Annotated in this window: 142 protein-coding genes, 2 tRNA genes and 2 pseudogenes (2 of these 146 cut by a window edge); 70 read left to right on the top strand and 76 right to left on the bottom strand. The window is 30.3% G+C overall.

From position 1 onward, the window contains the following. On the bottom strand, window positions 1-502 hold the start of the coding sequence (gene lysA, locus HA141_RS05945) for a diaminopimelate decarboxylase (protein ID WP_209117808.1). The gene continues 872 nt to the left of window position 1, outside the view; the window shows 502 of its 1,374 coding nt (coding positions 1-502); its start codon is at window positions 500-502; its stop codon lies beyond the left edge, outside the window. Window positions 503-592: 90 nt separating this feature from the next. On the opposite strand from lysA, the gene HA141_RS05940 reads away from it, so the two are divergent. The 4 genes from HA141_RS05940 (at window position 593) to HA141_RS05925 (ending at window position 5,756) form a co-directional block, all read left to right on the top strand. Further along, window positions 593-1,033 (top strand): GNAT family N-acetyltransferase, encoded by a 441-nt coding sequence (locus HA141_RS05940; protein WP_209117806.1) that lies wholly within the window; start codon window positions 593-595, stop codon window positions 1,031-1,033. Between the two features lie 179 nt (window positions 1,034-1,212). Continuing rightward, a complete protein-coding gene (locus tag HA141_RS05935; protein ID WP_209117804.1) occupies window positions 1,213-3,741 on the top strand; it encodes an ATP-dependent Clp protease ATP-binding subunit in 2,529 nt (842 codons plus the stop codon). 15 nt (window positions 3,742-3,756) lie between these two features. Continuing rightward, window positions 3,757-4,848 (top strand): iron-containing alcohol dehydrogenase, encoded by a 1,092-nt coding sequence (locus tag HA141_RS05930; RefSeq protein ID WP_209117802.1) that lies wholly within the window; start codon window positions 3,757-3,759, stop codon window positions 4,846-4,848. A gap of 8 nt (window positions 4,849-4,856) precedes the next feature. After that, window positions 4,857-5,756, top strand: a complete 900-nt coding sequence (locus HA141_RS05925) for an alpha/beta fold hydrolase (protein ID WP_209117800.1) — start codon at window positions 4,857-4,859, stop codon at window positions 5,754-5,756. Window positions 5,757-5,768: 12 nt separating this feature from the next. Here HA141_RS05925 and HA141_RS05920 read toward each other — a convergent pair whose 3' ends face one another. Both HA141_RS05920 and HA141_RS05915 read right to left on the bottom strand, forming a co-directional pair. After that, entirely contained in the window at window positions 5,769-6,626 is an 858-nt protein-coding gene (locus HA141_RS05920) for a phosphatidate cytidylyltransferase (protein ID WP_209117798.1), read from the bottom strand. Between the two features lie 15 nt (window positions 6,627-6,641). Continuing rightward, window positions 6,642-8,033: an aminotransferase class I/II-fold pyridoxal phosphate-dependent enzyme gene (locus HA141_RS05915; RefSeq protein ID WP_209117796.1), complete on the bottom strand. Its 1,392-nt coding sequence runs from the start codon at window positions 8,031-8,033 to the stop codon at window positions 6,642-6,644. 64 nt (window positions 8,034-8,097) lie between these two features. On the opposite strand from HA141_RS05915, the gene HA141_RS05910 reads away from it, so the two are divergent. Both HA141_RS05910 and HA141_RS05905 read left to right on the top strand, forming a co-directional pair. Beyond that, window positions 8,098-9,756, top strand: coding sequence for an ABC1 kinase family protein (locus tag HA141_RS05910; RefSeq protein ID WP_209117794.1), 1,659 nt, complete (start codon window positions 8,098-8,100; stop codon window positions 9,754-9,756). 180 nt (window positions 9,757-9,936) lie between these two features. Then, window positions 9,937-10,467 (top strand): helix-turn-helix domain-containing protein, encoded by a 531-nt coding sequence (locus HA141_RS05905; protein WP_245157286.1) that lies wholly within the window; start codon window positions 9,937-9,939, stop codon window positions 10,465-10,467. 15 nt (window positions 10,468-10,482) lie between these two features. Here the strand turns inward: HA141_RS05905 and malQ are convergent, their stop codons facing one another. Then, window positions 10,483-12,033 carry a 4-alpha-glucanotransferase gene (malQ, locus tag HA141_RS05900; RefSeq protein WP_373921810.1) on the bottom strand — a complete coding sequence of 517 codons (1,551 nt, stop codon included), beginning with the start codon at window positions 12,031-12,033 and terminating at the stop codon, window positions 10,483-10,485. Between the two features lie 226 nt (window positions 12,034-12,259). Between malQ and HA141_RS05895 the strand changes: the two genes are divergently transcribed. Further along, window positions 12,260-13,255 (top strand): ribose-phosphate pyrophosphokinase, encoded by a 996-nt coding sequence (locus tag HA141_RS05895; protein WP_209117790.1) that lies wholly within the window; start codon window positions 12,260-12,262, stop codon window positions 13,253-13,255. 14 nt (window positions 13,256-13,269) lie between these two features. On the opposite strand, the gene HA141_RS05890 is transcribed toward HA141_RS05895, so the two are convergent. Beyond that, window positions 13,270-13,629: a Villin headpiece domain-containing protein gene (locus HA141_RS05890; protein ID WP_209117788.1), complete on the bottom strand. Its 360-nt coding sequence runs from the start codon at window positions 13,627-13,629 to the stop codon at window positions 13,270-13,272. Window positions 13,630-13,779: 150 nt separating this feature from the next. Continuing rightward, window positions 13,780-14,322: a hypothetical protein gene (locus tag HA141_RS05885; RefSeq protein ID WP_209117786.1), complete on the bottom strand. Its 543-nt coding sequence runs from the start codon at window positions 14,320-14,322 to the stop codon at window positions 13,780-13,782. 106 nt (window positions 14,323-14,428) lie between these two features. Between HA141_RS05885 and HA141_RS05880 the strand changes: the two genes are divergently transcribed. Further along, complete coding sequence (locus tag HA141_RS05880) at window positions 14,429-15,547, top strand: histidine kinase (RefSeq protein WP_209117783.1); 1,119 nt, start codon at window positions 14,429-14,431, stop codon at window positions 15,545-15,547. Window positions 15,548-15,589: 42 nt separating this feature from the next. Next, a tRNA-Glu gene (locus HA141_RS05875) sits at window positions 15,590-15,662 on the top strand. A 16-nt stretch (window positions 15,663-15,678) separates the two neighbouring features. Here the strand turns inward: HA141_RS05875 and HA141_RS05870 are convergent. Further along, window positions 15,679-16,212 carry an SRPBCC family protein gene (locus HA141_RS05870; RefSeq protein WP_209117781.1) on the bottom strand — a complete coding sequence of 178 codons (534 nt, stop codon included), beginning with the start codon at window positions 16,210-16,212 and terminating at the stop codon, window positions 15,679-15,681. A 182-nt stretch (window positions 16,213-16,394) separates the two neighbouring features. Between HA141_RS05870 and HA141_RS05865 the strand changes: the two genes are divergently transcribed. From HA141_RS05865 to HA141_RS05850, 4 genes are all read left to right on the top strand, one after another. Continuing rightward, entirely contained in the window at window positions 16,395-17,522 is a 1,128-nt protein-coding gene (locus HA141_RS05865; protein WP_209117779.1) for an FAD-binding oxidoreductase, read from the top strand. 111 nt (window positions 17,523-17,633) lie between these two features. After that, a complete protein-coding gene (gene zwf, locus HA141_RS05860; protein ID WP_209117777.1) occupies window positions 17,634-19,157 on the top strand; it encodes a glucose-6-phosphate dehydrogenase in 1,524 nt (507 codons plus the stop codon). A gap of 2 nt (window positions 19,158-19,159) precedes the next feature. Further along, window positions 19,160-20,464: a glucose-6-phosphate dehydrogenase assembly protein OpcA gene (locus HA141_RS05855; RefSeq protein ID WP_209117775.1), complete on the top strand. Its 1,305-nt coding sequence runs from the start codon at window positions 19,160-19,162 to the stop codon at window positions 20,462-20,464. Beyond that, window positions 20,465-21,856 carry a cobyrinate a,c-diamide synthase gene (locus HA141_RS05850; RefSeq protein WP_209117773.1) on the top strand — a complete coding sequence of 464 codons (1,392 nt, stop codon included), beginning with the start codon at window positions 20,465-20,467 and terminating at the stop codon, window positions 21,854-21,856. Here the strand turns inward: HA141_RS05850 and HA141_RS05845 are convergent. Genes HA141_RS05845 through folD form a run of 3 tightly spaced genes read right to left on the bottom strand, consistent with a single transcriptional unit; the run spans window position 21,853 to window position 24,182 of the window. Beyond that, window positions 21,853-22,332, bottom strand: coding sequence for a divergent PAP2 family protein (locus HA141_RS05845; RefSeq protein WP_209117771.1), 480 nt, complete (start codon window positions 22,330-22,332; stop codon window positions 21,853-21,855). The two genes, HA141_RS05850 and HA141_RS05845, sit on opposite strands and share 4 nt — an antisense overlap. 13 nt (window positions 22,333-22,345) lie before the next feature. Further along, window positions 22,346-23,248: a geranylgeranyl diphosphate synthase CrtE gene (gene crtE / locus HA141_RS05840; protein ID WP_209117769.1), complete on the bottom strand. Its 903-nt coding sequence runs from the start codon at window positions 23,246-23,248 to the stop codon at window positions 22,346-22,348. A 37-nt stretch (window positions 23,249-23,285) separates the two neighbouring features. Next, a complete protein-coding gene (gene folD, locus HA141_RS05835) occupies window positions 23,286-24,182 on the bottom strand; it encodes a bifunctional methylenetetrahydrofolate dehydrogenase/methenyltetrahydrofolate cyclohydrolase FolD (protein ID WP_209117767.1) in 897 nt (298 codons plus the stop codon). 74 nt (window positions 24,183-24,256) lie between these two features. On the opposite strand from folD, the gene HA141_RS05830 reads away from it, so the two are divergent. Beyond that, window positions 24,257-25,729: an HDIG domain-containing metalloprotein gene (locus HA141_RS05830; protein WP_209117765.1), complete on the top strand. Its 1,473-nt coding sequence runs from the start codon at window positions 24,257-24,259 to the stop codon at window positions 25,727-25,729. Between the two features lie 15 nt (window positions 25,730-25,744). On the opposite strand, the gene HA141_RS05825 is transcribed toward HA141_RS05830, so the two are convergent. Together HA141_RS05825 and HA141_RS05820 are read right to left on the bottom strand one after the other, a co-directional pair. Further along, the gene (locus HA141_RS05825; RefSeq protein ID WP_209117763.1) at window positions 25,745-26,137 is read right to left on the bottom strand and encodes a hypothetical protein; all 393 of its coding nucleotides are present in this window, start codon (window positions 26,135-26,137) and stop codon (window positions 25,745-25,747) included. An 82-nt stretch (window positions 26,138-26,219) separates the two neighbouring features. Next, window positions 26,220-27,860 (bottom strand): 2-isopropylmalate synthase, encoded by a 1,641-nt coding sequence (locus HA141_RS05820; RefSeq protein WP_209117761.1) that lies wholly within the window; start codon window positions 27,858-27,860, stop codon window positions 26,220-26,222. A 223-nt stretch (window positions 27,861-28,083) separates the two neighbouring features. On the opposite strand from HA141_RS05820, the gene HA141_RS05815 reads away from it, so the two are divergent. Then, window positions 28,084-29,667: a glycoside hydrolase family 57 protein gene (locus tag HA141_RS05815; protein ID WP_209117759.1), complete on the top strand. Its 1,584-nt coding sequence runs from the start codon at window positions 28,084-28,086 to the stop codon at window positions 29,665-29,667. A 5-nt stretch (window positions 29,668-29,672) separates the two neighbouring features. On the opposite strand, the gene crtL is transcribed toward HA141_RS05815, so the two are convergent. Together crtL and gyrA are read right to left on the bottom strand one after the other, a co-directional pair. Next, on the bottom strand, window positions 29,673-30,884 hold the full coding sequence (crtL, locus tag HA141_RS05810) for a lycopene beta cyclase (protein ID WP_209117757.1): 1,212 nt from the start codon (window positions 30,882-30,884) through the stop codon (window positions 29,673-29,675). Between the two features lie 24 nt (window positions 30,885-30,908). Next, window positions 30,909-33,506, bottom strand: coding sequence for a DNA gyrase subunit A (gyrA, locus tag HA141_RS05805; protein WP_209117755.1), 2,598 nt, complete (start codon window positions 33,504-33,506; stop codon window positions 30,909-30,911). Window positions 33,507-33,685: 179 nt separating this feature from the next. Between gyrA and HA141_RS05800 the strand changes: the two genes are divergently transcribed. From HA141_RS05800 to rsmD, 4 genes are all read left to right on the top strand, one after another. Next, the gene (locus HA141_RS05800; RefSeq protein WP_209117753.1) at window positions 33,686-34,849 is read left to right on the top strand and encodes a GuaB3 family IMP dehydrogenase-related protein; all 1,164 of its coding nucleotides are present in this window, start codon (window positions 33,686-33,688) and stop codon (window positions 34,847-34,849) included. Between the two features lie 230 nt (window positions 34,850-35,079). Next, entirely contained in the window at window positions 35,080-35,403 is a 324-nt protein-coding gene (gene trxA, locus HA141_RS05795) for a thioredoxin (RefSeq protein ID WP_011376622.1), read from the top strand. Between the two features lie 11 nt (window positions 35,404-35,414). Then, on the top strand, window positions 35,415-36,032 hold the full coding sequence (gene hisH / locus HA141_RS05790) for an imidazole glycerol phosphate synthase subunit HisH (protein WP_209117751.1): 618 nt from the start codon (window positions 35,415-35,417) through the stop codon (window positions 36,030-36,032). Between the two features lie 13 nt (window positions 36,033-36,045). Further along, entirely contained in the window at window positions 36,046-36,645 is a 600-nt protein-coding gene (gene rsmD, locus HA141_RS05785; protein ID WP_209117748.1) for a 16S rRNA (guanine(966)-N(2))-methyltransferase RsmD, read from the top strand. Here the strand turns inward: rsmD and petG are convergent. Beyond that, window positions 36,622-36,741 carry a cytochrome b6-f complex subunit V gene (gene petG / locus HA141_RS05780; protein WP_011376619.1) on the bottom strand — a complete coding sequence of 40 codons (120 nt, stop codon included), beginning with the start codon at window positions 36,739-36,741 and terminating at the stop codon, window positions 36,622-36,624. The genes rsmD and petG overlap by 24 nt on opposite strands. Before the next feature lie 55 nt (window positions 36,742-36,796). On the opposite strand from petG, the gene HA141_RS09770 reads away from it, so the two are divergent. From HA141_RS09770 to HA141_RS05730, 10 genes are all read left to right on the top strand, one after another. After that, window positions 36,797-37,183 carry a cytochrome c gene (locus HA141_RS09770; protein ID WP_348535311.1) on the top strand — a complete coding sequence of 129 codons (387 nt, stop codon included), beginning with the start codon at window positions 36,797-36,799 and terminating at the stop codon, window positions 37,181-37,183. Next, on the top strand, window positions 37,180-37,932 hold the full coding sequence (locus HA141_RS05770; protein WP_209117746.1) for an RNA methyltransferase: 753 nt from the start codon (window positions 37,180-37,182) through the stop codon (window positions 37,930-37,932). The genes HA141_RS09770 and HA141_RS05770 overlap by 4 nt, the downstream gene beginning before the upstream one ends. A 117-nt stretch (window positions 37,933-38,049) precedes the next feature. Continuing rightward, window positions 38,050-39,138, top strand: coding sequence for a magnesium chelatase ATPase subunit I (gene bchI / locus HA141_RS05765; RefSeq protein WP_209117744.1), 1,089 nt, complete (start codon window positions 38,050-38,052; stop codon window positions 39,136-39,138). Window positions 39,139-39,143: 5 nt separating this feature from the next. Further along, window positions 39,144-39,617 (top strand): crossover junction endodeoxyribonuclease RuvC, encoded by a 474-nt coding sequence (gene ruvC / locus HA141_RS05760; protein ID WP_209117742.1) that lies wholly within the window; start codon window positions 39,144-39,146, stop codon window positions 39,615-39,617. Between the two features lie 8 nt (window positions 39,618-39,625). Further along, the gene (locus tag HA141_RS05755) at window positions 39,626-40,183 is read left to right on the top strand and encodes a 5-formyltetrahydrofolate cyclo-ligase (protein WP_209117740.1); all 558 of its coding nucleotides are present in this window, start codon (window positions 39,626-39,628) and stop codon (window positions 40,181-40,183) included. 40 nt (window positions 40,184-40,223) lie between these two features. Continuing rightward, window positions 40,224-40,643, top strand: coding sequence for a SufE family protein (locus HA141_RS05750; RefSeq protein ID WP_025923325.1), 420 nt, complete (start codon window positions 40,224-40,226; stop codon window positions 40,641-40,643). A gap of 44 nt (window positions 40,644-40,687) precedes the next feature. Further along, complete coding sequence (locus HA141_RS05745; protein WP_209117738.1) at window positions 40,688-41,989, top strand: homoserine dehydrogenase; 1,302 nt, start codon at window positions 40,688-40,690, stop codon at window positions 41,987-41,989. Between the two features lie 70 nt (window positions 41,990-42,059). Next, window positions 42,060-42,326, top strand: a complete 267-nt coding sequence (locus HA141_RS05740; RefSeq protein WP_209117736.1) for a hypothetical protein — start codon at window positions 42,060-42,062, stop codon at window positions 42,324-42,326. Next, window positions 42,323-43,894: an ABC transporter substrate-binding protein gene (locus HA141_RS05735; RefSeq protein WP_209117734.1), complete on the top strand. Its 1,572-nt coding sequence runs from the start codon at window positions 42,323-42,325 to the stop codon at window positions 43,892-43,894. Before HA141_RS05740 ends, HA141_RS05735 begins: the two co-directional genes overlap by 4 nt. Next, complete coding sequence (locus HA141_RS05730; protein WP_209117732.1) at window positions 43,887-44,909, top strand: ABC transporter permease; 1,023 nt, start codon at window positions 43,887-43,889, stop codon at window positions 44,907-44,909. The genes HA141_RS05735 and HA141_RS05730 overlap by 8 nt, the downstream gene beginning before the upstream one ends. Here the strand turns inward: HA141_RS05730 and HA141_RS05725 are convergent. After that, the gene (locus HA141_RS05725; RefSeq protein WP_209117730.1) at window positions 44,906-46,456 is read right to left on the bottom strand and encodes an alpha/beta fold hydrolase; all 1,551 of its coding nucleotides are present in this window, start codon (window positions 46,454-46,456) and stop codon (window positions 44,906-44,908) included. The genes HA141_RS05730 and HA141_RS05725 overlap by 4 nt on opposite strands. Before the next feature lie 2 nt (window positions 46,457-46,458). Here HA141_RS05725 and HA141_RS05720 point away from each other — a divergent pair, with 2 nt between their 5' ends. Then, complete coding sequence (locus HA141_RS05720) at window positions 46,459-47,688, top strand: MFS transporter (RefSeq protein WP_209117728.1); 1,230 nt, start codon at window positions 46,459-46,461, stop codon at window positions 47,686-47,688. On the opposite strand, the gene HA141_RS05715 is transcribed toward HA141_RS05720, so the two are convergent. Continuing rightward, window positions 47,685-48,056 carry a DUF2834 domain-containing protein gene (locus HA141_RS05715; RefSeq protein ID WP_209117726.1) on the bottom strand — a complete coding sequence of 124 codons (372 nt, stop codon included), beginning with the start codon at window positions 48,054-48,056 and terminating at the stop codon, window positions 47,685-47,687. The two genes, HA141_RS05720 and HA141_RS05715, sit on opposite strands and share 4 nt — an antisense overlap. 41 nt (window positions 48,057-48,097) lie before the next feature. Between HA141_RS05715 and HA141_RS05710 the strand changes: the two genes are divergently transcribed. From HA141_RS05710 to HA141_RS05700, 3 genes are read left to right on the top strand one after another with little or no spacing between them, the layout of a single operon-like run. After that, window positions 48,098-48,967, top strand: coding sequence for a carbohydrate kinase family protein (locus tag HA141_RS05710; RefSeq protein WP_209117724.1), 870 nt, complete (start codon window positions 48,098-48,100; stop codon window positions 48,965-48,967). A 16-nt stretch (window positions 48,968-48,983) separates the two neighbouring features. Then, window positions 48,984-49,175 carry a hypothetical protein gene (locus HA141_RS05705; RefSeq protein ID WP_209117722.1) on the top strand — a complete coding sequence of 64 codons (192 nt, stop codon included), beginning with the start codon at window positions 48,984-48,986 and terminating at the stop codon, window positions 49,173-49,175. Window positions 49,176-49,178: 3 nt separating this feature from the next. After that, on the top strand, window positions 49,179-49,532 hold the full coding sequence (locus HA141_RS05700; RefSeq protein WP_209117720.1) for a hypothetical protein: 354 nt from the start codon (window positions 49,179-49,181) through the stop codon (window positions 49,530-49,532). 9 nt (window positions 49,533-49,541) lie between these two features. Here HA141_RS05700 and HA141_RS05695 read toward each other — a convergent pair whose 3' ends face one another. From HA141_RS05695 to HA141_RS05675, 5 genes are all read right to left on the bottom strand, one after another. Further along, window positions 49,542-50,060: a pentapeptide repeat-containing protein gene (locus HA141_RS05695; protein ID WP_025932016.1), complete on the bottom strand. Its 519-nt coding sequence runs from the start codon at window positions 50,058-50,060 to the stop codon at window positions 49,542-49,544. An 83-nt stretch (window positions 50,061-50,143) separates the two neighbouring features. Then, the gene (locus HA141_RS05690; RefSeq protein ID WP_025890920.1) at window positions 50,144-50,617 is read right to left on the bottom strand and encodes a hypothetical protein; all 474 of its coding nucleotides are present in this window, start codon (window positions 50,615-50,617) and stop codon (window positions 50,144-50,146) included. A gap of 173 nt (window positions 50,618-50,790) precedes the next feature. After that, window positions 50,791-51,648: a transglutaminase family protein gene (locus HA141_RS05685; protein WP_209117718.1), complete on the bottom strand. Its 858-nt coding sequence runs from the start codon at window positions 51,646-51,648 to the stop codon at window positions 50,791-50,793. 11 nt (window positions 51,649-51,659) lie between these two features. Next, entirely contained in the window at window positions 51,660-52,601 is a 942-nt protein-coding gene (locus HA141_RS05680; protein WP_025890918.1) for an alpha-E domain-containing protein, read from the bottom strand. Between the two features lies 1 nt (window position 52,602). Further along, window positions 52,603-54,045, bottom strand: coding sequence for a circularly permuted type 2 ATP-grasp protein (locus HA141_RS05675; protein WP_209117716.1), 1,443 nt, complete (start codon window positions 54,043-54,045; stop codon window positions 52,603-52,605). Between the two features lie 128 nt (window positions 54,046-54,173). On the opposite strand from HA141_RS05675, the gene HA141_RS05670 reads away from it, so the two are divergent. Together HA141_RS05670 and HA141_RS05665 are read left to right on the top strand one after the other, a co-directional pair. After that, window positions 54,174-54,410, top strand: a complete 237-nt coding sequence (locus tag HA141_RS05670) for a hypothetical protein (RefSeq protein WP_032515020.1) — start codon at window positions 54,174-54,176, stop codon at window positions 54,408-54,410. A gap of 31 nt (window positions 54,411-54,441) precedes the next feature. Then, on the top strand, window positions 54,442-54,675 hold the full coding sequence (locus tag HA141_RS05665; RefSeq protein ID WP_209117714.1) for a hypothetical protein: 234 nt from the start codon (window positions 54,442-54,444) through the stop codon (window positions 54,673-54,675). A gap of 24 nt (window positions 54,676-54,699) precedes the next feature. On the opposite strand, the gene HA141_RS05660 is transcribed toward HA141_RS05665, so the two are convergent. Further along, window positions 54,700-54,975, bottom strand: coding sequence for a DNA gyrase (locus HA141_RS05660; protein WP_209117712.1), 276 nt, complete (start codon window positions 54,973-54,975; stop codon window positions 54,700-54,702). 557 nt (window positions 54,976-55,532) lie between these two features. Here HA141_RS05660 and HA141_RS05655 point away from each other — a divergent pair. Further along, window positions 55,533-55,688: a hypothetical protein gene (locus HA141_RS05655; protein ID WP_011863096.1), complete on the top strand. Its 156-nt coding sequence runs from the start codon at window positions 55,533-55,535 to the stop codon at window positions 55,686-55,688. 33 nt (window positions 55,689-55,721) lie between these two features. Here the strand turns inward: HA141_RS05655 and HA141_RS05650 are convergent, their stop codons facing one another. The 3 genes from HA141_RS05650 to HA141_RS05640 form a co-directional block, all read right to left on the bottom strand. Then, window positions 55,722-56,780: a WD40 repeat domain-containing protein gene (locus HA141_RS05650; RefSeq protein ID WP_079337145.1), complete on the bottom strand. Its 1,059-nt coding sequence runs from the start codon at window positions 56,778-56,780 to the stop codon at window positions 55,722-55,724. Further along, window positions 56,768-58,123 (bottom strand): CobW family GTP-binding protein, encoded by a 1,356-nt coding sequence (locus HA141_RS05645; RefSeq protein ID WP_209117710.1) that lies wholly within the window; start codon window positions 58,121-58,123, stop codon window positions 56,768-56,770. The genes HA141_RS05650 and HA141_RS05645 overlap by 13 nt, the downstream gene beginning before the upstream one ends. A 77-nt stretch (window positions 58,124-58,200) precedes the next feature. Beyond that, a complete protein-coding gene (locus HA141_RS05640) occupies window positions 58,201-59,736 on the bottom strand; it encodes a metal ABC transporter solute-binding protein, Zn/Mn family (RefSeq protein ID WP_209117708.1) in 1,536 nt (511 codons plus the stop codon). Window positions 59,737-59,874: 138 nt separating this feature from the next. Between HA141_RS05640 and HA141_RS05635 the strand changes: the two genes are divergently transcribed. Beyond that, window positions 59,875-60,645, top strand: a complete 771-nt coding sequence (locus HA141_RS05635) for an ABC transporter ATP-binding protein (protein WP_032514154.1) — start codon at window positions 59,875-59,877, stop codon at window positions 60,643-60,645. A 13-nt stretch (window positions 60,646-60,658) separates the two neighbouring features. On the opposite strand, the gene HA141_RS05630 is transcribed toward HA141_RS05635, so the two are convergent. Then, on the bottom strand, window positions 60,659-61,093 hold the full coding sequence (locus tag HA141_RS05630; RefSeq protein WP_209117706.1) for a Fur family transcriptional regulator: 435 nt from the start codon (window positions 61,091-61,093) through the stop codon (window positions 60,659-60,661). Between the two features lie 17 nt (window positions 61,094-61,110). On the opposite strand from HA141_RS05630, the gene HA141_RS05625 reads away from it, so the two are divergent. After that, window positions 61,111-61,896: a metal ABC transporter permease gene (locus tag HA141_RS05625; protein ID WP_025925351.1), complete on the top strand. Its 786-nt coding sequence runs from the start codon at window positions 61,111-61,113 to the stop codon at window positions 61,894-61,896. On the opposite strand, the gene HA141_RS05620 is transcribed toward HA141_RS05625, so the two are convergent. Next, window positions 61,897-62,043, bottom strand: a complete 147-nt coding sequence (locus tag HA141_RS05620) for a hypothetical protein (protein WP_011863089.1) — start codon at window positions 62,041-62,043, stop codon at window positions 61,897-61,899. 83 nt (window positions 62,044-62,126) lie between these two features. Beyond that, complete coding sequence (locus HA141_RS05615) at window positions 62,127-62,375, bottom strand: hypothetical protein (protein WP_011376589.1); 249 nt, start codon at window positions 62,373-62,375, stop codon at window positions 62,127-62,129. An 860-nt stretch (window positions 62,376-63,235) separates the two neighbouring features. On the opposite strand from HA141_RS05615, the gene HA141_RS05610 reads away from it, so the two are divergent. Then, window positions 63,236-63,619: a DUF1499 domain-containing protein gene (locus tag HA141_RS05610; RefSeq protein ID WP_209117704.1), complete on the top strand. Its 384-nt coding sequence runs from the start codon at window positions 63,236-63,238 to the stop codon at window positions 63,617-63,619. Between the two features lie 640 nt (window positions 63,620-64,259). Here HA141_RS05610 and HA141_RS05605 read toward each other — a convergent pair. The 3 genes from HA141_RS05605 to HA141_RS05595 all read right to left on the bottom strand — a co-directional run bounded on the left by HA141_RS05605 (window position 64,260) and on the right by HA141_RS05595 (window position 65,526). Beyond that, complete coding sequence (locus tag HA141_RS05605) at window positions 64,260-64,667, bottom strand: OsmC family protein (RefSeq protein WP_209117702.1); 408 nt, start codon at window positions 64,665-64,667, stop codon at window positions 64,260-64,262. Between the two features lie 127 nt (window positions 64,668-64,794). Then, window positions 64,795-65,037, bottom strand: a complete 243-nt coding sequence (locus tag HA141_RS05600) for a hypothetical protein (RefSeq protein ID WP_209117700.1) — start codon at window positions 65,035-65,037, stop codon at window positions 64,795-64,797. 282 nt (window positions 65,038-65,319) lie between these two features. Beyond that, on the bottom strand, window positions 65,320-65,526 hold the full coding sequence (locus tag HA141_RS05595) for a hypothetical protein (RefSeq protein ID WP_025891758.1): 207 nt from the start codon (window positions 65,524-65,526) through the stop codon (window positions 65,320-65,322). A gap of 179 nt (window positions 65,527-65,705) precedes the next feature. Here HA141_RS05595 and HA141_RS05590 point away from each other — a divergent pair, with 179 nt between their 5' ends. Both HA141_RS05590 and HA141_RS05585 read left to right on the top strand, forming a co-directional pair. Next, window positions 65,706-66,080 (top strand): hypothetical protein, encoded by a 375-nt coding sequence (locus HA141_RS05590; RefSeq protein ID WP_209117698.1) that lies wholly within the window; start codon window positions 65,706-65,708, stop codon window positions 66,078-66,080. A 96-nt stretch (window positions 66,081-66,176) separates the two neighbouring features. Continuing rightward, window positions 66,177-66,338, top strand: a complete 162-nt coding sequence (locus tag HA141_RS05585) for a hypothetical protein (RefSeq protein ID WP_011818555.1) — start codon at window positions 66,177-66,179, stop codon at window positions 66,336-66,338. A 55-nt stretch (window positions 66,339-66,393) separates the two neighbouring features. On the opposite strand, the gene HA141_RS05580 is transcribed toward HA141_RS05585, so the two are convergent. Next, window positions 66,394-67,143, bottom strand: coding sequence for a pilus assembly protein (locus HA141_RS05580; protein WP_209117696.1), 750 nt, complete (start codon window positions 67,141-67,143; stop codon window positions 66,394-66,396). 85 nt (window positions 67,144-67,228) lie between these two features. Beyond that, window positions 67,229-67,411 (bottom strand): Nif11 family protein, encoded by a 183-nt coding sequence (locus HA141_RS05575; RefSeq protein ID WP_209117694.1) that lies wholly within the window; start codon window positions 67,409-67,411, stop codon window positions 67,229-67,231. Between the two features lie 237 nt (window positions 67,412-67,648). On the opposite strand from HA141_RS05575, the gene HA141_RS05570 reads away from it, so the two are divergent. From HA141_RS05570 to HA141_RS05555, 5 genes are all read left to right on the top strand, one after another. Next, window positions 67,649-67,828 carry a hypothetical protein gene (locus HA141_RS05570; RefSeq protein ID WP_209117692.1) on the top strand — a complete coding sequence of 60 codons (180 nt, stop codon included), beginning with the start codon at window positions 67,649-67,651 and terminating at the stop codon, window positions 67,826-67,828. 85 nt (window positions 67,829-67,913) lie between these two features. Beyond that, entirely contained in the window at window positions 67,914-68,099 is a 186-nt protein-coding gene (locus HA141_RS05565) for a hypothetical protein (protein WP_245157285.1), read from the top strand. Continuing rightward, window positions 68,100-68,402 carry a hypothetical protein gene (locus HA141_RS05560; protein WP_209117688.1) on the top strand — a complete coding sequence of 101 codons (303 nt, stop codon included), beginning with the start codon at window positions 68,100-68,102 and terminating at the stop codon, window positions 68,400-68,402. Between the two features lie 86 nt (window positions 68,403-68,488). Continuing rightward, entirely contained in the window at window positions 68,489-68,623 is a 135-nt protein-coding gene (locus HA141_RS09705) for a hypothetical protein (protein WP_257469857.1), read from the top strand. Window positions 68,624-68,708: 85 nt separating this feature from the next. After that, entirely contained in the window at window positions 68,709-68,888 is a 180-nt protein-coding gene (locus HA141_RS05555) for a hypothetical protein (protein WP_011818547.1), read from the top strand. 4 nt (window positions 68,889-68,892) lie between these two features. Here HA141_RS05555 and HA141_RS05550 read toward each other — a convergent pair whose 3' ends face one another. Continuing rightward, window positions 68,893-69,072, bottom strand: a complete 180-nt coding sequence (locus HA141_RS05550; protein WP_011863071.1) for a hypothetical protein — start codon at window positions 69,070-69,072, stop codon at window positions 68,893-68,895. 136 nt (window positions 69,073-69,208) lie between these two features. Beyond that, window positions 69,209-69,493: a DUF1330 domain-containing protein gene (locus HA141_RS05545; RefSeq protein ID WP_011376579.1), complete on the bottom strand. Its 285-nt coding sequence runs from the start codon at window positions 69,491-69,493 to the stop codon at window positions 69,209-69,211. Between the two features lie 78 nt (window positions 69,494-69,571). Here HA141_RS05545 and HA141_RS05540 point away from each other — a divergent pair, with 78 nt between their 5' ends. Next, the gene (locus tag HA141_RS05540; protein ID WP_209117686.1) at window positions 69,572-70,114 is read left to right on the top strand and encodes a PAP/fibrillin family protein; all 543 of its coding nucleotides are present in this window, start codon (window positions 69,572-69,574) and stop codon (window positions 70,112-70,114) included. Window positions 70,115-70,123: 9 nt separating this feature from the next. On the opposite strand, the gene HA141_RS05535 is transcribed toward HA141_RS05540, so the two are convergent. Continuing rightward, complete coding sequence (locus HA141_RS05535; protein ID WP_209117684.1) at window positions 70,124-70,417, bottom strand: virion host shutoff protein; 294 nt, start codon at window positions 70,415-70,417, stop codon at window positions 70,124-70,126. A 375-nt stretch (window positions 70,418-70,792) separates the two neighbouring features. Here HA141_RS05535 and HA141_RS05530 point away from each other — a divergent pair, with 375 nt between their 5' ends. After that, window positions 70,793-71,197, top strand: coding sequence for an MAPEG family protein (locus tag HA141_RS05530; protein ID WP_209117682.1), 405 nt, complete (start codon window positions 70,793-70,795; stop codon window positions 71,195-71,197). 5 nt (window positions 71,198-71,202) lie between these two features. On the opposite strand, the gene HA141_RS05525 is transcribed toward HA141_RS05530, so the two are convergent. The 4 genes from HA141_RS05525 to HA141_RS05510 are packed head-to-tail and all read right to left on the bottom strand — an operon-like array spanning window position 71,203 to window position 73,041. Then, window positions 71,203-72,069 (bottom strand): restriction endonuclease, encoded by an 867-nt coding sequence (locus HA141_RS05525; protein ID WP_209117678.1) that lies wholly within the window; start codon window positions 72,067-72,069, stop codon window positions 71,203-71,205. A gap of 20 nt (window positions 72,070-72,089) precedes the next feature. Beyond that, window positions 72,090-72,341 carry a hypothetical protein gene (locus HA141_RS05520; protein ID WP_025891746.1) on the bottom strand — a complete coding sequence of 84 codons (252 nt, stop codon included), beginning with the start codon at window positions 72,339-72,341 and terminating at the stop codon, window positions 72,090-72,092. Between the two features lie 40 nt (window positions 72,342-72,381). Next, complete coding sequence (locus HA141_RS05515) at window positions 72,382-72,579, bottom strand: hypothetical protein (RefSeq protein WP_209043122.1); 198 nt, start codon at window positions 72,577-72,579, stop codon at window positions 72,382-72,384. A gap of 42 nt (window positions 72,580-72,621) precedes the next feature. Then, the gene (locus HA141_RS05510; RefSeq protein ID WP_209117676.1) at window positions 72,622-73,041 is read right to left on the bottom strand and encodes an acyl-CoA thioesterase; all 420 of its coding nucleotides are present in this window, start codon (window positions 73,039-73,041) and stop codon (window positions 72,622-72,624) included. A 444-nt stretch (window positions 73,042-73,485) separates the two neighbouring features. Here HA141_RS05510 and HA141_RS05505 point away from each other — a divergent pair, with 444 nt between their 5' ends. Both HA141_RS05505 and HA141_RS05500 read left to right on the top strand, forming a co-directional pair. After that, window positions 73,486-73,722 carry a hypothetical protein gene (locus HA141_RS05505; RefSeq protein WP_209117674.1) on the top strand — a complete coding sequence of 79 codons (237 nt, stop codon included), beginning with the start codon at window positions 73,486-73,488 and terminating at the stop codon, window positions 73,720-73,722. Between the two features lie 44 nt (window positions 73,723-73,766). Continuing rightward, the gene (locus tag HA141_RS05500; RefSeq protein ID WP_209117672.1) at window positions 73,767-73,931 is read left to right on the top strand and encodes a hypothetical protein; all 165 of its coding nucleotides are present in this window, start codon (window positions 73,767-73,769) and stop codon (window positions 73,929-73,931) included. A gap of 19 nt (window positions 73,932-73,950) precedes the next feature. Here the strand turns inward: HA141_RS05500 and HA141_RS05495 are convergent, their stop codons facing one another. Continuing rightward, the gene (locus HA141_RS05495; protein ID WP_209117670.1) at window positions 73,951-74,208 is read right to left on the bottom strand and encodes a DUF2470 domain-containing protein; all 258 of its coding nucleotides are present in this window, start codon (window positions 74,206-74,208) and stop codon (window positions 73,951-73,953) included. A gap of 18 nt (window positions 74,209-74,226) precedes the next feature. After that, the gene (dusB, locus tag HA141_RS05490; protein WP_209117668.1) at window positions 74,227-75,234 is read right to left on the bottom strand and encodes a tRNA dihydrouridine synthase DusB; all 1,008 of its coding nucleotides are present in this window, start codon (window positions 75,232-75,234) and stop codon (window positions 74,227-74,229) included. Between the two features lie 170 nt (window positions 75,235-75,404). Here dusB and HA141_RS05485 point away from each other — a divergent pair, with 170 nt between their 5' ends. Together HA141_RS05485 and HA141_RS05480 are read left to right on the top strand one after the other, a co-directional pair. After that, window positions 75,405-75,797: a hypothetical protein gene (locus HA141_RS05485; protein ID WP_209117666.1), complete on the top strand. Its 393-nt coding sequence runs from the start codon at window positions 75,405-75,407 to the stop codon at window positions 75,795-75,797. A gap of 47 nt (window positions 75,798-75,844) precedes the next feature. Beyond that, on the top strand, window positions 75,845-76,426 hold the full coding sequence (locus tag HA141_RS05480) for a cell surface protein (protein WP_209117664.1): 582 nt from the start codon (window positions 75,845-75,847) through the stop codon (window positions 76,424-76,426). Window positions 76,427-76,559: 133 nt separating this feature from the next. Here HA141_RS05480 and HA141_RS05475 read toward each other — a convergent pair whose 3' ends face one another. Then, the gene (locus HA141_RS05475) at window positions 76,560-77,039 is read right to left on the bottom strand and encodes a glutathione peroxidase (RefSeq protein ID WP_209117662.1); all 480 of its coding nucleotides are present in this window, start codon (window positions 77,037-77,039) and stop codon (window positions 76,560-76,562) included. A gap of 144 nt (window positions 77,040-77,183) precedes the next feature. Here HA141_RS05475 and HA141_RS05470 point away from each other — a divergent pair, with 144 nt between their 5' ends. From HA141_RS05470 to HA141_RS05460, 3 genes are all read left to right on the top strand, one after another. Beyond that, a complete protein-coding gene (locus tag HA141_RS05470) occupies window positions 77,184-77,426 on the top strand; it encodes a lectin subunit alpha (RefSeq protein WP_209117660.1) in 243 nt (80 codons plus the stop codon). Window positions 77,427-77,437: 11 nt separating this feature from the next. Then, window positions 77,438-78,613 carry a formate-dependent phosphoribosylglycinamide formyltransferase gene (purT, locus tag HA141_RS05465; protein ID WP_209117658.1) on the top strand — a complete coding sequence of 392 codons (1,176 nt, stop codon included), beginning with the start codon at window positions 77,438-77,440 and terminating at the stop codon, window positions 78,611-78,613. Between the two features lie 93 nt (window positions 78,614-78,706). Beyond that, window positions 78,707-78,907 carry a hypothetical protein gene (locus HA141_RS05460; protein WP_209117656.1) on the top strand — a complete coding sequence of 67 codons (201 nt, stop codon included), beginning with the start codon at window positions 78,707-78,709 and terminating at the stop codon, window positions 78,905-78,907. 14 nt (window positions 78,908-78,921) lie between these two features. Here HA141_RS05460 and HA141_RS05455 read toward each other — a convergent pair whose 3' ends face one another. From HA141_RS05455 to HA141_RS05425, 8 genes and pseudogenes are all read right to left on the bottom strand, one after another. Next, window positions 78,922-79,083, bottom strand: coding sequence for a photosystem II reaction centre N prot (locus tag HA141_RS05455; protein WP_209117654.1), 162 nt, complete (start codon window positions 79,081-79,083; stop codon window positions 78,922-78,924). Between the two features lie 401 nt (window positions 79,084-79,484). After that, complete coding sequence (gene pepN / locus HA141_RS05450; protein WP_209117652.1) at window positions 79,485-82,091, bottom strand: aminopeptidase N; 2,607 nt, start codon at window positions 82,089-82,091, stop codon at window positions 79,485-79,487. A gap of 50 nt (window positions 82,092-82,141) precedes the next feature. Beyond that, on the bottom strand, window positions 82,142-82,426 hold the full coding sequence (locus tag HA141_RS05445; RefSeq protein WP_209117650.1) for a hypothetical protein: 285 nt from the start codon (window positions 82,424-82,426) through the stop codon (window positions 82,142-82,144). A gap of 233 nt (window positions 82,427-82,659) precedes the next feature. Continuing rightward, window positions 82,660-82,680: pseudogene (locus HA141_RS09780) on the bottom strand (hypothetical protein). Between the two features lie 38 nt (window positions 82,681-82,718). Next, window positions 82,719-83,294: pseudogene (locus HA141_RS05440) on the bottom strand (MBL fold metallo-hydrolase); the annotation flags it as partial. A gap of 69 nt (window positions 83,295-83,363) precedes the next feature. Next, window positions 83,364-83,666, bottom strand: a complete 303-nt coding sequence (locus HA141_RS05435; protein ID WP_209117646.1) for a hypothetical protein — start codon at window positions 83,664-83,666, stop codon at window positions 83,364-83,366. 46 nt (window positions 83,667-83,712) lie between these two features. Next, window positions 83,713-83,898, bottom strand: coding sequence for a hypothetical protein (locus HA141_RS05430; RefSeq protein ID WP_011818521.1), 186 nt, complete (start codon window positions 83,896-83,898; stop codon window positions 83,713-83,715). Window positions 83,899-84,004: 106 nt separating this feature from the next. Beyond that, window positions 84,005-84,385, bottom strand: a complete 381-nt coding sequence (locus tag HA141_RS05425; RefSeq protein ID WP_209117644.1) for a DCC1-like thiol-disulfide oxidoreductase family protein — start codon at window positions 84,383-84,385, stop codon at window positions 84,005-84,007. Window positions 84,386-84,589: 204 nt separating this feature from the next. On the opposite strand from HA141_RS05425, the gene HA141_RS05420 reads away from it, so the two are divergent. Both HA141_RS05420 and HA141_RS05415 read left to right on the top strand, forming a co-directional pair. Then, a complete protein-coding gene (locus HA141_RS05420) occupies window positions 84,590-84,727 on the top strand; it encodes a hypothetical protein (protein WP_002806597.1) in 138 nt (45 codons plus the stop codon). A 106-nt stretch (window positions 84,728-84,833) separates the two neighbouring features. After that, window positions 84,834-85,103: a hypothetical protein gene (locus tag HA141_RS05415; protein ID WP_209117642.1), complete on the top strand. Its 270-nt coding sequence runs from the start codon at window positions 84,834-84,836 to the stop codon at window positions 85,101-85,103. A gap of 416 nt (window positions 85,104-85,519) precedes the next feature. Here the strand turns inward: HA141_RS05415 and HA141_RS05410 are convergent, their stop codons facing one another. Together HA141_RS05410 and HA141_RS05405 are read right to left on the bottom strand one after the other, a co-directional pair. Next, on the bottom strand, window positions 85,520-85,840 hold the full coding sequence (locus HA141_RS05410) for a DUF3303 domain-containing protein (protein ID WP_209117640.1): 321 nt from the start codon (window positions 85,838-85,840) through the stop codon (window positions 85,520-85,522). Between the two features lie 692 nt (window positions 85,841-86,532). Continuing rightward, complete coding sequence (locus HA141_RS05405) at window positions 86,533-87,003, bottom strand: GNAT family N-acetyltransferase (RefSeq protein ID WP_209117638.1); 471 nt, start codon at window positions 87,001-87,003, stop codon at window positions 86,533-86,535. Window positions 87,004-87,022: 19 nt separating this feature from the next. Between HA141_RS05405 and HA141_RS05400 the strand changes: the two genes are divergently transcribed. Further along, entirely contained in the window at window positions 87,023-87,703 is a 681-nt protein-coding gene (locus HA141_RS05400; protein ID WP_209117636.1) for a peptidase E, read from the top strand. 21 nt (window positions 87,704-87,724) lie between these two features. Here HA141_RS05400 and HA141_RS05395 read toward each other — a convergent pair whose 3' ends face one another. Continuing rightward, window positions 87,725-88,129 carry a hypothetical protein gene (locus HA141_RS05395; protein ID WP_209117634.1) on the bottom strand — a complete coding sequence of 135 codons (405 nt, stop codon included), beginning with the start codon at window positions 88,127-88,129 and terminating at the stop codon, window positions 87,725-87,727. Between the two features lie 163 nt (window positions 88,130-88,292). Between HA141_RS05395 and HA141_RS05390 the strand changes: the two genes are divergently transcribed. Genes HA141_RS05390 through HA141_RS05380 form a run of 3 tightly spaced genes read left to right on the top strand, consistent with a single transcriptional unit; the run spans window position 88,293 to window position 90,543 of the window. Continuing rightward, window positions 88,293-88,526 (top strand): hypothetical protein, encoded by a 234-nt coding sequence (locus tag HA141_RS05390; protein ID WP_209117631.1) that lies wholly within the window; start codon window positions 88,293-88,295, stop codon window positions 88,524-88,526. Window positions 88,527-88,558: 32 nt separating this feature from the next. Beyond that, entirely contained in the window at window positions 88,559-89,362 is an 804-nt protein-coding gene (locus HA141_RS05385; RefSeq protein ID WP_209117629.1) for a hypothetical protein, read from the top strand. Between the two features lie 20 nt (window positions 89,363-89,382). Next, window positions 89,383-90,543 carry an NAD(P)-binding protein gene (locus HA141_RS05380; RefSeq protein WP_209117627.1) on the top strand — a complete coding sequence of 387 codons (1,161 nt, stop codon included), beginning with the start codon at window positions 89,383-89,385 and terminating at the stop codon, window positions 90,541-90,543. Here HA141_RS05380 and HA141_RS05375 read toward each other — a convergent pair. Next, window positions 90,536-91,132 carry a uridine kinase family protein gene (locus tag HA141_RS05375; protein WP_209117625.1) on the bottom strand — a complete coding sequence of 199 codons (597 nt, stop codon included), beginning with the start codon at window positions 91,130-91,132 and terminating at the stop codon, window positions 90,536-90,538. The genes HA141_RS05380 and HA141_RS05375 overlap by 8 nt on opposite strands. A 266-nt stretch (window positions 91,133-91,398) precedes the next feature. Between HA141_RS05375 and HA141_RS05370 the strand changes: the two genes are divergently transcribed. Then, complete coding sequence (locus tag HA141_RS05370; RefSeq protein WP_209117623.1) at window positions 91,399-91,713, top strand: helix-hairpin-helix domain-containing protein; 315 nt, start codon at window positions 91,399-91,401, stop codon at window positions 91,711-91,713. A gap of 66 nt (window positions 91,714-91,779) precedes the next feature. Here the strand turns inward: HA141_RS05370 and rpsU are convergent, their stop codons facing one another. From rpsU to HA141_RS05335, 7 genes are all read right to left on the bottom strand, one after another. Beyond that, window positions 91,780-91,956 carry a 30S ribosomal protein S21 gene (gene rpsU, locus HA141_RS05365; RefSeq protein ID WP_002806486.1) on the bottom strand — a complete coding sequence of 59 codons (177 nt, stop codon included), beginning with the start codon at window positions 91,954-91,956 and terminating at the stop codon, window positions 91,780-91,782. Window positions 91,957-92,043: 87 nt separating this feature from the next. Then, window positions 92,044-92,502: a nucleoside 2-deoxyribosyltransferase gene (locus HA141_RS05360; RefSeq protein WP_209117621.1), complete on the bottom strand. Its 459-nt coding sequence runs from the start codon at window positions 92,500-92,502 to the stop codon at window positions 92,044-92,046. A gap of 2 nt (window positions 92,503-92,504) precedes the next feature. Then, the gene (locus tag HA141_RS05355; protein WP_209117619.1) at window positions 92,505-92,894 is read right to left on the bottom strand and encodes a phosphoribosyltransferase; all 390 of its coding nucleotides are present in this window, start codon (window positions 92,892-92,894) and stop codon (window positions 92,505-92,507) included. A 1-nt stretch (window position 92,895) separates the two neighbouring features. Further along, window positions 92,896-93,081: a hypothetical protein gene (locus HA141_RS05350; protein ID WP_209117617.1), complete on the bottom strand. Its 186-nt coding sequence runs from the start codon at window positions 93,079-93,081 to the stop codon at window positions 92,896-92,898. 74 nt (window positions 93,082-93,155) lie between these two features. After that, window positions 93,156-93,662 carry a josephin gene (locus HA141_RS05345; protein WP_209117615.1) on the bottom strand — a complete coding sequence of 169 codons (507 nt, stop codon included), beginning with the start codon at window positions 93,660-93,662 and terminating at the stop codon, window positions 93,156-93,158. Window positions 93,663-93,885: 223 nt separating this feature from the next. Continuing rightward, the gene (locus tag HA141_RS05340) at window positions 93,886-94,110 is read right to left on the bottom strand and encodes a hypothetical protein (protein ID WP_209117613.1); all 225 of its coding nucleotides are present in this window, start codon (window positions 94,108-94,110) and stop codon (window positions 93,886-93,888) included. 37 nt (window positions 94,111-94,147) lie between these two features. Next, a complete protein-coding gene (locus HA141_RS05335) occupies window positions 94,148-94,354 on the bottom strand; it encodes a hypothetical protein (RefSeq protein ID WP_245157284.1) in 207 nt (68 codons plus the stop codon). A gap of 180 nt (window positions 94,355-94,534) precedes the next feature. Here HA141_RS05335 and HA141_RS05330 point away from each other — a divergent pair, with 180 nt between their 5' ends. After that, window positions 94,535-94,936: a hypothetical protein gene (locus tag HA141_RS05330; protein WP_209117948.1), complete on the top strand. Its 402-nt coding sequence runs from the start codon at window positions 94,535-94,537 to the stop codon at window positions 94,934-94,936. Between the two features lie 286 nt (window positions 94,937-95,222). On the opposite strand, the gene HA141_RS05325 is transcribed toward HA141_RS05330, so the two are convergent. Beyond that, window positions 95,223-95,564, bottom strand: coding sequence for an HNH endonuclease (locus tag HA141_RS05325; protein ID WP_209117609.1), 342 nt, complete (start codon window positions 95,562-95,564; stop codon window positions 95,223-95,225). Between the two features lie 132 nt (window positions 95,565-95,696). Here HA141_RS05325 and HA141_RS05320 point away from each other — a divergent pair, with 132 nt between their 5' ends. The 3 genes from HA141_RS05320 (at window position 95,697) to HA141_RS05310 (ending at window position 97,407) form a co-directional block, all read left to right on the top strand. Continuing rightward, window positions 95,697-96,509: a sulfite exporter TauE/SafE family protein gene (locus HA141_RS05320; protein ID WP_209117607.1), complete on the top strand. Its 813-nt coding sequence runs from the start codon at window positions 95,697-95,699 to the stop codon at window positions 96,507-96,509. A 404-nt stretch (window positions 96,510-96,913) separates the two neighbouring features. Beyond that, a complete protein-coding gene (locus HA141_RS05315; RefSeq protein ID WP_209117605.1) occupies window positions 96,914-97,141 on the top strand; it encodes a hypothetical protein in 228 nt (75 codons plus the stop codon). After that, entirely contained in the window at window positions 97,141-97,407 is a 267-nt protein-coding gene (locus HA141_RS05310) for a hypothetical protein (protein ID WP_209117603.1), read from the top strand. Before HA141_RS05315 ends, HA141_RS05310 begins: the two co-directional genes overlap by 1 nt. 7 nt (window positions 97,408-97,414) lie before the next feature. Here the strand turns inward: HA141_RS05310 and HA141_RS05305 are convergent, their stop codons facing one another. The 10 genes from HA141_RS05305 to HA141_RS05260 form a co-directional block, all read right to left on the bottom strand. Next, a complete protein-coding gene (locus HA141_RS05305) occupies window positions 97,415-98,209 on the bottom strand; it encodes an ABC transporter permease (RefSeq protein WP_209117601.1) in 795 nt (264 codons plus the stop codon). After that, window positions 98,206-99,000, bottom strand: a complete 795-nt coding sequence (locus HA141_RS05300) for an ABC transporter permease (protein WP_209117599.1) — start codon at window positions 98,998-99,000, stop codon at window positions 98,206-98,208. The genes HA141_RS05305 and HA141_RS05300 overlap by 4 nt, the downstream gene beginning before the upstream one ends. Then, entirely contained in the window at window positions 98,990-99,985 is a 996-nt protein-coding gene (locus tag HA141_RS05295; protein ID WP_209117597.1) for an ABC transporter ATP-binding protein, read from the bottom strand. Before HA141_RS05295 ends, HA141_RS05300 begins: the two co-directional genes overlap by 11 nt. 78 nt (window positions 99,986-100,063) lie before the next feature. After that, window positions 100,064-100,453 carry a cytochrome b6-f complex subunit PetP gene (gene petP / locus HA141_RS05290; RefSeq protein WP_209117595.1) on the bottom strand — a complete coding sequence of 130 codons (390 nt, stop codon included), beginning with the start codon at window positions 100,451-100,453 and terminating at the stop codon, window positions 100,064-100,066. 70 nt (window positions 100,454-100,523) lie between these two features. Next, a complete protein-coding gene (locus HA141_RS05285) occupies window positions 100,524-100,694 on the bottom strand; it encodes a hypothetical protein (RefSeq protein WP_209117958.1) in 171 nt (56 codons plus the stop codon). Between the two features lie 346 nt (window positions 100,695-101,040). Then, window positions 101,041-101,117: transfer RNA gene (locus HA141_RS05280), tRNA-Met, on the bottom strand. Between the two features lie 45 nt (window positions 101,118-101,162). Further along, window positions 101,163-102,128 carry an asparaginase gene (locus HA141_RS05275; protein ID WP_209117593.1) on the bottom strand — a complete coding sequence of 322 codons (966 nt, stop codon included), beginning with the start codon at window positions 102,126-102,128 and terminating at the stop codon, window positions 101,163-101,165. After that, window positions 102,129-102,623, bottom strand: a complete 495-nt coding sequence (locus HA141_RS05270) for a CGLD27 family protein (protein WP_209117591.1) — start codon at window positions 102,621-102,623, stop codon at window positions 102,129-102,131. It abuts the gene before it with no gap. Window positions 102,624-102,632: 9 nt separating this feature from the next. After that, on the bottom strand, window positions 102,633-102,977 hold the full coding sequence (gene rsfS / locus HA141_RS05265) for a ribosome silencing factor (protein ID WP_209117589.1): 345 nt from the start codon (window positions 102,975-102,977) through the stop codon (window positions 102,633-102,635). Then, on the bottom strand, window positions 102,967-103,605 hold the full coding sequence (locus tag HA141_RS05260; protein WP_209117586.1) for a DUF3318 domain-containing protein: 639 nt from the start codon (window positions 103,603-103,605) through the stop codon (window positions 102,967-102,969). Before HA141_RS05260 ends, rsfS begins: the two co-directional genes overlap by 11 nt. 108 nt (window positions 103,606-103,713) lie before the next feature. Here HA141_RS05260 and carB point away from each other — a divergent pair, with 108 nt between their 5' ends. Further along, entirely contained in the window at window positions 103,714-107,010 is a 3,297-nt protein-coding gene (gene carB, locus HA141_RS05255; RefSeq protein ID WP_209117584.1) for a carbamoyl-phosphate synthase large subunit, read from the top strand. 2 nt (window positions 107,011-107,012) lie between these two features. On the opposite strand, the gene HA141_RS05250 is transcribed toward carB, so the two are convergent. Further along, complete coding sequence (locus HA141_RS05250) at window positions 107,013-107,231, bottom strand: DUF6447 family protein (protein WP_209117582.1); 219 nt, start codon at window positions 107,229-107,231, stop codon at window positions 107,013-107,015. A gap of 30 nt (window positions 107,232-107,261) precedes the next feature. Then, window positions 107,262-108,908: an ABC transporter ATP-binding protein gene (locus HA141_RS05245; RefSeq protein WP_245157283.1), complete on the bottom strand. Its 1,647-nt coding sequence runs from the start codon at window positions 108,906-108,908 to the stop codon at window positions 107,262-107,264. Between the two features lie 117 nt (window positions 108,909-109,025). On the opposite strand from HA141_RS05245, the gene HA141_RS05240 reads away from it, so the two are divergent. The 3 genes in view from HA141_RS05240 to folP are tightly spaced (at most 52 nt apart) and all read left to right on the top strand, a layout consistent with a single transcriptional unit that may run on beyond the window. Further along, window positions 109,026-109,202, top strand: coding sequence for an RNA-binding S4 domain-containing protein (locus HA141_RS05240; protein ID WP_209117578.1), 177 nt, complete (start codon window positions 109,026-109,028; stop codon window positions 109,200-109,202). Between the two features lie 52 nt (window positions 109,203-109,254). Further along, on the top strand, window positions 109,255-109,980 hold the full coding sequence (gene tpiA / locus HA141_RS05235) for a triose-phosphate isomerase (protein ID WP_209117576.1): 726 nt from the start codon (window positions 109,255-109,257) through the stop codon (window positions 109,978-109,980). Continuing rightward, a protein-coding gene (folP, locus tag HA141_RS05230; protein ID WP_209117946.1) for a dihydropteroate synthase crosses the window boundary here: on the top strand, window positions 109,964-110,136 show its start. Its footprint extends 673 nt past the window's final position; the window shows 173 of its 846 coding nt (coding positions 1-173); its start codon is at window positions 109,964-109,966; its stop codon lies beyond the right edge, outside the window. Before tpiA ends, folP begins: the two co-directional genes overlap by 17 nt.

The raw sequence follows: 110,136 nt of genomic DNA, 5'->3' as shown, positions 1-110,136 counted from the left end.
CACTATTAAATGCAGTTGAGATTTGCTCTAATCTTTCTAAGTCATAATCATTATCTACAATTATTCTAATATTATTTCTTACAGCAAACTCAATTTCTTTGTCTGATTTATTGTTACCATGGAAGACAATTTTTTCATTAGGTACCCCACCTTTAAGCGCCGTTAATAGTTCTCCTTCTGAAACCGCATCAAGACCTAAACCTTCTGAAGAAATTAGATTACTCATGAAGATTGAACTATTAGCCTTGGAGGCATATATGGGAAGAGATTTCCCTGGGTAATACTTTTCTAATGCTTTTTTGTATGCTCTACAAGAGTTTCTTAGAGTTACTTCGTCTAGAATATAAAGAGGAGAATCATACTTGTTAACTAATTCTTCTATTGAACATCCACCAACTGATAACTTTCCATCACTTCCAATGGATGTAGTGATAGGTACTATATTTTTATTTGGACTGTTGAAATCAATCTTTTGTTTTAAAAAGGATTTTTTTTCTTCCATGGGAAAACTCTAAAATAAAGTCATTCTAAAATCGTCATATTTTATAATGACATTTAATTCAAGTTTATTTGACTATTCTTTCATTATAAAATGTTATCGATTAAACAGATATATGAGAATGATATTGATTTATGTTATGAATTAGATTCAAATACCATTGCTTTATGGAGCAAAAAACAATGGGCTAAAGAGTTTAAAAAAAAAGGTATAAAAGTTTTTGGGATATTACTTTCAAATCTAGTTATAGGAATATGCGTTTTTCATGTGGTTTGTGATGAAGCTCAAATAAATTTTTTTGTTGTAAACCATAAATATAGAAAAAAAGGGTTTGGAACCTACCTTATGGATAATTTAATTAAAGAATGTGAAAATTTAAATTTAAGCAGATTAATCTTGGAAGTTTCTCATAATAATTCAATAGCAGACAAATTTTATAGTCGCTTTGATTTTTGTACTGTAGGAATTAGAAGAAATTATTATAAGGATGGTTCAGATGCTCTCCTAAAAGAAAAAAAATTAACAAGTAAATAATTGAAAGATTTAATTGTGCGGATAACCAGAATGACTGAAATTACTATAATTTATTGCTATATCACTAAAAAAGCAAAATTTAATTCAATAAAATATATTTTTGGGTATTCACAAAAGCTCATTCTGAACACAAAACTGACATATAACTGGTAGGTTATTACTAGGAATACAATCTTCTGATGTTTGAAAGATTTACAGAAAAAGCTATAAAGGTCATCATGCTTGCCCAAGAGGAAGCAAGAAGACTTGGCCATAATTTCGTTGGAACTGAACAAATTTTACTAGGTTTAATAGGAGAGGGTACTGGTGTTGCAGCTAAGGTTCTTAAATCACTGGGAGTTAATTTAAAAGATTCGAGAATTGAAGTAGAAAAGATAATTGGTAGAGGTTCAGGTTTTGTAGCTGTTGAAATACCTTTTACCCCTAGGGCTAAAAGAGTTTTAGAATTATCACTTGAAGAGGCTCGTCAATTAGGTCACAACTACATAGGGACTGAACATCTTTTGTTAGGCTTAATAAGAGAAGGTGAAGGGGTAGCTGCAAGAGTCCTTGAAAATCTTAGTATTGACCTTACTAAAGTGAGAACCCAAGTCATAAGAATGTTAGGCGAAACTGCTGAAGTCGGAAGTGGAGCTAATTCAAATAAGGGCAATCTAAAAACTGCTACTCTTGATGAATTTGGAACTAATTTAACAAAATTAGCTAGTGAAGCAAAACTCGATCCAGTTGTTGGACGTTTTGAAGAGATTGATCGTGTAGTCCAAATATTAGGTAGGCGGACTAAAAATAATCCCGTTCTTATTGGGGAACCTGGAGTAGGAAAAACGGCTATTGCAGAAGGTTTGGCTCAAAGAATCCAATTAGGAGATATCCCTGACATCCTCGAAGATAAAAGAGTTTTAACTCTTGATATTGGACTTTTAGTAGCTGGGACCAAATATAGAGGAGAATTTGAAGAGAGATTAAAAAAGATAATGGAAGAAATTAAATCTGCCGGCAATGTAATTCTTGTTATAGATGAAGTACATACATTAATCGGTGCTGGAGCCGCTGAAGGGGCTATAGACGCAGCTAATATTCTAAAACCAGCATTAGCCCGTGGAGAACTTCAATGTATTGGAGCAACAACACTCGATGAATATCGAAAACATATCGAAAGAGATGCTGCTCTAGAGAGAAGATTCCAACCTGTGATGGTTGGAGAACCATCTATAGAAGACACAATCGAAATCTTAAAAGGTCTAAGAGAGCGTTATGAACAACATCATCGCCTTAAAATTACTGATGATGCCTTAGAAGCTGCAGCACACCTAGGTGATCGCTATATTTCTGATAGATTTTTGCCTGATAAGGCTATAGACCTTATTGATGAGGCAGGAAGTAGAGTGCGCTTAATAAATTCTAAACTTCCGCCCGAAGCTAAACAAATTGATAAGGAATTAAGGCAAATTCAAAAACAAAAAGAAGAATCTGTAAGAGACCAAAACTTTGATCAGGCGGGTCAATTAAGAGAAAAAGAGATGGAATTGTCTGCAAAAATAAAAGAAGTACTAGAAAATATTAAAGGATCTACTGCTGAGGAAGAATCTATTACGAATACAAACTCAGAAAAAAATGAATCAAAACTTTTACATAGCCCTATGGTTAGTGAAGAGGATGTAGCTCATATTGTTGCATCTTGGACAGGTGTACCTGTTCAAAAGTTAACTGAAACAGAATCAGTCAAGCTCCTAAATATGGAGGAAACGCTTCACCAAAGACTAATTGGACAAGATGAGGCTGTAAAAGCTGTTTCTAGAGCAATTAGAAGAGCAAGGGTTGGTTTGAAAAATCCAAATAGGCCTATTGCAAGTTTTATTTTTTCCGGCCCTACTGGTGTGGGTAAAACTGAATTGACTAAATCTTTGGCATCATATTTCTTCGGTAGCGAAGAGGCAATGATTAGATTAGATATGTCAGAATTTATGGAGAGACATACAGTTAGTAAACTCATAGGTTCACCTCCAGGATATGTTGGCTTTAATGAAGGTGGTCAACTTACAGAGGCGGTTAGAAGAAGACCTTATACTGTTGTCTTATTTGATGAAGTAGAAAAAGCTCATCCAGATGTATTTAATTTATTATTGCAACTTCTTGAGGACGGCAGATTAACAGATTCTAAGGGTAGAACTGTAGATTTTAAAAATACTTTGCTAATAATGACTTCTAATATTGGTTCAAAAGTAATTGAGAAAGGTGGTGGTGGATTAGGATTTGAGTTTTCCGGTGATTCTGTGGAAGATAGCCAATACAATAGAATTAAATCTTTAGTTAATGAAGAACTTAAGCAATATTTTAGACCTGAATTTTTAAATAGACTTGATGAAATAATTGTATTTAGGCAATTATCTAAAAATGAGGTTAAAGAAATTGCCGAAATTATGCTGCAAGAAGTTTTTGCTAGATTGCAAGATAAGGGAATTAAATTAAGTGTAACTGATGCTTTTAAGGAAAGACTTGTCGAAGAAGGCTATAACCCCTCTTATGGAGCAAGGCCTCTAAGAAGGGCTGTCATGCGATTACTAGAGGATAGTTTAGCTGAAGAAGTTCTGTCGGGCAGAATTAAGGATGGAGACAAAGCTTTGGTTGATATAGATGAAAATAAAAAAGTTACAATAAATATTTCTTCTGAAGAATCTCCTCAAGAACTAGCTAGTGCTAACTTCTAATTAATTAAAGTCAATATGCAATCAATCTCTCCAGAAATAATATTTAGAGGGAATGATGCATGGGAAACATCTTTACCTAAAATCTCCGAATTTGTTAAAAGTCCATTAATTCTAGGCAGAAGTTTTCATACTTCTTTTTTGAGAAAAAAAATTTTTATAGATTTAAAAAATCAAAATCTTAATGTTAATTCTGCTAATTTGCAATTTGACTGTTGTTATGAAGATATTTCGAGGATTAAGAAAATTATTTTAAAAAATAATCATGATTCTGTTATCGCAGCAGGAGGTGGCAAAGTTCTAGATTCTGGTAAATTTATAGCAGATAATCTTAATATCCCTTGTATTACAGTTCCTCTTAGCGCTTCTACATGTGCAGGTTGGACAGCTTTATCTAATATTTACACAAAAAATGGCCAATTCATAAAAGATGTTGCATTAAGATCTTGTCCAAAAGTCTTAGTTTATGATCATAAATTTATTCAAACAGCTCCATTAAGAACACTAGCAAGTGGCATAGCGGATGCCCTGGCAAAGTGGTATGAATCCTCAACAACAAGTTCAACAATTGATGATGGCCTTGTTCAGCAAGCAATTCAGATATCAAGAGTTTTAAGAGATCAACTTCTAATAGACGGTGAAAAAGCATTTAATGGTGAATGCAAAAATAATCCATCTTGGCGAAAAACTATTGAAGCGTGTGGACTTACAGCAGGATTAGTAGGCGGGATTGGTGGAGAAAAGTGTAGGACTGCAGCCGCGCATGCTATTCATAACGCAATTACACAAATAATTACCCCAAATAAATTTTTTCATGGTGAGATTGTTGGTGTTGGAATATTATTACAGTTGAAACTAGAACAAATGAAGAATAATAATAAATTAGCTGATCAATCAATTAAACAATTGTTGATACTTATGAAAGCATTGAATTTGCCAACTACTATTGCTGAACTTGGGATAAATGTTTTTGAAAATAACAATTTAGATAAAATAGCTGATTTTACTTGTAGAGAAAAATCTGAGATTCACTTTTTGCCTTTTAAAATTAATAAACAGGATATAGTTGAGGTTATTGCCAATTTTGAACGTCAAAAAATTAAAATATAATTTTCTTTTTGACTAAAACCCGCTTGGAACAACTTAGTGATTTAAATGTTGACTTTTTTGAGAGAGCTAAAATTTCTCTTTTAGATCCATTAGGTCTTTATTTAGCAAATGATGTTAAGTGGATAAAACTTAATCAAGACTGGAACTCTTTGAAATTCCCTGTGGCTATAGGAGGAAAAGGTGAACCTATACTTCTTCTACATGGCTTTGACAGCAGTTTTTTAGAGTTTAGGAGAATATATCAATCATTAAAAAGAAATTTTACAGTTATAGTTCCTGATCTTTTAGGTTTTGGTTTTAGCCCAAGGTGTGCAACAAATGAATACAATGCCTCTAAAATAATTTCATATTTAATTGATCTCCTCAAGACCTTACAAATAACAAAAAATCTAAAAATTATTGGTGCTTCTATGGGAGGCTCAGCAGCTTTAAAACTTGCTTTTGAAATGCCTCATTTTATTGATAAAATTATTCTTTTATCTCCCGCGGGATTGTTCGGAGAATCTAAAAGTATTCCTTTTCCTCTTAATCAAATAGGAGCTTCATTTCTAGGTTTGCCGCAGGTTAGAAAAAGTCTTTGTAGGCAAGCATTTGCTTATCCAGATAAATGTGTTGGTGCAATGGAAGAGCAAATTGCTTCAATTCATCTAGGTTGTAAAGGATGGAGGAATTCGCTGGCATCGTTTGCAAAAAGTGGAGGTTTTGCTGGAACACATAAATTTATTCAAAATATCCCAATTAAAACAGTATGCGGAGAAAATGACCGCATTCTTGGAAAAAAAGAGATTAAAAATATAAGAAAAATTGAAAAATTAAATTTTGTAGGGTTGCAAAATTGTGGCCATCTTCCTCATATAGATCTACCATCATTATCAAGTAAAATTATTCAAGACTATTTTTTGGAATAAGAGAATTCATAATTAATTTAGATACCTGATAAGTATAAAAATGTAATACAAAACAGATGGAGTAAAGATGTAACTATCAATTCTGTCAAGAATCCCTCCATGTCCAGGTAAAAAAGTTCCTGAATCTTTTATTTTTGCATCTCTCTTCATCATTGATTCAATTAAATCTCCAACTAATGCCATAAGAGAAATTAGAATTCCATATAATATGCCAATTAATAATGGATAGTCCCAATTAAGTAAAAATGCAAAAAATATTGCAAGTACAATTGAACAGGATATCCCTCCAATTAAACCTTCTATTGTTTTGCTTGGAGATATTGGAGAAAGAGATGTTTTTCCAAATGACTTACCTATGAAATAAGACCCAATATCACTAGCTACAATTAAAAAACAAGATGTTAAAGTTAAATGCAGACCTGTAGTATTTGATAAGTTTTCAAAAGAAATAAAGCCTTGATATGAACTTTTTATCATGGACTCTAATCCCCTTAACTTAATCCAGTAACTAGGTAAAAAACCTAAATAGAATAAACCAAAAATAGAGGCTGCAATATCTGAAATTGTTCCAGATTTTGGTTGCAAAAGTAACCAAGTGCATATTCCAACTGAACAAATTGGCAAAATTGAATTTGATATTTCTCCTTCAAGCAGACCTATGCTCTCAAAATAAGTAGAAATTATAATAATAAAAGATGAAAATAATGTAGTTTTTGTAGCTGGTTTTATTCCTTTAAATTCTGCCATTCTAAAGAATTCCAATGATGCTAAATAAGTAAGCAAGGCTGTTGCTAGTGCAAAAACCCACCCCCCTAACAAAACAACAATTAAACCAAAAATTCCTATTAGTAATCCGCTTCTAAATCTCATATTAAATTTCTATTTTCACAAAACTCTTATATTAAAATTTACCAGATCTTTGTTGCATAAACTTTGTTTTTTTATCCAATTAAACCTATTCGCATCTATTTTTTCTCCAGGAACTAGTAGAGGTACCCCAGGAGGATAAGGGCAAATAATATCTCCAGATATTTTGTTTAATGATTGTGAGAAAGGAATCTTTCGAGTCTTACTTCTCCAAGCAACTCCAATATCAATTTCAGGTGCTTGCACTAATTTAAAGGGCGACTTTAACACCTCTAAACTTTTCATTCTTTTAGTCTTTAATAGTAATTCACTCCACAACTTTTCAAATAAATTAAGAAAATCTTTTTGATTCGCAAATCCTAAACAAAAAGTGAGAGTCATCATTTCTGGTAATTCAGCAATAAGACCATTTCTATAAAAAAAATTGTCGGCAGTAAAACCATCGATCCCAACCATAGAGGTATTTACTACTATTTTTAATGGGTCTTGGGTTTCTATTAAAGGTATATTCTTTTGGATTAATCTTTTGTATATACTTTTTGCTTCTAAAATTCTTTTTTGATATTTTAAAAAACTTTTTTTATTAAGCCAATCTTTAATAGATTCTTCACAAGAAGAAAGTAATAAGGAACTTGGACTAGTGGTTTGCAATAAATTGATACTCCTTATTAAATTATGCTCATTTACTAGATTTCCTTTGTACCAAAGTGCTGCGGTTTGAGTTAAACCATTGAGTGACTTATGCAATGAGTGAACGACTAAATCGGCGTTTGATAGTAAAGCGGATTTTGGTAAATTAAGTTTTTCACAAAAAAGGAAATAAGAGCCATGAGCTTCATCAACCAAAACAGGTAAATTTTTTTGATGACAAAGATTTATTAAAGGCTCTAGATCACCCGCATAACCTTGATAAGAGGGACTTACAAGAATTACTCCTGCAATTTTTTTTTCATTAAAATTTATTTTTTTAAATACACTTTCCAACCAGTTTTTAGTTAAAGGTTTGTAATGGCCTGTTTCTGATGAGGATTCTAAGTCAAAGAATATTGGGAGTATATTTTGCATCGCACAAGTTTTTATAACACTTACATGTACATTTCTTGGCATTAATAGAATTTCGCCTGGATTTGCCATTGCAATTACTGCTGATTGTATTAATCCAGAGGCTCCATTAACTCCAAAAAAACAGCCCTTAGTTTTGAATCTTTCCGAGAATTCTCTCTGAGACTTTGCTATTAGTCCGCTTTGGGATATTGGTGAGCCTAACTCTGGTAGTTCCGGTAAATCCCAGTATCCAGGGGGATTTTTTAATAATTTAACCAATTTCTGAGGTAAAGCGGCCCCTCTATTATGTGCTGGAAAGAACAGTGACTTCAAAAACTTCTTAGTTAGAAAAGATGAAATGCTCATAAAGTATTATTGACACATATAGAATGAATTAGAAAGTATTCTTCTTTGATATTTTTTAACTTTAATGAAAAAATCTTTTTCGAAATATTCAGCAAAAGGTGACTTGATTTGGTTGATATTGAGACCATGGATTTTTATCCCGAGAGTTTTATATATCCTTTTAACCTTTATTTTTCTTTTTTTTAGAATACTTTTTCAAGGTAACAGTAAAAACAAAAATGTACAAAAAAATCTTTCAAAATATCTTTTTGATGTAATAACAGATTTAGGACCTTGTTTTATAAAATTAGGTCAGGCACTTTCAACTAGACCAGATCTTGTTAGACAAGATTGGCTTACAGAACTTACGAACTTACAGGATAATCTTCCAGAATTTGATCACAAAATTGCTTTAAAAATTATTGAAGAGGAACTTGGGGCGCCTGCAAATGAATTATTTGTCGAGTTCCCAAATAGTCCTATTGCTTCAGCAAGCTTAGGGCAAGTTTATAAAGCAAAAATACAAAATAATAATTATGTAGCGGTTAAAGTTCAAAGACCAAATTTGTACTTTCTCATAAGAAGAGATGTTGTAATCTTAAGGTTTTTAGCAACTTTCTTTGCACCATTTTTACCATTAAATATAGGTGTTGGAATTGGAGAAATAATAGATGAATTTGGGAAAGCACTTTTTGATGAAATTGACTATGAAAAAGAGGGTTTAAATGCTTTAAAGTTTGCAAATTTATTCAAAGACAACCCTAATGTATTTATTCCTAAATTGGAAAAACATTTTTCATCCAAAAGGATTATCACAACCTCTTGGATTGATGGAGTTAAATTAAGAGATAGGGCTTTATTAGAAAAAAATAACTTAATACCCGCTTCTTTTATAAAAACTTGTGTAATCAGTGGACTGCAGCAATTATTTGAATATGGATACTTTCATGCTGACCCACACCCTGGAAATATGTTTGCTCTCAAAGGAGGAAATGCAGATTGTGGGAATCTAGCTTATGTAGATTTCGGAATGATGGATACAATCACAAACTCGGATAGACTTACTCTTATAAAGGCAATTGTTCACATAATAAATGAAGAATATTATCTTCTTGCCCAAGATTTCCAGAAATTAGGTTTTTTAACTAAAGAACAAGACCTTCAAAAACTTGTTGAACCTTTAAAAGAAGTTTTAGGTGGATCACTAGGTGCTGAGGTTGGAAACTTTAATCTTAAAAATGTAACTGATAAATTTTCAAAACTTATGTATTCTTATCCATTTAGAGTACCTAGTAGGTTTGCATTAATAATAAGAGCAGTGGTAAGCCAAGAAGGTTTAGCACTAAGATTAGATCCGGAATTTAAAATTTTAAAAATCGCATACCCTTACATTGCTAAAAAACTTCTTACGGATAATTCTGATGAGATTTTGGAAATTCTTTTAGAAGTTGTTTTTGATAATCAAGGTCGAATTCAAATAGAAAAAGTTGAAAGCTTATTTAATATTTTGTTTAAAGACTCTAAGAATATTAATTCAGATCTAATACCTGTCGCCAATGCTGGATTGAAGCTATTTGTTAGTAAAAAAGGATCCGAAGTTCGAAAAAGTCTTCTATTAAGCCTTATTAAAGATGAAAAGATAGAACTTAGTGAAGCAAAAAAACTTATTAGTTTAATTAGAGACACTTTTAGCCCTTTGAATATTGCAAAGAGTGCAGTTCAAAATATTATTTCTCCAGTTTAGTTTTAGATTCATAACAAGGTATAAACTTATAATTCTTAATCTTTAATTGATTAAAATAAATAAATTAATAATTATTATTCTTAATTGATTAAAATTAAATAAACTATTAATTTCTAAAAAATTGAATTTTCAAAAAATTAATTTTAATATTATTTCATTTAATTATCTTGAGCAAGGCGATTGGAAATTGATAATCAAGTACGTCATAAACATGTAATGAATATTTTGAAAAATCTATCTTTTTTTAATAAAAAAACTTCAATTAATAAAGACTTAAATAATGGGCTAATTGATCAGTATATTGAAATTGCGAGGTTAGTAAAAGAAGCAAGAATCCAACAAAAACTTACTGTACAAGAATTATCATTTATTTCAAAAATTCCAGAACAAATAATAAATTCTATTGAAAACAACGATGCAAAAAATATACCAAAGTATCCTTTTATAAGATCTGTATTAATTAAATTAGAGGAATGCTTATTTTTTAAAAAAAATACACTAGTAGAAAAAGCAACTAAAGAAAGGGAATCTATAAAGAAAGAAAAAAAAGATTTTCTATTAAGCAAATTTGATCTTTTAAATACTTGGCAAGGGAGTCTTCTTTATTTTCTTTTATTAATTACAATTTTATTTATATTAAAGAGATACTTTATTTTAAGTGTAAATGTTATTGAAATTCAAAATATTGAAAATAAAATCATTGATAAATAATTAATAAATTAATCCCTATAATCCTGTTCGCCCAAAATTATTTCCTAACTCACTAAAGAGTCTAATATTATCTTCTATTTCTTCTAATGGACGATTTAACTTCCATTTCCAGTTATTTTTTGTAGTACCAGGTTTATTTAATCTACTTGAGTCATCTAAGGATAATATATCTTGTAGAGGAGTAATAAAGAGATGAGCATTTGTGCCCATGCCAATTTCTATTAAACTCCATGAAGGATTTTCTGAAAATTTATACTCATCTTTTATTCTTGTTTTGGAGTTATTGTCTAAAGACTCCCACCATGAAAGGGAAGTGGAATTGTCATGAGTACCAGTATAAACAACCCAATTTTCTCCTTCAATATTCTTAGGTAAATATGGGTTATCTTCATTACCATCAAATGCGAATTGTAATATTTTCATGCCAGGAAGTTTAAAATTTGTTCTCAATTTTTCTACATCTGGTGTTATTACTCCCAGATCCTCCGCGATAATTGGTAAATAGTCAGACCCTAAATCTTTTTTTAATTTATTTAATAGTTCTCTACCAGGAGAGTTTATCCATTTACCATAAATTGCAGTTTTAGAAGTGCCATTAACTCTCCAGTAACCACTTAACCCTCTGAAATGATCAAATCTCAATAAATCTACAAGTTCAAATTGCCTTTTAAATCTTTTTCTCCACCAATCGAAGTTAGTCTTTTTATGTTTAGTCCAAAAGAAAGTTGGGGTTCCCCATAATTGTCCAGTTGATGAAAAATAATCGGGTGGAACCCCACTTTGAAAGATTAAATCACCATTTTTAAAAATTGAAAAAAGAGATTTATTACTCCATACGTCTGCGCTGTCTCTAGAAACATAAAAGGGCAAATCTCCTATTAGTTTAATTTTTAATGATTTAGCGTATTCTTTAATATCTCTCCATTGCTCATCTAAATGCCACTGTATTAATTTCTTGATAAGAATCTCTTCACTTTTTTTCTTAAACCATGAATTTAAAAACTTGTTATTTTTTGTTTTGAATTCATGAGGCCATTGCCACCAAGGCAACATATTGAACTCCTCACGAATAACAGCAAACATTGCATAATCTTCAACCCATGAATTATTAATACTCCATTCATGAAAATTAAGTTTTCTCTCTTCAGATTGGGAACTCCAAGCTTTTAAAAGGAGAAGACCTAATTTTTTTGTTAAGTTATCTGCAAAATCAAAATCAAAATAATCCCTGTTCTGATTTGTAATGCCTAACTCCTCTTTATTCGCAATGAATATAAAATCTTTCTCGATTAAATAATCAATATCAAGAAACCATGGGTTAAGCGCAAAAGTAGATGGAGAACTATAAGGTGAGCCAGTAGAGTCAGTGGGTGTAAGAGGCAAAAATTGCCAGTATTCAATACCATGTTCATTAAGCTTTTTTATCCATTCTTTAGCCCCTTTACCAAAAGTCCCACATCCACAACCTCCGGGTATTGATGACGGATGCAAAAGTATGCCTAATGATTTTTTGGTAAAAACTGTTTGTAAGGGCATCTTTTTAATTATATTTTGATTCTTTACAATTAAATTAATATTAATTCTCTAAAATCCACCATATACAAATTCTTTTTAATTGACAAATAATCCCAAGTACTTTTTTACTCAATTAAAAATAAATTCTAAATTTTAGATAACCTTTATTTTATATTTTGCTAAAGAGATGTGACTTTTAAAAAGATCTAGTTATTAATCTTTTGCCAAATTCACATAAACGACTACGATGAGGATATAGTTTTATAGTGCTAATTTCGTGACGAGTTTTATCACGGCAGTGCAGAATAAGGAATCAGACTTTAATCTAACTAACAGTAGATTAAGGCTTGTAAGTGGAACAACAAATCCTAAATTAGCGGGAGAAATTGCATCATACTTAGGTATTGAAAATGTACCCTTAATATCTAAGAGATTTGCTGATGGAGAACTTTATGTTCAGATACAGCAATCTATAAGAGGTTGCGATGTCTTTCTAATACAACCCACATGCGCTCCAGTAAACGATAGTTTAATGGAACTCATGATTATGGTTGACGCCTGCAAGAGGGCGTCTGCCAGGCAAATAACGGCTGTAATCCCCTATTTTGGGTATGCAAGGGCGGACAGGAAGACTTCAGGAAGAGAGTCCATAACGGCAAAACTTACTGCTAATTTACTAGAGAAATCTGGAGTCGATAGAGTACTTGCTATGGATTTACATTCGGCTCAAATACAAGGTTATTTTGATATACCATGCGATCATATTTACGGTTCACCGGTTTTGATTGATTATTTAGAAACTCTAAATTTAGAGGAAGTAGTTGTTGTCTCGCCAGATGTTGGAGGGGTTGCCAGAGCGAGAGCATTTGCAAAACAAATGAATGATGCCCCTCTAGCAATAATTGACAAAAGAAGAGCGGCTCATAATGTTGCTGAAAGTTTAACAGTCATTGGAGAAGTTAAAGGTAAAACAGCTATTCTTATAGACGACATGATAGACACAGGAGGTACAATTTGTTCTGGTGCTAATTTATTAAAAAAAGAAGGTGCCAAGAGAATATTCGCTTGTGCTTCACATGCAGTTTTTTCTCCTCCTTCTTATGAAAGATTAAGTACTAGAGATTTATTTGAGCAAGTAATTGTTACTAACAGCATACCCACTCTTATTAAAAATAATTTTCCTCAGTTAAAGGTTTTATCTGTGGCAAATATGTTAGGTGAAGCTATTTGGAGAATTCATGAAGAAAGTTCAGTTAGTTCAATGTTTAGATAATTATTTAATATTACTTATTTTTTTTTATTTTGTTTTTTTAGATTATTTATAGTTTCTTCAAATTTTTTCTTAATATCATTGGGAATTTGTTTTGGGCAAATTTTAATTGCGCTGTTAAGAATTTCAATCTCTCCAATATAAAGAACTCTTTGTGTCGTTAATTTTTCATTACCTGCTTCTTGAATTAAATTACCATGTTTAGAAAAAATAACTTCCGCAAATGTATATGTTGAAACGGCAAAAGATTTGTTGAAGTCAAAATCTATTTTGTCATTAATAGATTTGCAGAGGAAAGAGGCCCCCATTTGTTTATATAAAAAGACATCTTCTTTTGAAGCGGGAGGTTTTGTATTTGCATATAATCTCTTGTTCAAAATATTTATTTCGCAAAAAATTAGATAAAGAATTAAGGGAAAATTTAATAAATTTAAAAACTTTTTTGATTGAAAATAAATACCCATTAATACACAACTTTTTTTATTAACATAACATTTTTATTTTTGGTTTTTAGTTTATGAAAGTTCTTACTTAATAATTCTAATTTCATGATGGTTCTCCACTATTTTTAGCTTATTTTTGTTCCATGAATATATAACCCTGTATCTATAGTTATCCAAATCTACTAGTCTTGTATGTTCAAGAATATACCAGTCATGATAGGAAGATTCAAAAATCATTTCATGTTCATCGACTTGCTTGATATTTGAAATCCCTTGATCCTTACTTAAATAAAAATTTTCTCTCATCAGTTGATGTCCCTTCAAAAATGCACGCATTTCTCCTGTTTCTTTAAATTGGGGATTTTCCTCAAAAAAATCATATTTTTTTTCTGGATACCATGTGAATTTATAGTGCGACTCCCATTCGGACTTATTTTCAAGAGCTTGTATATTTATATTCATACATAAATTATAAGTTTTTTGTTTTTCATCAAGAAAATAAGTTCTATTAGATCTCCACAATCCAAGATTTCTGGAAAACCATCTTTTCAAATTACTATTTAAACTAATTTCTGGAGAGTTATTTTCTCCAAAATTTAGATTTTTCATTTGATTAATAACAACCATATATAAATAAGCCTTATTTATTTCATAGCTTATAAGTAAAATAAAATAAAATATCTTAATGTGTTTATAAGGATTAACAGCTTTTCAACACTTCAGAGGCAATCATTTGAATGATAAAAAAGAGCTAAAATTAATACTTGTAGCTGCTAGAAATCAACTTTCTAGTGGTGATATTAAGTCCGTGATAGCTTATTTAGAATCAGATGATTGTGGATTTGATATTTCCCTTCAGATTTCTGAGCCGACAGAACAGCCAGAATTACTAGAGTTACACAGATTAGTTGCTATTCCTGCTTTAATAAAGATCACACCATCTCCAAAGCAAATATTTGCTGGAAGTAATATTTTCGCTCAGCTGCAAAAATGGCTACCAAGGTGGACACAAGAAGGTTTGACAAAAAATCTTGGAATTAATTTGCAACCATCAAAAATTGATTCCATAACAACTCAAAAAGAATTTCTTCTGGAAGACGAACTTCTCGTTTTAAGGCAAGAAAATGAGACATTAACAAAACGAATAGAATCTCAGGAAAGATTATTGAGAATGGTTGCGCATGAATTAAGAACTCCCCTAACTGCAGCTACTTTGGCTATTCAAAGCCAAAAACTTGGACAAATTGATATTTCAAAATTGCAAGATGTCATTAAAAGAAGATTAGAAGAGATTGAACTCTTATCTCAGGATCTTTTAGAGGTAGGCACAACCAAGTGGGAGGCGTTATTTAATCCTCAGAAAATTGATTTAGGTAATATTAGCGCTGAAGTTATACTCGAATTAGAAAAATTCTGGAGATTAAGGAATATCAAAATAGATACTGATATCCCATCTGATTTGCCAAGTGTATTTGCGGATCAAAGAAGAATGAGGCAAGTATTTTTAAATTTAATTGAAAATGCTGTCAAATTTTCTAAAGACTCTGGATCTATAAAAATTACAATGATACACAAGACCAATCAATGGGTAGAAATAACAATTTGTGACAAAGGTGCTGGTATTCCTTTGAGCGAGCAAAAAAGAATCTTTCTGGACAGAGTAAGGCTCCCACAGACTTCTGAAGGAACTTCAGGATTTGGGATAGGGTTATCTGTATGCAGGAGGATAGTGCAGGTCCATGGGGGAAGAATATGGGTTGTGTCTGAGATAGGCGTAGGCTCATGCTTTCATTTCACCGTTCCTGTGTGGCAAGGACAAAACAAAGAGCAACAATACTTGACGAAAGGCTAGCTTTACTCTTAATTTTTTATAAGCTGTATATGCAGATTTCTTGGCCCCATCGTCTAGAGGCCTAGGACACCTCCCTTTCACGGAGGCGACAGGGGTTCGAATCCCCTTGGGGCTATTATTTAAAGTTTAAACTAATTAATTATTGATTTTGCTTGTCTATCGACAGCCATCAAATTTTCAGAAAGATCTTTTTTTAATCTTTTCTCAATCATTCCTATGGGCATCCATTGACAACCCTGAACCGTAAGATCGTAGATTAATGAATTTTTTTTAGTATCTTTAATATTTTGAATTTTCCAACTACCTTCAAATTTCCTGAAATCTCCTTTAATTAAATTAAATTTTAAAAGGCCAAGCTCTTTATCTTCAAATAAATCAATAGTTACTTCAGCTGAAAATTTCATACCAAGAAAATCCTGAGCTCCAACTTGTTTAAGGTGCACATTATTTTTCTTTTGATAAATTTTTTTACTTGAGAGTAAATTTGGTATGTAAAGATTTAATCGATCATAATCTGTTAAAACATTCCACAAAGAATCAAAACTCGCAGAGGTTGTAAGCTGTGCTGCGAGTCTTCTTGTCCCACCAGATAGCTTTTCCATAGTTTGCTCAATTGTCCTGTAATCATTTTTATATTGATCTACTGAATCTTGAGGATTAATCATAAATGAATTTTTTAGTTAAGATAAAAAATTATTTCTGTGTAACTATACAAATAAAAACAAAAAATATTGAAAAATAAAAATATTTTAATTTATTTATTCCGATCTCAAAACGTAACCATTTTTGTAAAACAACTACAAATTAAACTACAAATTGATAGTCTTTTATAAAAGAAATCTTAAAAATGTATTCACAAGCAAAAGTAATCGCAGGCGGTTTAGCTCATATACCAGTAGTCATTGCTGTTTTTTATTTTATACTCACAACTTTTAACAAAAGAGCTTTAAAATACGTTGAAGAAGCAAAAACAAAAAAATCTGACTCTAAAGTGGCGGAGCCCAAAAAAGTAGTAGTTTCAAAAACAGAAACCTCAAAAATAGAAGCTGCAAAAACAGAAGCTTTAAAAGTAGTGAAGAAAAAACATGCAGACGTTCCAGTAAATATTTATAGGCCTAAAACACCATATGAAGGTACAGTAATTGAAAATTATAGCCTCCTCAAGGATGGTGCAATTGGAAGAGTTAATCACATAACTTTCGACCTTAAGGATAGCGATCCTTTTTTAAACTATGTAGAAGGACAAAGTATTGGTATCATGCCTGCTGGTGAAGATGCTAATGGAAAACCTCATAAATTAAGACTATACTCGATAGCTAGCACAAGACATGGTGATGACTTTAATGGAAATACAGTTTCTCTTTGTGTAAGACAGCTTCAATATGAAAAAGATGGTGAAACTATTAATGGTATTTGCTCCACTTACTTATGCGATATTAAGCCTGGAGATAAAGTAAAAATAACTGGTCCTGTAGGTAAAGAAATGCTTCTCCCTGACGAAGAGGACGCAAACATTGTTATGTTGGCCACTGGAACTGGAATAGCACCAATGAGGGCTTATTTAAGAAGAATGTTTGAACCAACTGAAAAAGAAAAAAATAAATGGAATTTCAAGGGTAAGGCTTGGTTATTTATGGGTGCTCCAAAATCAGCTAATTTGTTATACGAAGATGATCTTCAAAGATACCTTTCTGAAAATCCAGATAATTTTAAATATACAAAAGCTATTAGTCGTGAGCAACAAAATACAAAAGGTGGAAGAATGTACATTCAAGACAGAGTTTTAGAATCAGCAAACGAACTTTTCAACATGATTGAAGATGAAAAGACACATATATATCTTTGTGGGTTAAAGGGAATGGAGCCTGGAATAGATGAGGCAATGACTAAGGCAGCAGAAGAAAAAGGCTTGAACTGGTCAGAATTAAGACCCCAATTAAAAAAAGCAGGAAGATGGCACGTAGAAACTTACTAAGTCTGTGATATTAATATTTAGTTTCACCTACTAAATACTTTTTGGTTTAGACACAATATGTAGCTAATTTTAGAAAAAAAGAGGATTTTAAAAAAAGAGAATACTAAAAATATGCCTACAACTTTAAGTAATCCTCTAAGAATAGGTTTACGGCAGGAAAGAGTCATTTCTCCACAATGCTTGGTAATATTTGGTGCTAGTGGAGACCTTACTCATAGAAAATTAATACCAGCGTTATTTGAGCTCTATTTGCAAAGAAGAATTCCTAGTGAATTTGGAATAGTTGGTTGCGCGAGAAGACCTTGGACTGATAATGAGTTTAGAGAAAAGATGAAAGTAAAGCTATCCAATCAAATATCTGGTAAAGAAAAAGAGTGGGAACAATTTTCTAATTATCTTTTCTATGAACCAGTTGACTTACAACTAAGTGATCATGTCATAAGGCTTTCAAAAAGATTAAATGAAATTGATAAAACACAAGCTACTCATGGTAATAGAACATTTTATTTATCAGTTTCTCCGAATTTCTATGCAAGTGGATGTAAAGCTCTTAAAGCAGCTGGCCTTTTAGATGACCCGAAGAAAAGTCGTTTAGTGATTGAAAAACCTTTTGGAAGAGATTATTCAAGTGCAAAAAAATTAAATAAGATCGTTCAAAGTTGTGCAGAAGAAAGTCAGATTTATAGGATTGATCATTATTTAGGTAAAGAGACAGTTCAAAACATTCTTGTTTTGAGGTTTGCTAACACCATTTTTGAACCAATCTGGAATAGAAATTATGTATCAAGTATTCAAATTACTTCTTCTGAAACAGTAGGCGTTGAAGATAGAGCAGGTTATTACGAAACCTCAGGTGCTTTAAGAGATATGCTTCAAAATCATATGACTCAAATGCTAGCTGTTACTGCTATGGAACCTCCTGGAAAATTTGAACCAGAAGCAATAAGAAATGAAAAAGCTAAGGTTCTTCAAGCTTCAAAACTTGCTGACGAAAATGAACCTTGGAATTGTTGCGTAAGAGGTCAGTATGGAGAAGGAGGAAATATCTCATATCGATTAAAAGGATATAGGCAGGAAGATGGTGTTAATTGTAATAGCACAACAGAAACTTATATTGCGACAAAAGTTTTTGTTGATAATTGGCGTTGGCAAGGGGTCCCTTTTTATTTGAGAACAGGTAAAAGACTACCTAAAAGACTTGGGGAAATAGTCTTGACTTTTAAAGACGTTCCTGTTCATTTATTTGAATCAACAATAATAAATCCTGCCCCTAATCAACTTATCCTTAGAATTCAGCCAAATGAAGGCGCTACATTCAAATTTGAAGTAAAATCTCCTGGCTCTGGAATGAAATCAAGACCTGTTGAGATGGAATTTTCTTATGATGAATCATTTGGAGAGCCCTCAGATGAAGGCTATGTAAGATTATTAGCTGATGCAATGCTTTCTGACCCAACCTTATTTACTCGAAGTGATGAAGTAGAGGCAGCATGGAAACTTTATACGCCATTAATAGAATTAATGGATAATTCTCCTTGGAAGTTACCTATTTATAATTATGAATCTATGACATGGGGACCTCCTGAGTCTGATCAATTGCTTTCAAAAGATAATATTTTCTGGCGCAGACCTTAAAAATGAAACCTCAGCTAACACTCCAAACACCATTAGAATTGCCTTATCAGGAAATTTCTAATTACCTTAATAAATTATGGATTTCAGAAGATAAAGATAATAGTGGAGCTAATACTTTTACATTAATGGTCTGGCAGCCTGCTTGGCTAGAACAATGTTTGGTAAAAAAAGGATTAGTTAATGGACCAATTACTGGAAATTTAAGTCAAGAGATAATTGAAGTTGCAAAAAAATTTATATTAGATCAAGGACTTCCTCTCACTACTTCCCTCAATAGTGAAGAATTATTGAATTTATTGAAGGAAAATTTATCTGATAAAGACTTTGAAGACTTTAGAGGACAATTTTTTGAATCATCAATAAGTACATTGAATCCAAGAAGATTAATAACTCTCGCGCCAACCATAAATAAAAATTCAGATATCAAAACTTTTGTATCGGCTTACTGTCCATTAAGTGATGCTCCAGCTGTGCAACCTATATGTGGGGATTTAGTTGTTATTAGGGGCGACTCTGCCTCAATATCCCAAAAAGGATTAAAAATTATTGATGAATTATCTATTGATGAATTACCTTCTTGGTTGTGGTGGAATGGAAGCTTAGATGAATCTCCCGAAATTTTCGAATATTTTACTAATTATGGTCTAAGGTTAATAATTGATACTGCTCTTGGATCGCCTAGCAGATGTTTAAAAATTCTAGATCAATTAAATAATTCAAATAAAGCTATTAATGATTTGAATTGGGTTAGGTTGAAAAATTGGAGGGAATCATTAGCTATGATTTTTGATCCACCATCGAGAAGACCAATTTTAGATCATATTACTGATATTGATATTGATATTGCAGGAGATCATATGATTCAAGGTTTGTTTTTGATCGCATGGATTAGCGATAAACTTGGTTGGTCTTTTCTAAGAGTTAAAAGGGATACAGAATCAATAAAAATAGAGTTTGAAAGAATTAATAGCGAAATAATTTCTGCATCAATTAATCCCTTATCTTTGGGGAATCCAAGTATTCATTTAGGAGAAGTTATTGGATTGAGGTTGATTTCAAAAATTAGTGAGGTTCAAAAAAATAACACTTGTGTAATACTTGGCTGTGAATCAGTGGAATGTATGAGACTTGAAGCAGGGGGAATGGCTAATATGGAATTAATAGAACAAGTTGTTCCAAATTCTTTTTCTACATCAGAATATGATGTTAGTAAATTATTGGGAAGTAGTAGAGGTAATACAAGTCCTCTTTTTAAAAATTCTATTGAAATAGCTCTTAAAATATTTAATGGTTTTAATAACTTATAAATGTCTTGTGTAATATCTTCGCCTTCAAGTGATAGTGGGAAAACTACATTATCGCTTTTGATATCTTGTTGGGCTTTCTCAAAAGGTATTAAGATACAAACTTTCAAGGTTGGCCCAGATTATCTCGATCAACAACAACTTAGTTCAATTGGCCAACCTATTTGTAGGAATTTAGATATTTTTTTAAGTGGTGAGGAATGGGTTCAAGAAAGTTTTTTTAAACATTCTTTGAAATATGAATTCTCATTAATTGAAGGAGCAATGGGTCTATTTGATGGATTAGGAGCAACAACCTATTCAAGCACAGCAAATATCTCTAAACTTCTCAATGCCCCAGTAATTTTTATTGTCAATGCTAGAGGTCAAATAACTTCTCTTTTGGCGACTGTTCGAGGTTTTAGAGATTTCGATAATGAGTTGTCAATAGTAGGAATTATATTTAACAACGTTAATTCAGATAGACATAAAAAATTGATTGAAGAAGTTTTTAAAAATGAGGATATCGAAATTCTTGGTTTTTTACCATCTGATTCAAAAATAACTTTAAACAAAGCAAATTTAGGATTGATATCTCCATTGGATAATAATAAAGAAATTGATGTTGAATATTTTGCAAATTTCGCCGAAAAAAATCTTGATGTATTTTCTCTTATTAAATTATTGAGATCTCCTCAAAAGAAAATATTTAATTCTCTCAGTTTTGGAGACTTTAAAATAGACAAAAGTAAACCTATTGCAATTGTAGAAGATAAAATCTTTCATTTTCAATATCCTGAAACTAAAGAGTTTTTGAGTGAAATAGGCATACCATTGATTTCATGGAGTATTTATGATGATGAAGAAATACCAAATGAGGCTTCTTCTTTAATTATTCCTGGGGGTTTTCCTGAAAAATATGCTGATCATATAAGTAACTCTACAAAAAGCTTAAATTCCTTAAGGAAATTCCGCAAAAACGGATTTATATATGCAGAGTGTGGCGGGATGATGATTTTAGGAGACTTTGTAAAAGATGAAAATGGTAATAATCATAAGATGAGTGGTATCCTGCCTTTTAGATCAAAAAAAAGTAAACTTACAGTGGGTTATAGATACATTAAGGGTTTAAAAGATACTCCGATCATTAAACAAAATCAATTAATTAGAGGACATGAATTTCATTATTGGGAAATTGAAAATAATTTATCTGAACTTGATTCAAGAAAAACTGAGCATCAGAAGAAACTATCTTCTCCATGGAAAATTAAATCTTGGGAAAATGAATACAAAAATGAAGGATATTTTGATGAAAAATTACATGCAAGTTGGATTCACTTACATTTGCCAAGTTCTCCAGAAGTCGCAAAAAACTTTATAGATGCTACTCAAATTAGTTTTTCAAATGATTCTTAATTTATTATCAAATCAAATATTTTTAAAGGAGAACCTAAAAAAAACATTCCAGGCAAAGTAATTAACGGTCCTAAAAAACTCCCCACCATGACCTCAATTTTTGTATGGCCCAGGGTTTCTTTTAAAAATAATTCAGATTTAGGATCTAATTTTTTTGATAGTTTATTGATTTCTGCAGCTTGAATCCCAGCTGATTTTCGAACACCACTAGCGTCATACATAACTATTAGAGCAATAGCAACTGATAATGCGAATATTGAGCTATCAAATCCCAATTCATAACCTATACCGGATGCAGCGCCAGTTATTAAGGCCGAATGACTTGAAGGCATACCACCCGTCTCGAATATAATTCCAAATCTGATCTCTCCAGTTGAAATAAAATTGAATGCAATTTTAAAAAATTGAGCAAGTAAACAGGATAATAAACTCCAGAAAAGAACTGAATTATTGAAAAAGACAAAGAAATTAGACATAAATTAAAACTATTTATCTGTCTCTATTGGTAATAAAGTCGGCTAATGATATTAAATACTTTGCATCAGCCCCCCAAGGTTCAATTGCTTTTTTAGCTTTTTCAACTAAATCAAATGCTCTTTTCTTTGACTCCTCCATTCCTAGTAATTTAGGGTAAGTAGTTTTGTCAGCTAAAAGATCTTTGCCGGCAGTTTTACCAAGCTTTTCACTGCTGGAAGTTAAATCAAGAATATCATCTATTATTTGGAAAGCTAAACCAATTCCTTCTGCATATGTTGTTAGAGCTTGTAAAAGTTTTTTGTTAGCGCCTGCGATCATCGCGCCTGTTCTTACGCAAGCCTTTAATAAAGCACCTGTCTTATGAAGATGAATATATTCGAGAGTTTCAAGGTCGACTTCTTTGCCTTCGCACTCTAAATCAACAACTTGTCCTCCTACTAGCCCTGGTGCACCTGCTACTATGGACAATTCGCCAATTACATTTAATAATCTACTTGGATCGACTCCTGGACTTCTCAAAGAGACCATCTCAAAGGCCCTCGTCAATAAAGCATCGCCTGCAAGAATAGCTATTGCATCTCCATATACTTTATGGTTCGTTGGCCTACCTCTCCTTAAGTCATCATTATCCATAGCAGGTAGATCATCATGAATCAAGGACATTGTATGGATCATTTCTATCGCTACTGCAGTAGGAACAGCAAGAGAGGGATCTCCTCCAGCCAGTGAGCAGGATGCTAAACATAAAATAGGACGTATCCTTTTACCTCCAGCTAAAAGAGAATATCTCATGGATTCTCTTAATATTTCTGGATTCTCAGGGCCCAAGGAAAAATCAAGAGCTTCTTCGACAACCTTTTTTGTGTTTTTTAGATATTTTTCAAAATCAGAAATACTATTTATTACTTCAGTCATTTTATACCTTTAGTAAAAAAAAATTTCATCGTTGAGTCTATGGCAAAAGGTCATTAAGATTTGATGATAAACCAAATTGTTTTTGCCAGCTAAAAATAGTATTTACAAGTAACATTGTTACTGTCATTGGTCCAACACCACCAGGTACAGGTGTGTAAGCAAATACTTTAGAAATAACATCTTCTAATAATACATCGCCACATAATCTGGTTTGATTTTTATCGGAACTTTTTAATCTATGGATTCCAACATCAATAATTACTGCTCCTTCTTTCACAAAATTCGAATCTACAAGATTGGGTTTTCCTGCAGCCGCAATTAGTATGTCGGCCTCTCTACAGACTTTATTCAAATTTAATGTTTTTGAATGAGTCATTGTCACCGTGCCATTTAGATTTAACAACATAAGCGATAGGGGTTTCCCGACAAGCAAACTTCTTCCAATAACAACAATTTTCTTACCTTCAATTGTAATATTTTGGGATCTTAATAAATTAATAATACCCGCTGGTGTACATGACCTCATTGCGGGCTCATTTTTCACTAATTTACCGATGTTTACCTCATTTAATCCATCCACATCTTTACTTGGATTAATATAACTGATCAGTTTTTGCTCATCAAACTTATTTGGGATAGGAAGTTGTAGCAAGATTCCATCAATATCCTTATCAGAATTAAGTTTGATTATTAATTGTTCGACTTTTTTTTGCCCTACATTATCTTTTAGATGAAAGATAAAGCTCTTTATTCCAATCCTTGAACATGCTTTTTCTTTGTTATTAACGTAAACACCACTTGCAGGGTCTTCACCTATTCTTATTACAGCTAAACCGGGAGCTCTTTTTGCAATTTTTTTATTACTTGAGATATAGTGATTTAATCTTTCTTCAATTTCAAGAGATAATTTTTTGCCGTCTAATTTTAATGACATTTAGAAAAACATCTCCTTTTTACATCTAGCATGCCTATAATTCTAAATTATTCAAATAGATTTATTTATATTCTGTGCAAAACATCACAACTACTTTAAAAAAATTGTTTTATCTTTGGAGGAGAAGTCAAGTTCCATTAAAACAACCAATAAAAATTTCAAGAATAGATAATCTCATAATTTTTTTAATTTGCATTTTAATTTCAATAATTTCCTCTTTTAAAATACTTCTTATTTCACCATTAAATATCACAGATATTTATTCTTGGTTTTTGACCTTTATTGAAATACTTATTAGTTCTGGAATTTTGATATTAGTGTCAAAAAAAGAGAATCCCACAATTTCTTCAAGACAGATCATCTTGATCATTACTTTTCTTTTAGCAGTACAAGCCACGAAATTAGCCTTTGCTTCATCCATAAGTCCGTTATCTATAGTAATTCCACCAGCGTTAATAATATCTCAAGGGATGGGAAGCATAACAGCTTTAGCTTGGGTATCAATAGCAAGCCTTAGTTGGCCAGACCCAGCAGTTTCTATTGATAGTAATTTATTTTTTATTTTATTAGTTTGCGCGTCAGTAGTATCTCTACTTGGAGGAAGAATTAGAAGTAGAGCTCAGTTACTTCAACTATCAATTTTTGTCCCTATAGGATCATTCTTGAGTCAGTGGTTATTGATAGGTAATGATAGTAAAACTTTTTTTGATAATCAAGAATTTGTTTTAGCTAAAGGGGATATATTTTCTGATTCCTTGCTATTGGCAATAGTAATGCTTTTTACTATTTTATTTATTCCTATTTTTGAATCTATATTTGGATTATTAACTAAAGCAAGATTACTTGAATTGGCTGATAAGGAGAAACCTCTAATTAGAAGATTGTCTCTTGAAGCTCCTGGTACTTTTGAACATACATTACTTATATGTGGTTTAGCAGAGGAAGCAACAAGAATGATTGGTGGTGATATTGATCTAATTAAAACTGGGGCTTTATATCATGATATTGGTAAATTACATGCCCCTAATTGGTTTATTGAAAATCAGGATGGTTCAAAAAATCCACATGATGAAATAGATGATCCTGTTAAAAGTGCAGAGGTACTACAGGCTCACGTTGATGAAGGATTGAAGTATGCAAGAAAAAATAGATTACCTAAACCCATAGCAAACTTTATCCCAGAACATCAAGGCACATTGAAAATGGGGTATTTTTTTCACAAGGCTAAAGAAAAAAATACTTTAATTAATGAAAATGATTTCAGATATAATGGCCCTATTCCTCAGTCAAAAGAAACAGCTATCTTGATGCTTGCTGATGGCTGTGAAGCTGCATTAAGAGCTATGAATATTAATGCATCTGATAAAGAAGCTTTGGAAACAATATCAAAAATTATCTATTCTCGTCAAAAAGATGGGCAACTAGATAGTAGCAATTTATCGAAAGGCGAAATTTTTTTAATAAAAAGGGCATTCTTGAATGTATGGAAAAGAATTAGGCATAGAAGAATTCAGTATCCAACTAGCAAAAATAATACTTTTTCTTAATTTTCTTTAGATAATTTATAGCCTGATACTTCTTCTATGTTTTGGGTTGCACCAATATAAAAGAGCTAGTGTGCTAAGTAAAGTTGTTAAAAGGGTGAAACCACCAATTCCAAAAATGTCATTAAGAGTAATGAGCCTAACCACTGAATAAGGACCCATACCAGAAATTACCATTGATAAGGATACTAGAGTTAAAGTTACTCCCCATTTTCTCTCGGCCAATAGAGCTGCTGATGAAACTATTCCAACTATCGCAGCGGGCCACCCAAGGCTTATTGCAAGAGTTATATTCGCAACTTTTAGTGGAGGTCCAAAGCTGATTATTAATGCGATTATTGGTAGTGCGACTATATTACTTATTAACCCAACCCATGAAAGTGCCCAATATCCAAGTAACCTTTCTCTCATTATTTACTGCTTTAACTATGAGATTAATCTACAATATCACGAGACTATTTTTAAAAGCTACTTAATAATCCAAAGAAATAATTTAGTTTGCAGGATTAGATAGAAATGCTTTTTCAGAATTTTCTAAATTGTCAAATTGTGGGTGAATTGAATTTTTTTTCTCAGAAAATACAAGTCTATTTAAAGCATTAACATATGCATTTGCTGCTGCAACAACAACGTCCGTATCTGCGGAATGACCAGAATATATCTTGTTATCCTTTCTTATTCTTATTGTTACTTCGCCCAAAGCATCAATTCCTTCTGTTACAGACTTTACAGAAAATTCAATTAATTCATTAGGAACTTTAGCTAATTTATTTAAGGCTTCGCATACTGCATCAACGGGTCCAGTGCCTATTGATACAGCAGTATCCTCAGTATTATCTTCAGTGTTTAAAAGTGAAATAGTGGCTGTAGGTTTAGATGCGTTACCGCAACTTACTTGTACAAGACTTAATTGAAATTTAGCTTCAGGAAGCTGCACTTGTTCACTAACAATTGCTTCTAAGTCTCTATCTGTAATTTCTCTTTTCCTATCAGCTAATTCCTTAAAACGAGCAAAAGCATCATTTAAATCTTCCCGGCTCAAGTCATATCCCATCTCTTCTAATCTTGCTCTTACAGCACTTCTTCCACTAAGTTTTCCCAAAGATATTTTGTTGTCACTCAAGCCAACAGTTTTTGCGTCGATAATTTCGTAAGTTAGTCTGTTTTTTAAGACTCCATCCTGATGAATGCCTGACTCATGCGCAAAAGCATTGGCTCCAACAATTGCTTTATTAGGTTGAACCGTCATTCCAGTTAGGTTGGAAACAAGCCTAGAGGTTTTTGTGATTTCTTCTGTTCTTATAGCTGTAAGAGGTGTTGGTGAATCTGGATTTCTTTTGAAAAAACTATTAAAAAAACTTTTCCTAACATGCAATGCCATTACCAATTCTTCTAGAGAAGCATTCCCTGCTCTTTCTCCAATTCCATTTATCGTACACTCTAATTGTCTCGCCCCATTTTTTACTGCCTCTAGAAAATTGGCAACTGCTAAACCTAAATCATTATGACCGTGAACCGAGATTACTGCCTCTTGAATATTCGGAACATTTTTATTTATATCTGCAATCAATTTGCCAAATTCACTAGGAGTTGTAAATCCAACAGTGTCAGGGATATTTATTGTTGTTGCTCCTGCGGAAATTGCTAGTTGAATAACTTCGTATAAAAAGTCAGGATCACTCCTTGAGGCATCTTCACAAGAAAACTCAATATCATCTACTAATGATTTTGCATAATTAACCATTTCTGGAACTATTTGAAGGACATCTTTTCTGGATTTTTTAAGTTTATGTTTAAGATGAATATCACTTGTTGCAATAAAAGTATGTATTCTTTTTTTTGGGGCTGGACTTACTGCTTCGTAACATGCTTTTATATCTCCTTTAGACGCTCTAGCTAAACCGCATATTATAGGGCCATTTTCTTTCCCGACTGAATTAGCAATTTTATTAACAGCTTTAAAATCTCCTGGACTTGCAAAAGGGAATCCAGCTTCAATAACATCTACTCCTAATCTTGCTAATTGATGGGCAATAGCAAGTTTTTCTTCGAGATTTAAACTGGCACCAGGAGATTGCTCTCCATCTCGAAGAGTTGTATCAAATATCAAAATTCTTCCAGGATCTTTTGACATCAGAAGGATGAACTAAACTTATATTAAGCTAATTAAAAAAAATTGACTAGCTTTAGTTCAATAATAATTTGCTGAAACTTTATAACTTAAATAAAATTGGTTAAAATTCTGAAAAAAAAAATAAAATACTTAAATTTTTAAAGTATTCTTTTATGATCAAAGCTTCCTTTTTTAAAGGTTATTTTGGTTTTTTATAGAATTTCAGGCATAAATTATAAAAAGTATGAATGGGCGTTACCCCCAAAAAAATGTTCTAGGTCAGTTAGCGATAGTTTTACATGCTCATTTACCTTATGTCAGGAAAAATGAAAAAAACTCTTTAGAAGAGGATTGGTTATTTCAGGCGATTCTCGAATGTTATATACCACTACTTCAATCAATAGAATCTTCCAAAAATGAAAACCCTGAAAATACAAAACTTACTATTAGTTTGTCTCCAACATTATTATCACTTCTAAATAATAAAAAAATTCAAGAGACTTTCCCAAGCTGGATTAAAACAAGGAACGATTTCCTAAACGAACTGCCACTAGAAGAAAAAAATGCATCTGCTTTTTTATTCAAAAACCTTAATGATAAATTCTCATACTGGCAAAATTGTTCTGGAAATTTAATTGAGAAGTTCAGGGTTTTAAATAACTCTGGAAATTTGGATATTCTTACTTGTGCTGCTACTCATGGATATCTTCCAATTTTAAGGGAGAACCCTGAAACTGTAATAGGACAAATCAATACAGCCATTAGGAACCATGAAAATATTTTTAAAACAAAGCCCTTAGGTATTTGGTTACCTGAATGCGCATATTATGAGGGTTTAGATGAACTGCTATTTAATTCTGGAATTAGATATACAATCTTAGACGGACACGGGATTTTAAACTCCGCACCAAGGCCTAGGTATGGTGTATATGCTCCAATATGTTCGAAAAAAGGAGTGGCATTTTTCGGGAGAGATAGTGAGTCAACCTTGCCCGTTTGGTCTGCTAAGGATGGGTTCCCTGGCGACAAAGTATATAGGGAATTTCATAAAGATTTGGGGTGGGAATTACCTGTCTTAAAGCTCCAAAAGAAGGGCATTTCAACAAAAAGACCTTTGGGTTTAAAGTTTCATAAGATTACAGATGAAAACATTTCTTTAGGGGAAAAAGAGTTTTACCTTGAAAATGAAGCCAAAAATAAGGCGGCAGAACATGCTGATGCCTATCTTCTAGCGAGATCCAAACAATTAGAGAAATTGACTTTATCCTCCTCCTTTAAGCCTTTATTGGTAGCTCCATTTGATGCAGAGTTATTTGGTCATTGGTGGTATGAGGGACCTTTTTTTATTGAAAATATACTAAAGAACTCTAGTAAATATTCAATTAAGCTTACAAATTTAAAAGAATTCTTAATGCAAAAACCGAATCTTCAGATTTGTGATCCATCGCCATCAAGCTGGGGGCAAGGTGGTTACCATAATTACTGGATTAATGATGCAAATGCATGGATCGTTCCAGAAATCACAAAGGCAGGCTCAACATTTGTAGATTTGTGCCTGGGAAATTTTAATAATGATTTATCTCAAAGACTCTTCAATCAAGCTGCGAGAGAACTACTTCTTTCTCAGTCTTCAGATTGGAGTTTTATTCTAAGAGCTGGAACCACAACTGAGCTCGCAAAAGAGAGAATAGAAAGGCACTTATTCAGGTTCTGGAAATTGGTTGAAATGATTAGAAATCATTCCAATATTAATTTAAAATTTCTTGAAGATATTGAGGAAGAGGATAAAGTTTTCCAAAAAATTAATATTGATGATTGGCGAAAATAAATATACTAATTTAACTTGAGCATTCCTAATTTTACTTTTAGAGGGGAATTTATAAACATCTTACTCATTACGTAAATTAGTTTTGGAAGTGGAAGTGTATTAGTAAGAAAACCTACCCATTCATTGGTTGATAATCTAAAGAAATTTGAGAAAAAGCTTCTTAATCTACTTTCGTCAAAACTCATCAATCTTCTTAGGCCGTATTGGTAAAGTTTATGCCTTTGTGTTAACTCATAAGGCCATAGGATTTCCCAGCCTTTTGTTGCGAGTTCCAGAGAGCTTAGATTAGGTTCTTTTAAAAAGATTGCTAATTTTTGTGCAAGGAGTGGAGCCCTTCTTAATAAAGATCCAACCATGTATCCTGACGCAGGATGAACCATACTTGCAGATCCTCCAAAACCAAGAACAAATTGTTTTTTAAATGGGAGGGGTAAATTCATAGGGAAAAGGCAATTCTCTTCATGAAAAATTTCACTTACCTCGACACCTTTACTATTAAGTCTTTTATAAAGTCTTTTTTTAAGATTTTCTTGAGATAATGCTGGATAACTAGCCAATGAAGTTTCTTCAACAAAAAAAGTCTCGTTGCCAAGGTCCATTGCATAAAGAAAGGAAGGGGATGATAACTTTTCTTCATTGTTTAAATGATTTGGACGAAAATCCATTAGAACAAATTGTTCTTTATTAACAGGTGGTGATGTAAATTTACCTACAATTCCGTAAGCAGCTTGTTGAGCAATTTCATTTTGAACTGGTCTTTTTACAAAGTTACTTTTATGACCACTTGCGTCAATAACTAATCTCGCCTTTATTTTGAGGCCTGAAAAACAAATTACCTCAGATAGTTTATTTTTTTCTTTAATGTCTTTTGCTGTTTCATTCAACCATTCAATCCCTTTACATTTTTTTAAAAGCTCATTTTGAAAGGCTTCTTGATTTATTAAACCATAATCATAGTTGTGTTTTGTCGGAGTATCCCCTTTTTTATTTTCCCCATCCCCAAAAAAACTAACTGTTTCACACCACCGATGAGATAACAAAGACTCTAATCCTAATTCTTCTAATTCAGATGCCCAGATACCATAGGTATTCTCCCATTTTTCATTTGGAGATTTTGTTGATATTCCCTTAATATTAAGATCCTGCTTGGCTAATTCTGAAGCTAAACATAATGCTGCAGGACCTGAACCTAAAATTAAAATATCAAGTATTTCCATATTATTTAGCTAACCATAAGGCCTTTAATTTTGTTCAACTGAGCTAGGTTGGTCTTTTCCCTCTATTTGTTCATGGGGTACCAATACCACTTCAGATAAATGATCACCGTCGTCTAATCTTTGTAATTTTACTCCTGTAGCTGCCCTAGATTGCTGAGAGATTTTATCTGCGTTTGTTCTTACTATTACTCCTTTTTCGGTCACAAGTAGTAATTCTTCTCCCTCGCCAAGGACCTTTAAACAAACAAGCTGATCATCTTTAATTCTAAATTTTATTGCTCTCAAACCCATGCCTGCTCTTTTTTGTAATCTAAACTGAGCTACAGGTACTCTCTTCCCTAGTCCAAATGAACTGGCTATTAATACCCATGGACCATCTGAGAAGTTTCCCTCAACATTATCATCAAGATCTTCTGTGAGATCATCAATTTTAGCCAATTGATCAACCAAGTTAGATGTTAAAACATCCATAGAAACTAGATTGTCTCCTTCTCTCAAGTTCATTGATTTAACCCCTCTTGCTGTCCTGCCAAGTGGCCTTAATTCATTAAAATCTAATCTGAAATGAATCGCCATTCCTGTTCTTGATCCAATCAAAACACTATCGCCTTCTTTTGATAATCTAACCCAAGTCAAAGCGTCCCCATCCTCGAGATTTATAGCTATTAATCCATTTGATCTGATTTTTGAGAAAGCAGAAAGTGAAGTTCTTTTTATAAATCCAGCCTTCGTTAGCATCAATAGATAACAATCGTTATCAAAAGAATCTACTGCGACAAGTGAAGTTATCTTTTCTTCTCTTGGTATTGGTAGAAGTTGAACAGATGGTGTACCTTTGGCGGTTCTGCTACTCATGGGAACTCTATATGCTGGAAGAGCATAAGATACTCCTCTATCACTAAAAAGCAAAAGAGTATCATGATCGTTACAGCTTATAAATAATTTCACTTCATCATCTTCTTGTTTCTTTGTTCCAGCTTTACCTCTTGACCCACGACTTGTAGATTCGAATTCATTAACAGGCATTCTTTTTAAATAACCTGCTTCAGTTAATAAAACTACTGATCTGTCATTAGCGATAAGATCAATATCATCTAGACCACCGCCTAAATCGAGTATTTCTGTTTTTCTTGGAGAGGAAAATCTCTCATCGATTTTATTAAGTTCTTCAAGAATAATTTCAAAAATTCTCTCTTTACTATTCAATATTTGCTGATATTCGTTAATTTTTCTGGTTAATTCATCATGTTCCCCTTTAATTTTATCTGCTTCTAGGGCTGTTAATCTTCTTAATTGCATTTGTAAGATTGCTTCTGCCTGTGTGGAAGATAACTCATGATCAGTTTGTAATTTTTCTCTTGCTGAAACTGTATCTTTTGCTGATCTTATTAGATTGATAATTTCATCCATAACCTCCAATGCTAACAAAAGACCTTTTACGATGTGATCTCTTTCTTCCGCCTTTTTTAATAAAAATCCCGTTCTTCGCCTTATTGTTTCCACTCTGAAGTCTAAAAAAACATCTAACATTTTTCTTAGTGAAAGTGTTGTAGGCTCTCCTTTCACTAAAGCTAGAATATTTGCACTAAAGTTATTTTGAAGAGGGGTTAACTTGAACAAATTATTTAGAACTACTTGTGGATAGGCATCTCTTTTTAGTTCAATAACAATTCTCATTCCATCTCGATCACTTTCATCTCTAATATCAGAAATACCTTCTAATTTTTTTTCGTTAACCAAGTCTGCAATTCTTTCGATCAATGCAGCTTTATTAGTTTGAAACGGAAGCTCTGTAATTATTACTGCATCTTTCTCTGCCCTACCAGTGGATTTAATTTGCTCAATATTTGCTACACCTCTCATAGTTATTGAACCCCTCCCTGTCTTGAAAGTTTCTCTTATCCCATCTTTGCCTAATATTTGACCACCAGTGGGAAAATCAGGACCCTTAATTATTTCAAAAAGTTCTCTATCTTCAATTGATGGATTTTTAATTATTGATTTAAGACCATTAATTAATTCTCCTAAGTTATGAGGTGGAATATTAGTTGCCATTCCTACTGCTATTCCCGATGATCCATTTAGAAGTAGTTGAGGGATTCTGGCCGGTAAAACTGTTGGCTCCTGTTGAGAACCGTCAAAATTATCGGCGAAATCAACAGTTTCAGATTCAATATCCTCTAGCAAACTTTCATCTGTAAGAGACTTTAAACGAGATTCTGTATATCTCATTGCTGCTGGCGGGTCGTTATCTACAGAACCAAAGTTTCCATGACCATCTATTAGTGGCATCCTCATAGAGAAATCCTGAGCCATCCTGACTAGAGCATCATAAACTGCTGTATCTCCATGCGGATGGTATTTACCAAGTACTTCTCCAACAACTCTTGCACATTTTCTGTATGGTCTACCGCTAGTCAAACCAAGTTCATACATTGCATAAAGAATTCTTCTATGAACAGGTTTTAATCCATCTCTGGCATCTGGAAGAGCACGACCAACGATGACGCTCATTGCATACTCTAAATAAGAGCGAGACATCTCATTTCTTAAGTCAGTCTGAATAATTCGATCATTATCTTCACTTAATCCTGAGTTATCGGAATCTAAAATATCAGACATATAAAAATCCTTTCTTTAATGATAATCGCTGATTGTCATAATGAATAAAAAAAAAGATTTATTTAATTCCCAAATACTCACATTTACACACAAATCAAAATAAAACCTGTTGTTTTTGAATAAACCTTGGCTTATTACCCCTTTAGTTGTTAATTTATTCAAAATAAGAGAAAATTACCGTGAATATTGAACTTGGTTTAAATAAAAAAGTCAGGCGTGCTTATGGCATCGATGAAATAGCTTTAGTCCCGGGTAATAGAACACTTGATTACGATTTAACTGATCCTTCTTGGTCAATAGGTGATTTCAAAAGAGAAGTTCCGATCGTTGCTAGTGCCATGGATAGTGTTGTCGATGTCAATACAGCTGTAGAGCTCACAAAATTAGGTTCCCTAGGGGTTATAAATATGGAGGGCATACAAACACGATATGAAAACTCTGATGAAATATTAAACCAAATAGCATCAGTCGGGAAGAATGATTTTGTTCCATTAATGCAGAAAATATACAGTGAACCGGTCAAGCAGGAATTGATTGTACAAAGAATAAATGAGGTGAAAGAAAGAGGAGGTATAGCAGCTTTTAGTGGAACTCCTCAAGCTGCCATTAAATTTAAAGAAACACTTAATAATTCCAAAATAGATTTATTTTTTCTTCAAGGAACAGTTGTTTCGACTGAACATCTTGGTATGGATGGTAAGGAAACTTTAAATATTAAAGATCTCTGTCAATCTATGAATGTCCCAGTTGTAGCTGGTAATTGTGTCACTTACGAAGTTGCAAAACTTCTCATGGATGCTGGAGTTGCAGGATTGATGGTTGGAATAGGACCTGGAGCGGCATGTACATCAAGAGGAGTATTGGGAATTGGAATCCCTCAAGCAACTGCAATTGCTGATTGTAGTGCGGCAAGAAATGATTACTTTAAAGAAAGTGGTCATTATATTCCTATTATTGGTGATGGAGGAATTGTTACTGGTGGAGATATCTGTAAATGTTTGGCATGTGGAGCAGATGCTGTAATGATTGGATCTCCAATAGCTAAATCCTCAAACGCTCCAGGTAAAGGATTTCACTGGGGCATGGCTACTCCAAGTCCAATATTGCCAAGGGGCACAAGAATTGAAGTTGGTTCTACCGGATCCTTAGAAAGAATTATTAAAGGTCCTGCCTTACTTGATGATGGGACACATAACTTATTAGGAGCCATAAGAACCTCAATGAGTACTCTTGGGGCAAAAAATATTAAAGAAATGCAAGAAGTTGAAATAGTTATCGCACCATCACTTCTTACAGAAGGTAAGGTTTATCAAAAAGCTCAGCAGCTCGGGATGGGTAAGTAGTTCACTTAGAGCAAAATTATAAATCCTTAGTGAATTAAGTATTAATTTGAAAAATTTTCTAATTAGGAGTTATTATGAAATAATGGGGGAAACCCCATACTCCTCACACACTAAATCGCCCGATTAATCGGGCTTTTTTAGATATTTTGTTACTTATATTATTTAATCTGTAATGAAATCATCACTTAAAAGAATTGCCTGCTAAATTTTCAAAAAGGAATACTTAAATTATGTCATCAGCTCCAGCCGTAACTGATTCTTCATTTGACAAGGATGTACTGCAAAGTGATCTACCAGTATTGGTTGATTTTTGGGCACCATGGTGCGGTCCATGTAGGATGGTCGCTCCGGTTGTAGAAGAAATCTCAAAAGACTTTGAAGGGAAAATTAAAGTTTTTAAATTAAATACAGATGAAAATCCAAATGTAGCCAGTCAATACGGAATAAGAAGTATTCCTACATTAATGATCTTTAAAGGAGGTCAAAAGGTTGATACCGTTGTTGGGGCTGTGCCAAAAGCAACTCTTTCGAGCACTTTAACTAAGCATTTATAAATTTAAAAGCTTTGCATAAAATTGGACTAATAGACTATGGAATGGGTAATATTCATTCTGTAACTAAATCTCTAGAAAGTCTTGGAGAAGAAATTATATTAATTAAAAACTTTAATGATTCTAAGCTTTGTAAGGCGATAATACTTCCCGGAGTTGGAGCATTTGATCCAGCGATGAATAATCTGATAAATACTGATTTGGTTACTGATCTGAAAAATTGGATTAAAAGTGGGAAATCCTTTTTTGGTATATGTTTAGGTCTCCAACTCCTTTTTGAATCTAGTGATGAAGGAAAAGTTGAAGGGCTGGGAATTTTAAAAGGAAAAATACAAAAAATACCAAATATTAGTAACCAAAGAATCCCACACATGGGTTGGTGCCAACTTTTACCTACCAAGAAAAATACTTTATTTGGGTTTGAAGAATTAAATAATTGGGTCTATTTTGTACATTCCTATCATGCAATCCCAGATAACTTAAATATTATTGCAGCTCAGGTTGATTATGGCTCTGAAAAATTAACTGCAATGATTGAAAATGAAAATTTATTGGCCTGTCAATTTCATCCGGAAAAATCTGGGAAAACCGGAGAAAAACTTTTGAGAAGATGGCTGAGTAATATTCAATAACAGATTCTTAGGGATGAAAACTAACTTAAGATTAATAGGCGGTAAAAAACTACAAAGTCCAAATAATTCTTATACTAGACCTACAACTTTGAGAGTGAGAGAGGCCATATTTAATATATTGAACAAAAGAGTTGAAAATAGTAACTGGTTAGATTTATTTAGTGGAACAGGTGCTATATCTTGTGAAGCTTATAATCACGGGGCAAGAAAAATCATTGCAATTGAAAAAAACAAAATCAACTCAAAAATTTGTTTAGAAAATTTACTCTCGTTGGAGAATATAGGGAATAGGAAAAATGATATCGAAGTTATTTGTAAAGACGTTTTGAAATGGACAAAACCTGATTATGAGAGAAACTTATCAACTAGAAATATGGATTTAAATAAATTAAAATTCGATTTTGTTTATCTAGATCCTCCATACGATGTGGATTTCCATGAATTAGTTTTAAATCAATTATTTAATTGTAATCTTTTAAAAAAAGATTCAACAGTTATTTGTGAACATTCTCAAAATCTATTTATTAAAAAAAGTACTTTGTGGGAAACTATAGATGTAAGAAATTATGGGCAGTCAAGATTAACATTTTTAATCAATGTCCAACATCCCTGAACCTCTTCTGTATTGATTCCATGCACTTACGAATAATCCAAGAAGAGTTATTGGAACTAAACCTAAAACAATTCCACATAGAAGAGGCTCGATCATTTTTTTGCCTTTTTTAAATTTATTACTCACAATTGTTACATAGAGACTATTTTTTGTGTCAACATCTTCATCAACTGCAGCAGAAAGGGACTTTAAAAGAGAGTTCTTAAAAATATTTTTTGTTTTATTTGGAGTTTTATTAATTTGTTTAGCAATATTTTTCGTAAATCATCATGAAAATAACAAGTATATTATTGAAACTCTTGAGTTTAATGGCTCTGCTGAGGAGGGAGATGCTCTTTTTAAGATAAATTGTGTTGGATGTCATGGAATTACAGCAAGAGGATTAGTGGGCCCAGACTTACACTCAATAACTCAACGTTTGAATGATAAAGAGATAATTAAACAAGTTACTGGAGGCCTGACTCCTCCTATGCCAAGTTTTGAAATTGATCCTGTAAATATGTCAAATTTATTAAAATATCTTCATAGTCTTGAATGATTTTGGGAAAAAATTTTTCTAATTTAAAGGTAATTTTAGTTGAACCAAATGGCCCTTTAAATGTAGGTAGCGTTGCTAGATTATGCAGTAATTTTGAAGTTGATGAATTAAGAATTGTTTCTCCTAAATGCGACATATTTTCTTTAGAAGCAAAAAAAATGGCTCTTAAAGGTCAAAAATTTATTAAACATTGTAAGGTTTTTGATGATCTTCAAAAAGCAATTTTTGATTGTGATTTGGTTCTAGCATCTTGTGGAAGGATTGATGTAAATAAAGATTCATTTTTTGTATCTTCTGATGATATTTTTGATTGGACTTTATCCTTTAAGAAGATTAATACTTTAGCAATAATATTTGGAAGAGAAGATAGAGGTTTAACTAACAGTGAGTTGCTTCTAGCAAATAAAACTTTTAATATTCCAACTTCTCAGAAAAATCCATCATTAAATCTTTCTCACGCTGTTTCAATAGTTCTGTATGAATTAAATAAGTCTTCTAAAAAGAATTTAAATAATGAATTAAAAGTTTTTAACTTAGCATCATCGAATGAAGTACATGATACATTTGTGGAATTAGAGGAAATGCTTTTGCGAGTTGGATATCTCTTAGAACATACCTCCAAGGCAAAAATTAGTAAATTTAAGAATTTTATTTTGAGGGCAAATACATCAATGCATGAAATAAATGTTTTACGAGGAATTGTCCATCAAATAAACTGGTTTTTGAACAATTCAAAAAAAAATAAGTAAGTAAAAATTTGATTAGTTATTATTCACTTCTTGTTTTAATTTGATAGGGATATTTACTAAAAACATTTTCTGAAGTAGCATCTATTGATTATTTGAATATTTAAGAAAACTAAAACTGTGCCTACAACAAAGAAAAGAAGAGTTTTTCCTTTTACAGCAGTAATTGGTCAAGAAGAAATGAAATTGGCTCTCTTGTTAAATGTTATTGATCCAAGAATTGGAGGAGTGATGATAATGGGTGATAGAGGGACTGGAAAGTCCACTACTATTAGAGCCTTAGCTGATTTGTTGCCTGAAATCGATGTTGTTAAAGACGATCCATATAATAGTTCACTAGTTGATCCTGACTTACAAAGTAAAGAAGTTTTGGAGAAAATTACTCAAGGAGAGAATCTAGAGAGTACTCAAAAACAAGTACCTATGGTTGACTTGCCTTTGGGTGCTACTGAAGACAGGCTTTGTGGAACCATTGATATAGAGAAGGCTTTGAGCGAAGGTGTCAAGGCATTCGAACCAGGTCTATTAGCAAAAGCTAATAGGGGTTTATTATACGTTGATGAAGTGAATTTACTTGATGATCATTTAGTTGATGTACTTTTAGATTCGGCCGCTTCCGGATGGAATACAGTTGAAAGAGAGGGGGTATCAGTTCGACATCCTGCGAGGTTTGTCCTTATTGGTTCAGGAAATCCAGAAGAAGGTGAATTAAGGCCTCAACTATTGGATAGATTTGGAATGAGTGTTGAAGTTAAGACAGTTAGAGATGCTGAATTAAGAGTTCAAGTAGTTGATCAAAGAACTTCTTTTGATGATAATCCTGATGAGTTTTCATTGAGTGTTGAGAAACAACAGGATGAACTTCAACAAAAAGTTATTAAAGCACAAGAAATATTAAATTCTGTTCAAATGGACGATGACTTAAGATTGAATATTTCTGCAATCTGCGGAGAACTAGATGTGGATGGTTTACGTGGAGATATTGTTACGAATCGATCAGCAAGGGCAATTGCAGCATTTGAGGGCAGAACTGAAGTGCAAGAAGATGATATAGCAAGGGTTATTTCTTGTTCTTTAAGACATAGGCTTAGAAAAGACCCCTTAGAACAAGTTGATTCAGGTGAAAGAGTTATTCAAGCTTTTTGTAAAGTATTTGATTTAGATGAAAAAGAAAATCTTTCAAAATTTCAATTGGCTGCTGAAGCTTAATAACAGTGAGAATAATTGGGATTGACCCCGGATTAGCTAGAGTTGGTTATGGAATAATTGAGATAGAAAATGAAAGAAAGATATTATTAGATTGCGGCGTTATTGAGACATGTAAAGATAAAAAAGAAGAACATAGACTTTATGAGATATTCCAAGATCTTAATGAATTAATAAATCATTGGAACCCAACTGCAGCGGCAGTAGAAAAATTTTTCTTTTACAAGTCAAGCACTACCATTAGTGTGGTGCAGGCGAGAGGCGTGATTATGATGGTATTGGCCTCTAAAAAAATTCATGTTAGTGAGTATTCACCTGCGCAGATAAAATTAACAATTGCTGGGTCTGGAAAGGCATCTAAGAAAGATATTCTTGATGCTGTTATGTATGACTTAGATCTTAACAAACCTCCAAAACCTGATGATTCAGCAGATGCATTGGCAATAGCACTCACAAAACTAAATGAGGAAGGCTTTAACTGAGAATTTAAATGACGATCTTTGAAAATAAGAAATTGGAGAGGGATACGTTTAGAAAACTAAGAGATGGGATATCTCTTGATCAAAGAGAAAATGTAGAAAAGAATGTAAGATTATATATTGATTCATTTGTTAAGGGATATAAAAATATTGGTTATTTAGCTATATATTGGCCTCTAAAAAATGAAGTTGATATTAGAGGTCTAAAGAAAAAATTCACTTTAGCTTTACCTAGATGTAAAGATAAAAAAGAGTTGTTATTTTATCCATGGGACGAAAAACCTCTTACCAAAGATTCTGAGGGAATACTAAGTCCAAATAACTCTTCTCCATTGAGTCATTTGCAGATAAGCATGATATTTGTACCATGTCTTTCGGTTGATAAAAATTTAACAAGATTGGGTTATGGAGGCGGTTATTTTGATAAATTAAGGAGAGATAATGATTGGGGAAATGTTCCATGCATTGGAGTATTAACTTCTAATTGCGTAAGTACGATTCCATTAACGAGAGCTGAGTGGGATATTCCTTTATCTGGATTTATCACAGAAAAAGAAATATTTGTATAATGGGAGATTATTAAATTGATTAATTTATAGCTTTAAAAAAATGGAAAATCAGGAAAAATACAATAATTTATCAAAATTAGTAGAAAAGTTGAAGAAATCAGAAGATCCAAAAAGAAAATATGAATACATTTTGTGGTTAGGCAAAAAATTGAAAGAGCCAGATAGTGAAATTCTTGTAGAAGAAAATAAAGTTAAGGGATGCGTTTCAGAAGTTTTTGTTAAGGCAACTATTAAAGCCGGTAAATTATTTTGGGAAGGATATTCTGATGCTCTCATAACAAAGGGTTTGTTGGCCTTTTTAATAAGTGGATTAAATGAGTTGACACCAAATCAAGTTGTTGAAATAGATAAGAAATTTATAGAAGATACTGGTTTGAAAGCAAGCTTAACACCTTCACGTTCGAATGGTTTTTTAAACATTTTATTGAAAATGCAGTCTCAAGCAAATGAATTTTTGTAGGCCTAATAATATAAAATTAAATTCAAAGTTAAAAGAAATAAAAAATGAGAAAATGCAAAATTGGGATTGTAGGTTTTGGAACTGTAGGTTCAGGGATTTATAAAATATTAAGTTCTGAAGTTGATTCACATCCAATCCTAAAAGAAATAGAAATTGCAAAAATAGCAGTCAAAGATCTTAATAAAAAAAGGGGTATTGAGCTAGACAATAATTTGTTAACTGATGATCCATTTAAATTAATTAATGACCCCTCTATAGATGTAATTGTTGAAGTAATGGGTGGAGTTGATTTGGCGAAAGATATTATTCTGCAATCATTAAAATTAGGTAAATCTGTTGTTACTGCAAATAAAGCTGTGATTGCAAGATATGGAGAAGAAATATATAAAACTGCATCTAAAGAAGGAGTGTATATTTTGTCAGAAGCGGCTGTTTGCGGAGGGATTCCAATAATTGAACCCTTAAAAAGATCATTAAAAAGTAACAGTATAAAAAAAATGGTTGGGATAATAAATGGCACAACAAATTTTATTCTTTCAAAGATGGCAAATGAAAAAGCTGATTATAAGGAGACTTTAAAATTGGCCCAAAGCCTTGGTTACGCAGAATTTGATCCAACCGCAGATGTTGAGGGGCATGATGCTGCTGATAAGATTTCAATCCTTAGTGAACTTGCCTTTGGAGGGAAAATCAAAAGAGAGGAGATACATTCTGAGGGTATTAGTAAAATTAATCTCAAGGATATTGAATATGCCAATAAATTAGGATTTGAAATAAAACTTTTAGCGCTTTCCGAAAGGGGACAAACAAATAGTAATGATTCACTTGCTTTGAATATTTGGGTAGGCCCTTCTTTGATCCCAAAATCTCATCCATTAGCAACAGTTAAGGGAGTTAACAATGCCTTATTGATAGAGGCTGATCCTCTAGGAGAGATAATGTTGTATGGTCCAGGCGCAGGGAGTGGCCCAACCGCTGCATCTGTAGTCTCAGATATATTAAATCTGCATGCCGCCTCAGTAAAAAATAATAATTCAGTCGATCCATTGTTATCTTTTGATTTCTGGAGAACCTGCCACATCATAGAATGTTCACAAATAAACAAAAAAAATTACCTTAGAATTATTTGTCTTGATAGTCCAGGCGTCATAGGAAAGATTGGAGATATTTTTGGAAAGAATAATGTATCAATCGAATCAATTGTTCAACTTGATGCAAGTGAGGACAAAGCAGAAATTGTCGTTATTACTCATGAGGTTAATAATGGAGATTTTGAGAAATCGAAAGATGAAATAAATTCGCTTAATGAAGTCAAAGTTATTGCAAGTCAATTAAGTTGTATTTAAAAAAATAGTTTGCAAATTTCTTTATAGCTTGGTAAACCGAAGAAAGTAAGTGTTTGGTTTTAGAACCTTAATGATTCATTCAAAACTATTAGACAGTGAAAATAATAATTTAAATTCTTCTGAATACCTTTATAAAGGTGCTTGTGTAAAAATTAAAAATAGCAATAAGACTTTTCAAGTAATTGGTTTAAATATAAGTAAAAAAATTTGTTGGGTTAGAGAGTGGCCTTTTGCCTGTAATTCTAAAAAAACATTTGCTTTAGAAATAAATCAAATAACCTTACAAATTTTCTGCTCAAATAATTCTTCAGAAAAACTTAGTAATTATGAAATATGAAAGAAAAAGTTGTTTTATCAATATTTATTATTTTAATTTCCTTTTTACAGAATTCTTGCGGCTCAAAAAGAATATCTAAAAAAATCATAGTAGCTAGTTCTGGAAAAATTGAATCTTTAGATCCAGCTAGAGCAAATACTCTTAAAGCAATTCAATTAATCAGTTCTCTTGGAGACACATTATATGAATTAAATTCTGATGGAGAATTAATCCCTCAATTGGCTGCGGGGATGCCAGTTATTTCAAAGGATAGACTTCAAATAACTATTAATTTAAGAAAGAATGTTTTGTTTCACGATGGAACTGCGTTTAACTCAAATGCTATGAAGTTTACCTTTGATAGATTCAAAAGAATTGGAACGATGAACTATATTTTAGGAAATAAGATTAAATCAATAGAAACGCCAAGTGAATATTCAGTCAAAATAAATTTGAATAAACCATCAAGTTCTTTAAATGGTTTACTCACATCAGTAAATTTAACTCCAATATCTCCTAAATTTTACAAACAATATTCTGATAAGTTTCTAAATGAAAAATTCGTTGGTACTGGCAAGTATGTGCTGACAAGTTTTTCTAATGAAGTTCAAGCAATTGATCCATTTTTGAATTATTGGGGTGAAAAGCCCTTAAATAACGGCGTTAATTTTGTGGGATATTCAAATTCATCATCTCTTTTTGGGGCTTTAAAAAGTAAACAAATTGACGTGCTTTTATCAAATTCAATTGATGATAGCCAGAGAAAAAGTTTAAATAATTTAAGCAAAAATAAACAGTTTAATGAAGGTAATAGCCCTTTCACTGAATTAAGTTTTATAAGCCTTAAAACTAGTTCTTATCCTCTAAATAATCCTAATTTAAGACTGGCTTTAGCAAAAAGTCTAAATAGAAAATTGATTAGTGAGAAAGTAAGTTATGGATTAAGGAAGCCATCTAGATCAATTATTCCTTCGATATTAAAAAAAGATAATCAAGAACTGTGGCCTAAATACGATTATTTAGAGGCAAGAAGTTTATTGCAAAAAGAAAATTATTGCAACGGAAATATTCTAAAAATACCCCTTACTTATAGATCGAATGTACCAGCTGACAAGCTTATTGCTCTGACATGGCAAGAAGAAATTAAAAGTTCTTTGAAAGATTGTATTGATATTGAACTCAATGGGGTTGAATCTACAACAGTTTATAAGAATTTAAGTTTAGGAATTTATACGGCAGTTCTTCTCGATTGGACTGGGGCATATTCAGATCCAGAGGCCTATCTCACCCCTCTTTTAAGTTGTAATGAAATAGTTGATGGTATATGTAAAAAAGGAGAATCTGTTTACAGCGGGAGTTTTTGGGGATCTAATAAAGTGGAAAGTTTATTTCTTGAGAGTGAAAAAATAAGTGGAATTAAAAGATTAGAAAAACTTGTTGAAATTGAAAAAATAGCAGCACGTTCAATACCTTATATCCCTATTTGGATATCCTCTCAAAAAGCATGGTCACAAAATAAAATATCAAAACCTATTTTTAATGGTGCAGGAATAATTTCATTGAGTGATCTTGAGTTAATTAATGAGTAGAAATTTAAATAAACTACTAAATTATTCCCTATTAAAAATTTCATTAATACCCATAATGTTATGGATAATTTCTTCATTAGTTTTTATTTTATTAAGAGTTGCACCAGGCGATCCTGTCGATGCAATACTTGGATCTGGTGCAGATGAGGTTTCTAGGGAACTTTTAAGAAATAAATTGGGGCTAAATGAACCTTTAATAAATCAATATTTTTCATATATTAAAAATATATTGTACTTAGATTTTGGCCAATCTCTTAGTACCCAAGAGCCAGTCCTAAATATTATTCTTAAGTCGTTGCCTGCAAGTCTTGAGCTTGGTTTCTTTTCAATATTAAGTGCCCTACTAATAGGATTCCCATTGGGATTAATTGGATTGAGAAATAGAGGGAAAAAGACTGATTATATTACGAGAATATTAGGAATTGCTACATATGCGATCCCTCCTTTTTGGGGTGCAATGTTAGCGCAATTATTATTTTCTGTATTCTTTAATATTTCTCCTATTGGTGGTAGATTTCCAATATTTCAGCAACAACCTCAAATTACAGGGTTTCTTGTTTTAGATAGTATTCTTTCAAATAATTTTATTGCTTTGAAAGATAGCCTTTATCATCTCGCACTTCCTTCGATTACCCTTGGCTTTTTATTAAGTGGTATATTCAGCCGCTCATTAAGAGTAAATTTGGATAAGACATTAAAAAGTGATTATGTAAATGCTGCTTTATGTAGAGGAATATCAAGGAATAAAATATTTTTAAACCATGCATTGCCTAATGCTCTATTGCCAATTGTCACTATTTCTGGCTTGACTATGGCCTCATTAGCAGGAGGTGCTTTATTGTTTGAGGTAACTTTTTCCTGGCCAGGTATAGCTTTAAGATTACATGAAGCTATTTCTCAAAGAGACTATACATTGGTTCAAGGAATTGTAATTTTTACCTCTATGTTAATAGTCTCTTTAAATCTCTTCGTGGATATTTTAATTGCCTATTTAGATCCAAGAATAGAGTACTAATTTTCGGAAATTTCTTTTATTGTTTTAAGATCTAAAAGATGGAAATTAAGTCCCAAATCTCTTTGGTTTTTAACTACTGTAGGGATCTTTTTTTCTTTAATATTTTTTAAAAATTCAACGATAAATTTCGCAGATAAATCTTGTACTAATATTGGCTCTGAACCAATAAAAGAATCACTTATTTTGAAGACGTCATTATTTTCTTTATAACTATTATTAATTCTTATTGGAGAGAAATGACTTGCTCCTTCAATAATTAGAAATCTATTTGATGGATTATTTAAAGCGGTAAAAACTCTAAATTGTTCATTCATTAACGGTGTAATAAGGTCATATGTACCACCTATCAGAAGAGTCGGTATCTCTATACCAGAATTTTTTTCTGTCGGCCACAATAGACTGCCAAATGAATTAAATCCAATTATCGCACTGGCCTTATTAGTGTTATTTTTCTTAGGGAATGGTATTTCGCTCAACTGACATTGAAGTAATTTAGATAAATTTGTTACAGCAAAGTCTTTCAACGCCGAATCACATTTCTTCTCTAGTTGATCAGTAGGTTTTTTCCCTTCATGTAAAAGTGCTATTAAAGCACCAAGTGAATGCCCCATTAAAATATAAGAATCATTAGGTAAATCAAATTCGCCATTTTCATGAGCTTTTAATACAGCATCTAAATCTTTAATTCTATATAAGAAAAAATCTGCACTTCCTGGTATTGTTTCCTTACCTTCAAGAACTTCTATGAATGAATCTAAATTACTCCCTCTATGATCTATGAATAATATTGGCCAACCTCTTTTAGCCAATTCGTTGCCTATCCATTTGAAATTATCAATTTCGCCTCCAAGTCCTGGCATAAAAATTACCAGTTCTTTATCATTTTTTGTTTTATTGTTTTTCCATATTTCAATTTCGAAAGGTTTTACTCGGTGAGGGGCATAAATTTTTTTATCAATTTTAATTAGATCTTGAGTTGATTCTTTTTTAGTATTTTTAAAGGAATTATGGTTCGTTTTTTCAAGTTTATTTAATTTGGATAAAAGTTCTTGTTGCATTGATAATTCATTTTTCCAAGATGAAATTATTAAAATTAAATTATCAATATCTAGTGAAATTTCTTTAGATGGTAATGCCTTTATGATTTCTAAAGTTGAAACTTCTTTTTTTTGATCTAATAAATTTTCTATAGTGTTATATATTTCTGTTCCATTATTGTCATTTGGAACTTTAATGCTTTTGCTTAATTCTGTAAGAATTTTACGTCCTATCCAACTTCTTAATATTTCTCTATTTAATCCCTCTTCTTTGAAAACTGGAAATTCTAAAAATTTTGATAATTCAAAAACTCTTATTAATCCATTTTTTTTTAACCAATCTAATAATTCTGTTGAATCATCTTTGTATTTTTCTAATTTTGATAATTGTTCTATAGTAAGAGGGATTTCCATCTCTTCAAACTTAATATTTATCTTTTCAGCAGCCTTTAAACCATTATTAAAAAATAAACCACAAAAACTAAAAAAAATTATAAAAATGTATTTCACTTGTGATTAGTCCAAATAGTTTAAAAATTAGCAAAAATTGGTGGATTCAGTTTCCATATCATTTGAGGTTAATAACCAAGATAAGATTTTTCGCTGCATTTGGAGCAGGAGGTGTTATTTATTTAACATCACTTATTTTTAATAACCTAGGATTATCGGCAACAGATATTGGCTTGGGGTTTACCATTTCAGCAATAATTGGAACTCTAACAAGACTCTTTACAGGTAATTATCTTAATAAAACAGGGAAAATACAATTTCCAATAATTTCTTCTTCAATACTAAGTATTGCCGCTAGCTTATGCCTCATTTTTTCTATAGATACTTTTTTGTACATAATTGGACAATCACTTGTTGGGGCTGCTGCAGGAATATATTGGCCTGCTGCCGAGTTTGGGGTACCCTATTTTTGCTATCCTATCGAAACACGCAAAGCGTATGCTCTTGTTAGAAGTTCAGAGGCTTTAGGAATATTTCTAGGGGTATTCTTAGGGGGGTATATGACAAATTTTTTGTATTTTAAATCAATTTTTATTAATGATATATTTTGCATGATAGTTATCGTATATTTAATATCTAGAAATAGTTCTTCTATTAAAAGTAACTTAGAAAATTTCCAAAAAAAATTAGTAGATCCAATTAATCAGGGACAATTGAAATGGAATAAGAATTCAACAATAATAATTTTATCTATTTTATTGATAACTACCTCTTTAGCTCTGATTCAAGTAACTTTGCCTCTGGATCTTGTTAAAGGTGGATTTTATCGCAATGCATTAAGCAAAGAAATTATTAGTCTTATAATTTCTATTCAGTTAATTTTATTGTTGTTTTTACAATGGCCTGTCGGTTCGTGGATATCTAAGAAAGGAAGATTATATGGCTTGAAATTTAGTTTAATAAATTTCTCTTTCGCTTCATTTTTATTATTTATTTCTAGTTATCTAAAAATCCCAGCTTTTTATTTAATTTCTTTTTCATTGATATTAGTAAGTTTAGGGACTGCTTCATTTCTTCCAACATCAACAGATGTCGTATTCAGAATAGCTCCTTCAAACAAAAAAGGTTTTGCACTTGCTCTATTATCACAATGTTTCGCTATGGGTTATTTTTTTGGACCATTTATTTCGGGTCGAATATTAGATATATTTGGTTATGCTTCAATAATCTGGCTTTCCATTTCATGTTGTTGCTTTATTGCATTTGCAATTCTATTTAAGAGATTATTTTAATTAATCCTTTCTAATTCAATAATTCTTCTCTCTCTTAGAAATAAGAAAAAAGGTGCAGAGAATGCGAAGGCTATAAGAAAAGTTCCAATGTATACAACCCACATATTCTTCATGTTTAGTTTTTTTGATTCATTTACAATCCATATAAAAATAGCGCTTGCACCTACTAATAAGTCTCTAGAAATTGACTGAGCTGCAGGGTTTGCATTCGCTAAAGAAATGAAGTTATTTATATCAAAGCTGTTTCCATATTCCCTAGCAAATTCGAAATTTGCCATCATTGGCAGTACAGCACCTAAAATTGATAGAAAAAGGTAAAGATAAGATAGTATCTGTTTATTATCTTTTAAAATGTTAAATGAATTCACTTGTCAAAAATATTTCTTTTAATAATAGTATTTAAAAGCCCATGGTTGTTGAAAACAATAATAAAGTTGAAGACTATAAATTTAAAAAGGGAAATTTAAATTTTGCCGTGATTGGTCATGTTGAGTGGATAAATTTCTTAAAGGTTGATCAATTACCAAAATCCGGAGTCATTTCTCATTCTGAAAAGTCCTTTGAGTATCCAGCTGGTGGTGGCTCCATTATCGCAAAAATACTTTCTGATTTAACTTTAAACCAAATTCATTTTTTTACGTCATTAGGTAATGATGAATATGGAGAGAAGTGTTTCAAGATTCTCTCAAATATGGGAATTAAGTTGCATGTAGCTTGGCGTGATAAACCAACTAGAAGAGGATTTAGTTTAATTGACTCTCAAGGTGAAAGAGCAATAACAGTTATTGGTGAAAGGTTAGCTCCAACTCATAAAGACAAGTTGGAATGGAATATTTTAAAAAAAATGGACGGAATTTTTATTACAGCATCTGATTCAGAGATTTTTAAAATGGCTAGATCAGCTTCAATACTGTGTACAACTCCAAGGGTGGGATTAAACACAATTAATAAATCAAATGTTCTTTTAGATGGATTAGTAGGCAGTAATCTTGACCCCGGGGAAGTTTTTTCTTTTTCTGATTTATCTTTAAAACCCAAATATACTATTAAAACCGAGGGTGAGAAGGGAGGCATACTATTCCCAGGAGGAAGATATAAGGCTCTTAAAAACAAAAAATTAAAGGTTGACTCTTATGGATGTGGCGATTCTTTTGCTGCTGGGATTCTTTATGGAATGGCATCTAAATGGGATATAGATAAAAGTTTAAATCTTGCTAAAGTAATGGGAAGAGACGCCAGTGAATTTTTCGGACCATATGCAAATAGTGATGAAAAATAATTAATTTAAGATTTATATGAGCAATTTAGATAATAAAAATAAAAATATTCTTATAGAAAACATTATTGTTCTCTTTTTATTTACTGTTTTTTTAGTTTTTAAATCTTTGAAAACTTTATCTAGAATTTTTTCTTATGGATTCTTAAAAAAAGAAATATTAACTACTAAAAGTAATTTAGGGGTAGATATACAAATAAAAATTAAATAGGTAATGAAAATAGTTTTATTTTTTCTAATTTTAGGAGTTATTTTTTTTGTCTACAAAAAAATTAAATCTAAAAATCCAAAGAATCTAAAATTAGATAAATTTAAAAATAAACTGCAGAGCACTCAAACAAATATTGAAAGAATTTTTTTGAGGGAGGAAGAAAAAACCTTTTCGAATCCTAATTTAAATATTTATATCGGGCTTTATGATAATGAAGAAAATATTAATAGAAAATCCAATATACACAGAGCAAGACTGTCAAAATTTAAGAAATCCAAATTAAATGGTGAAATGATTTTTCAAGATGATGAACAAAGAATTTATAAATTTAATAATGGAAAAAAAGTTTACTTATAATTTTTATTCCTAACTACATTCAAGACTTTCTCTTGTTGAAACGCCCGTTGTTGGATTGATCCCATCAGCAATTTCACAAAGATTTCTTTGATCTTCGCTGTCAAGAATAGCGTAAGAAAAATCTGCTCCTTCTATTTGAGCTCCTGCAAAACTGCTACCCGATGCGATCATATTTATTAGAACAGCATTTCTAAGATCTGTTTTTTGGAAATTAACTCGATCAGAAAGAGTATCGGTCAGGTCGATTCCATTTAAATTAGAACCTTTTAAATCAGATAGGGTCAAGGTTGTCCCATGTAAATCAACATCACTAAAATCTGCGTCTCTCGCAACTGCTCCAGCTATAGATGACAAATGAAGATCCTCTCCATGGAAATCAAACCCTGTAATATTAGATCTTACATAACTTGGAACTTCATCTCCCTCGCCTTTAACAGCTACATTTGCCCCAGCAAAAACTGGAGAGGATAAAACTAAGAAAGAAAAAGTTATGCATAAAAGATATTTTAAAAAACTAAAAAATTTCATACTAGATAATCCGAATATTATTATTTTATAACAATTAGATAATTTTTAAAATTGATATATAAATTTGGAACTCCTTTTTAAGATTATTTAACACTATAAATTTTAAATCTAGGTTCTAAATTAGTTATACAATCTAGAAGTTTTTTATTATCTTTGCTATTCGTTACCTTGAATTCAGATTCAACTGTACCGCCTTCATCTCTAATGGCTTGATTTAAAACTATGGAACCGTTTTCGTCGGATACTGATCTATGAAAAGTTCCTCTAGGTATCCTTAGAATATATCCGCAAGATTCTAATCTAACTTTATAAAAAGGATAATCCCAGCCAAAATTTACAAGGAAAAATGTTCTTCCCCCGGAGATAGCTAATAGATTATCCTCTTGATTGTGATGTATGTAAAATTGCCAATTATTAAAATCTTCATCATTTGGAGGACTAACTGCAGGCCCACTGTGAATCACTAGATCTCTATAGTTTGATTCATTAACACTAATATCAAAAAATCTTACATCTTTTGTATCGCGAAATTTTTCATAACTTATCAATTCAAACATTTTCGATTTGTTTGATTTGATAACTGGAATTTCTAAACTTGAGTTCAATTTTCTTTAAAGATTACACAAATGAAAACAGATATATATATCCAAGAACGTATCAATTAACACTAAAAAAGAAACATATTATTAATTAGATTGTTTTGTTATTTGAAAGAGTAAAAATTTAGTGTTTATTTGATTTCAAGAGGTTTGATTTCCCAGGATAAAGTATTTTCTAAATTATTTTTTCCTGTAAAGTTTCCTGTTATTACAGAAGTTAAATTAGATTTTGAAGAAGATACCAATGTTAAATATCTATCATCTATTAATCCTTTTCCGCTGGGATCAAAACCTCTCCAACCAGCACCTGGAATATATAGTTCGGCCCAAGCGTGTAAATCCAACTCAGATGGTAACGGATCTTCAAAATGATAACCACTTACAAACCTGCTTGGGATACCTATGGACCTGCAAGCTTCAACCATCAGCATTGCTAAATCTCTGCATGAACCTATACGTTCTCTAAGTGTTCTGCTGGCCGGCCATGCTGGACCTGTATGTCTTTTGGTATATTTAACCCGATCTTGAATGATTTCTATTAACTGGTAGGTAAATGATAATGCGTTATTAATGCTTCCTGCTAAGGCTTCTTGGGCAAGTTCTACGGCAGAGGGATCGTGTTGTCCATTAGGCATCCATCCTTCTAATGCTCCCTGTAAATCTCTGTTGATAATGCTTCTACAAAAAGGTAATGATAAATCTCTATTTTTAACTCCATCAATAATGTTTGGATGCTTAATAGTTTCAACTTCGCTGATTGATTCAATAATTAAATTATCTGTTAATCCATTGAATCTGATTCTATTAATCTCTTCTCCGCTGGCAGCAAGTAATGGATAAATAATTTCTGGTTGTGGGGTTATTTTTAATTCAAAATTCTTTAGCTTTTGGAATCCATTTGACCTTGGCTTTATACATAATCTATGCTCGCCTAATTGAACAGGGTCTTCATATTTATATTCAAGTTTGTGAATGTATTTAATTCTCATTAATAAACTTATTAATTAATAAAATATTTTTCTTGAATGAGATCATTTAATTTATTTAAATCCATTTGTAATGAATCGATTGCCTCATGTAAACCATCATTGATTATATCTTCAATTCTGATATAACTCCACTTTGCTTTAAGCAAACCTCTCATGCATTCTAATTCCGAAGGATTTTCAGTAGATGGAGAGGTATCTATTGTTTTAAGAGTATTGCTTATCCCATCAAGACAGTATCTTACTGATCTAGGAAAAATTGGATCAAGTAAAAGAAATCTCGCAACTGAATTAGGTTTTATAGAATTTTGCACGGCTTTCCTAAACATTTGATAAGCTCCAGCTGAACGTAAAAGTGCAATCCATTGCAGCTCATCAAGAACTCCTCCAAGTTCATCTAAGCTGGGTAGGAGTAAATAATATTTAACATCTAAAATCCTTGATGTTTTGTCAGCTCTTTCAATTAATCTTCCAAGAATGCTAAATCTCCAGGCAAGATCTTTGCTTAGAGTCGCATCTGTAATTCCATAAAAAAGCTGACATTCCCTCCTGATTTCACTTAATTGTTCTTGTCTTGGTTTATTCCATATTGCCTCTCCTTCTTGCATATTCCAATATAAAATATTAATCTGTTCCCACATTTCTGTGGTCATGACATCTCTGATTTGTCTTGCATTTTCTCTTGCCATTTGAATGCAAGAAATTATGCTATTTGGGTTTAAACGATCTCTTATTAAAAAATTAATAACGTCATCAGGCTTTTTCTCCGGGAATCTTTTATCAAAAGATTCTCTGTCACTGGATGCATCAATTAATGGGAGCCAAGGTTCTGCACTTCCTGGTGGACAATCTAATGACATTGCTTCGCTTACTTCCACGAAACGAGATATGTTTTCCGCACGTTCTAAATAACGATTGATCCAATATAGAGATTCTGCTACACGACTTAAAAGCATATTATTTACCTACAACCCATGTATCTTTGCATCCTCCACCTTGAGAAGAATTAACGACTAATGATCCTTTTTTTAATGCTACTCTCGTAAGCCCGCCTGGGCTAACCCATGAATCTTTTCCTCTTAAGATATATGGTCTTAAATCAACATGACATGGATATAGTTCTCCATCACATAATGATGGCACAGTAGATAATTCTAATGTTGGTTGTGCTATGAAATTTCTGGGATTATTTTTAATTTTATAAGCGAATTCTTCTATCTCACTGGTTGTTGAGTGAGGGCCAATTAACATTCCATAACCCCCAGCTTCTGCGACAGACTTAACAACAAGTTTTGGTAAATTTTCTAGAACATATTCTCGATCCTTTTGATAATGACAAATATACGTTTCTACATTTTTAATAATAATTTCTTCATCAAGATAATATTTAATCATTTTTGGAACAAAAGAATAAATCATTTTGTCATCTGCTATTCCAGTCCCAGGTGCATTTGCTAAAGCAACATGACCTGCCTTAAAAACATCAAGTAATCCGCTAACACCAAGGCAGGAATCTTTTCTGAAATTAAGAGGATCTAAGAAATCATCATCAATTCGTCTGTAAATGACATCTACTCTTTTTAATCCAGAGGTAGTTTTTAAATATACATAATCATCATTACAAACTAAGTCATGACCTTGAACTAGTTGGATGCCCATTTCTTGAGCTAAATAACTATGTTCAAAATAAGCACTATTAAAAATTCCTGGAGTTAGTAGAACTATCTTTGGAGTGTCAGTCCAAACAGCAAGTTCTTGAAGCGTTTTTAAAAGATATGATGGATATTCATCAATTGGTTTTACTATTCTTCCTGAGAAAAGATTAGGAAAAATATTTTTCATGACTAATCTATTTTCTAAGAAATAAGCAACCCCAGAAGGGCACCTTAAATTATCTTCTAAAACATGCCAATCTCCTTTTCTATCCCTTATTAAATCAAGTCCTGAAATTTGACACCATTTATTAAGTGGAGGTTTGAAACCTATCATCTGAGGTCTCCAACCTTCTGAAGTTTCTATTAATTCTCTTGGAATTATTCCATCATTTATTATTTTTTGAGAATTATAAATATCATCAAGGAATAAATCAATTGCCTCAAGCCTTTGTTTTAGGCCTTTTTCTAACGTTACCCAATCATCTTTACTAATTATTCTGGGAAGTGGATCAAAAGGTAATATTCTCTCAGTACCTTTTAAACCAGAATCGTTTAATCTAAAAGTTGCACCGTGTCTTAATAATAATTTTTTTGCGGCAGAGTGATTCCTGTTTAATTCTTCAAGTCCCATATTATCTAAAGATGAAAGAAGGGGAATCAATATTTCTCTGGCAGAGTTAAGATTGTCCTTAAAGTATTCATCAAAACTATTTTTAGGCTGATAACTTGAAAACATATATTTCATCGTTTAGTAACTTTTACTTTAGCTTTATATCTTTATTCGTATTTATGGCTACCAAAAATAATATCTCTCATATCGATCTATATCATTATTTTGATCATTGAAGTATATTTCTTAAAAATCTAAAAGGCATGAGTTCTAATAATTGGCAATTTGTTTTTTTTAGATATTTCGCAAGCTTTCTTTTTATCCTCTCTCACAGTTTGCTGGTTCTTGATCATCTACCAGTAGGGGCGGCACTTCACGGACTTGGGGAAGTTTTTATTGCGCCTTGGGCTTTTAGGGAAAGAGCATGGGATCTTGTTGTTATTGCAGTTTTATTTTTCTTCTTCGATATCTGGGGACTTATAAACACTCCTTGGAATTAACTGATATTATTTATTTACTAATTCTGAGAAAATGATATTAAAAATTAAGTCTTATTTTTATCAAATTTATAAAATAATTTTTCTTTTATTACTTACGAATATTTCTAATTTGTATGCACATAATTTTTTTAATGGTGGTTGCAAAGAACATTGCGGCCAAAAAGTTAAAGTAATAAGCAATAAAAACAAATTAAAAAATATTGATGATCAAATAAATATTGAGAGTAAAAATTCTTGTTTAAATAAATCACTATGTAGAGGTTAAACTCTCGAGATTTTTTTAATTATTTTATGAAAGTGTTTCTTTGATAATTATTATTAAAGTACTATTTGCTTGATAATTTTTATTAGGAGGGTTTATTTGATTTTTAATTAAAAAAATAAAAGTATATATAAAAGGTAGAAGTAATGATGACGCAGCAACTAAAGCAATTATCTGGTTCAACCTAATAAATGGTTTTTTTACAAGATCCTCTCCACACAAGCCACAAATCAAAGTACCATTTGAGGATTTTTTTTGAAATTGATATTTAGGATTGCAATATGGGCAATAATATTTAGCCATTTTATTTTATTCTTTTAATCATTATCTATAAAATCAGAAGAAAGTCATCTTATTAAAAAAAAGAGAGCTTAAATAAGCCCTCTTTTATCTCTTACTTATATTTTTTACTGAAGTTAATAACGCGCCTAAATCATTGATCCTTGTTGCTAACTTCTATTAAGCTAATGCTCACCAAAATTAACTAATTGTCTTTAACTGGGGCAAAAACTCTAGAATTAAGCTTGTTTCTTAAAGGGCACCTAAACGATGCAGAAGAAGGAAGCTTAGACATTAATAAAAAATAATTGGAGCAGTTAATTAAATTAGTTCGGTTTATTCCGAAATTTCAGGCAGGCTATCGATCATTTTGAAAGACCTCCTAGAACTCAACAATATAAAATTAGGAAAATATTTCTCTAAAGACAATCCGTTTTTATACGCATTGCTTTTTAATTAAAAATGTCCGAGAGTAGTAATTAATCGTGCTAATTTTTTTGAGATATTTTTAGTAAGTTTTGCTTATTTCTTTTGATATTTAATTCGTCTATCTTAATTTTAAATAATTGAGGAAATCTTTTATGAATCATTCGAAAGAAGTTAGTAAAACTGATAAATCAAATCCCATAGACGAATATTTTCAATGTCTCTCATATTGCGATATTCACCCAAAAGGTATAGATAATGACTGTGAGGTCATTTGTATGGAAAGACATTTAAAAGCTAACTATTGGTAGTTTAAATTATTTTATTTTCCTGCTTAAATTCCTTCAAAAAGAATTAGTACGAACTTTAAATTTCCAAACATTTACTACACCTTTTGCGTTAACTGCAGCTAGTGCACAATCATCAGGTCTCCACGAAAGTGCACCCACTAAATCGCCTGCGAATGCAGCCCCAACTGGGTCACCATTACCGTCTTTTTTTAGAAAACTTGCGACAACAGAACCATCTCTAGATCCGGAAGCTACAAGCATGCCTTTATTTGAAAAGGCTAGGCTAGAAATAGGTTCGGTATGGTGCCATAGCTCTCCCGGCATAGTTCCCTCGGGACCGTCACCTATAAAGCTCCAGACTGTAATTCTTTCACTGCCACTAGTTGCCAGTAATTTTCCACTATCGTCAAAAGAAAGGTGACTAGGTTTTCCTGGGTATCCTGTCATTTCAGCATCCATTCCGGTTGATCTTCTCCAAAAATGAACTGAATTGTCTTGACTCCCGCAAGCGACTATATCACCATCAGGACTTAATTCCATTGAGACTAATGATCCTTGCCACTCGAGCTTTTGATTCGTTTTATTATTTACTATGTCAAAGAATGTTACTCTCCCGTAGCAGGCTGTAGCTAGCTCATTATTATTTGACCATTTTATTGCACTCACTGTGCTTGGATGATCATCTGATACCCATTTTTCTTCACCAATTTCATTAAAAACATATACTTTTTTTGAAGAAGCTGCTGCAAGAAATAAGCCATCATTTGACCACTTAAGATGCTCTACCCAAGCCTTGCCAAGATCGAGAGTTTTAATTACTTTACCTTCGTGACAATTATATATTTGAATATTTCCATCTTGACCGGAAGTTGCGAAAATCTCTCCTTCTGGATGAATGGACATTGCTAATAGACCAGCAGAGTGTGTATTTTCTTTTTTCCAAATAATTTTCCCAGTATCTCCTTCAAAGGCAAAAATACCTCCTGCTACATCCCCAACAATGAATAACTTTCCTTTAGTAGCCCAACCACAAACTATGGCATAATCATTAACTTCAGCTGTCCATCCCTCGTGGAACATGCCTCTTGGGCTAAATGATTCTATATCAGGCATTTTTCAAAACCTTCTTTCATCTCTTTCTCGTCCAAATTTCTACCTATAAAAACAAGTTGGTTTCTACGAGGTTCGTTACCCCATTCCTTATCAGGTTGCGCTGTAAATAACATATGTACCCCTTGGAAAACTATTCTCTGTGGGTTGCCTGAGTAGCTAATGAAACCTTTAGTTCTAAATATATCCACCCCTTTTTCAGAAAGAAGTCTGCCCAACCAAGTATTAAGTTTTTCTGGATCAACATCTCCAAATCGTTCAATTGCAATGGACGTTACTTCATCATCGTGCTCGTGCTCGGCTTGCCAGAATCTTTCAATATTAAATGGGATCTCTTTTGAATTATTGTCTTCACTTTTAATGATTTTCATATTGAATTCTTCAGCAGTGTGCTGTGTATATAAACCTATCTTTGATCCTTTTTCGATATCTAATATGAATGATTTATTTCCTTTATCCTCCAATTTAAGGTTTATATGTTCTCCAAATGGAATGATATTCCCAGGTTCTATGCTTTTAGCTTTTTCTGCATAAAGTCTTACGCAGGATTCAGCACCATCTTTAAGTTCTTCTTCACTCTCACCTTGATTAGCGAAAGCTACTAATGACATTTCTGGATCGGGACCTTCTTCTAGCATTAATTCATATTTACCTGCAGCAAGGTCGTAAACACCTGTCCATTCAAAAGGATATTCTGGTTCAAGAAATGTTGGTCTGCGTTTAAGGATTTGATCGAGATCAAATGCACTTAGATTTAGGACTGTTTCGATTGGTACTTGGGCATTCTCGGCTCTAATGATTCGAGTCATTCGGTTCATATCTCTCAATCTCGATTCAAGAGTATCTAGTGCATCATCAGAGACTAAATCAGTTTTATTAAGGACAAGAACATCTGCAAACGCAACTTGTTCTGAACTTTCATCACTTCTTCCTAGCTGCTGATCAATATGAGCAGCATCAACTAAAGTTACAATTCCATCAAGAGTAAATTCAGAACTAATTTCTTCATCCATGAAAAATGTCTGTGCGACTGGCCCAGGATCTGCTAATCCGGTCGTTTCTACTAAAACATAGTCAAACTTATCTCTTCTTTTCATAAGGTTGCCAAGGACTCTTATTAAATCACCGCGAACAGTACAACAAATGCACCCGTTTGACATCTCAAACACTTCTTCATCGGCATTTATTACGAGCCCTTGATCTATCCCTACTTCACCGTATTCATTCTCAATTACGGCTATTCTTTTCCCGTGCTCTTCACTTAGTATTCTATTAAGTAAAGTAGTTTTCCCTGAACCTAGAAATCCAGTGAGAATAGTAACTGGAACTTTATCTTTGATGCTCATTTAATGATTTTTACCAAATAAACAATAGTTTAATAATAGTAATCATAAGAAATGAAAACCGTTTTTATTAGAAAAATTTAATCTGAAAGTTTGTACCATTCAGACTCAAGATTGGAGCCAGATTCTTTATCACAGCTTCCACCTAATGAATCAACAATTGTACAAGTGTTGTGTACGGCTACTGAAACGGTATTACCATCCATCATCAATCCATCAACGAATATTTGATTAGAAGCTAAAGGAACTGAACTTTGTCTACTTAAGTTCCTTAATAACTTAGATGCTGGAATTTGTTCAGGAAATATTGCCTGAACTTTCTCTTCATCTAACATTTTTAAAGTAGAACTTATGTTGTCTGGCCTTAAGCTTGAGGAGTCTCCAAGAAAGTCAAGTAAACTAATGGTTTCAAAACCAAATGCATCCCCGTAGTATTCCATTGCTTTGTGTTTAGAGACAATTACTCTGTTTTCCTCAGGAATAGAGCTTACTTGTTCGACGATCCAACTATCTAAGCCTTCTAAGAGAGAATCAGCTTTTTCGAATCTTTCATTAATTAGTTTTCTGTCACCTCTATTAAAAACTGAAATATCTTTCTTTAAACTTTTGCTTATAAGATCTCCCATTTTTATGATGTTATGTGGATCATGCCATACATGTGGATCTAGACCTCCATGGTCATGATGATGATGATGCCCCTCTCCTTCGTCTGGAACTTGTGCTATTGGTTCTACATCACTATTTGAAACGTCTTTAAAAAAGTGTTGAGTTGCTTCAAACTCAAAAGGCATGTGTTCAGTAAAAAATATATATTCACCATCTTCTTTGATATCCACGTTAAAAACAGTACTTTCTTTTCTTTGATCGAAGTTAAGAACAAAAGCTTTATTACTTGCTATCAAAGTTCCATCATTTTTTCTGCTTATTGAGTCTTTAGATCCTAATAATTCTTTGGCTAAATCTTCAGACCCTTCTATATCATTAGATTTGAGAATCACCATCTTCATTGCAGGATCTGCATATTCGCCATCGACTTTTTCAAATGACCATTTGTATGAACCCTTAGAAAGCTGGAATTTACCTGCCCATTCGAAAGCACCCTCAGCATGATCATCATGTCCACCATGGTCTGAATGATCATCATGACCTCCATGATCAGAATGATCATCTACCTTAGCTGAATGTTCAGCATGATCGTCATGGTCTGAGTGGTCATCGTGACCTTCATGATCAGAATGATCATCTACGTCTATTGCACTAACACCTACAACAACAGTATTTTTTTTACTTTCCCAATTTCTCATACTTGGAGTCATTTCTTTGCCAAGAGTGAATACTTTGTCTGCGCTATTTAGTAATTGAGCTTGTCTTGGATTGATCTTTAAGTCATGAACATCCTGTTTTCTATCTACTAAGCATGTAACTTCGTCAGATGGCAACGCAATTGATTTAACTAAATCACAAACTAGTGGTTCTACTGCTACGTATGACTTCCCTTTAGCCATTACATCCTGCCCAAAACCAGAAAATATAATCGTTCCAGCGATTACGGAATTTTTAATAATTGACTTACTTGAACATGTTTTATTTGATAAAAGTCTTTTAAAAATTGACATAAATAATTATTAAATACTTAAAAATGATAATCATTTTCATTGCACCTGGCAAGAAAAGGTATCAAATGTTATGAAAATAATACGCAGCTTGTATTATTGGTAAGCTTGTAAGGTGACTTTTTTCATGAAGATTAATTAATGGCTACTTTAGTCGCTGAAAATTTAACATTTGCATACACAGAAAAAAGTAAGCCAGCTTTAAATAAGGTATCGGTTGAGATTAAACCTGGAACTCTAACAGCGCTAGTAGGTCCAAATGGTGCCGGTAAATCCACTCTTTTGAGGATATTGCAAGGACAAAATACTCCAGATAAAGGCGAAATAAAAATAGACGGTGAAAATTTATATAGATCTAGAGCTCTAGTGGCACTTATGCCTCAAAGAAGTTCTATGAATTGGAAGTTTCCCATTACAGTTGAAAAATTGGTATCTCTTGGTCAAATAAAGTATTCAAAATCAAGAAGTAATAACCCCTTTCAAATCAAGGCTCTTCTAGAATATCCTAATTCTTGGATTAATAAATGTTGTGAATTAGAAGCGACAATGCAAAGAGTAGGAATTGCTAATTTAGCTAATAGAAGACTCGATTCTCTTTCAGGAGGACAGCAACAAAGAGCTCTATTAGCAAAAACTCTTATGTCCCCTGCAAAAATATTTCTTCTGGATGAACCTTGTGCGGCATTGGATCCCCCCGCAAAAGAGGACTTCCTGAAAATTGTTCGTCAACTCGCAGATGCGGGACTTTCTTTGCTAGTAAGTAGCCATGATTGGGGTGAGTCTCTAAATAACTACGATCAAGTAATCGTTCTTGATAAAAGTGTTTTAGCAGTTGGTAGTCCTGATCAAATAAAAGATAAATTAGATGCGATAAACATAAGCTCTATAAAGGAAAATAATTTCTGTGATTAGAAAATGTTCCTTATTAATTTTGAGCTTGATAACAGTTTTGGCAAAGGCCAAAATATTCGAGTGTATGAAACAAAAGTTGAAACTTTCTTGGATTTTTTTTAGGGACATGAATATCTTTAACAGGACAACCTTCCATTTTCGACGTCTCTCCGCATTGAACACAGGTCAAATGATGAATATCTCTGTCTACGGGAGTGTAAAGAACCTCTCCTGTTGGGAGATGTCTAGAACGAATTAATCCATGCTTTATCAAGATTTGCAGATTTCTATAAACAGTGGTCAACCCCATAGATTTGCCTTTTGTGATCAACTGCCTATGCAATTCTTGACCGCTCAATTCATCCTCGCATTTATTAAGTTCTTCAAGAAGTTGTTCTTGTCTTTTGGTAATGTCAGACTTAGTTACCATTGTTTCCAAAATCTTTTTTTGCCTCGTATTTTTGATCATACCGAATCTTTCGAATAATGTCTTTTATTAATAACAACTGGTGGCTGGTTCCATTAATAATAACTATATTCTCTGGGATTTTATGCCCAGCTATGGGAACTGTATTAATCACTCATAAGAGATTATTACAAGTTAATTTAATCTCTCATTGTGTGTTGCCTGGACTTGCTCTCGCATTAGCACTTGGAATTCACCCTTCAATTGGTGGTGTTATAAGTGGTCTTCTGGGCTCAGTAATTGCGGAAAGTTTAACTAATAGAAAAAGTGAAAATTATGAAGCAGTTATGAATACTATTCTTGCTGGAATGCTTGGGTTTGGTGTCCTTATAATCCCTCTACTCGGAATAAGGATTGATTTGGAGGCAGTATTATTTGGCGATTTATTGACAGCAAATTTTGGAGATTTACTTAGAACATTAATTGCTTTTTTAGTATTTATACTTTTAATGACTTTTGGATATGAAAAGGTTGTTTATGTTGGATTAGATCCAGAAGGTGCATCCGCGAGTGGTATAAACGTATCTTTATTAAATCTTGCTTTGAGTTTTACAACGGCATTAGTAATTGTTAGTTCAATGTCAGCAGTGGGAGTAATTCTTGTTATTGCTCTTCTTTCTACCCCAACACTGTTAGGGCTAAATAAGGCTCATAGTTTAAGAATTGCAATGATGAGGTCTTCATTTTTTGGATTATGTATCTCACTTCTGGGCTTTATTCTCTCTATAGTCTTTAATTTGTCGCCTGGACCTGCAATTAGTGTTATTTGTGTCGCATCTCTTTTGATTCCTAAACTTCGTAAATAATTAAATCTTAAATGTCCAATCAGAGTTTAATGCTTGAGCTTCTGGATTGTTTTTTAAAGCTACTTCCATAGCCTCTTTTTTATTATTAGCTATAACAACTTCATCAAATTCCTTTCCATTTTTTTTGAGACTTACTTTGAAACGCATAAAAATTTTTTAATTAATCAAAACTTAACCACTAAGCAACTAGATTTAAATACTTTTAAAAGTTAATTGATGAAATAGAAACTTTAGTTATTTTGAAGTTTTTCTACTACAGATTCTTTCTCAATTTTTGCTACATCCTGTAATCCATTAGCATCAAACCAAGGAGCGTTTTCCCAATTAAATCCTTCCCCAAACGTATTATCTGGAGCAGCTACGTACCAGTGACATGATGAATCGGGAACATCTACAGCACATTTTGACCAGTCAGCTTCCCATTGTGGAACTTGTACCCACATTACAGATGCTAATAAAAAAGAAAAAATAAAATTCATAATTATCGGTTAGCAAAATTTTGAAAGATTTTTTTCACATTCTTTCTTTCTTTTCTTCCAATAATTTTCAAGTATTTGATATTTATGCTTATTTTTAAATTGACTTAAATGAATATTATTCTGATTAAGAACTGAAGTGTTTTTGATTTTCATGACTCAAGCTGTCAATGTAGATCATATTTAAGACACTTTATAGATTTTTTGAAGTGAATTTATACTTAATTTTTGTCCTGCTTTTGTGTAGGTAAGTATTTTTCGGGATTATTTTCAATATAAGTAAGCGAATATTTGACAACACCTACTATTACTGAAAAAAGAGCAATTGCCGAAATAATAAAAAAGATTTTTTTGTAAATGATTTTCAAGAATTTTTTATCTTTTTGATTATTTTTTTCATCAACGTCCAATTTTTCTGAAAGATTTAATTAATTAGTAATTTATACTGTAGCCTTTTAAATTACCTACGGAGTAGATTAAATACATCAGAAACTCCTCACACACTTTTTTCTGATAACTTTAAAAGTACTCGGCCGCAAAGTTTGAGTACTTTTTGTATTTTTTTTTGAGATGTGACAGTTAAAATAGAGGTCTATTAGACATTACATATTTTGAATTTAAGTGTGATATTAGAAGAGTGTGTAGGAGGAATTGATTTATCTCAGTGGAAACAAGGAAACACTTGATTTAAATCAATTTTAAAAAGATCTCTCTTAGAGGGATCTTTTTTTTTGAGGATTATTAGAAGTACATATTAAATTCTGAATATAAAAACATATATGTTTTCTTATAAAATAGTTAGGTCTTCATTACTAATTAGTAATTTAATTCGTTAGATTATGAATCGTTAAATTCTTCTGTTAATGCAAATACTTCTTTTAGCAATTTTAATTTGTTCAAGCTTTATATTCCCTTCTTCATCATTTGCCTCACATATAGAACTAAAACCTTGTGTAGAGATTGCTCATTGTGTACGAGAAGAATGGGAAGTAAATAATATTGAGAAACCTTTTGAAGAGATTAAAACATTTATCGAAAACACTCCAAGAACTGAGATTGTAGAAATTGATGGCGATTATCTTCATGCTGAGGCAACCAGTAAATGGATGAAGTATGTAGACGACTTAGAAGTTTCCTTTTTACCTGAATCAAACATCTTATCAATAAGATCAGAATCAAGAGTTGGAGAAAGTGATTTGGGAGTGAATCAAAAAAGAGTTGATTTACTAAAATCTAAAATGTTTTAAGATAAAAAGTTAAAAAAAATAAATTTTTTTTATTGTTTTTTGTATAACTTTTCCTTTTTTAAAAAAAATTAGCAGATAAAGAAGTGATAATTATCATCATGCCTTGATAATGGCAAATTTATTAGATTTTCTCCAAAAAGATGATCATAAATTTTATATATTTTTTATTATTTAGTTTTGTTTTTTTCTGGTTTTATATAAACATTAAAAAAAATGGACTTAAATGGATAATCAAAGGTCTTTTTCAAATTGGAATATTAGTATTATTCATTGGAGGGTTTTTCAAAATATTTTTCACCTTACCCCCTAATTTATTTATAAAAATATTTTTTCTTGTTATTTATGCATGGTGCACTGTTGGAATAAATGTAAATTTCATGATCCCTTTGATTAGTTTGATTGACCAAAAAATAGTGAAAAAATAAGACTAAAATATGACTTAATTATTAGTGCAAAAATAAATCTATTAACTTTATCTGCAATATTAAAATTTAAAAGATTTATTTTTTCCCTTTTGAAAGTCTTTTTCTTGTATACCTAGTCTTTAATGCCAAGTCTGCAATTATATATATTCCAAATAAAAGAATTATTATTCCAATAAAGTATTTCATTATATTTTTGTAATTACTATGTTTGAGATTTATTCATGATGCCAACTAATTTTAATATCTATTTCTTGAGATAAATTTCTTGTAACTGGACATTCTTTGGAAGCTTTTTTCAAAAAATCAATAGTTTCATTAGAAGTGCTCTCTGGTATAAAAATATCTATTACTAGTTCTTTTATCTTCCTCTCGCTATTTTGTGTCATTACTTTTTCAATATTTAAATATATACCTTTCAAATCAAAGCCTTTCGAATTGGCTTTGATTGCCATGATGGTTAGCAGGCAAGTACCTAGAGATGTTGCTAATAAATCAGTTGGGGAAAAACTTTCACCTTTACCGCAGTGATCTAAAGGTGCATCAGTTCTAATAAGACTTCCAGATTGTAGATGAATAGCCTCACAGTTTAAATTTCCTAAATAAGAACATTTAACTTTAGTCATTTTAAAAAAATTAAATTAGGAAAATATTTTTAATAAAAAATTATGGAACATAACAAGATTATTGATGAGAAATTTTTATTTGCATATTAGTGGAGTATTAAGGAAATTCATCATTCAAGTTTTGAAATCAGTTTTTATATCCATATTCCTTTAAGCAATACTCAATTAAATCAATTGATTTATTAAGAGTTCTTTTATTTTTATTTTCTAGATCGAAACATTCATTTAAAACACGTATAGATTCATTTAAAAATGATTCTTCTTTATTTTTTATATCTTTAACTTGATTTATATAAATTAATTTTTTAATTCCAATTAGGGAAAATATGATTATTGATATTGTAAAAATTGCTATTTTGAATTTATTCATACAATTAGTTATTACAAATATTTTAATTTATTTAATATCTAAAAAAATTTACATAGCTTATAGAACTATGTAATTACATATGTAGCTGCTGTTATTGCTATGGCTGTAATTGAAATGAAGATGTATGGAACAACCTTTAAAGGTATATATAGATTATTTTTAGACATAAATAAAACTTTTATACAAATAATTACATTCCCTTTAAACTTTATAAGTCTTCAAATATACAAATTAATTTTCTTTGCATAAATTCAATCCTTTTAAAGATTAAAAAATTTATATTCATTGAATTTTCATTAAATAAAGTATCTCTAAATCTTGTCTTGAGTCCGATATTTTTCTTTTTAAAAAGATTAATTCTTCTTGGCTCATTTTTGATTCTTTTATCATCAATTCTGCTTGTTCAATAGCATGTTCTATATTTCTAATTTTAATTTCTCTTATTGAGGGATCATCTTTACATGCTTTTTTAGTATTCGCATCTAACATGTGTAAGAAAAATTCACCTTGAATATAGTCTAAATTAAAACTTCATTATTCTACAACCGCAAATTTAATTAAAATAAATTATTATCAATACAAGAACTTTAACCTTAGCTAACCCTCTCTTCAATTGATCGAGTGGGTTTTTTTTATGGTGTAATATAATCCTAGCATTTACTATTAATTTGGAAGATTCAAAACTTAATCCTGAGGAAAATAATTCAATCGAATCGTCCCCTAATTTGAATGAAGACAATAAAGATCTTAATGAGGGGAATAAAAAAGAAGAAAATGTTAAGGCATTTACAGAATTTCTAGAGAATGCAAGTAATCAAGATTCTTCAGAAGAAAAAGTAAAACTTGATTCTGAGCAACAAAAACTAAAAATTGACAAATCACTTTTTAAAAGATTTCTTAATAATGGATTTGATGGCATTTCAACTAATCCAAACTATAAAATGTTGGCATTATTAATAGTACTTTTAATTAATCTGTCTCTATTTTTTGTAATTGGCAATATGGGTAAAGCGTTTTTAAGAAATGCAGGAATTATGGGTTAAAAATTATTTATTTCTTTTTGGATATTCATCTTTACAATTTTGATTCTTCAAATGAAACTGTGATATTTTCTTGTCAAATTAATATTTAAATAAAATTTGGATAATAAAGAGCCAGAAAATCCAGTAGTTTATCTTTCTAATTTAGTCAAGAAATTAGATGTAAAAAACAGAAATGGTTTAGTAGCCTTAGCAATAGTAAACCTTTTAGTGATTCTTTTATTTAAATTTTATTTGAAAGGATCTGGATTATTATCTTGAATTTAACTGCTGGTCATATTGTTCAGTGTTTTAATTAATCATTAGAGATTGAATTTTAATTCAACAAGGAAATTGAAGGCCTTATATAAATAAAAATAGACCCATACATATCCTGCATAATTCTCATTTCATCGTCTAAATATACAATTGAAACCTGGCAATTTGGCGATTCTTTATTCCAAGGTAACTTATTCCATACCTCTTTAACTGGATACCATCTATCCATAAGTAATTCACTAAATAATGGAATCTTATTAAGTCCATCAACTTTGGAAACTTTTGTCATTTGTAAGTTCATATCAAGTAAATTATTCCTTAAAACTAAATCACTTGCCAGGGTTATGACTCTTCCACCAAAAGTAGGCAATAGTTTGAACCAACCTAAGATAGGAATAGTTGTAAGCCCAAATATTGTAGTGTCAAAAGTAGATATAAATTCTTTTTTTTCAAAATCAATCTTTTGAGCAATTCTCCCAATAGTTGATATGCCATAGGATCCTACTTGCAATTGATGTAATTTAAAAAAAAGATTACTTTTAAATTCATCATTTAATGCCTTTTCAATAGCAAGGAAGAAAGGAGAACTTCGAAATAATTCAACATTAGAAAAAATCAATTCCCACTCTCCAGACAATAATTTTTCTGATATTTCAAAACTAAAGTCTTTAAGAGCATCAATCAATTCATCCATTTCATTAGCTTTTTCCTCATACATAGGAGAAATTAATTTATTTAATCTTTGCCCTCTATCTGTAACAGCAGCTATTTTATATATATTTGACTTTATCTCTCCAATTTCTTTCATAACTCCAATACAAGAAATACTAATTAATCTTAGGAATTTAATTTGAAGTTGATGGCAATTTTAATAATGCTGGTAATAAAATCAATTAATATTCTCCCCACCTTTTACCAATATCAAAACCCCATTCAGTGGTTAATCTAATTACTTCATCATGATTCTTGCATTTTGAAAGGGATAACTTTTTACTAGGATTAATTTTTATTAGCTCAGCAATTTGATTAAGTTGCTCTATTTTTTTTAGAAAATTACTTAGATCTTTATCTGACATTTATCTAAGAAGTAAATTTTTGATCATAAGTAAATATGTAATAAAGAACCCAGGCAACACCAATAATCAGTATTGCAATCATTATATTTACTGACCAAACTACTTCTATCATGTAATTTTTTTGTATATTTTTAATATATCCAAAATTTAAACTTAATTAACCGTTAATAATTTAAATCAAGAACAATACACTACTTTTTCTAAGTGTATAAAATAGTCTTAAATAGTTTAAAAATTATGGGAGAAGCTAAGAGAAGGGAAGAGTTAGGCTTACCACCTAGAGAAAAGAAAAAGGAAAAACAAACATCGAAAAATCAACTAAACCAAATTTTAAATAAATATCCTTATTTACCTTTCATTTTAGGTTTTTCATTACTAGCAATACTAATTATCGATTTAGTTAATTACTACAAATAGATATAGAAAAAGGGGATACTTTTAGCAGAAGAGAAGATTATCTTCGCAATTGCGAAATTATTTTTCCATAATAAAAATAAAACTCATGAAACCGATTAACATCTCATGCGCCTTAATTTTAGGGGGCCTAACTTTATTTTCAATATCTAATGCAAATGCAGGTGGTTGCAGTTCTCATACTGATAAGAAGGCAGAAATTGAATGCTTGTCTGATGATAAAAAATGCATAGAAGCGAAAGAAAAAGAATCACTATACAAAGTTGAGGCCTAAATGTTTGATAATCTTGGAACTGCTCTAGTACAGGCATTAGGCTTCTTTGCTGTTTTTGGTTTTTTTGTATATCAAACTTTATTCGCAGATAGAAAACCCAAAAATTCAAAATCAAATTCTAAAAAAATAAAGATTTCCGACACAAAAGAATCAATTAAAAAAGAACAAAAAAAAGGCTTATTTAACAGAAAATCTAAACCTGTTGAAGCGAATTTACCAGTCCAAAAAAAGGGATTATTTGGGAGAAAAAAAGAAGTTATTAAAGAAGAGATTAAACCAAAGAAAAAAGGTTGGTTTAAATAGGTAAAGGTACTTAAACTATATTTTGATATCTTTTATACAAAAAATATTTTTAGTAACTTTATAATTTGTAGAACACAACATTCAAAATGAATCATAGAGAAATCACAAAAAAATATAGTGAGTTACTTAACAAGGCTGAGTTTGCAACTGGCCGTAAGGAAGTTGTAGGTCTTTTAAAAAAAGCTGCCAAATTGAAATCTCAAATCGAAATCAATTATTAGATCATATGATTAGTTTAATTCTAAATGTAAAAAATTTTTTTAAATAAGTTTTTACATGAGATAATCTGCTTAGATTATTTTTCTTATGAATAAAAAAGGTTATACAACCGAAAGCGGTGGTAGACAAAATGGTTTTGCAATTGAACCAGAAATTAACCCCATATCAGAAGGCGAATCAAAGAAATCCATATTTTTATTTATTGGAATATTATTACCTTTTCTAATAGGCGGTTTTTATTATTTAAGGACTTTGAATATATTCTGATATTTTATAAGCCATTTTTAGCAATATATTCTTCTGAGCTAACTATATCTTGCATTAAACTCTCTGATGAAGGATTAAAACCATTTTGCTCTAAAAAAGATTTAACCTTTTCAAATTTTTGCTGAATTTTTTTTGTATATGGAGTTGTCATCAAATAATCGTCCTTTTCTGTTGAATAGTTCATTTGATTAACGAATTACTTTTACAATTAAATTTTGCAAAATATGCTATTACTAGTGAAGTTATAAATATTACATAAATAATTTAATAGTAATAAATACTTATAAGTTGTTTGTGTGAGATCGTTATTGGTTGATTTTTTAAAGAGTACTTATAGTAACTAGTTCCATTAAATCTCTGGACTGCAGATATTTTTGAAATACTTCAGAATAAAATGCTTTTTTAGCAGCAAATTTTGATTCGAATTCTATTACTAATCCAAGTTGCCCTCCATCCCATTCATTTGAGGTTGATTCTTGTATTAAATCTCTTTTCACTATTACTCCTCCCACAGATTTAATCCAAGGCAATACTGTCCTAATATATTCCAGAAATAAATCAGCATTTGGAATTGAAATTTTCTTTAGCCAATAGCTCTTTGTCATCAAATCAAGATATTCTGGGTAGAATATAGCACATGAGGGTAAGTATTTATCCTTAGCTATATACTCAGCGGTTATTAAATGGAATCCGAAGATGATTTATTAAATTTACTTCTTAAATCTCCGAATTCAGAAAGTATAAAGACTATTGCCGAACAACTTGAAGTTGATCATAATTTTTCCTTTAGCGAAGACAGAAATGATTTAAAAGGTGTTTGGGAGCTTAGGTGGAGTAGTTCTAATAGTCCTTTTTTAAAATATTCACCTTTTATAGATAACCTTCAAATTCTTGATCCCTTTAATTTAAATGGTCTTAATTTACTTAAACCTAGAGGAATAAAATCAATTATCGGTACAGGTATTTTAATAAGACTTAATTACATAAATGAAAAAAAAATTGGGGTCAAATTTACACATGCTGGTGTTATAGGTCCTAAATTTGGAAGAAAAAATATAAAGGCTATGAAAGAAATAAATAACGAACAATTAGGGTGGTTAGAGATAACTTATTTAAGTAATAAGCTTAGAATCTGCAGGGGTGATAAAGGCACTTTATTTGTTTTAAGAAAAATAAATTCACCTACTTTGTTCAAGAATTTTAAGGAATTTATTAAAATCTATTAAAAATATAAATTAATTCTTTATCCAAATAGATTTTAATACGAAATAAATTGGTAAATATTTAAATGATTCTTTTGGTATTTCATAACTTAAGAAGTTTAGAGCTTCTTCTAGCCAATAACCAATATCAAATCCTAAAAGAATTTTTTCTACAACAAACCAAAATTCTTTATCAAATATAATTCTAAAATTTAAGTAAATATATTCCCAATGTAAGGTATTCCAATATTTGGTTAAAAATGAAGATAAAATAAGCCAAAGTGATATAAATAGAAAACTTTTAAGAAATTTATAAAATTTTTTCATATACCAGCAACTGCCTTATTTAATTTCAAATATCCCTTATTATTATTTGGATCAAATTTTATTTCCACGAAATATATCCAAAAAGATATAAAAATATTGAGAAAATAGTAAATTTCCCTGGCGTTAATAATCTATTCTTCTTTTTTTAGATTCTGTGCCTTTAGATTTTTATTCTTAAGAAAAAATCCTAAGAACAGAAAAGCAAAATATATTAGTAAACTTATGCCAAAAATTAAAACTATCTTTGAAATATCCATAAATGATTTTTTTATATAAATTACAGCATTTTTTGCAACGTTTTATCTATGGTAATGATTTTTCATTTATCACGAATATGAGCTTCAATTATTAAGCTAATAATATTATTTAAATCATATGCAAGTAGCTTTTGCCTGGAGCCTTTGTCTATCAGTTGGAGTTGTTTTATTATCAATTATTCCATTAACTATAGGGAGAGTTAAAGCAGGTTATTCTGTTGAAAATATGTCTGCTCCAAGGGCTTTATTCGATGAATTACCTTCATTTGGGAAAAGGGCAGTTTGGTGTCATCAAAATTGTTGGGAAAGTATTTCCCTGCATGCACCAGCATGTCTTCTTTGTTTGATTACTTTAACTGACTCTAATATTGCAATAATCGCAGCATTGATTCACCCTATTTTTCGTTTTTTATATATTGGTGCATATGTATTTAATATCCCAACAGCTAGAGGTTTAATGTGGGCCTCAGGAATTTTTACAACACTTTTACTTTACAAAGAGGGCTTAACACAATTGATATAAACTATTTAAACAATAAACTTTTCTATATCTTTTAATTGATATTCATTGATTAGTTCCACTTTATTTGATTTTGCTAATTGATGAGCAGACTTTGTAAAGCCTGATTTTGAGACTATTATTGCATGTGTACCTTTCCAAAATAATTTACCAGCTGAAATTTCCTGAACTGCTTTATTTCCAATAGCTTTTTCATGATCTTTGCATTGAATACATATTCTCAAATCATTTATTGAAGCAATTAAGTCAACCCCTTGATCTCCTGTATTAGGGGTTTCTTTTACTTCCCAGCCATTTTGTTTGAGAATTTCCATACAATGATTTTCAAATCTAATACCTTTTTTGTAGTTTTCCTTGTTTTTACTTGAGTAGTTTTTTTCTATTAGGTTTAAGCATGATTTCTCTATTTGACTTGCTATAAATACAAACCAATCTTCAATCTCGAGCTTTCTAATAGATCCAATTATCTCATCATCAATAGTAGGATTTTCATTACAATATGATCTCCACTTTTCGAAAAATAATTCCAAACTGCCAAATTTTTTTAAAATTATTTTTTCCCAGAAGTATGGTATACCCTCTTTAAATCGCTTAGAACCATTTAATATATTTTTCTCAATAGCTTTTTCATCAAGGGGCGGATTTCCAATCCATTTTTTATAATCCTCGTTACCGTAGGCATCTATTTCCCTTAATCTGATCCTCTCCTCTAACAAATTGTATTTGTTTTCTTCTATTAAATTATTAATTGTTTGAATAAAGAAATTGGAATTTAAGGCATTATTTAATTTAAACTTTTTCTTTTTAATTTGATAATCCCTTGCAATTATAAAAATTAAAAGAATGATAAAAAAAATAAAAATAAAAATTTTCATTATTGATTTTTATTTTCGATCTAAAAAGTTTTTGTTTTTCTAATAACAAAATTATTTTTTGTTATTACTGAAGATTCATTTACTTCAAAACCATTAATTGCTGATATTTCTCCTTTTATGCCTTCTAATGTTAATTGCTCGATAATGCCTTTTATTACTTCATCCTCGACCAACTTTCTATCAATTCTTTCAGGTGTAATATCTGAAAGCCATTTTGAGGTCTTTTTTTTTACAACCTCTGTAGGGTTAGTTATTTTTAAGTAGATAGCCATTTTTTAAGTCATTCAGTTGAATTATAAGCATTAAATCTTCTTAACTTTTATTATTGTCATTACTTTCCCACTCAAGAAATTGAAAAACAAAAATTGCAAAGATAGAGAAAAATACTATGAACAACCCTAACCACCCTATAAATTTATGATCTGTAAAAAGATTTGTAAGCATTGATTTTTCTTGATATCTTGATTCCATTTCATATTGATAAGAATCAATAACTTGAAATATATTCATAATTAATAATTTAATAAATCATTCAATTGGCGGATAATAATTTCAACCGTTTAACTTACTAAAGGCTTCCGATAGGAAATCTGGCCTTTTTCTTATTATAGAAAAATTCAGTTTATTTATTAAGACTAAATTGACTTCACCAATCGTTAAGATTTGATTTTTCTTGTCAAGAAATTTTGAAATTACATTAATCCTAGGACTTTTATCAATGTTAAATTTGCTCTCGATTATTATTTTTTCACCAAGGAATAAAGGAGATTTATATTTTATTGAAGTATTGATTAAAGGTAAATCTAAGCCATTTTTAGTTAGTTCGAAATAACTTATACCTACTTCTGAAAATGCTTTTATTCGGCTTTCTTCAAGCCAATTAAAATAATTACCGTGCCACATTACGCCTGCATGATCTGCATGTTGAGGTAAAACAATTTTTTCTATTTTCCAAACTGGTTTTGAGTTCATCTTTTATTTAAAAATATTTTTATTCAATGAAAAAAAACTTATTTTGATATTGTAGATTAATATTTTATTAATATAAGATCCAGCAAAACTATATTTATAAATTTATGTTTAATCGTAAAAATAGAAGTAGAAAAATGAAGAAGATTTTTCAGTGGGAAGAATATTTAAATTGGAAAAATATGTCAAAGAAACAAAAATTAAATTTCAAGAGGGCTTGTTTATTCCCATTTCTCGTCTATGTAGTTTATGTTTTTCTTAATCAGTACTCCTTGGCAATTCTTTTATTACTAGGTCTTTATTTTTTAATTAGATTTAAAAATAGAAATAAGTTGGGAAGATGAATAATTTCTTTATTTTGATTTATTTAGATTTGTTTTAAAGTTATCTAGTTTTTCTAAATAACCTTATTGGCATATGACAATAGTATTAGATAAATTTTTTTTTATGAAAAGAATTATTTTGTTTTTATGTGTATTAGTTTTTTCAATATTTTCTAATACGAATAATTTATTAGCAAAAGAAATTGAAAATAACATTAAAGATAATATTTCTAATGAAATTAAAGAAATTAAGCCTGATACTAAAAAAAATAATATTTCTAATTCTTCAGCAGAAGATATTTTTGGAGATGAACAAACTTTTCCATTCGTAGCAGGTTTAGGGAAAAATGCTGCCCATTGATTTCAAGGTTCTTGATAATTTAGAAAAAGATTTTTTTAAAACTAATGAAAGGTCTTAGGGTCCTAGAACTTTCTGAAGCACTTTATGTTGATAGCTCGGACTTATTAGCTGTTTGTGCAATTCTAAAAATAAAAGCCACATCTAGATTAAGCATGCTTTCATTTGAAGAATGTAAAAAGATAACTGATTACTATGAAAATAAAAATTAGAATTTTTTTATAAATTATTTTATTTTTTAATGTCTTTAATCATTGATACTAAAGTTGAATGAATTTCTTCTTCAGATATTTCATTTTTAAAATTGATAATTGCTGATTGGCCATCGTAATTGATTTTTATATAACTATTATTAATTTCTTCCATATAAGCATTCTCAAACCTTGATATATTCCCATAATGAATAAGATATTTGTGCACTGAATCTATATGATCATTGTTCATGTGATCACAAACTCTTTTACTTGTTTCTTTACTAATAATTTTCATTTAAAAAATAAATTTGTTTTAAGCTAATCTATTTTTTTCATTATTCAAAGTTTTAATCATTTTAATTATTAAATTTTTAACTTCATTTTTGTCAACAGCTCTAACCAAGTTATTTCTCAAATTTGATGCTCCTTTAAAGTCTTTGCATGTCCATGAGATATGTTTCCTTGCAATTAGCAATCCGTGATCTCCTTTTTCTTTTATTAATTCATCAAGATGCTCAATAATTAAATATAGTTTTTCTTCTGTGTTTGGTTCTTTAAAATTTTTATTTTTTCTAAGGGCATAATCTATTTCTCCTATTTTCCATGGGGATCCTAAAATGCCTCGTCCAATCATTACACCATCAGCATTTGTTTTTTTTAAACAATTAAGAGCGTCATCTGGATTTTTGATATCTCCATTAGCAATTACTGGAATTTCCAACAACTTTTTAAGTCTCCCGATCATTTCCCAATCTGACTTGCCTGAAAAACCTTGTTTTCTAGTTCTTCCATGAAGTGTGATCATCGTTGCTCCCGCATCTTGTAATTTAAATAAGAAATCCTCTATATTTTCTTCTTTACTATCCCATCCGAGTCGAGTTTTTACTGTTACTGGAACCCTAACAGCTTTTACAACATTTTTTACTAATTCTATAGCAAGTTTTCGGTCTTTAATTAAGGCACTGCCACCACCTTTCTTTGCAATTTTTTTTACTGGACATCCCATATTTATATCAATTAAGAAAGCTCCAGAGTCCTCAGCTTGTTTTGCAGCTTCAGAAACAGCATATGGCCTATTATCAAATATTTGTACTCCAATTGGACCTTCTTCTAAATCTATTTGATTGATTTTTTGTGTGCCATATCCTTTTTTAAGACTTGTTGCATTTATCATTTCTGTAAAAAGTAAAGAGTTTGGAGCCCATTTACGTACAAGTCTTCTAAAAATGTTATCTGTAACTCCTGCTAATGGAGATAGCATTACTTTACTAGCAATTATCCTGTTAACTCCCCTTCCTTTTAGCCTTATATTTGAAGACATATAGTTTTAAATTTATTTAATCTTTTTTTATTATAAATTCAGATATGGAGCTGATTTTATGTTTTCTATTTATTTCTTAATTTATAAGAAGTGCTTTTACTTAAATATGCCTAATTGATTACTTTTTTTGCTAGTTTATGTTGAGTTGAAATTTTTAAAGGAAATTTTTCTTGTTTATATTAGTATCTATTTTTCTGCCAATAATTTTTTTTATTGCACCAATAAATGTAAATGCTATGCAAGGTAATTTAGATTTATCAAGTGCTCAAACTTCTGTAGGCAAAAGATTTGCTAAAGTTTTTTGTGATGCAAAGAGGGAAGGTTTAGATTCTGATTTTGCTAGTGAGTATGCATTGAATAATACATATTTGAAATTTGTAGCATTTCCTGATGATGACGAATATTTGGCTGATTTATGGAATTTCACCCATAATAATATATTAGATAATTGTGGTGAATTTGTAGATATAAATGATCTAAAAGACCTAGAGATTTTTTTTAAAGAAGAAGGTTTAATTGCATCAAATAGGGAACTCTATTTACCAACTTTTGAGAATAATTAGATTAAATTTTTAGCATGTACTAAAATATAAATAGAATATGAAATTTTATGAAACTATTAGGTTTAAATTCACCTGAAATATTCATAATATTAGTAATTTTGCTTTCTATTTTAGGTCCAAAAAGAGTTGAAAAAGGTTTCTTATTATTCAAAAAACTATTAAAGTTCCTCTTAAGTAAAGATAAAAATCAAAGCTCAGTAAATACAAAAGTAAAACCAGAGAAACCAGAAGAAAGTGAAGTTAAAGAAGAAACAGTAGATTCAGAAGTAAAATCAGAGAAGCCAGAAGAAAGTGATGTTAAAGAAGAAACAGTAGATTCAGAAGTGAAATCAGAGGAACCAGAAGAAAGTGAAGTTAAAGAAGAAATAATAGAGTCAGAAGTAAAATCAGAGGAACCAGAAGAAAGTGATGTTAAAGAAGAAATAATAGAGTCAGAAGTAAAATCAGAGGAACCAGAAGAAAGTGAAGTTAAAGAAGAAATAATAGAGTCAGAAGTAAAATCAGAGGAACCAGAAGAAAGTGAAATTAAAGAAGAAGCAGTTGAGCCAGAGGTGAAATCAATTAAACCTAAAAAAAGAACTGTTAAAGATGAAATAATAGACGTAGAAGTTGATTCTGATAATAAATAAGATTTAAAATAAATGTAAAGAATAATAGAAAAATTTGAATCCTAAAAAAAAATTTAAAAATAATTTGCTTATTTTTAATTAAATATAAAAAGTCTTTATTTTTAATATTTTAATTTGAATTATAAAGAGGTTTTTATGAATCTAAAGCTACTTCTATAGCTGCTATTAAGTTTTCGTCAAATGGTTTAACACTTGGCTTGAATCTTGCAATTACCTTACTATCTTTTCCTATCAGAAACTTCTCGAAATTCCATTCAACATCTCCTCCCGGTTCAACTTTGTTAAGGGTTGTATATGGTTCTGTGGTGTTGCCTTTGGCATGAACTTTTTCATATATTTCAAACTTAATTCCAAATTTTGTTGTGCAAAAATCTTTTATTTCTGAAAGAGTGTCAGGTTCTTGTTTCCCAAAATCATTACAAGGGAATGCAAGTATTCTTAGGCCTTTGCTTGAATATAAATCATGTAGCTTTTGAAGATCCTCATACTGAGCAGTATTTCCGCAATAACTAGCCACATTAACAATTAAAATTACTTCCCCTGAATATTCACCTAGTTTTATGGATGATCCTTCTGCGGAAAGAACAGTAGTATTTTGTACGTCAACTTGCATGTCTAAAAAAAATCACCCTTTGAAGATAGCATTGTATAGACTTTATTGTGTTTAATTTATATGGTGGTTTTGGTTATTTCTTTCATAAGTTTTAATTTTTCTTCTATTTAACCATTTATAATTAATATTATTATAAGTTTAAATTTGGACCCTTTAGACCCACTTACTGAAATTATTAATTCCGGTCAAGGTTTTTTACCTGCAATTGCCTTAGAAAGAATTATTTGGGCAATGATTGGAATCTTTTTTTTAGGAGCAATTTCAAGATCAATAACTAATAGCATGCGAAGTCAAAATTGGTATGTTAGAAATTTTTTATTTAGTTTTTCTAAAGATAAAAAAATTACAGAAGATACATCTTCACAACCTTCTACTGATGAGGAATAAGTTTTATATATATGAAAGAATCAATTTTTTCTAAAAAGAGAATTTTATTACTTGGTAGTGGCGAGCTTGGAAAAGAATTAGTAATAGAATCCAAAAGATTAGGATTAGAAGTAATTGCAATTGATCGATATGAAAAAGCTCCTGCAATGCAAGTTGCTGATTATTCAAGAGTAATTGATATGGGAGATAAAAATATTTTAAAAAATGTTATAAAAGAATTTAAGCCTGACTATGTTGTCCCAGAAATAGAGGCACTTTCAATTGAAGCCCTAAAAGAACTCGAGGATGAAGGATTCAATATTGTTCCCAATTCCAGAACTGTAGAAATTACAATGAACAGAGATAAAATTAGAGACTTAGCTTCTAAAGATTTAAATATTAAAACTGCAAAGTTTGATTATATTTTTGAATTTGATGATTTAGAAAAAAAAGCAGATGAAATTGGATTCCCACTTTTACTAAAGCCTTTAATGAGCTCTTCAGGAAAAGGGCAGAGTTTGGTTGAAACAAAAAATGATTTACAAAATGCTTGGAAACAGGCACAAGCAAATTCAAGAGGAAAGGTTAAAGGTGTAATTATTGAAGAATTTATTAATTTTGATTTTGAGTTTACTCTTCTAACTGTAAGAAAAGAAAATGGTGAAAATATTTTTTGTTTACCAATTGGACATCTTCAATCTAATGGAGACTATCAATGTAGTTGGCAACCTTTAGAGATCAAGGAGTTCTTAATTATTGAAGCTAAGAAAATGACAAGTAGAATATTAAATAACCTTAATGGAGCTGGATTATACGGAGTAGAATTTTTTGTAAAAGGAAGTGAGGTTATATTTTCAGAATTATCTCCAAGACCACACGACACTGGTATTGTTACATTAGTTAGTCAAAATATTAATGAATTTGAATTACATTTAAGGGCTTTTTTGAATTTACCAATACCGCGTATAGATCTAATAGAGCCCTCTGCAACAAGAGTTATACTCTCTAACCAAGAGTATCTAAATCCTATTTATGAGGGTCTTAATGAAGCATTAGAATTTGAAAAGACCAAAGTGCTCATATTTGGCAAACCAGTTTCCAGAAAAGGCAGAAGAATGGGTGTTGTTCTCTCATCAAATTCTGACATTGATTTGGCTAGAAAAAATGCAGATGAAGCTGCTCTTAAAATAAAAGTCACTACTACATAAATATTAAATAAAAATAACGAAAAAAATACTTATTTCCTTTGTTTTTGTTAAGTGTTTCTCTGAGTATTATTTGAGTATGTTCTCTCTTTCTCAATGATAGAAAATTATAAAGGTTGGGATATAACTTTAAATTGGGATAATAAAAATTATCTCGAAAGGGATAATACTAAAAATAATTTTTTTAATCAAAAAGAAAAATGGATTGGGGTTCACTTAAATGGTGAAAAAATCTATGGCTCTTCCCTAAAAGAAATTAGGCATATTATTGATTACCCTAGCTTGCATGCAAAGTAGTTTAAAAGATTTTTTTAATTATCCTGATTATTTTCATTATCTTCAATTAGTTCATTAGCAAGTTTTCTTAAATCTCCCTTAATCGAGACCCATGTAAAGGCAATTATAAAAATTGAAGCAGATATCGCAACAGTGATTTTTTCGACAGGGGACAATCCAAGTGCAATAGCAAACATTTCAAACCAAATAATAATTTTTTATTATATTGAATTTTTTTAAATAGTTAGAATCAATTTTTTTATTGCAATGATACTTAATTAATCAAAATATAATAAATAAAATTTAAATTACTTATTTTATTTATTGTTTCTGATTTCAATTTTATTCAGTAAGATTAAATTATGGAAAAAAAAAAGTGCCCCCAATGTAAAAATTTAATTTTAAAAACTTCCCCAACATGTTTATATTGTGGTAGACCTAATAAATTTATAACTAAGGAATACGTAAATAAAAAGTGGAATAAAGATAATAATAAAAATGTATTTAATTATATTTTTATTAATAATTATACTTTATTTATTTTATTATTAATATTTACAATCGTTATTATTAAATCTAGTTAAATATTATCAAAAAATCACTCTATTATTGCATCTAAAACTTCTTTAGTATTTTTTGATAGTTTGTTTTTTTTAATCTGTTTTATTGTTTCTATCATATTACTTTTGTAAGGTTCTGAATAATAATTATATCTACTAAATACTTTTACAAAACGGGAAATTACTATTGGATTTAATTTATCAAATTCAATTATCTTTTTTGCGATATATTTATAACCAGAACCATTAATTGCATGAAAAGTACTATTTTTTGTTACGAATGTATTTAATATAGCTCTTAAAGTGTTTGGTGATTTTGCATCAAAAAACTTATTTTCAAATAATTTTTCAATGCTGCTTGTTTTTTCATCAATTTCTATAGATGCATTAAATGAGAACCAACTATCCAAAACGACACTATTATTTTTCCATTTATTGAAGAATATATTTGAAATAATTTTTCTTTCATAACAATTAATTCTACTGAATGAATTCATTGCAGCTTTTGCTAGCGTCATCGAATTACTATCGACATAATTAATTATTTTGCCTTTAATTTCCTTATCATCACTGCTTAAGAGTAGTTTCCAAATAGTTTCGATTAGTTTTCTTTCATTTTTACCTTCTGGCCAAACTTTATCTAGATTTGTTTCTATTTCTTGGAGCTTAAAATGTAATTCTTCTTTTAATTTAGTACCGAATAGATGATTTAATTCGTCAATAGTTTTATATATCTTTAAAGGGTCTATATTTTCTATCTCCGATTCAATTTCAGCAAATGTCGGAATATTTAATAATTCTGATAAAAGGGATAAATTAATATCTTTATTTTTTATTAATGATATTAAGGTGCTTATTAATTTATTTTCAATTTTATGATCTGGTTTTCCATCTAATCTGCATAAAATAATTTTTTTATAAAATACTTTTACAGTATTAGATAGTGTAAAAAAATCTTTTTCATATTTTAAGATTAAAAATTGTTCATCCAAGGTAGTGTCTGATTCCCACTCAACAGGTGAAGAGAATTCTCGAAAATAAGTTACTAAAGGAATTTGAATGTGAGATCTTACATTCCTAAAAATAAATTCTTGTTTTTTTGTTTTTAAAACAACTGTTTTTTCTATCGTTTTATTTTCACCGCAAAATATAGCCAGATTTATAGGAATTATTAGAGGTAAATCATTATATGGGTTCTTATTTATTGGATTACTTTGTGAGGCTTCAATTGTAAGTTTTTCGCCTTTTTGATCCCAAATTCTCTTGAATTTAATTTTTGGGGTCCCATTTTGCTTGTACCAGATTTTAAACTTTTCAGGATCGATTTCCTTATTGTGCTCTAAAATTTTATCGACAAATTGGTCTATTGTTGCTGCCTTTCCATCATATGTAGAGATGTAATTACTAAATCCTCTATAGAAATTTTCATCTTTTACAAGCTTATTAAGCATTCTAATTATTTCTGCTCCTTTCTCGTAAATCGTGGTCGTATAGAAATTGTCTATTTCTTGGTATCTCTCTGGCATTACAGGATGTGATGTTGGGCCAGAATCCTCTCTAAATTGATTTCTTCTAAGAAATTTCGCATCATCAAGTCTCTTAATTTCACAATTATGAACGTCTGCAGTGAATTGTTGATCTCTGAATACTGTTAAACCCTCTTTTAGAGATAGTTGAAACCAATCCCTACAAGTCACTCTATTCCCCGTCCAATTATGGAAGTATTCATGGGCGATTACACCCTCTATTCTTTCTAATTCTTCATCAGTTGTTGTTTCAGAATTAGCGAGTATTAGTTTTGAGTTGAAAATATTGAGACTTTTATTTTCCATTGCTCCCATATTAAAGTGCCTGACTGCAACAATATTGAACAATGACAAATCGTATTCAAGGTTATATTTATCCTCATCCCACTTCATAGATTTCTGTAAGGAACTTATTGCATGTTGCACATATTTTTCATCGCCATACTCAACATAAATATTTATTTTTACTTTTTTATTCGATTTTGTTATGAAATTGTCTTTTACACAATTAAGTTTCCCTGCTACCAATGCAAATAGATATGAGGGTTTCGGATATGGGTCTTCCCAAATTATTTCATGTCGATTATTTGCAAGATTATTTTCTTTTACGACGTTACCATTTGAAAGTAAGACAGGGTAATCATCCTTGTCTGCCTCAATTCTCACGATGTATTTGCTTAGAATATCAGGCCTATCAGAGTGAAAACTTATTCTTCTAAATCCCTCTGCCTCACATTGCGTAGTTATAATTCCATTGCTCTCATACATTCCTAAAAGGGATGTATTTTCCTTCGGTTTAATTATTCCTTCTATTTTTAATAAAAAAATATCTTTGTTTATATTTTCAATTTTTAAGTTATTTTTTTGCTGTTTGTAGTATTCGTTTTCCAGTAGTGAGTCATCTATAAATATTTTTTTTATTAATATATCCGTACCATCAAGAATTAGATTTCTGGTATTTTTATTTTTTTTTACCAATTTTAGTTTGGTCGTAACATTTACAGCATTTTTCTTAATTACGAAGTCCAAAAAGATTTCTGGAATTTCATAATCAAAAACTTTGTAATCTTCAAGTTTCACATATCTTGAAATAGTCTTTTGGCTTGTTTGTTTTTTCATCTTTATAAATAATTTCAGGAGTTAAATAAACTAGAACATTTCTTTAGAAATTATAAGTTAGAACTTTTATCTTCTGATTTACAAAAATGTGTTTTAACTTCTCCAGAAGGAAGTAGTTCGTATAAAGAAGGATTATTAATATCAGGCGATCCGTCCTTATTAAATTGGTACCTCCAGTCCCATTTTCTATCTGTAAAAGAAATATAGTCTTTTCTTAGAGAGTATGGAAGCATAAGCTTTTTTTTATTCCAATTAATGTTTATAAATGCTCCTGGCTTTAACTCAGATATCTTTTCTACTTTGGAAAAGTCGCCATTAATATTATTTCTAATCACAAGATAAAGCTTTGAATTTTCACATACATAGCTACTATTTAAAGCTAATAAAAGTATCGAGGTGATAAAAAATGAATGAATTTTTTGTACTCCTTTTATAATAAATTTACATTCAGGATAAATGACTAAAAAAGATCTTTATAGATCAATTCTAAATCATAATAGATTGCATGCTCTTAAGATCTACAAGATTACAATTTAATTCCTCTTTATATTCCTGTACTGAAATAAAATTATTTAAAAAACCTGAATATTTTGCATCTCCCCCCACGGTACTAGAAAGTATAAATTTAGGATTGAATTTGCTAATCAATTTAGGAATTACATCAGCGCCTTTCACAAAAGAACCTAATAGTGGTAATTCTAAATTTTTTGTAGGAGTAATGACTGCATCAAGATTTTGTTCATTTAAATTTTCATCAAGATATCCATGGGGTTCTATATAAAACCCATTATCTTGATCGTCTTTGACAATATATCCGTTCTCTATTTGTGGGACTGGTGCTCCAGCAGTGGCTTCAAAACTTAAATTAAATTCATTAGTCTTTTCATTTGGTTTAAGCATTTTAATTGAACTAAAACCAATTTTTTCTAATGTTTCAATAGCACTTTTAGGACAGATGATAGGAATATCCTTTTTGAACATTTCTAATGTTGGAATATGACAGTGATCAGGTAATCCTTGGGTTAACAAAATAATATCTATTTCTTTATCTATTAATATTTCTTTTTCTAATGATCCTTTAAAAAACCACTCGCCGGGTGGAAATATTAAATCTCCTATGAGCCAAGGATCAATTATTAAATTGGTTTTTTGAAATTTTATAATCCAACCATTTGATCCAAGGTAGGTCGCTTCAAAGGCCATTATCACTTAATTGTTTTATTTGATAATAAAGTAATTTTGGCTTTATCGAGAAGTTACTGATTTAGTTTATTAGTTTGCTTCATTTAAAATTTGAAATGACTTTCTTTTTAGATTAAATATTAAAACTTGGTTATCTTTATAGCTAATTTTAAAGTCTTCTTTTTCTACCAGTTGTACTGGTATTAATGCTATTCCTCCTGTTCCTGAAAATATAATTGGCATGGTGTTATTTTTCGTTCCATTCATTTTTTGTAAGTCAATAGCTTGAGAAACTATTTTTCTGGCTTTATCAAATCCGTAATCTTCTATTAATTCAGGCCATAAAAAGTTAACTGGTTGATATTTCGAAAACTCAATTTGTACTGTTTTCATTAAAAAAATGTTTGATATATAATGATTAATTGATAACGATATAAATTTAATTACTATTTTTAAACCTATCCATGACTAGTTGTAACATATCCACTACATCTCCATCAGTTAAATTTAAATCCTTCTTTAAATCATTGCAAGTTAAATTCATTTCAAGTGCTGCTTCTGCCATATGATTAACTTTTTGGTTGTCACCACCCAATGAAATAAAGGGATTGAAGTTTTCTATCATTAATATTTAGAATTACTATCTATTTCTAGCTAAGATATAATCATTTATCATTGATTGATACAGAAGCTTATAAATATGTTATTAATTATTTAGAAATTTTTTATTTTTAAACTAAAGATGTTGATATCCCTTTTGATATCAATGCTAATCTTCTAGCTCTGATTAAAAAAGGGAATATCATTTTTGTTCGTTTATTAGATTTAAATACTCTAGAAAGTAATAAAAGTAAACTGCTTGAGGGGTTACTTATCTGTTTGCAAATAGTATTAATTGCTTCCGCTCCATGAAAGATATCTTCATCTTTCAATAGAATAGCTCCATTATCTAGGTCATAACCTTTCTCTAATAGGGATTCAATGAGAGTTAAATTCTTACGACCATCAAGAATTTTAATATTAGTTATCTTGCTTTTGATTTCTAGGAGTTCAGCAAAATGATTGCAGAAGGGACATTTTCCATCATAAATAAAGGTATAGTTGGAAGTCATTAGATAAAAATACAGTGTTAATCGTCTTAAAGTATGCTACCAAAAGGGTTATTCCTTGATAATAAAATATAAAATAAAATTTTTGTGGATTGCTAATAGAGGAATTTAGCTTAAAGATTCACATAATTACAAAGAAATGTCTCAATATAGGTATATTTTTCATAAAAATCTGTATGCTTACTCGGAGATATTATGTTTTAAATCATGAATTTATTAGCTTCTTTTGCTTTAGGTGGTTTCAATCCTTGGGCAGCAGGCTTTGGAATTGGTTCTTTAGTCCTTTTTGGTCTAGTTGGTCTTGTTGCGGGTCCAAACCTAAAGAATTTTGACCCTGATGCATAAATAAACAAATTTAATATACATTTAAAAAAGACTCATTTGGGTCTTTTTTTATGCATTTTTTTTAATTTATTTTTAGAATCATAACTACTTATCTTTTTTTTAAGAAATGTTGTTGAATCCTTTTTATCCATTTACTTTTTTGAAAATCTCTTCTTTAAAAGCAACTATTGTTTTTTTATTAATTCTTTTAATTAAATCAAATTTGCTTAGATTAAAAGGAGGATTGATAGGTGGTCTTTTTGCTTTGATATTGATATCTGGAATTTTAGCCTCTAGTACCTTAGCTTTAGGATCTTTAGTTTATGCCTACAGGCTAAAAAAGAAATCTAGTACTGATGATAATCAAATGCAGGATTTAGAAACTGTTAATGTTTAAGATAATCAAGATTTTTGATTAAATTCGTTCCGTTTAAAAAGGCGTCCCTGGTACAAAGTGCAATACTAAAAATCCAAAACCGGCTGCAAAAACAATTGATATTGCAATAATAAGAAGGCCTGAGGCCATTCCTCCTTCGTTAAATGCCATATAGTTAGTTAATTTAAGTTAATAATAGAACATATTTGTTAACTAGTAATAGTTCTAATTACTCATAAATCATCCAAATTTATTATTAATGGTGTATAGAAGTAGAAAGATGGAAGTTAATGAGATTATAAAACCAAATATAATTAATGGTTTAGATTTAACTTTTTCTTCTTGCTTAAGATTACTTTTTGAAGAAGATAAATTTCTATCTTTTTTATAAATAAGATTGGGGAAAGGTTTAATCACGATAAAATTTATTGTTTTTGTTATTGCCCTAAGGTTTTGAACAAGTCTTTATGGTAATCAACTACATTTTGACAACTTATTACAGGTGTAAATTCCATATGTATACCAAATTTTGCTCTCCAAGGGGCAAAATGCGCAAAAATTTCCTTATCACTATGCGCCTTACATAAACAAACTACTCTCCCTTCTCCAGGTGCGTGTACTCTAAATAACATCTCAAAATTTTCTGTTTTATCTGTTTTAGCCATTTCACCATTTTCCCAAGCTTCCACAAATAATTGATAAGCTTTTACTTGATTTTCAATATCTGGGAATTGACAGTCAGCAAGAAATAATTGCATTGGAGTGTTATTTAAAAACTTTAAATATTATCCTTCAAAAAATCATTTATTAACGATAGTGTTTTAATTTGAAGATCAGTAATATACTGTTTTACCTAGATAAAGTGGGAAGAAAGCGTCTCTAAAAATTTACCAATATCTTTTTTATATAAACTATCTGTAATTTTTAAAGAGAAAAATTCTTGGTTGTTTCTTTCTTTTTTTTTATTGACAAAATTAAAGTTCCCTTTAAATAAAATATTTTTCATGATTGTTTTATCACTATTTAAAATCTAAACAAATATAAGTAAAAGGCAAATTTATTTACATTATGTTTTTATAAAAGATGCATAATTCTTCAATAAGAAAAAAAATCATTAAATTTAAGGGTTAATTATTTGTTCTAGAAGGTATAAAAATGTATTTGTTAGAGAAAAAATTACTGTAAAAAGTGATGCGATAACGGGTATTAAATTAAACCATAACTGCGAAGTCGTCATTTTGGAATCGATAGGCAGAAAATTGCTTCTTTTTTTTATTCTTATTTGTAACCAGAAAATAGATAATGGATAAACAATTCTTGAGAAAGTAATTATAAATGAGTGTAAAATTCCCTTGTTTGAATAAAGTATAAAGCCTGAAAAAAAGTATAAAGCCCAAACTAGGATTCTTTGAATAAGTATTAAACCCTTGCTTTTACTAAACATTATTAACTAATTTATTCTTATATTTTTAATCATTTTATATCTTTCAAAAAAAATATTATTTATAGTAACTTTTTCTTTACGAATAATTTCCCATTCATTTTTGAGAAATAATGTATAACTTATCAAGCTAGCTTCTGTTGAAAGAGTATCTAATCCATCTTTGCTAGCTTCATCCTCTAATTTATGAAGCAAAATAGAACCATAGCCTTTCCTTTGAAAATTACCTTTACAGTAGAATAAAGAAATTCTATTTAAAGGAAATCTTGTGGCAAATGCAATAATTATTCCCTGTTCAATTAAAAGCCATCCTTTCCCTTGAGTTATTGACTTATCAAAATTTGGATTTTTCCATGCTTGGCTAGACCAAGCCATTTTTTGTTCTTTACTGTAGATTTTTTCATCTAATGATTGAATTGAATCAAAATAAACCTTCTTTAATTCGAGTTGATCTTCTACCTTAATTTGTCTTAAATTCATAAACAAATGATTTATTAATATGCATACCAAAAATATAGTCGCAATTGGGGGAGGAGGTTTTGGACGTTCTTTAGGCTCTCTCGAAATAGAAAAATATATTATTTCTCTAATTAGAAAAAGAAATCCAAAAATTTGCTTTATTCCTACCGCATCTGGAGACAGTACTTTGTATAAACTAAATTTTTATAGAGCATTTTCTAAACTAGATTGCATAACAAGTCATATTGATTTTTTCTCAAGAACAGAAAACTTAGAAGAAAAAGTTTTAACCCAAGATATCATTTTTGTAGGTGGGGGAAATACAAAAAGTATGTTAGCAGTTTGGAAGGAATGGAATTTACATAACATTTTAAAAAATGCTTATGAAAAAGGAATTATAATGAGTGGTGTAAGTGCTGGAGCTATTTGTTGGTTTGATAAGGGAATAACGGATTCTTTTGCTCATGAATTGAAAATAATTGATTGCTTAGGCTTTGTTGATGGTATTGCATGTCCACATTTCGATGAAGAAAAAGATAGAGAACCTTATGTTAATGATGTTATTGAGAGAGAAATTATTGAATCTTGTATTTGTATTGAAGGAAATTGTGCACTACATATCAAAAATGATTTGGAATATTATTCAATAGATTTCGGTGATGGTAAAAATTGTTATAGGGTCTATAGAGAAAATAATAATTTAAAGAAAAAAATCCTTTAGAAAAATATTTATTAATTTATTTTAGATCTCCTCATTTTTTGAGATAGAAGTAAATTCAATACCTTTATACTTTACGAATGATGCCGTCCACACTTCTTTGGAAAGATTGCCAAGATACTTCAAGAATTGTTTTGTATCTCCGTCTCTTATCCATTCAGACTTAATAAAAGGGAGCTCTTTTTGCATCCTTTTAGGATGCATATTAACTAAGAGTAAACCATTATCTTCAGAGGCTCTTTTCAATGTCCCTTCATCACTCCTTTGGAAAACCCTTAGTAGAAGATTTAAAATAACCTCTTCACTAAGTCTCTTGAAATTTTCTTGTTCTTCTAAATTATCTTTAATTTCTTTACCTCCAAGAGGCATTGCTCTAACATGGTTTTGTTCAATTAATGCTATTGCAATTAGATAATCTTGGCTTGCCATATTCTAAAAAAAAATACTTTTTGACATTCTAACCTCTCGAGTTCATCAAAATCTTTTATGATTTGATGATTTCCCAAAAAAAAAAAATTAATTAATTTTTACCTTAAAAACTTGTGCCTTTATTTTTTATTCATATCATTTAATCATAATTAGTGTTTTTAATATGAAATATTTTATTTTTCTATTTACCGGAGTTTTTTTAGGTCTGTACTTATCATGGCCTGGAATATTAATTTCAAAGAACTGGAAATGTTTCAATGATATTATTGCAAAATCATCAGAAGATAAAATTTCTATAAAAGCAGTATTAGAGATTTCACCAAGCTATCTTTTTAAGAGTAAAAATAAAAATATACTTACAAAAATCAGGATCGTGGCAGATGCATGTTTTCGCTAAAATGTTAAAGTATCATTTTAAAATACTAATGGATGATAAATAATATAAGGTTTGAATTGTCATTTAAAAATATTTCTCAGTTAGAAAATAAGCTTAATTTCTGTAAATATAATAATATAAGGAATATCAATATCCCATGTAAAGATCCTGTAAAGAAGGAATTATTTAATTCAACAATTAAATATATTTCTAAAAATTTTAAGGAATTTAATGTAACTTATCACTATAGTTTGTATCATCAATATTCTAAAAATAAAGAAAAATCATACCAAGATTTTTTAGATTTTTTAAAAAATTCTTATTCAAACAGAAATTATCAAATTCTTCTTGTTTCAGGATCTAATAAGAAAAAAAATTTTGATGCAATTAATGTTTTAAGTAGTCTGAAAAAAGAAAAAAATTTAAAAGTTAAAATAGGTATTGCTTATAATCCATACTTGAAAGATTTTTATAATATTTATACAGAAAGAGAGAGATTCGAAAGGAAACTTTCTTCAGGATTAATAAATTCAATTTGGTTTCAATATGGCACAGATATTAAAGTAATTCAGAATGAAGTGAATTTTCTAAAGAAAGCTGCAAAAAATGAAGAATTAAATCTTTTTGGTAGTTTATTAATACCTTCAAAACAATTCATAGCAAGGTTTAAATTTCGTCCTTGGAAAGGGGTTTACATATCAGAAAAGTTTTTATCTTCATTAGAGGACTTTTATGATTTTACAAAGGATTTGGTATTTTTTTATAAAAAAAATAATATTACTCCTGTTATTGAAACTGATTTTTCATCATCAGAAAAACTTGATTCGATTTATAGTTTTTTCAGAAATGAAAGATAATTTTTACCAAATTAAGATTCATGAAGGTTGATTTTACATACGACTTATTAATAATAGGTGGAGGCATATCAGCATGTGTTTTCGCTTCAAAGTATCTTCAAAATAATAATACAAATAAAGTTGGCTTAATAGAGGTTGGTCGTGGACTAGGAGGAAGATCTAGTACGAGAATAAGTAAAAGATTTAAAGGTTGGGAACTAAACCATGGTGCTCCAAATTTAAATATATGCAATAGAAAAAATAACCTTTTATTAAAAAATTATATTGATGAATTATTGGCAAATAAATTTATTAAAATTGAAGATTCTGAATCGGTTTATCTAGATCAGGAAACTAATAAAGAAAATATTTATAATTCAGAATTTACTTGTGGGATTAATTATCTTTCTTTATTTTCTATGAGTCAACTATCACAAAAGATTATTGAGTTTAATAATTCAAAGGCAAAAATTGATTTTTATTTTGAAACTTTAATTGTGGATTTGGAGTTTAATAATAATGAATGGAAATTAACATCAAAAAATGGAGATATATTCAAATCTAAATGTCTTATTTGTTCAACAAATTTGTTATTGCATAAAAGGTCATTGAAAATATTAGATATCAATCAAATTCCATTAAGAAAAGCTATTCCAAAAAATAAAGAAAAAAAAATTGATTTACTTTTAAATTTTTTAGATAAACAAACATATATTCCAAGGTTAACTTTTTTAATTTATACAAACAAAAGGTATAACTATAAAGATGTTTATTATAAAAAAAATAGGTATTTTTATTTACAAAAAAATCTAGAGAATAAATATAAATTTGAACGAATTATTTTTCAGCTACAAAATAACAACAACTTGGGAATTGTGATACATACAAAAAATATAGATTTTATTGATTTTTGTTTAAAGGCAAAAGATGAAGATTTAATTAATCAAAAAATATTTTCAAATTTCAATGATCTGTTTAAGAATAATTCTACGATAAATCAATTAACTTGTAATGAGAAAATCTCTATTATGAAATGGAGAGCTTCACAACCCTCAAGTAATCCTGTCCCACTTTCTTTTCAATTTAGTAGACAATATAGAATTGGATTTTGCGGAGATTGGTTTGAAGGAGATGGATTTGGCAGGATTGAAGGTTCAATCTTAAGTGCTTTGGAGTTGGTAAAAAAAATAAGATTTAATTAAAAATTTTTTTAATTAAACTTTCAATATTAGTTTTTTTAGTAATAGTAAAATGATTTGCATTATTCTTTATAATTATCTTATTAAATTTTTTGTAATAAATATCCCAAGATTGTAAAAAATCCTCCTTTGCTTTTTTTTGGGACTTACCTCTTTCTTTTAGATCTCTTTTAGCAACTCTTTTCATACACTCATTTTTATTAAGTTTTAATTCCAAAAAAAAATAATTTTGATTATGTAAAGTGTTAGAAAATTCTTTCGCAAAAATTCCTTCTATAATTAAAAAGTTAATTTTATTTGTTTTATGTCTGAAATTTTTTATTATTTTTTTTTGGAAGTCATATGAACGCTGATTGATTGAAATTTCATTCTTAACAATAAAATTAAAATCTTTTTTAAATAGTTTGTAGTTAAAACTAATACTTCTATCGAAATAACCTTCAACAAATTTTGAGAAGAATTTACTTATTAGACCTGTTCTATAGTAATTATCTGTACTTAAAACAGTTCCATTTTTAATCTGATCTATTATTTGATTTGATAATGTTGTTTTACCACTACCTGATGGACCACTTATAAATATGAGCTTCATTTTATTGTTTTTAGTACTTTTCAAGCATTAATTTATACTAATAGTAAATAATTCCTATTTTGGAAAGTAAATTTTTCAATGAATTAAAGAATAATGTAAAAAAATCTTTCGATGGTTTGTAAGCTTGCATAAATATTAAATATGTGTCTTTATATAAATGTAAATAAATTAAATTTACTTAATTATCTATAAACTTATTATTAATTTCCTTCGGAAGTTAATATTATTAGAAATTTAAGATTTAATTTTATTACTTATATACTTCAATGATTTCTAAATTTTTAAGTAAACTTAAATCAATTCTATTTAAAAGTGCAGTACCTTCTAATACACCTTTAAAGAAACAAAAAAAGTCTACTAAGTCAGCAAAATCTTCAAAAACAAAAGTAAAAAAAGTTAGTTCAAAGAAAAGTATTGAAACCTTAACTACACTTCCTGGTGTAGGTGCTAAGAGTGCTAAGGCTTTGTATGAAGCTGGATTTAAGACAACTAAAGCAATTATTGCTGCGGATGAAAAAGATCTACTTGCCGTTTCTGGTGTTGGTATAAATCTTGTTAAAAAGCTAAAGAATTTGAAATAATTAAATTCCTTTTAAGCAGTTAAAGTTAATAGTAATATCTTCCAATATATTTATAAACTGAACTAGTTATCTTCTTCTTGCTTTTCTCCTTTGTTGCAACTTTCTTTTGTATTTTTCAATTGGAGTTTCATGATGCCTAAGCCTTTTTAAATCTGCAAAGATACCCGATTTTGATACTTGTCTTTTAAATCTTCTTAGAGCGGACTCAATCCCCTCATTTTCACCAACTGTTACTTGTGTCAAAATTTTCTAACTAAAATTCTATTCTAACACCTAATCTGAATTTTTATTCCATAAAGCTTCAATCCTAATATTTTTGGTTTAAAGAATTTATTTTTTTGCCCATTGTACAAATCCCTTTTTATTACTTTTTATGTCTTGTAGGGATTCAAAATAATATTTTTTCCAATTATTCCTTGGTAATCCAAGAAACAACATGAGATTTAAAGGGTATTGATCGCTATCAGAACAATTTCTAAAATCATCTCTAAATAAAAAGATATCCTTTTTAAGAGCAATTGCAATGCCCAGTTCTACCATTACCCCTTCATCTGGGGGAGTTCCATTAACGATTGCAAAAATGCAATCACATTTTTTTAAATCATGAAAATTACTTTTTGCTAGATCATATGCCCATTCACCTTCTTTTTTTATTATGTGTTGTGTCCTATCAAAAGGTTCATAAACATCTACATTTAAATCATTGAAGATATTAATAAATTCATATAAGAGATTTTTAGTTTGTTTCGAAAATCCATATGGATTAGCTAGATATAATTTCTTTTTCAAATTTACCCCCTTTTTTTATGATATTCGTTGAAGTCACTTTGTACATTTTTTGAGTTTTCCCAAGGAAAAACTATCCATTCCTTCTTTTCTGACATATGAACGGTATTCCACCAACCAGGTTCAACTTTACTAAATAATACAAAAAACTTTGCCCCCTCAACATCTTTGAAGGTGTTTAATGTAATACCAGTTTCATAAACATCATCAACTATTAATGAATTTTTAATTGGTTTTGGTATTAAATCAATTTTTAGTTTATGGCTGAGTGCTACAGCAAGACATAAGCCACCACGAGGAACTCCATAAATTCCCGAAAACTCTAAAAACTTACATTTGTTAGCTATTTGCTCTACGCTCTTATCGAATTCACTCCAAGTAAAGTAACTGATCATATTAATTTTTGTTTTTTTCAGTTGTAATTGCATAATGCGATGCTAATAAACTTAAAAGTGCTATTATCTGCTCATTTGAGCAGTTAGTATTTTTTTTTAAATTCTCACATTCTTTTATTATGTTGGAGTAAGTATCTTCTACAATTCCGTTCATTTGATCATTACTAAAAGAATATGTTTTATTCATTTTTAATTAATAAATAATTTTATTTTCACTTAATTATTCTACTAAGTAAATATATTGACTAATTAAATTTAGGATTATTTCCACATAGGGTTATTAAGCTTTTTAATTCTTTGTGAATTAGGTACATAAGTATGCAAATTTTCAACTTTTATAGCCCATTTTTTTGAATTACCCTTTAGGCTTTGGCTCTTAATTAGATTTGTTAAAGAAATTCTTTTTCTAACTTTGAGAAGGCCTAGGCAAATTTTCCAATTGTTTTCATTTTTATAAATATCTAGCCAAAAATCAAAAATCTTTTCTAAGAGATCAAGTGGGATATCAAAGGAAATTCCCATTGAAGGCCTCTCAATTAGATAATTTTTGTTTCTTAGTTCATTTGATAAATTACTTATATTTAAATTAATAGCGAAAAGAATATCTCTCGCGGATTTATTTCCTACTAATTCTTTTCTATGGCAATCTAAAAGATTTTCATCCTCAAAAATATTCTCATCACAATTTTTGACTCCCACAATCCAAAATCCTTCACCATTTTTTGCACCACTAGCAAGAAATAGATATTGAGGCGAATTTCTTAGCATTTCAAATCATTTCTTCATTTTTAACATTTTTTCCTAGTTATGAAAATATTATTTGGTTTATAAATAACTTTACTAATTTCTCAGAAACTTAAAATAGTAGTTATTATGAATTTTTAGTTAATAATGTTTGATTTAAGAGAGTTGAAACTAATGTTTTTTGATCCTACTGATTTGATAATCCAAAATATAAATAGAATGCTTTATAGTAATAAAACAATTAAATTTATTTTTTCTTAGGGAATAATCTACCTATTTTCTCCTTCCTAAGGTCTTCTTTTTTTGTTCTTATTTTTTTATCTTCTAGTGATTCTTTATTAGTGCTCACTGCATAAATAATATAAAATATCATACTAGTAAATACTAAACCTAAAAAAAGTATCAAAATACCTAATGGTTCACTCGGACTAAAAATTTTGAGGTCTAATGCTGTAATTAGGTAAGTTATCATCAATTAATTATTTCTTTAGAGAACTTTTTAATTAAATCTAACTGACTTCTTCGTAACCAAAGAATGTTGAGGTGTCAGTATTTTTATAACCATTAGCTGCTTCCTTTGGATTTTGACTATCAATTTTTCTTGCTTTAGCATGAATCATATTGAATGGAAAAATCACAGCACCAACGAAAAAATGTAATATTAAAAAGTCTGAAGGTAGTCCATTTGTCCAGTCTGGGAAAAATAGCAAAGTCATCAATGTTTCGTACATATTTGTAGTCAAATAAACCTCAGACTATTATTACTGAACTTAATGCAATACAATTAATTTTTAATAAATTGAAATTAAATTTTGTTTTTTAGAATTATAAGATTGAAGTTAAAAGACAACAAAAAATAGACTAATATATTAGTTATGAGAATTGATTTATGGCAATTGTTAAAATTCTTTCTGGTTTTATTTCTATTTGTAATTAATCTATTAAATCCTACAATAGGCTTAGCATTTGATACGTCAGATCCTAGTGTTAGTTTACTTCAAAATAGAATATCAAATAATTTTTCAAGAAAATATTGCAACGCTATTCAAAATGGTTTTTCTAAGGATGAAGCAATGAAATCCGCTATTATAAAAACAGAAAATATTATAGCTTTTTCATACAACCCACAAAAAAAATGGATTGAAAAAGATGACTTGGCAAATCAAATTTCATTGCAAGTAGTAAATGATTGTGGTTGGTCATTCGGATTAATTGGAAAAGAGGGAGTTAATTACTTTAAATCTTATTTTCTAGAAATTTATGAAAAAATTACTCCTGAAAAAAATTTTTCTAAATAGATTAAGTTAATGAATAATATTTCAGACAAATTAGTAATGACTATAATCTTAATTACTATACTTTTTGTATTTGGATTGATTTTTTCAGTAAAATCACCAGAGAGAAAGGTTTTAGATTCGCCAATAATGTGGAAAGAGGACTATTCAAACATTTCTATTTTCAAGAGCTTAAAAACTAAATCCCAGATAAATATATTAATTTAAATATTATTTGCTGTAAATAGGAGTATGAATTTAATAATTAAGTGAAATTTTTAGGAATATTCATTTATTCATTATTTATTTTTTAATTTAAGTAGTTCAAAAGAACTGATGCTAGTTTTAAATCTTCATTAAACCATGCTCTTATTGCCATAGCCCTTCTGGGATCATAAAAATTTTGTTTTCTGTACCAACTTAGAACTTCAGAATCTGATTTCTTACCATTACATGACAAACAACATGGCACACAATTACTCGTACTGCTCTTCCCTCCTTTTGACATTGGATGAAGGTGATCAAGTGATTCTGATGGCTGACCACAATAAATACATTTATTTTTAGTAAGTCTATGGAGAGACTCTCTCCAACTTTTATTACTTATCTTGGGGCATAGCTGATCAAGGTAAATTGCATCTTGTCTATGCATAATGTTCTTGATGATTTTTCTGATAATAACAGTTTTTATAAACTATGACTAAAAAAAGATTAGAATATGCAGGCCATATTTTCTTTTTGAGAAGAATAATATTCAATTATAAAAAATTAGTATTTAGATTTAATGCCTTATTTATTAACAATATTAGTAAATAGCTTTGATTCATCTCTTTATAAGAGCTTTTCTATTTTTTTGATATCATTCTTTTCTAATACTTTTTCAGCAATTTCTGGAGGTGGAGCAGGTCTAATTCAATTACCTGCTTTGATTTTATCTGGTGTTCCTTATTATCAGGCGTTGGCTAGTCATAAATTAGCAACAGTAGCTTTAGGACTTGGCGGCTCATTAAGAAATTACAAAACACTAAAAAATGATATTGGTGTAGCTTGCCAAATTTTAATTTTTGGATTGCCAGGAGTGATTTTTGGTGCTTCTATCGTGGAATTTATATCAGAACAATATTTATACTTAATTTTAGCAATAATTTCAATATTACTAGCATTTTACTCATTTCTTAAATCAGATTTAGGTCAGTCATCTTGGAATAATAAACTTAATTTAATTCATAAAATTAAATTTCTAATATTAATTTTCATAATTGGTATTTTGAATGGTTCTATTTCTTCAGGAACTGGCTTGCTTGTAACGATGCTTTTAGTAAAAACCTATGGAATGGATTTTCTTCGTGCTATAAGTTTGACATTCTTTACAGTTGGAATTTTTTGGAATTTTACTGGTGCAATTTTTTTGAGTAATATAGGCTCAATTCATTCAAATATTTTAATATTACTGATATTTGGATCTTTTACGGGAGGATATTGTGGAGCTCATTTATCGCAGCTAAAAGGAAATAAACTAATTAAAAAAACTTTTACAATAGTATGTCTTCTTGTTGGAATTAGTTTGTTTATTAAATCAATAGTGAGTTTTATTTAGATTAATTCGTTGTAAATACTAATACGCTTGTGATCAAAAAAAGACCAAAAACAGCAGTAAAAGTTAATAAATTTAATGGATTACTTAATGTATTAAAAAATACTTTTACTTTAATAAAAAAAAGGCCTCACATTAGTGAGACCGGGTGATGGGGAACCTTATTTTTAGACCAATTTCTTGAAAATTGCAACCCCCTATCTGTAGTGTTAGCGAAGTGTACATTAACCACCACTTATAGTGTTTTGAATTTTATCTTTCTTATTCTTCTAATTCCTAAATAATTTAATATTTTAAAATTTGATTAAATTTACCATTTAAAGATTCAAATCATTTTTGTAATTAAACTTGTTAAAGTTTTTATGCATTGTATTATTCGTAAGAACTTAGTTAATTAAAAAGCTTTAATGATTGAATTAACATTAATAACTCTTTTAAACTTTGTTGCAGATAATTTTTGTGAATATAGGAATTTAGGTCATGATAATTATAAGTCTTTGCTTCTTTCTTATAGTGATGCAAGTAATAAATTTGGACCTTTAGAAGTTAAAAAGGTTATTGAGAAGTCAGAAAATTTTAAAGTTACAGCCGTTGCTATTGCTGCAATTAAGTGTCCCCAACACATAGTTAAATAATGAAGCTTGAATTGAAAACTGAAAATGATAAACATACTAAGTGGTTATCAAATTTTTTTAGAGTATCTTTTACCTTCGCACTAATAATCATTTTTTGTGATACTGTGCTTAAATTAGGTGTTATTTCAAGACATTATCAAATTGAGTACAATTGCAGTCTTTTATCTGTTGAAACATCTCAATCTAATTTTAGAGAATTATCTAAACTTTCTAAACTAAAAAGTAAACAAAAAATTTGGGAATTTTGTAGAGAGTTTATTGAATAATATATTTTTAACTAGAAGCGGATGAATAGAATTTCAATGCAAATAACCAGAACTTTCTAGAACTAAATAGAAATACCATCGCAACAGTAACTTCAAGCAATATTTTCCAAAATTGAGATATGCCTAGGAAAACTTCAGAAGGTATGGTTGTTATAAATGCAATAGGAATGAACACACTAAAAAATATTCTCAAAGAAAATGAAAATGAATCCAATGGAAATCTTCCAATGTAAAGGAATGATCTTAGTACTTCTGTCGCATTCCATGTCTTTACAAACCAAATAGTAGTTGTAGAAATAAAAAACCATAAGCTATATAAAATACATATTGATGAAATTATAGTGATCAAGCATAAAGTAAAAAAACTTAAATTTATATTTATTTGATTGATTTTTATGCAGTATAACAATAAGCAAATTCCAAGTATTATTTCTAAAAAGCCAGATGGAGTTATTTTTTTTAATGAAATAAAAAATTGACTATCAATTGGTTTTAAAAGCACGAAATCTAAAGTTCCTTCTCTTATGTGCTTAACTATTTCTGTAAGATTTGGATTGAACCATGTATTAGTTATTCCATTTAAAATTGTATAAATACTCTGAATTATTAGTGCCTGTTTAAATTCCCAACCTCCAATACTGCTATTGTTTTGAAAAAAAATTGATAATAAAAAAATACTCCCTATTAAACTTAAAATTGCAGTAATTAAATCAATGAATATATTTGTTTTATACTCCAATTCAGAAGCTAAAGAGGTATGTAAAAATTTTTTATAAACATTAAGATATTTCTTTAAATTCATGATCCCATAGCTGTATATTTTTTCGTTCCTTTTGACCATATTTTTTTAAATACTGGGAAAAGTAAAACAATCCATAGAATTTGCATACTAAAGCCACTACTGATATTTGTTGCATTTCCTGAAAGTAAGTTTGCAGGGAAATCTATTAAATACGGAAAAGGAGTTAAATAAATCCAGGATTTAACATATTCGGGAAACGAAACTACTGGAGCTAAAAGACCTGAGAGAAATAAAGTTGGGATAAATAATAATCTTTCAATTGAAGAAGCTTTTTCGGTCCAGAAGCATAAACATGCAATTATTGATTGAATTAAAAATTGAATTAAGAAAGATAATAAAGTTGATATTATCGATAATAATAAAATACCAAAATTTGGAATCCATATACTCTCTGGATTAAAAATAAAAAAGATTGTTGCTATTAGTAGAGCGAAAGGAAATCTTGTTAATTGTTCTGCAAGATGCTGTGCAAAATACCTGAAAAATGGATTTAAAGGTTGGATTAAGTAAGGAGAAACCTTTCCCATAAGAGAATCTTCTTCGAAGCTAAATACAACCCAAACTACGGAAAACTGTCTCACAAAAAAAGCACACAAAAAATACCTAGAAAGCATGACATCACTAATATTTATGTATTCATTAAGGTTATTGTTGGTCCATATATTTAACATGAAAAAAGGAATAACTCCTGAAATCGCCCATAATGCAATCTCTATTCGATATTCCAACATGTTTGAATATTGAACCTTTAATAAGGTAAAAAATTTACGTTTAATCAAGTTAGATGCCATAATCTTTTTTTATTAATATTTTCCCAATAATTTCATCTATAGGTGGTTCATTTATAAATAGGTCTTCAATATCAAAATTATTAAGGATGCTTTTCAGTGAAGAAGTAATAGAGTTATTTTCTACTATTATTGTAATTTCATTCTTTGTTTTATTTTTAACAGCAAAACCTGATTTCTCTAATTTAATTGCATCTTCTTCTGAACGACAAACAATTAATATTTCTTTAACAGGAGATAGTTTTTTTAATAAAAGATCAAGTTTTCCATCGTATGAAATTGACCCCTCATGAACACATATAACCCTCTTACATAGGGATGTAATGTCTTTCATATAGTGACTTGTTAGACATATCGTTGCATTAGTTTCCTTATTATATTTTTGAAGAAATTTTCTTAAATTTCTTTGTGCATTAATATCTAAACCAAGTGTGGGCTCATCTAAAAATAGAATATTTGGTTGATGTATCAAGGCTGCTAGTAATTCTGCTTTCATACGCTGACCTAAAGATAGTTTTCTAACAGGTATAAATAATTCAGAATCAATTTCAAGCATCTCTGATAATTTTTTTATTCTTCTTTTTGCTTCTCTCTTCCCTAAGTCATATATTGATGCGTTCAAATAAAATGATTCAATTGGTGGAAGGTCCCAAATAAGTTGTTGTTTTTGTCCCATTATTAGGGTTATCTTTTTTAAGAAATTTTCTTTTCTCCTGTAAGGTAGATGGCCTGAAACTAAAACTGAACCTTCGCTTGGATAAATTAAGCCACAAAGCATTTTTAAAATTGTTGTTTTCCCAGCTCCGTTAGCACCAAGAAAACCTACTATTTCACCTTCTTTTATTTCGAAACTTACATTTTTTATAACCTTTAAACTTTTTGTTTCTCTTCTAAAAAAATGTTTAATCGTCCCTTTTAATCCAGGGTCTTTAGAAGAGATGTCAAACGACTTTGACAAATCTCTAACTTCAATAATATTTTTAAACATCTCAGAGTTTAGAATTTCTTAAATCTGTAATTAACTTTTAAGTAAATTATCTCTATCTTATAAAAATTTTTTTAATATTTAAAAAATATCTTTAATGGATACGACTAGCCACAGAAAAAAGTTAGCTGGATTAACTAACTCTTTAACCCTATTCTTATTTTCATAATTTAATCCTCCTAAAGTATTGAATATCAAAGTATTTTTCTGTTTAGTATCGTTAACTTTCTTTATTACATTTCCGTTTTCGTCAAGAAGGTCAATTTCATCTTCAAAAAACCATTGCTCTTTACCATTAGATAGTTGCACGACTACACCAATACCTTTGCCATCAGTTATTCTAAAATCATTAATTGTAGCCACCGAAGAATTGGTAACAGCAGCAATAATTTCTTTAGTAAGTCTATCTTTTGATTTTTCTAAACTTAATTGAACAGAATCACCTATTTTGGCCTTATCTAAAATTGACATTTTTTAGGTTATTATACTTATTGATGTATGATTTAGGTGTAAATCCTTAATTATTAAATTGTTTTAATAATTAAGATTTTTTGAATATTGATTCAAGAACTCTTTTTATTAAAATTGTTAATATTCTTAAAAAGACAAAAAATAAACCTAGCCAGCCAAGAATAACTGCTATTGAAAGCAAACTGGAACCTAAATCGTGCTGTAGTAAATCCTGCATTAATTTCCAAATAATTAATTTCACTATATTTTTAAAAACTTACTTTTTCAATATGGCAAAAAGTTAAATTTCTGTTGATTTAATGTTCTTTTTTATGAAACTATTTTGCAAAAAAGATTTATGAGCTAAAGTTATTATTAGAAATCTATATATATTTTGGAGCTTTCTTTAAACTCTTACATTGGAATAATTTTTATCATTGTTGGTTTAATAGTGAGAGTTGATTTAAAATTTTCCATGCAAAAAGATCTCTAGTAATTTTAGATAAGCAACTATTTATGTGATAAGTAATACCTTGGTTTAATTAAGTCTTATTAATTTGTGGACTAATTGCAAAAATTAAAAAAGCAGCTTGCTAGCTGCTTTTAAATGGTGGCGGGGGGGAGATTTGAACTTCCGACCTTCGGGTTATGAGCCCGACGAGCTACCAGACTGCTCTACCCCGCGTCATATACATAGCATACATCTGAAAGGGTTCTTTTTTCTATTTCTTTAGGATTCTTGGAATTTTAATTGACCTTGTACTTCAATTCGCACTCCCTCTGAAAAATTAAGTACCTTTTCTTCAATATCTTGAATCCTTAAGTCAGATATCCATTCTAACTGTTTTAGTAAGTGAAGACTCACAGCATGTTTTGCTCTTTTTGAACCATCTTCTACTTTTAATGCGAGTCCTATCCCTTCATTTACCTTGGATAGACACTGTATTCCCTCCGCTCCACCTTTACCTATAACCTGTCCATGAGAGCCTTTAATTATTTCAGTATCAAATTTATTATTGTCACTTATCATCATTGGGTTAGTTGTCATAGCTCTACTGATTTGCTCTAATTCAGCATTTTCAGAACTGCTTAGAAGAGAATATAACTTTGACATTTCTATTAGTTTTAAGTAAAGAGTTGGGGCGCCACAATCATCACGTTCAGCGTTTATTTCAGATATGGGGATTTCTAATAATTCTGAAACAATTCTGAATATTTCTATTTGAAGTGGATGATCCCCTTTTAAATAACTTTCTAATGGCCAATTCAACTTTTTACATGTAGCAAGAAACGCGGCATGTTTGCCTGAACAATTATGTTGTAATGGACTTGATTTGGTTATTGGACATTTTAAATTATTAATGTCGATGTCATATTCCCACAAAATTTTAAAAGCTTCCCTTGCATGAATTCTTGATCCACTGTGCGAACCGCATGCTAATGCGATTGATTTTGAAGCATCATTAATTTTTGATGCAGCACCACTACTGACAAACGGTATTGCCTGAAAAGGTTTTAACGATGACCTTATGAAACTTTTATATTCTGGGTTTCCTGCACACATTAAAACTCTGCCTTTTTTGTCAGTAATAACAGCATGAATTTTATGAATTGACTCAATATTTGAACCTCTTATCAATGTTGCTTGTAAAGGCGGATTATTAGATGTATATAGGTTTTTGAAATTTGAACTCATTTAGAAATTGTTATATTGAAAAAGCAAAATTCCTGATAAAGCTAGAACTGAAATAATAGATAAAATTTGTATTAAATTTTTTAAAATAGGCTTTACTTCAATTGATGCAATAAGCGATTCCTGTTCTTTCAAAACTAATGGCTTTATCCATACTTGGCCGTCATACCATCCAGATTCTTCGTATTCAACTTTTTCAGAAGTCAATCTTTTAAAAACGTGATTCCAACCAAGATATAATCTTATAGATACTAAGAGAGGTATTGCTAAACTACTAAATAAACTTAATAAAATATATTTTAGAAGGGATGTTTTGAAATATATACTTCCAGAAGAAATAACAATAAACATAACAAATGCAATTATCCAAAATTTAATCAACACAAGGATTAATGATTTTTTAGTTTTTGGCCAAGAAAAAATTTTAGATTTTGATAATGCTATGAATTCATTTGTGGGTTGTTGCTCCTTTGGGACAGGACATTTAGATTCGTTCATAAATGGAAATTATGGGAATGAAAGATTATCTCCATTACTCCAAAATGATTCAAGATCGTAGTATTTTCTTATATCTGGCTGAAAAATATTTACGATCAAATCACCATAGTCAAGTAAAGCCCATTTAGCTTCATTAACTCCCTCTTTTCTTATTGGTTCTAGTTTAGCCTTCTCTCTTAACTCTCCTTCTACAGAGTTAGTTATAGATCTAACCTGTACATCAGATAATCCCTCTGCGATTAATATCCATTCACTTATGAAAGAAACTTTGTCAATTTTTATAAGTTTTATATCTTTAGCCTTTTTTTCGTCACAAGCTTTAGCTGCCATCAAAACTAAATGTTTATTGTCCATATACATTTTCGCTGGAGACTGATTTTTCTGAACCTTCTTGCTGAGATAATTCTGCTCTAGCTTTTTCAGCACTTTTTCTTAGGGCATCTAATCTATCCTCAAAGAAACTTCTTTTTTTCTTTTTTCTAGTTTTATCAATTAACTCCTTTAAGGCTCCTCCAAGACTTTTATAAGCATTTGGGATACTGTATCCAAATCTACAAGCAAGATCTATGGCTCTTTCATCTGCAAAAATAGCATCTTGGAGTTTCTTTTCAGAATTATTCTTTATGTATAGTCTATAACCTGCAAAACTTGATAAGCCAAGAGCCAGTAACAAAAGTAATCCATCTTGTACCCACAACTCTCCTATTGCGCCTCCTAGTCCTATTGCAAGAGCAGCCATTTCCCAACCATCTCTTGGAATTGCATCATTTTGAATTTTCCCAACCTCGTGCCAAAATAATAAATTTCTGTGATCAATGGCAAAGTCTTCCCAGGAATCTAAATCTATTTGTATTTCTACTTCGTCACGACCAATTTCCTCCAGTGTTATTAAAGGTGGATCTAATGCAGCGGCAGCTTCAATAAATACCCAACTTTCATTCTCTGGAGGCAACAAACTTTTAAGTCGTTGAAGTTCGCTCATAAAAAATTATTTTCTTTCAATACTATAGAAACAAATGTTGCTTTTCAAGTAACTTGATTAACATCTGATGATTTATAAGTACCATTAAGTAAATATAGGTTTTAAATTATGCCTCAAAGAGGTGATCTAAAAAAAATTCTTATTCTTGGATCAGGCCCGATTGTTATAGGACAAGCTTGCGAATTTGATTACTCTGGAACTCAAGCTTGCAAAGTTTTGAGAAAAGTTGGTTATGAAATTATTTTAATAAATTCAAATCCGGCATCAATAATGACCGACCCTGACATCGCAAATAAAACTTATATTGAGCCATTAACTTCTGATATCGTCTCTCAGATTATTTTAAAAGAAAAACCTGATGCGATTCTTCCCACTATGGGAGGTCAAACTGCTTTGAATCTTGCAGTTAAATTATCAGAATCAGATTTCTTGAAGAAAAATAATGTTGAATTAATTGGTGCTAATTTAAGAGCTATTAATAAAGCTGAAGATAGAAAATTATTTAAAGAATCGATGGAAAAAATAAATGTAAATGTATGTCCCTCTGGGATAGCATCAAACTTGACTGAAGCAAAAGATGTATCAAAAAAAATAAATTCTTATCCTCTAATAATAAGGCCTGCATTTACTTTAGGTGGTGTAGGAGGTGGAATTGCATACAACCTAGAAGAATTTATCGAATTGTGTAGTACAGGTTTAGAGGAAAGTCCTAGCAATCAAATATTGATTGAAAAATCTCTTATTGGATGGAAAGAATTTGAATTAGAGGTAATGAGAGATACGGCAGATAACGTAGTAATAGTTTGCAGCATTGAGAATCTAGATCCAATGGGTGTACATACTGGAGATTCCATTACTGTAGCTCCAGCACAAACATTAACAGATAAAGAGTATCAGAGATTGAGGGACCTATCATTGAAAATTATTAGAGAAGTAGGAGTTGAAACTGGTGGTAGTAATATTCAATTTGCAATAAATCCAACAAATGGTGAAGTAATTGTAATTGAGATGAATCCTCGTGTGAGTAGATCTTCTGCTTTGGCTAGTAAAGCCACTGGATTTCCGATAGCCAAAATTGCAGCCTTATTGTCAGTTGGCTATACACTTGATGAGATTATTAATGATATTACCAAAAAAACACCTGCATGTTTTGAACCATCAATTGATTATGTTGTTACAAAAATTCCTCGTTTTGCCTTTGAAAAGTTCAAAGGCTCTTCAAATACATTAAGCACTGCCATGAAATCTGTTGGGGAGTCAATGGCAATCGGCCGCTCTTTTGAAGAGTCATTTCAGAAAGCATTAAGGTCCTTAGAGGTTGGTATTCATGGATGGGAATGTGATTCAATAGAAGACACTAAGGACGAGAATGAATTACAGACTAGTTTAAGAAATCCAACATCAGAGAGAATTCTTATAATTAAAAAAGCAATGCACCTTGGAAAAACTAACTCTTTTATCCAAGAAGTTACGAATATTGATTTATGGTTTATTGAAAAATTACGTAATATCTTTAATTTTGAAAATGATTTTTTGAGAGAAAAAAAGCTTTCTAGTCTAGATAGAGATTTGATGCTTTATGCTAAGCAATTAGGTTTTTCAGATCAACAGATATCAAAATTAACTAATTCTGATTTTTTTGAAGTGAGAAGATACAGAAAAAATTTAAATATTGTTCCAATATATAAGACTGTTGATACTTGCTCAGCAGAGTTTTCATCTTCAACTCCTTATCACTATTCAACTTATGAAGAGCCTTTTATTTTTTTAAATTCTCAAGTTTTTGATAGTGAAATTAAAAAAAATAATGATTCAAAAAAAATTATGATTTTAGGTGGAGGTCCAAACAGAATTGGACAGGGAATAGAATTTGATTATTGTTGTTGTCATGCATCATATCAAGCCTCTCAAAATGGTTTTGAAACAATAATGGTTAATAGTAACCCTGAAACCGTATCAACGGATTACGACACTAGCGATATTTTATATTTTGAGCCTGTAACTTTGGAGGATGTACTAAATATAATAGAAGTTGAAAATCCATATGGTTTGATTGTTCAATTTGGAGGTCAAACTCCTTTAAAATTATCTTTACCTTTATATGAGTGGCTTAAATCTAACGATGGTGCTAGAACAGGATCAAAAATTTTAGGGACTTCACCAATTTCAATCGATCTAGCAGAAGATAGAGAGGAATTTACAAAAATACTTAAAGAATTAAATATTAGGCAACCATTAAACGGAATAGCTCGTAATCAAAATGAAGCGCAAACTGTGGCTAAGAATATTGGGTTTCCTTTAGTTGTTAGGCCCTCTTATGTTTTAGGTGGCAGGGCAATGGAAATTGTAAAGGATGAGAATGAATTATCGAGATACATCTCTGAAGCAGTCAAGGTATCGCCTGATCATCCAATACTGCTTGATCAATATTTAAATAATGCTATTGAGATAGATGTTGATGCTTTATGTGATTCAGCAGGTTCAGTAGTAATTGCTGGTTTAATGGAACATGTTGAACCAGCAGGGATTCACTCTGGTGATTCCGCTTGCTGTTTGCCATCTATTTCTCTTTCAAAATCCACTCTAGATGTAGTAAAAAATTGGACTAAATTAATTGCTAAAAGATTAAATGTTGTTGGTTTAATTAATTTACAATTTGCAGTAACGAATTTAAATAATAAAGAAAATAAATTATTTATTTTAGAAGCTAATCCAAGAGCTTCCAGAACTGTTCCATTTGTTTCAAAGGCTATAGGAAAACCAGTTGCAAAATTAGCTACCCAGTTAATGCAAGGCTCTACTCTAGATGATGTTAATTTTACAGAAGAATTCTCTCCAAAATATCAGGCAGTGAAAGAAGCTGTTTTACCTTTTAAAAGATTTCCTGGATCTGATACGCTTCTTGGTCCGGAAATGAGATCAACAGGAGAGGTAATGGGTTTAGCCAAAGATTTCGGTATTGCTTATGCTAAGTCAGAATTGGCAGCAGGAAATGGAGTCCCCTCTGAGGGAGTAGCTTTTTTGTCTACGAATGATTTAGATAAAAAATATCTTGAAGTAATTGCTAGGGAGTTGTTGGTTTTAGGATTTAAATTAATTGCAACGAGTGGTACAGCTTCATATTTAAGTGATTTAGGCATTCAAGTTGATGAAGTACTAAAAGTACACGAAGGTAGACCTAATATAGAAGATCTAATTCGTTCAGGACTTGTTCAGTTAGTAATTAATACTCCAATAGGATCGCAGGCTCTCCATGACGACGCATATTTAAGACGTGCTGCTTTGGAATATAATATTCCAACTTTTACAACCATTCCGGGAGCCAAGGCAGCTATTAAAGCAATCAAAGCATTGCAACTTAATAAGATTGATACTTACTCTCTGCAAGAAATCCATAATTATTAAATTTATTCAATGTTTTTTAGTTTTTCTCTTAATTGATTAGCTATAGAGTTTCGACTAATTGTTAGCAATTTCAGAGTGTCTTGATGCATTTTTAGTTGAGTTTCCGCTATTTGTAATGCATTTATAGATTCTTTTATTTCCTTAGAAAGTTGATTTATAAAATACTTTTTCCCTTCAAAGGTTAAAACTGGATTGCCAGAATCATTTTGATTTTCATTCATAGATTTAAAAATTTAATAAATAAGCTTGAATTATAACTTCTTAATTAATTGTTTTTCACATAATTCTTTATATATTCCTTTTTTATTAATTAAATCAGTATGTTTACCAATCTCAATAATTTCACCCTTATCAAAGACAACTATTTTATCTGCCTCTTGAGTAGTAGCTAATCTATGAGCTATTACAATAACAGTCCTATTATTCATTGCTCTATTAAGCCCTTCTTGAACTTCTGCTTCTGATTCTGCATCAAGTGCGCTAGTTGCCTCATCTAGAAGTAAAATCGCTGGGTTCCCCAATATTGCTCTTGCAATAGCGATCCTTTGGATCTGTCCGCCGGAGAAATTTAATCCTCTTTCAGTTATTTTGGTTTCATATTTATTAGGAAGCTCTTGAATAAAGTTGTGAGCATTTGATTTTTTGGCAGATTCTATAATTTCTTCTTTAGTAAAATTCCTACCCATTCTTATTACGTCGATAATCTTACCTGTAAATAAGAAAGGTTGTTGCTGTACTAGAGCAATATTATTTCTGATATCTTTCGTATTTAATAATTTAAGATTTTTATCATCAATAAAAATGTCTCCTTTTTTTGGGTTAATAAATTTTAAAATAAGACCCATCATTGTACTTTTACCAGCGCCAGAAGATCCAACGAAAGCTGTAACTTCCCCTTTTTTAATTTCTAAATTTATATTTTTGAGGACTTGATTATCTTCTTTATATTCAAAATCAACTTTCTTGAAAGTGATTTTCCCATCAATATTAGATATCCTTGTTAAATTTTCATTATCGTTTTCAAAAGGTTCTAGATTTATTTTTTTTAACCTTTTTATGGATGCTTCTGCCTGTTTATAGTCATTGAAATTTGTACTTACATGGCTTATTGGATCAATAAGCATTAATATTGCAGCAAAAAAACTACTAAATTCTTCACTAGTTAAAAGACCAAGGTTAATTCTTGAGGCTCCTAAACCCAATATTGCTAATATTCCAAATGCTTCTACAAAGCCTACAACTGGATGCTGAAATGCAAGCAATTTTAATGTTTTATATTTCGCTTTTTTATTTGAATTTAATTTTTTATAAAATTTATTTACAATCCAATTTTCGGCTGCAAAAGCTCTTACAGTAGCCATTCCATTTATAGATTCACCTATTAAACCTGCTAAGTTACTAGTTGATTCTTGACTTTTTTCAGATGCTAATAAGACTCTTCTTCCAAAACTATTAACTGTGAAAATAACTAATGGTGCTATCACAAAAGTTGATACTGTGAGAGACCAATCTAAATAAAACATGTATATTATTACAGCTAATAATTGTAAAGTACACGGAAAAGTATCTTGAGCTGTTTTATAGATTACTTCGCTTACTCTGTCTGCATCTTCCGTGAGTCTATAGATTATGTCTCCTGCTGAAATATTCCCAAAGGAATTCATCTCTATTTTTTGAATTTTTCTAAATAAATTTCCTGTCATTTCTTCACTAATTTCTAGGGATGGTTTTGCAATAAAAACATCCTGTCCAAATTGAGCTATTTTTTGAATTAAGAATACTAATAAAGACCAGACTATTATGCTAGAAACTTTTGAAAGATCACCAGATCCAATTGCCGGGATTAGTTTTCCTGCTAAATATGCTAATAATGGCCAACAAGCAACGTAAATAATCATGCATATAAAACCTTTAATAAATCTATTTGAATATGGCCTGATTGGTGGTATTAGTCGCAAGATACTTTATGTATTATATTTATCCTACTTTATCAATATCTTTGGGCATACAAAACAATGAAATTAGATCAATTCTTAAAATGGAAGAATTTGGTATCATCAGGTGGAGAAGCAAAAATCTTTATTACATCTGGGTCTGTTAAAGTCAATGGTGTAATTGAAACTAGAAGAGGAAGAAAACTAAATAAGGGAGATAAAGTTATGTTTCTAAAAAATGAATTAATTTTTGATTAATTAGATTATTAACCTCAGTTTATATTATTATGATTTTCTTGGAGATTGTATTTTGAGAAAATCTATTATTGCTGGTAATTGGAAAATGAATATGACTTGTGCTCAAGCCAAGTCTTATTTAGAAGTGTTTTTACCTTTAATAACAAACATAAAGGATGATCGTAAAGTTATTATTGCACCACCTTTTACTGCTATTTCAACCTTTTCTAATCATACTGATTTTGATTATTTAGATATTTCTAGTCAGAATATTCATTGGGAAGATGAAGGAGCGTTTACGGCAGAAATATCTCCTAAAATGCTTCTTGAACATAGAGTTTCTTACGCAATAGTTGGTCACAGTGAACCAAGGAAATATTTTAGTGAAAGTGATGAACAGATTAATAAAAGAGCAGTTTTTGCTCAATCAAGTGGACTTACTCCAATAGTTTGTGTTGGGGAAACATTGGAGCAAAGAGAGAGAGGAGAAGCTAATAGAGTTATCACTAGACAGGTTGAACAAGGACTTGAAAATACAAATCCATCTAACCTTATAGTTGCTTACGAGCCAATTTGGGCTATAGGGACAGGTAAAACATGTGAAGCTAAAGAGGCTAACAAGATATGTTCTTTGATTCGAAAATTAATAGGTTTTGAGGATGTGGTTATCCAATATGGAGGATCTGTTAAGCCTAATAATATTGATGAAATAATGTCAATGAGTGATATAGATGGGGTTTTGGTGGGAGGAGCTTCATTAGATCCTAATAGTTTTGCAAGAATTGCGAATTATAAATAAGAAAAATCCTTGGCCAAAAGGCTGGGGTCAAAAAACTTCAATTATGGGGGTTATTAATTTAACTCCTGATTCATTTAGTGATGGAGGAGATTTAAATTCTTCAAAAAAAGTTTTGGATCAAGTAAATCATTTCTTGAGCAATGGTGTTGATGTTAT

It is taken from the genome of Prochlorococcus marinus XMU1402 (genome assembly GCF_017696205.1).
GTDB lineage: Bacteria > Cyanobacteriota > Cyanobacteriia > PCC-6307 > Cyanobiaceae > Prochlorococcus_A > Prochlorococcus_A marinus_AC.
This window is presented reverse-complemented; position numbering and strand designations above follow the sequence as displayed.

Excerpts from the sequence above, each read along its gene's own strand:
- HA141_RS05650 (WP_079337145.1), bottom strand. The coding sequence starts at position 56,780 with ATGCCTGATATAGAATCATTTAGCCCAAGAGGCATGTTCCACGAGGGA.
- HA141_RS05380 (WP_209117627.1), top strand. The coding sequence starts at position 89,383 with ATGAAGGTTGATTTTACATACGACTTATTAATAATAGGTGGAGGCATA.
- HA141_RS05850 (WP_209117773.1), top strand. The coding sequence starts at position 20,465 with ATGTCTTGTGTAATATCTTCGCCTTCAAGTGATAGTGGGAAAACTACA.
- HA141_RS05670 (WP_032515020.1), top strand. The coding sequence starts at position 54,174 with ATGAGTTCTAATAATTGGCAATTTGTTTTTTTTAGATATTTCGCAAGC.
- HA141_RS05390 (WP_209117631.1), top strand. The coding sequence starts at position 88,293 with ATGAAATATTTTATTTTTCTATTTACCGGAGTTTTTTTAGGTCTGTAC.
- HA141_RS05930 (WP_209117802.1), top strand. The coding sequence starts at position 3,757 with ATGCAATCAATCTCTCCAGAAATAATATTTAGAGGGAATGATGCATGG.
- HA141_RS05475 (WP_209117662.1), bottom strand. The coding sequence starts at position 77,039 with ATGCAAGTTGACGTACAAAATACTACTGTTCTTTCCGCAGAAGGATCA.
- HA141_RS05315 (WP_209117605.1), top strand. The coding sequence starts at position 96,914 with ATGATTGAATTAACATTAATAACTCTTTTAAACTTTGTTGCAGATAAT.
- HA141_RS05240 (WP_209117578.1), top strand. The coding sequence starts at position 109,026 with ATGAAATTAGATCAATTCTTAAAATGGAAGAATTTGGTATCATCAGGT.
- HA141_RS05545 (WP_011376579.1), bottom strand. The coding sequence starts at position 69,493 with ATGACAAAGAGCTATTGGCTAAAGAAAATTTCAATTCCAAATGCTGAT.
- HA141_RS05870 (WP_209117781.1), bottom strand. The coding sequence starts at position 16,212 with ATGATTAATCCTCAAGATTCAGTAGATCAATATAAAAATGATTACAGG.
- HA141_RS05275 (WP_209117593.1), bottom strand. The coding sequence starts at position 102,128 with ATGAGTTCAAATTTCAAAAACCTATATACATCTAATAATCCGCCTTTA.
- HA141_RS05415 (WP_209117642.1), top strand. The coding sequence starts at position 84,834 with ATGTTGTTGAATCCTTTTTATCCATTTACTTTTTTGAAAATCTCTTCT.
- HA141_RS05500 (WP_209117672.1), top strand. The coding sequence starts at position 73,767 with ATGAAAGGTCTTAGGGTCCTAGAACTTTCTGAAGCACTTTATGTTGAT.
- HA141_RS05690 (WP_025890920.1), bottom strand. The coding sequence starts at position 50,617 with ATGTTTGAATTGATAAGTTATGAAAAATTTCGCGATACAAAAGATGTA.
- HA141_RS05595 (WP_025891758.1), bottom strand. The coding sequence starts at position 65,526 with ATGTTAGATGCGAATACTAAAAAAGCATGTAAAGATGATCCCTCAATA.
- HA141_RS05520 (WP_025891746.1), bottom strand. The coding sequence starts at position 72,341 with ATGGCTATCTACTTAAAAATAACTAACCCTACAGAGGTTGTAAAAAAA.
- carB (WP_209117584.1), top strand. The coding sequence starts at position 103,714 with ATGCCTCAAAGAGGTGATCTAAAAAAAATTCTTATTCTTGGATCAGGC.
- HA141_RS05345 (WP_209117615.1), bottom strand. The coding sequence starts at position 93,662 with ATGCTAAGAAATTCGCCTCAATATCTATTTCTTGCTAGTGGTGCAAAA.
- HA141_RS05505 (WP_209117674.1), top strand. The coding sequence starts at position 73,486 with ATGAAAAGAATTATTTTGTTTTTATGTGTATTAGTTTTTTCAATATTT.
- HA141_RS05910 (WP_209117794.1), top strand. The coding sequence starts at position 8,098 with ATGAAAAAATCTTTTTCGAAATATTCAGCAAAAGGTGACTTGATTTGG.
- HA141_RS05855 (WP_209117775.1), top strand. The coding sequence starts at position 19,160 with ATGAAACCTCAGCTAACACTCCAAACACCATTAGAATTGCCTTATCAG.
- HA141_RS05815 (WP_209117759.1), top strand. The coding sequence starts at position 28,084 with ATGAATGGGCGTTACCCCCAAAAAAATGTTCTAGGTCAGTTAGCGATA.
- HA141_RS09705 (WP_257469857.1), top strand. The coding sequence starts at position 68,489 with ATGAATCATAGAGAAATCACAAAAAAATATAGTGAGTTACTTAACAAG.
- HA141_RS05370 (WP_209117623.1), top strand. The coding sequence starts at position 91,399 with ATGATTTCTAAATTTTTAAGTAAACTTAAATCAATTCTATTTAAAAGT.
- trxA (WP_011376622.1), top strand. The coding sequence starts at position 35,080 with ATGTCATCAGCTCCAGCCGTAACTGATTCTTCATTTGACAAGGATGTA.
- HA141_RS05680 (WP_025890918.1), bottom strand. The coding sequence starts at position 52,601 with ATGCTTTTAAGTCGTGTAGCAGAATCTCTATATTGGATCAATCGTTAT.
- HA141_RS05310 (WP_209117603.1), top strand. The coding sequence starts at position 97,141 with ATGAAGCTTGAATTGAAAACTGAAAATGATAAACATACTAAGTGGTTA.
- HA141_RS05820 (WP_209117761.1), bottom strand. The coding sequence starts at position 27,860 with ATGTCAAAAGATCCTGGAAGAATTTTGATATTTGATACAACTCTTCGA.
- HA141_RS05745 (WP_209117738.1), top strand. The coding sequence starts at position 40,688 with ATGAGAAAATGCAAAATTGGGATTGTAGGTTTTGGAACTGTAGGTTCA.
- HA141_RS05335 (WP_245157284.1), bottom strand. The coding sequence starts at position 94,354 with ATGACTTTGCTATTTTTCCCAGACTGGACAAATGGACTACCTTCAGAC.
- HA141_RS05865 (WP_209117779.1), top strand. The coding sequence starts at position 16,395 with ATGTATTCACAAGCAAAAGTAATCGCAGGCGGTTTAGCTCATATACCA.
- HA141_RS05430 (WP_011818521.1), bottom strand. The coding sequence starts at position 83,898 with ATGATAGAAAACTTCAATCCCTTTATTTCATTGGGTGGTGACAACCAA.
- crtL (WP_209117757.1), bottom strand. The coding sequence starts at position 30,884 with ATGGAAATACTTGATATTTTAATTTTAGGTTCAGGTCCTGCAGCATTA.
- HA141_RS05400 (WP_209117636.1), top strand. The coding sequence starts at position 87,023 with ATGCATACCAAAAATATAGTCGCAATTGGGGGAGGAGGTTTTGGACGT.
- HA141_RS05460 (WP_209117656.1), top strand. The coding sequence starts at position 78,707 with ATGATAGAAAATTATAAAGGTTGGGATATAACTTTAAATTGGGATAAT.
- HA141_RS05635 (WP_032514154.1), top strand. The coding sequence starts at position 59,875 with ATGGCTACTTTAGTCGCTGAAAATTTAACATTTGCATACACAGAAAAA.
- HA141_RS05260 (WP_209117586.1), bottom strand. The coding sequence starts at position 103,605 with ATGAGCGAACTTCAACGACTTAAAAGTTTGTTGCCTCCAGAGAATGAA.
- HA141_RS05420 (WP_002806597.1), top strand. The coding sequence starts at position 84,590 with ATGAATTTATTAGCTTCTTTTGCTTTAGGTGGTTTCAATCCTTGGGCA.
- HA141_RS05705 (WP_209117722.1), top strand. The coding sequence starts at position 48,984 with ATGAGCAATTTAGATAATAAAAATAAAAATATTCTTATAGAAAACATT.
- HA141_RS05695 (WP_025932016.1), bottom strand. The coding sequence starts at position 50,060 with ATGAAATTTTTTAGTTTTTTAAAATATCTTTTATGCATAACTTTTTCT.
- HA141_RS05700 (WP_209117720.1), top strand. The coding sequence starts at position 49,179 with ATGAAAATAGTTTTATTTTTTCTAATTTTAGGAGTTATTTTTTTTGTC.
- HA141_RS05675 (WP_209117716.1), bottom strand. The coding sequence starts at position 54,045 with ATGAAATATATGTTTTCAAGTTATCAGCCTAAAAATAGTTTTGATGAA.
- HA141_RS05410 (WP_209117640.1), bottom strand. The coding sequence starts at position 85,840 with ATGCAATTATTTCTTGCTGACTGTCAATTCCCAGATATTGAAAATCAA.
- HA141_RS05740 (WP_209117736.1), top strand. The coding sequence starts at position 42,060 with ATGATTCATTCAAAACTATTAGACAGTGAAAATAATAATTTAAATTCT.
- HA141_RS05555 (WP_011818547.1), top strand. The coding sequence starts at position 68,709 with ATGAATAAAAAAGGTTATACAACCGAAAGCGGTGGTAGACAAAATGGT.
- HA141_RS05845 (WP_209117771.1), bottom strand. The coding sequence starts at position 22,332 with ATGTCTAATTTCTTTGTCTTTTTCAATAATTCAGTTCTTTTCTGGAGT.
- HA141_RS05375 (WP_209117625.1), bottom strand. The coding sequence starts at position 91,132 with ATGAAGCTCATATTTATAAGTGGTCCATCAGGTAGTGGTAAAACAACA.
- HA141_RS05515 (WP_209043122.1), bottom strand. The coding sequence starts at position 72,579 with ATGAATATATTTCAAGTTATTGATTCTTATCAATATGAAATGGAATCA.
- HA141_RS05495 (WP_209117670.1), bottom strand. The coding sequence starts at position 74,208 with ATGAAAATTATTAGTAAAGAAACAAGTAAAAGAGTTTGTGATCACATG.
- HA141_RS05270 (WP_209117591.1), bottom strand. The coding sequence starts at position 102,623 with ATGAACGAATCTAAATGTCCTGTCCCAAAGGAGCAACAACCCACAAAT.
- HA141_RS05405 (WP_209117638.1), bottom strand. The coding sequence starts at position 87,003 with ATGAATTTAAGACAAATTAAGGTAGAAGATCAACTCGAATTAAAGAAG.
- HA141_RS05605 (WP_209117702.1), bottom strand. The coding sequence starts at position 64,667 with ATGACTAAAGTTAAATGTTCTTATTTAGGAAATTTAAACTGTGAGGCT.
- HA141_RS05755 (WP_209117740.1), top strand. The coding sequence starts at position 39,626 with ATGACGATCTTTGAAAATAAGAAATTGGAGAGGGATACGTTTAGAAAA.
- HA141_RS05480 (WP_209117664.1), top strand. The coding sequence starts at position 75,845 with ATGAAACTATTAGGTTTAAATTCACCTGAAATATTCATAATATTAGTA.
- HA141_RS05750 (WP_025923325.1), top strand. The coding sequence starts at position 40,224 with ATGGAAAATCAGGAAAAATACAATAATTTATCAAAATTAGTAGAAAAG.
- HA141_RS05935 (WP_209117804.1), top strand. The coding sequence starts at position 1,213 with ATGTTTGAAAGATTTACAGAAAAAGCTATAAAGGTCATCATGCTTGCC.
- petP (WP_209117595.1), bottom strand. The coding sequence starts at position 100,453 with ATGTCAATTTTAGATAAGGCCAAAATAGGTGATTCTGTTCAATTAAGT.
- HA141_RS05565 (WP_245157285.1), top strand. The coding sequence starts at position 67,914 with ATGAAACCGATTAACATCTCATGCGCCTTAATTTTAGGGGGCCTAACT.
- folD (WP_209117767.1), bottom strand. The coding sequence starts at position 24,182 with ATGTCATTAAAATTAGACGGCAAAAAATTATCTCTTGAAATTGAAGAA.
- HA141_RS05350 (WP_209117617.1), bottom strand. The coding sequence starts at position 93,081 with ATGAATAAAACATATTCTTTTAGTAATGATCAAATGAACGGAATTGTA.
- HA141_RS05920 (WP_209117798.1), bottom strand. The coding sequence starts at position 6,626 with ATGAGATTTAGAAGCGGATTACTAATAGGAATTTTTGGTTTAATTGTT.
- crtE (WP_209117769.1), bottom strand. The coding sequence starts at position 23,248 with ATGACTGAAGTAATAAATAGTATTTCTGATTTTGAAAAATATCTAAAA.
- petG (WP_011376619.1), bottom strand. The coding sequence starts at position 36,741 with ATGATCGAGCCTCTTCTATGTGGAATTGTTTTAGGTTTAGTTCCAATA.
- zwf (WP_209117777.1), top strand. The coding sequence starts at position 17,634 with ATGCCTACAACTTTAAGTAATCCTCTAAGAATAGGTTTACGGCAGGAA.
- HA141_RS05665 (WP_209117714.1), top strand. The coding sequence starts at position 54,442 with ATGATATTAAAAATTAAGTCTTATTTTTATCAAATTTATAAAATAATT.
- HA141_RS05340 (WP_209117613.1), bottom strand. The coding sequence starts at position 94,110 with ATGATAACTTACCTAATTACAGCATTAGACCTCAAAATTTTTAGTCCG.
- HA141_RS05385 (WP_209117629.1), top strand. The coding sequence starts at position 88,559 with ATGATAAATAATATAAGGTTTGAATTGTCATTTAAAAATATTTCTCAG.
- HA141_RS05600 (WP_209117700.1), bottom strand. The coding sequence starts at position 65,037 with ATGAATAAATTCAAAATAGCAATTTTTACAATATCAATAATCATATTT.
- purT (WP_209117658.1), top strand. The coding sequence starts at position 77,438 with ATGAAAGAATCAATTTTTTCTAAAAAGAGAATTTTATTACTTGGTAGT.
- HA141_RS05295 (WP_209117597.1), bottom strand. The coding sequence starts at position 99,985 with ATGTTTAAAAATATTATTGAAGTTAGAGATTTGTCAAAGTCGTTTGAC.
- HA141_RS05530 (WP_209117682.1), top strand. The coding sequence starts at position 70,793 with ATGCAAGTAGCTTTTGCCTGGAGCCTTTGTCTATCAGTTGGAGTTGTT.
- HA141_RS05300 (WP_209117599.1), bottom strand. The coding sequence starts at position 99,000 with ATGGCATCTAACTTGATTAAACGTAAATTTTTTACCTTATTAAAGGTT.
- HA141_RS05395 (WP_209117634.1), bottom strand. The coding sequence starts at position 88,129 with ATGGCAAGCCAAGATTATCTAATTGCAATAGCATTAATTGAACAAAAC.
- HA141_RS05575 (WP_209117694.1), bottom strand. The coding sequence starts at position 67,411 with ATGTCAGATAAAGATCTAAGTAATTTTCTAAAAAAAATAGAGCAACTT.
- HA141_RS05560 (WP_209117688.1), top strand. The coding sequence starts at position 68,100 with ATGTTTGATAATCTTGGAACTGCTCTAGTACAGGCATTAGGCTTCTTT.
- HA141_RS05425 (WP_209117644.1), bottom strand. The coding sequence starts at position 84,385 with ATGACTTCCAACTATACCTTTATTTATGATGGAAAATGTCCCTTCTGC.
- HA141_RS05730 (WP_209117732.1), top strand. The coding sequence starts at position 43,887 with ATGAGTAGAAATTTAAATAAACTACTAAATTATTCCCTATTAAAAATT.
- HA141_RS05510 (WP_209117676.1), bottom strand. The coding sequence starts at position 73,041 with ATGAACTCAAAACCAGTTTGGAAAATAGAAAAAATTGTTTTACCTCAA.
- HA141_RS05655 (WP_011863096.1), top strand. The coding sequence starts at position 55,533 with ATGAATCATTCGAAAGAAGTTAGTAAAACTGATAAATCAAATCCCATA.
- dusB (WP_209117668.1), bottom strand. The coding sequence starts at position 75,234 with ATGTCTTCAAATATAAGGCTAAAAGGAAGGGGAGTTAACAGGATAATT.
- HA141_RS05525 (WP_209117678.1), bottom strand. The coding sequence starts at position 72,069 with ATGAAAATTTTTATTTTTATTTTTTTTATCATTCTTTTAATTTTTATA.
- HA141_RS05710 (WP_209117724.1), top strand. The coding sequence starts at position 48,098 with ATGGTTGTTGAAAACAATAATAAAGTTGAAGACTATAAATTTAAAAAG.
- HA141_RS05915 (WP_209117796.1), bottom strand. The coding sequence starts at position 8,033 with ATGAGCATTTCATCTTTTCTAACTAAGAAGTTTTTGAAGTCACTGTTC.
- HA141_RS05940 (WP_209117806.1), top strand. The coding sequence starts at position 593 with ATGTTATCGATTAAACAGATATATGAGAATGATATTGATTTATGTTAT.
- rsmD (WP_209117748.1), top strand. The coding sequence starts at position 36,046 with ATGAAAACTAACTTAAGATTAATAGGCGGTAAAAAACTACAAAGTCCA.
- HA141_RS05620 (WP_011863089.1), bottom strand. The coding sequence starts at position 62,043 with ATGCGTTTCAAAGTAAGTCTCAAAAAAAATGGAAAGGAATTTGATGAA.
- HA141_RS05435 (WP_209117646.1), bottom strand. The coding sequence starts at position 83,666 with ATGAAAACAGTACAAATTGAGTTTTCGAAATATCAACCAGTTAACTTT.
- gyrA (WP_209117755.1), bottom strand. The coding sequence starts at position 33,506 with ATGTCTGATATTTTAGATTCCGATAACTCAGGATTAAGTGAAGATAAT.
- HA141_RS05570 (WP_209117692.1), top strand. The coding sequence starts at position 67,649 with ATGGGAGAAGCTAAGAGAAGGGAAGAGTTAGGCTTACCACCTAGAGAA.
- HA141_RS05825 (WP_209117763.1), bottom strand. The coding sequence starts at position 26,137 with ATGAGAGAAAGGTTACTTGGATATTGGGCACTTTCATGGGTTGGGTTA.
- HA141_RS05320 (WP_209117607.1), top strand. The coding sequence starts at position 95,697 with ATGCCTTATTTATTAACAATATTAGTAAATAGCTTTGATTCATCTCTT.
- HA141_RS05625 (WP_025925351.1), top strand. The coding sequence starts at position 61,111 with ATGTCTTTTATTAATAACAACTGGTGGCTGGTTCCATTAATAATAACT.
- HA141_RS05630 (WP_209117706.1), bottom strand. The coding sequence starts at position 61,093 with ATGATCAAAAATACGAGGCAAAAAAAGATTTTGGAAACAATGGTAACT.
- HA141_RS05735 (WP_209117734.1), top strand. The coding sequence starts at position 42,323 with ATGAAAGAAAAAGTTGTTTTATCAATATTTATTATTTTAATTTCCTTT.
- HA141_RS05580 (WP_209117696.1), bottom strand. The coding sequence starts at position 67,143 with ATGAAAGAAATTGGAGAGATAAAGTCAAATATATATAAAATAGCTGCT.
- HA141_RS05645 (WP_209117710.1), bottom strand. The coding sequence starts at position 58,123 with ATGAGCATCAAAGATAAAGTTCCAGTTACTATTCTCACTGGATTTCTA.
- HA141_RS05245 (WP_245157283.1), bottom strand. The coding sequence starts at position 108,908 with ATGATTATTTACGTTGCTTGTTGGCCATTATTAGCATATTTAGCAGGA.
- HA141_RS05355 (WP_209117619.1), bottom strand. The coding sequence starts at position 92,894 with ATGATCAGTTACTTTACTTGGAGTGAATTCGATAAGAGCGTAGAGCAA.
- HA141_RS05885 (WP_209117786.1), bottom strand. The coding sequence starts at position 14,322 with ATGGTTGTTATTAATCAAATGAAAAATCTAAATTTTGGAGAAAATAAC.
- HA141_RS05250 (WP_209117582.1), bottom strand. The coding sequence starts at position 107,231 with ATGAATGAAAATCAAAATGATTCTGGCAATCCAGTTTTAACCTTTGAA.
- HA141_RS05610 (WP_209117704.1), top strand. The coding sequence starts at position 63,236 with ATGCAAATACTTCTTTTAGCAATTTTAATTTGTTCAAGCTTTATATTC.
- pepN (WP_209117652.1), bottom strand. The coding sequence starts at position 82,091 with ATGAAAAAACAAACAAGCCAAAAGACTATTTCAAGATATGTGAAACTT.
- rsfS (WP_209117589.1), bottom strand. The coding sequence starts at position 102,977 with ATGGACAATAAACATTTAGTTTTGATGGCAGCTAAAGCTTGTGACGAA.
- HA141_RS05305 (WP_209117601.1), bottom strand. The coding sequence starts at position 98,209 with ATGAATTTAAAGAAATATCTTAATGTTTATAAAAAATTTTTACATACC.
- HA141_RS05325 (WP_209117609.1), bottom strand. The coding sequence starts at position 95,564 with ATGCATAGACAAGATGCAATTTACCTTGATCAGCTATGCCCCAAGATA.
- HA141_RS05550 (WP_011863071.1), bottom strand. The coding sequence starts at position 69,072 with ATGAACTATTCAACAGAAAAGGACGATTATTTGATGACAACTCCATAT.
- HA141_RS05685 (WP_209117718.1), bottom strand. The coding sequence starts at position 51,648 with ATGAGAATTAAATACATTCACAAACTTGAATATAAATATGAAGACCCT.
- HA141_RS05615 (WP_011376589.1), bottom strand. The coding sequence starts at position 62,375 with ATGAATTTTATTTTTTCTTTTTTATTAGCATCTGTAATGTGGGTACAA.
- HA141_RS05535 (WP_209117684.1), bottom strand. The coding sequence starts at position 70,417 with ATGAAAAAATTTTATAAATTTCTTAAAAGTTTTCTATTTATATCACTT.
- HA141_RS05640 (WP_209117708.1), bottom strand. The coding sequence starts at position 59,736 with ATGTCAATTTTTAAAAGACTTTTATCAAATAAAACATGTTCAAGTAAG.
- HA141_RS05660 (WP_209117712.1), bottom strand. The coding sequence starts at position 54,975 with ATGGCTAAATATTATTGCCCATATTGCAATCCTAAATATCAATTTCAA.
- HA141_RS05540 (WP_209117686.1), top strand. The coding sequence starts at position 69,572 with ATGGAATCCGAAGATGATTTATTAAATTTACTTCTTAAATCTCCGAAT.
- HA141_RS05770 (WP_209117746.1), top strand. The coding sequence starts at position 37,180 with ATGATTTTGGGAAAAAATTTTTCTAATTTAAAGGTAATTTTAGTTGAA.
- HA141_RS05455 (WP_209117654.1), bottom strand. The coding sequence starts at position 79,083 with ATGTTTGCTATTGCACTTGGATTGTCCCCTGTCGAAAAAATCACTGTT.